The sequence below is a fragment of the Candidatus Tisiphia endosymbiont of Metellina segmentata genome (assembly GCF_964030715.1).
In the GTDB taxonomy this organism is placed as follows: domain Bacteria; phylum Pseudomonadota; class Alphaproteobacteria; order Rickettsiales; family Rickettsiaceae; genus Tisiphia.
This window is the reverse complement of record NZ_OZ034919.1, coordinates 57,672-173,014: the sequence shown is the minus strand read 5'-3', so window position 1 is coordinate 173,014 and position 115,343 is coordinate 57,672. Positions and strand designations below refer to the sequence as shown.

Here is a 115,343-nt window from a genome sequence, read left to right as displayed (position 1 = left end):
TTTGTACTTTTGCAATATGATTAAATATCATCGTAATAACATTTTCATCTTCAAGTATTTCTAGCTTTTTTATTTGTTTAGTTTTTTTATCAAAGGTAATCTGACTACGCCGCTCTGATAAAGTATGATAAATAGTAATTTTAAACATATTATCTTGATCTATTACTGACTCAATTTTGAAATATTTATCAAAATCTATACTATCTTCTAATAAAAAATTAAATACATTCTCCTCTGCCTTAATACGACTTACATGTTTCATATCATAATCATACACGGAAACATAATTAGTATTACCAATAACTACCAAAGGGAATGGTGGGTAATAATTACATCGAAACTTAGAAGGCTTATTTATTAATAACTTACCTTCAGCTTTATTCCCTGCTGAATCCTCTTGGCTAAAGTCCACAGCCATGGATTTTATTTCACGTAAATATATTTTAAGTTGATCAATAGCTTTGTTATCAAAAGGTCTATTCTCTAATATTAGAGCTCTAGCAGAATTCGCTTCTACTAGGGAATTTGTAGGAGGATCGGAACGCAGAACCGTAGCGTACTCTAGTGTACGTGAGGATTCGAGTCTAGTCCCGACGCCCAAATTACCAGTAGAAGTAGAGTTATGCAAGAACTCTACTTCAGCATAGGCTATGGTTAGAAACCAATAAATGGCAATAATACCTTTACAAAGCCAGCTCATCTTTTATACCTAATATGTGTTATATTTTGTTTTGCTGCTTTAAGTGTATTCTTTAGCAAATAAGCGACAGTCATTGGTCCAACACCACCTGGAACTGGGGTTATATATCTCACTTTATCAACAACATTGGTAAAATCAACGTCTCCTACCATCTTGTCGCTATTAGGAAGTTTACTAATACCAACGTCAATCACTATAGATTGAGGGTTAAAATATTCTTCTGTTAATGTCAAAGGGGATCCGGTAGCTGATATTACTATGTCAGCACGGGAAGTTATAGAACTTAAATTTTGAGTTCTTGAATGGCATATCGTCACAGTACAATCTTCTCTAAGTAATAAAGCTGATAATGGTTTACCTACAATATTAGAACGCCCTATAACTACAGCATTTTTTCCAGCTAAATTTTTCTCAATGTGTTTAAGTAATTCAATGCAACCAAGAGCCGTGCAAGGTATAAAGCCATTGCCTGAGTTACTATGTAGATAACCAACATTTATAGGATGGAAACCATCGACATCTTTGCTAGGATCGATGGCAGATAAGATTAAATTTTTATTGATATGTTCAGGTAGAGGAAGTTGTACGATAATTCCAGAAATATTTGAATCATTGTTGAGCATGCTGATTTCATGCAGCATATGGTCAATATCAATTTCACTGGGCAAATTTATTTGCAAAGCGTTCATACCAATTGCTCCTGCTGCTTTGATCTTATTTCTTACATATATACTACTAGCTGGGTTATCACCCACTAGTATAATAGCAAGAGTTGGTACTAACTTATGTTGCTCCTTGATTAAATTAATCTCTGCCCTTAACTTAGATAATATTTGTTCTGCAACATATTTACCATTGATTATATTACTACGTTCATTCACTATTTATGCACTCCTTTGGTAGTTGAATATTCGAAGTGTAAGGCCTTACCCTCAAATACCCTGCCATAGGCGTGATGTAGGCTGCTAGCTGCTTCGGCAAAACCAGTAAGAATTAATTTTAATTTTGCCGGATAACTAGCAATATCGCCAATTGCATAAATGCCTGAAATATTTGTTTCAAAATATGAAGGTTCTACAATTATATGATTAGTTTTGAGATTTAATCCCCAATTTTTTATCGGACCAAGTTCTTGGCTAAGTCCAAAAAATGGCAATAATATATTTGCTGGTAAGGTGCGAATATTCCCTTCAAAATCCTTTACTCCGATTGCTTCTAGGATACCATCTTTTCCTACTAAATGCTCTAGTTGATAATTAATTACCAACTCAATTTTGCCACTATTTGCTAGTTCTTTGAGTTGCCTTATACTTTCATTCGCTGCCCGAAATCTCTCACGCCTATGCACTAAATATATTTTTTTAGCAATTTCAGATAGTGATATTGCCCAGTCTACAGCCGAATCGCCTCCACCAGCTATTACAATTTCTTTGTTGGCAAAACTATTGCGGTTATTGATAAAATAAAATACTGATTTTCCCTCAAATGCTTCTATATTAGGTAATGGAGGTCTATTAGGTCCAAAAGAACCGCATCCAGCAGCTATAATAATAACTTTAGCAGTAATTATGGTGTCTTTAGAAGTGGTAATTTGGAATTGCCCCTCTTCTTTTTCCAACTGCACTACTTGCTGATTTAGATGATAAACTGGATTAAACGGTTGTGCTTGCAGTGCCAATTGTGCTATCAACTCTTCTGCCATAATTTTAGGATATGCTGGTATGTCATATATAGGTTTCTCTGGGTAAAGTTGGCTACATTGCCCTCCTATTATCTCCTGCGAGTCAACAACATGGCAACGCATACCAAGCATCCCAGCTTGGAAAATAGCAAATAGACCAACTGGACCTGCACCAATTATTATAATATCAGTGTTGTGCATAAAATAAAATTTTTATAAATAAAAAAATAGTCAAACTCTTAACGATACCGGGATTTTATGTTAGAATGGATAAATAATCAACTAATCAGTTTAAATTAATTTTGTATCATGATAAATTTTTATTTAGTTATCAATATTTTGTTTATTGGTTTAATGATCTATTTATTACTTAAAAATGTAAATATTTTTGTCAAACTCTTAGTGCTAAATAGTTTAACTAGTATAATAACCTTATTCATTTGTTTTCTTGGTTCATTTAAAATGAATAATTGTTATCTAGACATTGCTATAATTTATTTTCTCTTAAGTTTTATAGCAAGTGGAGCATATTTAAAGTATTTTATCAATCAATCTAATAATGTGATGTGATGGAAAAACAAATAATAATATTGGGTTGTGGTTTCAGTGGTATGCTTACGGCATTATCGTTTGCGAAAGAGGATATTAAGACTACCATCCTTGAGTATCAATCGATAAATTCTGATAATTTTTGTACTGATATCAGAACGACCGCCTTAACCCCTGCTTCTATGCAGTTTCTAAGAGGCCTTAATGTATGGTTTGAGATTGAGAAGATAGCTAGCAAAATGTTGGACGTCTATGTTGTTGATAATAAAGCACCAGAAATGCTATGTATGTCAAATATTAAGGGAAATGATGCATTAGGTTATATAGTAAAAAATAGTGAATTTAAAAAAATATTACTAGCAAATGTTAGAAAAAACCCTTTGATTAAGGTAATTGATCAGTGTGATTATAAAAAAGTTGATAGTAAACCTGATCATTCAACCATATATCTAGATGACAATAAGACTATGAATAGTGACTTATTGATTGTTTGTGATGGACGTAATTCTAAAGTTCGTCAATATTATTTTTTTAATAAAATAGAGAAAACCTATAACCAAATCGCCTTAACGTTTGATATTAAGCATGAGAAAGATCACGAAAATTGTGCTATTGAACATTTTATGCCATCTGGTCCTTTTGCCATTTTACCTCTCAGAGACCAAAAGGTCTCATCTATAATATGGACTACTGGGCAAGAGCAGGCTGCATTATTGATGAGCTTACCAAAGGAAGAATTTGAGTATTTAGTAAGTAAAAATTGTGGGAATTCTTTAGGGTCTATTGCTTTAGATAGTACTATTAGCTCTTTTCCTTTAAAGGCTCGTATAGCTAGTAAATATTTTTATAATAAAATAGCAGTTGTGGCAGATAGTGCCCATACAATTCATCCTCTAGCTGGTCAGGCTTTGAATCAAGGAATAAAGGATATTGAAACTTTAACTCAATTAGTGGCTAGTAGTGGTATAAGTACAGGAATGCTAGAACGATATCAAAAATTAAGACAAAATGATAATTTTCATATGTATATGATTACTGAAAGCTTAAATAGTATTTTCTCAAACCATTCAAAACCCTTGTGGTATCTAAGACGTTTGGGGCTTAAAGCTATTGATAATATACAGCCTATTAAGAATTTGTTAGTAGAGTATGCCATGGGTCGTAGATAAAATGAAAAATATCTTACTATTTTGCCAAATAAATACTCTAGGGGGATTGAAATGAATTTTTTTGATGACAGAGAACTAGCATTGCGATTTAAAAATAATGCTGTTAGTTCTAAAGAACGGTTTTGGTATTTTATGATAAGGTTGATAATTGGGATAGTAATATTAAAATTACCATTAAATGTACAAGTGGATGTATATAAGATAGTGTTATCTTTGGGTTGTGCGGTTATTGGAACAATTATATGTTATAATACTAATAAAGCTGGTGATGACAAAGAGTTTATAGAAAGATGTATTTGTATTGGATTTCCAGTAATGATACGAACGTTAGTTTATTTAACACCTGCATTAATTATCTTCTTGGTATTATTATTACCTAGAGAAGTATTTATTTTTAAAGAGATGATAATTGAGGTCATATGGGAACTCGTTTGGTCGTTCTGTTATTATTGGAGGCTAAATTCGGCCATCAGGATAGCGGCAAATTAGGTTGAGGATTAAAAGTGGCTCTAATATAATTATAAAAAAAGTTCAAAATACCAGTTGACAGGATGGTAGATTTTGCATATAATTACTCCTACGAAAAGACGAACATTAATTGTTCGTAGCTGTTTTTAAAAGTAAATAATCAGATATAGGTAGTGACAGCAAAATGTACTTATCACTAAAAGTGATAAATTAAACCTGTCAATTTTTTGAATAAAAAGTAGACAGAATCAAACTTGAGAGTTTGATCCTGGCTCAGAACGAACGCTTTCGGTATGCTTAACACATGCAAGTTGAACGGATTAATTTAGGGCTTGCTCTGAATTAGTTAGTAGCAAACGGGTGAGTAACACGTGGGAATCTGCCCATCAGTACGGAATAACACTTAGAAATAAATGCTAATACCGTATATTCTCTTCGGAGGAAAGATTTATCGCTGATGGATGAGCCCGCGTCAGATTAGGTAGTTGGTAGGGTAATGGCCTACCAAGCCAACGATCTGTAGCTGGTCTGAGAGGATGATCAGCCACACTGGGACTGAGACACGGCCCAGACTCCTACGGGAGGCAGCAGTGGGGAATATTGGACAATGGGCGAAAGCCTGATCCAGCAATACCGAGTGGGTGACGAAGGCCTTAGGGTTGTAAAGCCCTTTTCAGCAGGGAAGATAATGACGGTACCTGACCAAGAAAGCCCCGGCTAACTCCGTGCCAGCAGCCGCGGTAAGACGGAGGGGGCTAGCGTTGTTCGGAATTACTGGGCGTAAAGAGTGCGTAGGCGGTTTAGTAAGTTGGAAGTGAAAGCCCGAGGCTTAACCTCGGAACTGCTTTCAAAACTACTAATCTAGAGTGTAGTAGGGGATGATGGAATTCCTAGTGTAGAGGTGAAATTCTTAGATATTAGGAGGAACACCGGTGGCGAAGGCGGTCATCTAGGCTACAACTGACGCTGATGCACGAAAGCGTGGGGAGCAAACAGGATTAGATACCCTGGTAGTCCACGCCGTAAACGATGAGTGCTAGATATCGGGAGAATTTCTTTCGGTTTCGTAGCTAACGCATTAAGCACTCCGCCTGGGGAATACGGTCGCAAGATTAAAACTCAAAGGAATTGACGGGGGCTCGCACAAGCGGTGGAGCATGCGGTTTAATTCGATGTTACGCGAAAAACCTTACCAACCCTTGACATGGTGGTCGCGGGAAGCAGAGATGCATCCCTTCAGTTCGGCTGGACCACACACAGGTGTTGCATGGCTGTCGTCAGCTCGTGTCGTGAGATGTTGGGTTAAGTCCCGCAACGAGCGCAACCCTCATTCTTATTTGCCAGCGGGTAATGCCGGGAACTATAAGGAAACTGCCGGTGATAAGCCGGAGGAAGGTGGGGACGATGTCAAGTCATCATGGCCCTTATGGGTTGGGCTACACGCGTGCTACAATGGTATCCACAGAGGGAAGCAAGACGGTGGACGTGGAGCAAATCCCTAAAAGATATCTCAGTTCGGATTGCTCTCTGCAACTCGAGAGCATGAAGTTGGAATCGCTAGTAATCGCGGATCAGCATGCCGCGGTGAATACGTTCTCGGGCCTTGTACACACTGCCCGTCACGCCATGGGAGTTGGTTTTACCTGAAGGTGGTGAGCTAACGTAAGAGGCAGCCAACCACGGTAAAATTAGCGACTGGGGTGAAGTCGTAACAAGGTAGCCGTAGGGGAACCTGCGGCTGGATTACCTCCTTTAAAGACTTAACATAGCAAATATTACTTTTATAATATTTGCCTAAGTTCGACTTTCGCTGTCACTACCTTTAACTGATTGTTTATGAAGCTTTTAAAAACAGCTCTTTCTTTAAGTATTTTTTTATATTCACCAAGCCTAGCAAAATAAATATTTCCCAATATATATACTTGATGAATTTTAAGAGTTGGTTAGTTAGGCGTACGGGTGACGAGCGAACGAAACGTAGTCAAACCATTATTCCTACGTGACTTATCTTCGAGATGGATAGGATCAAAATTGTGCCATAAAACGAGGTTAGTATGCGGTGTATGGGATAGAAAATTAAATTTTCTTTACTGACTACATTTTATCATTTTGCAGATTTTGTCATTTGGGGCATTGTTAGATCAAATAAATTGAATAAATGTTGCTGAATAGACGTTAATTTTGATAATCTTGCTACTTTACAACCTTTGATAGTGTAATATAAAAAACATATTTTCCCAACTCTCTTAATGCTTCCTCAATGGTCACATTATATTTACCATCCTTAGTTACTCCACGACCCTGTTTCAACTTATTTTTCATGTAGTGCCATATTTTTAATGCCAACATACAGACAAATACATGTCCCTTTGTTCTATTAGACCTTATATCTTAAAAAAATCGGCCTTACTTCGAGTAATCCCGTCTTCATACTGCTAAAATTCGATTCTACTTCATGTAAATTATGGTAAGCTTTATCAACCAATTCTTTACTCATCAGTTTAATTTCAATCTGTGTTTCAATCACATAACAACCATCAAGAGCAAATAACTCTTTTTTCTTATCTTGATCAATTTCCTATTTGGTTGCTGTCTAATTTTAGGTTGATAAATTTATCTATCCGCCATTCTTCAGCAATTTTTTGAATATTATTTAAACCAGTTTTTGGCTTTGCTTTCTTATGCGTTGATACATATATATTAACCTCAGTTTAACGTAAGGAGCAATTTTTGTGCTTTTAATTTATTAGGCTTTATTGCTGGTTTGCGTGGCTTGAAGCAATAAGCCCTGAGATTATATTAGACCTTATATCTTAAGAATGTGTTATAAGTAATTAAAGAGGGTGACTTGAATAGACCTTGACTAAAATAGTCGCTAAGAGAATAAGTACCCTCTTTTTGGTAGTTTACCTTGAACAAATTGCAGAAGGTGGTCTTAAAAAGAGCAGCCTTGCACAATAAGAAGAAGGAGATTATATCATGAATAAAATAATAGGTCTAGACGTAAGTAAAAACTGGCTTGATATATGTGTATATAATACAAGAGATAAACCTAAATATCATCGTTTTGCCAATGATGCAGCTGGTCATGAAGAGATGATTAAATTAGCAAAAGAGCAAGAGATTAAGCTAATAATATGTGAACCTACTGGAGGATACGAAGCTGAGATTTGTCAAAAGCTGGATAATAATAACCAACAAATACATAAGGTCAATACATATAGTTTTAATTCTTTTAGTAAATCGATGAATTTGTGTAAAACTGATAGGAAGGATGCATTTAAATTAGCATATTATGCGGATAATACCAATTGCAATAATTAACGCAGTGGTGTAAAATGGGTTTTTACCTGATAAAGGTACTCAAATGGCTAGGTTAATATTACCGCAAGGTTTTCATGGTCATGATTTTATAAAAATGATGAAACATGAGCCGCATGGTCGAAATCGTATACGTTTATTGGCGATGTATTACCTTCAATTAGGCAAATCTTTTAAAGCCATATCTGAAATAGTGAAGTCACACTGGAAAACTGTGCAATCATGGCTCAGAAGATTTAGGAATCATGGTTTTGAAGGATTATTTGAATCACAAAGAAGCGGTGCCCCTAGGAAGATTAACACTATACAAGAGTCTGCTCTTTTTGATAAAATCAATACGCTCAGTGAAAGTAAAACTGGTGGGTATATAACTGGAAAGGAGCTACATATCATGTTACTTGAGGAATATGGTGCTAAATGTACTTTAAAAACAGTCTACAATACTATGCACCGCCTTGGTTTTAGCTGGATTACTTCTCGTTCAATGCATCCAAAGTCAAATCAAGAGACTCAAAATACATATAAAAAAACTTCCCAGACATGCTAACAGAATTATTACCAAAAAATATCGATAGATGTAAAGTTGATATATGGTCTCAGGATGAAACTCGAGTTGGGCAACAAGGTAGCTTAACTCGTATATGGGCTAAGCGTGGCACTAGACCCCGTAAAGTTCGGCAACAGCAATTCATTTCAACATATATTTATGGAGCTGCTTGCCATGATACAGGAGAAGCTTTTGCATTAATTTTACCATATGCAAATACACAGGCAATGAATAAATTCTTAGAAGACCTTTCTCGCAGTATTCAAGGCAACCGACATATAGCTTTACTAACGGATAATGCAGGTTGGCACACAGCCAAAAAACTAACTGTGCCAAGCAATATCACTTTGATACCGCTTCCGCCCTATGCACCGGAACTTAATGCAATGGAACAAGTTTGGGAATGGATCAAAAATCATTTCTTGTCTAACCAATGTTATGGTGTATATGAAGATATCGTCACTATGGCTTGTTACGCTTGGAATCAATTTGCTCATAATGTAGATTTAGTAAAATCAATTATGTATAGAGACTGGATAAATACACCGTGTTAATTATTGCAATTGGTATAATAGCTTTACGTAAGATAACATCAGGTGAATTAGTGTATGATTTAAGACGTTCAAATGGGGATTGGAATTTAATAAAATTATATATATTTACTTTGTTAACCATAAATTTATTACCATATATTGATTTTAATTAAGTTCTGCGTGCAGAACCTAAGAAGTATAATGATTTTTATGTGTGTACTAATAGTTTCAGGGTAAAAAAGTGTAAATATTTTAAACTTTCTTAATAATTTAACCTGTATTCGATGTAACAAGTTAATACTAGGCTCAAGTAATAATCCCCATTAGGAGGATATCAGCCCTGCGTATCTTACTATTGACCACATCTTTTTTTCGTTCGCTAGCAAATAGCTCACACTAGACTCATTGGTTATTTTGTGGTACAATGTAAATGTTTTTGCATACTCGAATAATCCTACGAATTTCAAAGCAGAAAAGTATAAATAATTTATGGTTTTAAAGTACTATGCCTGTGTTGCCTATTGTGACTGCTCCAGATTCAAAATTAAAACAAAAATCTTTGCCAGTAAGCATAATTGATGATAATATAAGAAAGTTGATGGATGACATGGTTGAAACTATGTATCATGATCATGGTGTGGGGTTAGCTGCCATTCAGATTGGAATAGCTCAGCGTATATTGGTAGTTGATTTGCAGAATAATGATGATACAGAAAGACCCGCTGGGTTTTATCCATTATTTATCGCTGACCCGAAGATAATAGACAAATCTAAAGAATTAGTTGTGGCAATAGAAGGGTGTTTATCTCTACCGGAACAACGGGTTGAAGTAGCAAGGTCTGAGTCTATAACTATAAGATTCTTAGATTATCATAATAACCAGCAAGAATTAAAAGCTGATGGTTGGCTTGCTAGGGTTATTCAGCATGAAATGGATCATTTAGATGGTAGGCTACTAATTGATTATTTAAGTGATATAAAAAAGGACATAGCATTACGTAAATTAAAAAAACTGAAAAATAATATTTTGTGCAAGTAATTTTCATGGGTACGCCTGAATTTGCTGTACCTACTCTTAAGAGTTTAATTAACAGTAAAGATCACCAAGTGATTGCTGTATTCACTCAATCTCCAAAATCTAAAGGAAGGGGGCTAAATGAGGTAGCATCACCTATCCATAGTTTGGCATCAAAATATGATATTCCAACTTATACCCCTAAAACCTTGAAAACCGAAGAAATAACCAATTTAATTAATTCAATTAATGCGGATATAATAGTAGTAGTTGCTTATGGATTCTTGATACCACAAGTTATCCTACAAGCCAAGAAATATGGATGTCTTAATATCCATCCCTCAAGTTTACCACGTCATAGGGGAGCTGCTCCATTGCAGCGTACTATTATAGAGGGAGACTCTGAAACTTCCGTATGCATAATGCAGATGGATGAGGGGTGGGATACTGGTGATATTATATTGCAGCATTCGTTTTCACTCTCTCCTAGAATAACTTTACCAGTTTTGCATGACCAATGTGCAGAAATAGGGGCTGATTTATTGGTTAAAACTTTAGATAATATTGATAACCTACCAAGGATTGTCCAAGATAAAGATGGAGTAATTTATGCTCATAAACTCAAGAAAGAAGAAGGGAAGATAAATTGGTATGAGACTGCTTACAAAATAGATTGTAGAATTCGAGGTATGAATCCATGGCCTGGAATATATTTTGAATATGGAGGTAAAGTTATAAAGATCCTAGAAGCGTATTATAATGATTTGGATGTTAAATTACAGCCTGGTACTGTGGTTAATAATAATATCTTAGAAATAGCTTGTGGTAAGGGTACTTTGATCATCAGAAAATTACAGCAAGAAGGAAGAAAAGCTTTAAACGTTGAAGAATTTATACGTGGGGTACAAATTCCCCTAGGTACTTTATTGAATTGATGTGGGAGAATTAGTATATATACTCGGTGAACTTCAAGAATTGGCGTTGTCGTGTCTAAAGATCTCCGCTGCTCACGTACTAATGTACGCTCCGCTGCTCGACTTTGACACTCCTAGCTCTTCTTGAAGTTGACCTTCGTCTACCAATTCTTCATTTACGAGCAGTATACTAACTCCAGCCACTCATCTTCATCAATAATTTCAATTCCAAGCTCCTTAGCTTTTCTGAGTTTACTACCGGCATCGCTACCCGCCACCACTAAAGCAGTAGCAGACGAAACACTACTACTTACTTTAGCTCCTAATTTCTCTGCCTGAGATTTTGCTTCTGCTCTTGAAAGAGTAAGTAAAGAACCGGTAAATACTACAACCTTACCAGTTAATGCGGTTTTGGTGGTTTGATCACTATAGTCTTGAATTTCTAAAATTTTACTTAGCTGGTGAATAATTTGTAGATTTTCTTTAATATCAAAGAAGTCGATAATATCCACCAAAATTTTATCTCCTATTCCTTCTAGATCATTTAACCTTTGGTACATAGGCTGATCACCCTTTAATAAAGATTCCATAGCTTCTATAAAATTACCATAATTCTGAAATTCTCGAGCAAGTAATTTGGCATTTTGTTCGCCAATATGTCTGATTCCTAGGGAATAAATGAATTTATTTAGGGGGACGATTTTGGATTTTTCAATGTTTGCAAATAGGTTTTCTACAGAAATTCGCCCCCATCCTACCATATTTTCAAGCTTGACTAAGCTTTTTTCATTATTATTTTGTAAATAAAAAATATCCACTGGATTTTCTATTAAAGATTTTTCCAGCAAAAATTCTATTTGTTTTTTCCCCAAACCATCTATATCTAAAGCATTTTTAGAGGTAAAATGACAAATTCGTTCATAATTTTGAGCAGGGCAATTTAACCCATTATCACAACGAATTATTATTGTCTCTTGATTATAATGTAACTGAGACCCACAAGATGGACAAAGCACTGGCATATCGATTTTTGGCAATTCACTAGAACGTTTAGTAAAATCTACCGCAGTAATTTGAGGTATAACGTCCCCTGCCCTCTGTAAAAACACATAATCGTTGATCCGTATATCTTTTCTTATGATTTCCTGATAATTATGTAATGTAGCTCTTGATACCCTAACTCCACCAATAGAAAGCGGCTCTAACTCAGCAACCGGAGTTAATACGCCAGTTCTACCTACTTGTAGAGTAATGTTAATTAGTTTAGTTTGACCAATTATCGCAGGAAATTTATGAGCAATAGCAAATCTTGGGCTTCTTGCGATAAAACCCATCCTTTGCTGCAAAGCAAAATCATTTAGCTTATAGACAATACCATCAATTTCATAAGGCAGCTCTTCTCTAGACAAATTCAAATATTCATAGAAAGATTTCATATCATTTTCAGAATATGCTAATTTTCCTATATTATTAACGATAAACCCTAGCTCTTTTAACTTATCTAATAAAGCATCCTGAGAATCAGCTATTTTGTTACTACTACTTCCCACAGCATAAACAAAATACCTTAGAGGTCTACTTGCTGTAACGTTTGGATCTAACTGCCTTAACGACCCAGCAGCCGCGTTACGCGGGTTTACAAATTTATCTTTTTTTGATAATTCTTGTGCTTGATTTAATAATAGAAAATCTTGTTTATTGATATAAACCTCACCTCTTACTTCCAAAATTGCTGTATCCAAGACTATTGAATGAGGGAAATGCTTGATAGTCTTAATATTTTCAGTTATATCTTCTCCAATAAAACCATCACCTCTTGTCGCAGCAGCGGTGAGTATGCCATTCTTATAGGTAGCAGAAAAAGATAAACCATCTATTTTAGGTTCGCAAAAGATAGGTTGAAAACTATCAAGACGTAAGAAATTCTTTATTCTATTTATAAATTCTGATACATCCTCATTATCAAATGCATTACTAAGAGAAAACATTGGATTTATATGTTTTACTTTAGAAAATTTCTCTGCAGCTAGACTACCGATTTGTTTAGTTGGACTATTTGCCAGCACAAGATGAGGAAATTTTTTTTCAAGTTCAAGATTTAAATTAAATAATTGATCATATTCAGCATCAGAAATCAGAGGAGTATCTTCTTGGTGATATGCTTTATTATATTTTTCTATCTCACTTGCCAATTGTTTTAGTAAATCTTTTGCCTCTAATTCAGAAAGCTGTTCAATATCAGTTGGAATATTTTGCATATTAATCGTAAAAGTTTGAGGATCAGATTTAATTGTAACTAGGTATGAGGTACGGTAATGTTGTATTGAACTCAGGTTAAATTATTATTATCGCATAAACCTTGGCAACATAACCTAATAAGACCTATTTAACGTAAACTCAAGTAAAGAAGCTAAATGATCTTTATAAATATTCTGTATAGGGATTTGCTCTAATAAATTACTAGCCTCATTCTTAATGTTTGCTAGATGGTCGATAATTTGTTGCTTAATACCATGTTGTATCATCAAACTTCGTATTATCTCAAATTCACTCTCAGATCTATTATCCGCCTTAATCATTTTCTGAACTGTTAATTGCCCGGTATCATCAAGCTTCTTATATAAAAAGATTAGGGGTAGAGTTATTTTTCCTTCTAAAAAATCATCACCTATATTCTTGCCAATATCATGACTATTTCCTAAATAATCAAATAAATCATCAATAATTTGGAAAATATTTCCTAAATATCTACCAAAATTTTGTAAACTTTCACAGATCTCGTTAGATTGACTAGAAATAATTGCTCCTACTTCACAAGATACTCCAAATAACTCTGCAGTTTTAGCCATAATTATTTCATTATATTCTGTTTCGTCAATAATTCTCCGCTGATTCAATTTCACAAGCTGAGAAACTTCACCTTCTGATATAATTGCTGAAGCTCTTGATAAAGATTTCATAGCTTTAACAGATTTGGTATCTACCATTAACTGAAATGATTGACTAAATAAAAAATCTCCAACTAGAATACTAGCCTTACTCCCCCAAACAACATTAGCAGTAGGTTTGGATCTTCTCATTGTACTTTCATCTACTACATCGTCATGAAGTAAAGTTGCTGCATGAATAAATTCTACAGCTCCAGCAAGTTTGATATTATCTTCACCGACATAACCAAACATTTTACTAGTTAGAATTGTTAGTAATGGCCGGATTCTTTTTCCACCAAATTCTAGTAAATATTTACCTATTACGCCAACTAGTTGTTCTTTGGCAGCTAAGTGGGTCAGAATAAGTTTATTTAAGCTAGACAGTTCTACTGCTAAATCTTTATGTATTATTTTTATAGTATCCAATTTACATCTCTAATGCTATTTTAACCTCAGTTCGATATAAGAATTAATAATTCTTATATCGATACTTGCTTTGTTATAAGGAAAAATGCACTCTTGAAGCGGCTGACGCGGGTGCATTTTAACTTTTTTCATCATTCAATATGTGATTTTAATTATTAAAATCACATATTGAATGGAGTATTATATTTTAACAATCAGGTGGGCAGCCGCTTCAAACCTGATTGTTTCTATATATAATACTGAATTCGATGTAACTTGTTACATCGAATTCAGGTTATTTTATGACTTCCTGCCAAACATCACTATCAACCTCCAAAAAAGGCTGGATCATTAATTGTTTTAACAATGAATGATGCTCATTAAAATCAGGTACTAGTTCTTGTATCCTTTTTGTTACATTATCACCAATATGTATTTTTTCCGAGGCTTTTTTGTATAATGCTAGATAATATAATGGCAAAAATTTATTAAAGTCTACGGAACCTATTTTGCCTTTTTCTATATTACTTGAATCTAAATTATACTCAAAACTTATGTCACCTGAGTTAGAATCAGGATGATCTGATATGGTTCTTAAAAAATACTTCGTACCTTCTTTGTATACAATACGACTATCTTCTGAGAATGTTTTAAACCTACCCAAGTTAAAGAAATAATTGGTTATAATATCCGTTGCCTTTAAATAATTATTGAAGACAATAAGTCCCTTAATATCAAATTTTTTAAATGCATCTAGCCTGCATTCGCTTGATAATCGAAATCCGGTATTATTAGAAAACAAACTAAGATTATTTATTTGAACTCTCATTATATCTTTTTTTCTAGCAAGAAAATTTATATCTAAATCAAAAATATATTGATGGTTCTCTAATTCAGTCAAGTTGAATTTATCTTTATTACTGTTAATATACTGTAATTCTTCTATTAAAGATGAACTATTAGGGAGTAGCGATATATATGACAATAAATACTGTATAGAATTCAATATATTATCAGAAAATCCTGGCTTCAAATCAATTTTTGATTCAACCTTAAGATGACTATCATTGCTACCTTCTTCTACTTTACTTTGATACAATAAAGTAGTCAAGGATTCTTGGATACTACTTGAAAACTTGCTGGATATCATTTTTATTTCCAAATCTTTAGCAAATTCACTATATAAAGATTTATTAGTTTTTATATAAAACTTACCTTCAAAACTAAAAGGTATCGGCCAAGCAAATCTATATAATAAAAGACCAGCTGGTATTCTTCTGTTTATAATATTACTTTCTAAGATGTTTGTTGAATAAGTAACATTTAATTTTTGTGGCACATTATTTTTAAAATCTTCTAGATCAGTATAATATTTATTCCTTTCTAGTGAAAATGAAATAATTGTATGATCTTCATCATATAATTTCTGCCCGTCAACTAAATCAAAAATTTTTGTTTTCTCAGATGTTAATTCCAACTTTTTTATAAAATTTATAATTTCAAACGGATCTTTTTTTTGTATAAAAATCTTAAATAATTTAAAGCTTAAAGGCATTTTGGCTATAAAAGAATAATTACCACTTTCGAATTTTGTACCAAATCCCAACTCAATAGGTTTATAGCGACCTGTTGCGTCACCAAAATAACTAACAAAGCAAGCCTGTTTCAGTAAATCATAACCTATATAAATCGGGGAATTAAATTCAATTATACTATTCTCTCCCTCTTCATGCCAACCAATTACTTGCAAGGCAATTTTAAACGGAAAACCATAGCTAACAACTTTATTAAATTTAATGAAATATTTTTGTTCACTATCTATCGAATTAGCAGCGATATAGCGGTTACTATATTGCCCATTAATCTTACTAGCTACAGAAGTAACAATTACCAACCATGAAATGGTATAAATCAATAGGATTACAGCAATTATAACTGATATATATATTAACTTTTTTCGCATGCTAATTACATAATTTCACATATTCCCGGTTTAGTTGTACTATATTCCAAAACCACAAAATAACTATAATAATAAAAATTGTTAGTAAATAAACTACTATTGAATCACATGTGGCAGTAGGCACTATAATAAATATAAAAGACTGGATAAAAGCTCCTAAGGACTTACCAAATTTAATACCAATAACCTCAACAGCAGCTTTACCTTTTGTTCGAAGTTCTAATGATAAAGGAATATATGCCATTTCCTTTGTTGAATCAAATAACGAATATTTAGTTGATTTACTTAAAATATTTTGTACTCCTCCGATAATTACAGCCACATAAATTGGATTAAAGTCTTTTATACCAAAACTTATATATTCTGAAAAAATAACAAAGATAAAAAACATTAAACCAGTTATCAAAAGCATTAAGGGTGTTAATAATGCTGAAATTAACCAAGTAAATTTCCTAATCACATTACTACCAACTATCATAAAAGTAACGCTGGAAATTCCCATCCAAATATTAAACCTACCCATAAAATGTATATAATCTAACATATTGGGATTAAGCTCCCTTACCTTAGCTTTCCACGGACCTTCCACTATATTAATTAGTAGTGCATAACAAATTATCAATAAAGCAATGCGTCCAATATATTTTGAGTTAATAACCAACCTTATACTATCCATAAGTGATAAGGAAGTTTTTGCCTGTATTTGAACTATTTGGAAATCAGCCTTTAGCACCTCGTCATTCAAAATAAGATAATTAATTAACCTAAATAACAGCATGGAAATTATACCAACAAACACTATTATAGAAATAACAGGTTGTAGCATTAGTTCTGATTTATATTGCAAATCTTCATTTATTATAACTTGAGCATCGACTACCCCTAGTACATTTGAGAAAGCTACTAATACATTGCCAGCTAAAATCAGACCAACATTACCTACCATTCCTAAAATTGGATAGAAACGTTTCGCTTTACTGGTATCAAAAATATTATTAGCAAATTGCCAAAACATTAGATTAATAATTACTGCACTCCATAATTCTGAACAGATATACATGAGAGCATAACTCCATTTACCCATTATCTTGATAAACCATCGAAAATTAGGATACAATGATACTAAATGTTCTACCTGCTCAGCATTTGGATGATAAAACTCCTGATTAGGGTAAATGATATAAGCAAATATCAGGAAAAAAAGCAAAAAACTCGAAATTACTATATAAAAAATATATTCAAAACGTACGTGATTACTAAGTTTTACATATATTATAGTAAATAATATAGAGGAAGGAAGAACAAACCAAAGTTTTAGGAAACTAATGACTTCTGCTCCTATTGATGGTATGACCAATCCGTCTTTAACGGATCTAAGTGTTCCAAAATTAAAAAGAATACACAGCATCATTAATGCCATAGGCAAAAAAAGTTTCAATTCCTCTCTTTCTATAGGCCAAATGATTTCCTGAATTTTAGTAAAAATACTTTTGAATGGTAACATTATTTTATACAAAAAATTACCTAAAGACTAACACTATTTAACATAGATAATGTAATGAAGCCGAACTAAACCTTTTAAAGCTCTATGTTAATAAAGTCAATGAAAATAAGCATATTTTTCTATTAACAAAATATTTATGTGACAAAATTATAGGACAACGAGACATAACTTGCCTTGTAGGAAAATTTTTAATATGCTACAAAAGATAAAGTAAAATGATAATAATTATGTCCATTAGGTCAATATTAGCCCTATATTTATTGTTTCTTTTTCCATTATATTTATATGTTAATGTAGCATATGCTAATATAGACGTAGAAATTGCTGAATCACATAAATGCTCAAGGATGTTTCCTTACTTTGAAAAGGTACATAAAATTCCTCCTAATACGTTACACTCGATAGCTTTAAAAGAATCGGGCAAAAAACATACTGAATATAAAATTAAAGTGGTTTGGCCTTGGACTGTCAATGTTGAAGGTAAAGGCTATTATTTTAATACTAAAAAAGAGGCAATATCATTTGTAAAAAAACAAATTATTCAAGGCAAAGAAAATATTGATGTAGGATGTATGCAAATCAACTTAAAACATCATTTAAATGCATTTAACTCTTTAAATCAAGCTTTTGATCCTAAGAAAAACGTCGCCTATGCTGCTAAATTCCTAAAAGCTAAATATGATCAGTTAGGTAGTTGGCACAAAGCAATTGCTCATTACCATTCAGCCACCCATGAGTTTGGCTCTAAATATAAACAAGATGTTATCAAAATTGCTAACAATATGGACTTGTATAAAAACTCTATTAACATGTATAGTGGGTACAATTATTATAATAATACACCTCCTCTACCAACAAACATGCTTTTGAGGAATAAACAGAGGGCTTCATTTGAAAGTAATATTAGGAAATATAAGAGTAATATTATGGTAGTATTACCAAGAGCTAGCTAGAGGTAACAATTATATTTGATCGTGAGAAGTTAAAATCTAATCGTGACAAAGTGGTGGATAATATCGCTGAGTGTTCGTTCTTTAAATATGCAGCATTCGATATTATTGAACGTCTAAATATTATTGATAAAGAATTTCCTGATATTTTAGATTTAGAATGTCGTACTGGTATACTAACTAAACTATTAGTGCAGAACTATAACTATGCTATAATTGTAGCGGCTAGTGCATCAAATGTTATGTTACAATCGTTTGACCATACTCCCAAATTACTAGTTAATGAAGAAAACTTACCATTTAAAGCAGCTAGTTTTGACCTAATAACTTTTTCCTTGGGTCTACACTGGATCAATGATGTACAAAATTTTCTGTTACAGATAAAACGTATTTTAAAACCAAATGGCCTATTTATTGGTAATTTTATCGGCGGTAACAGCCTAAAAGAACTACGAATGAAATTCATTGAAGCTGAAATAGCATTAAGTCGCCCTCACTTTCAACATGTTTCCCCTTTTATCCATTTTGATCACGTAACACCTTTACTAGGACAGGCAGGATTCACAGAAATTATCGTTGATTATGAAAATATTCAACTGAGCTATAAAAGCCCTTTAGATTTCATTAGAGAATTAAAGAATATTGGAGAATCTGGAGCATTATTAAAAAACTCTCATAACATAATATCGAAGCAAATGCTTTCTATTCTAAGCAATGATACTAACACTTTTACCGAACAAATTAATATAATTAGCTTCATTGCCTCTCCGAGTAAGAATAGTATAAAAATAACCAGTATTTAAAATAGTAGGAAAAAATAAGCATTTATAGCTTGCTCTTACTTTCTCCTTACATTATTATAATAATCATAGCTAATATACATAATATGGTATCTTATGAAAGCACAGTGCTCAACAGTTACAAGTAAGGGACAAGTTACTATCCCATCATATATTAGAAACAAGCTACATTTATCTTCTGGCAGTAAATTAGAGTTCATTATACAAGATGGCTCTTTTATAGTAGTGCCAATTAATAAGCCAGTTAAAAATTTAAAAGGAATACTTCCCAAACCGAAAACACCATTAAGTATCGAAGATATGAATGAATCCATTAAGAGTGGATATGATCGGAATTGATACTAATGTTTTAATTCGTTATTTGATTCAAGATGACGAAGTACAGAGTAGCAAAGCTACAAAATTAATTGAGCAATATTCAGGTATTAGTGGTTCTATATTTATTAATAACATAGTAGTTTGTGAAATAATTTGGGTTTTAGGACGAGGTTATAAATATTCAAAAAACCAAATAATAAATGTACTAAAAGAAATATTTGCTACTATAGAATTCCGGTTTGAGGATCACAAAACTTTATCGCTAACTGTTAGAGAATATGAGAACTGTAATACAGATTTTGCTGATATATTTTAATAGGTAAACTAAATGAACTAAATGGTTGTAGTACTAGTTTCACTTTTGACCATAAAGCATCAACTCTGCCAATATACTCGGTGAACTTCAAGAATTGGCGTCGTCGTGTCTAAAGATCTCCGCTGCTCACGTACTAATGTACGCTCCGCTGCTCGACTTTGACACTCCTAGCTCTTCTTGAAGTTGACCTTCGTCTACCAACTCTTCATTTACGAGCAGTATATTTACTACAATAAAATAATCAAAAAATAATTGAATTAAATTCAAATTAGCTATTAGTGTTCGTATGTTTATGGTTTATAATGCCATTAATTATTATATGTAAGGAAAAATATATGCAAGAATTTGATTTAATAGTGATTGGTGGTGGTCCTGCTGGTTATACAGGAGCAATAAGAGCAGCCCAGTTGGGTATGAAGGTTGCCTGTATAGAGAAAAGAGTGACGCTTGGTGGTACTTGCCTAAATGTTGGCTGTATTCCTTCCAAGGTATTGCTAAATTTCTCTGAGAAATATCATGAAGTATTGAACCATTGTGCCGATATTGGCATTATGACCTCAGCCAAACTTGATTTACAAAAAATGATGACTAAAAAAAGTCAGATAGTATCAGACTTATGCAAAGGCATAGAAAGCTTGTTTGCAAAAAATAAAATCACTAAATTTACAGGAAGTGCCAAATTTATTTCAGCCAATCTTGTGGGAATTACTAACGGTACATCAATTGAACAGATATCGGCTAAGAATATTTTAATTGCTACTGGCTCTGATATTATTGAAATGCCCAATATTGTTGTTGATGAGGAATATATAGTTTCATCAACGGGAGCTTTGAGCCTTGCTAAAGTCCCAGAAACTATGGTAGTGATTGGTGGTGGTTATATCGGTTTAGAGCTTGGTTCGGTATGGAATAGGCTTGGTTCTAAAGTAACGGTTATTGAATATGCTGGAAGTATTGTGCCAGCTTTAGATAAAGAGATTATCGGTCAATTTACCAAAATCCTGCAAAAGCAATCTATTGAATTGCGATTAAATACTAAGGTGCTGTCTGCTGAGAAAAAAGCAGGAAAAGTTATTTTGAATATACAACAAACAGCCGATAACTCAGTGCAACAAATAACTGCTGATATAGTGTTATTGGCTGTTGGTAGAAAAGCCCATACAACAGATTTAGGTTTAGATAAATTAGCTATTGAAACGGACAAACAAAATAGAATTACGGTAAATAGCCAATTCCAAACAATAATTCCGAATATTTATGCTGTCGGTGATGTAATTGCTGGTCCTATGCTTGCTCATAAAGCAGAAGAGGAAGCTGTTGCTGCCGCTGAAATTATGGCAGGCTTAGCAGGTCATGTTAATTATAATCTTATTCCAAGTGTTATCTACACTTATCCAGAAGTGGCAAGTGTTGGTTTAACAGAAGAACAATTGAAAGAAGCTAAGATTGATTACAAAGTTGGTAAATTTCCATTTTTGGCAAATAGTCGAGCAAGAAGCACAGGTTCTACTGATGGGATGGTGAAGATATTAGCTGATAGCGTAACGGATAAAGTACTTGGAGCCCATATAATAGGCTGTTCAGCTGGAACTATGATTGCAGAGCTTGTAGCATTTATGGAATTTGGGGCTTCTTCAGAAGATATAGCAAGAACTTGCCACGCCCACCCTACCCTAAGTGAAGCTATAAAAGAAGCGGCTCTAGCTGTAGATAAGAGGGCTATTAATTTTTAGTAAGCTGTTTAAATAGTAATTGGTTTTTACACAACAAAACCAAATAATTTTTTGATTTCAGTAAGAGTTTTAGCAGCAGTAATTCTAGCTTTATCCGCTCCTTCATGTAGTGTGCTTACTAGATAATCTTGGTTTTTCATTAACTCTGTATATTTAGTATTAATGGGAGTTAGAGTTGTGATGATAATATCAGCTAGATCATCCTTAAATTTAGCAAAACCGGTATTTTGGTATTGATTAACTATTGTGTCAACATTACTACCAGATAAACTGCAATAAATGTTAATTAAATTGCTGATTTCCGGTCTATTCTGAGGATCATAACTAATCTCAGCTAAATGATCGGTTTTAGCTTTTTTAATTTTTTGGTAAATTTGATCTCGACTATCATTTAAATTAATACGAGATAAATCAGATGGATCAGACTTACTCATTTTTTTACGACCATCTTTTAAGCTCATTATTCTTGATGAGCCTTGAATTAATGGTTCTGGTAATTTTAGGATGTCTTGATTGAATTTTCTGTTGATAATAGCCGCAATATCTCTAGTAAGCTCTAAATGCTGTTTTTGATCATCGCCAACGGGTACTATATCAGCATTATATAATAATATATCAGCCGCCATCAATACTGGGTAAGACAATAATCCTAAACCAGCACTCTCTTGGTCTTTTCCTGCTTTGTCTTTAAACTGAGTCATCCGTTTAAGCCAACCAAGCGGAGTAACGCAATTTAATATCCAAGCAAGTTCAGTATGCTCTTTTACCATACTTTGGGCAAATATAGTGGTTTTTTCCGGCAAAAGTCCTGTTGCTATATATGTAGCAACAGTTTGCAATATGGAAGAATTTAGCTCTATAGGTGAACGATCTATAGTAATAGCATGCAAATCGGCTAAAAAGAATAAGCAGTTATACTCATCTTGGAGCTTAGACCAATTGACAATTGCCCCGAGATAGTTTCCTAAATGCAGAGTCCCGGTCACTTGACATCCGGATAGAGCTGTTTTTTTCATTTAATTTTCCCGAATAATTACTAATTATATCTATATGTAGACGCAATTTTATGCTATTGTACCCATTAATTATTAACAACTAAGATTAACCAACTATGTTTTGGCGTTTAAGAGTATTAACATTTTATGCATTACTTGCTATATTTACCATTACATTCTTCCTTATATGTTACATACCCGTAACATTTTTTAATGTCAACTATTATATACGTTACAGGATTGGAGTTATTTTCTCCTATGTATTTATTTGGCTGGCTAGAATCTTTTGTGGTTTAAAATACCAAGTTTCTGGTCTAGATAAATTGCCTTCATTTCCTTCTATAGTATTGTCTAATCACCAATCATGCTGGGAACAAATATTTGTACAATTAATTATACCTGAACATTCTTGGGTATTAAAAAAAGAGTTATTTAATATCCCATTATTCGGTTGGGGATTGGAAATGGTTAAGCCAATTGCCGTAGATCGTAATGCCAATATTTCAGTTGGTCAAATTTTAAGAGAAGGACAAGAAAAGATAAAAAGTGGTTTATGGTTGGTTATTTTCCCTGAATCTACTAGATTCAAACCAGAACAAAATGCTAAATTTAAACCCAGTGCAGCAAAATTAGCCTCACTAGCAAAAGTACCTATCGTGATGATGGCTCACAATGCAGGGGTATACTGGCCAAAGGGTTTTTGGATTAAGAAACCAGGGGTAATCCAAGTAAAGATTATTGATGTTATCCCGATAGAGGAAATAGAGCAATCTGATGTTCGAGAATTGACAAGTAAGATAGAACAGGTAATCAATACTGAAAAGCAAGTATTATTTGAACAAGCTTTGTGAAGCAATAAATTTAATCTAGACAAATATTAATGCCTTGGATAGAATTAAATAGTACTATTTAATCATGGCAGTTTAAAGTTGAAAAAACCGAAGTAGTTTTAGGTGGATATGTGCTTCAAACGTCATTGCGAGGAAATTGCTTCGGCGGTACTTCATATCTTCGTAGCTCATGACGTTGGATGTCTTAATAATTACTTACTTCAGCTTCAAGGTGCGATTTTTAAACTACCCTGCTATTTAATAGTATCAAAACCATTAAAAATAGGTATATCATGAAAGAAAAATTAACATTCAATCTTAGATATCTACGTGAGAATCAGGATACTCAGTACCCAGAACAATCTCTTGAAAAAGGGAAATGTAATAATTATAATTTACGTAATAATGTAAGAAATCCAGAAATACCAGATGCAACATTTAAAAAAGATCAGTCTGTTCCCTATACTGTTCATAATTACACAGTATCACCAACTGTTGAGGCAGCTTTTAATGCTTATGAGACAAATGGCACCTCTACTCATTTTCTTATAGATAAAGAGGGGGTAACATTTAAATTGGTGCCTGTGACCTGTAGGGCTTACCATGCAGGAGTTGGTGGGTTACACTATCTAAGTAAGTGGAATCCTCACTTGCCGGAGAACATTTTAAAGAATGATATGAATAGTTTTTCGGTAGGAATTAATTATGTAAATACTGGATTAGAAGATTATCCCGAGCCACAGATAAGGGCTGGAATTGAGTTGCAAGAATGGTTAACAACTAACACACATTCTAATCCAAAAATGTTATTGGCTCATAGTGATTGGACTTCTGGAAGGAAAATAGGACCTGGACCGTATTTTCCATGGCAAACATTCGCCAAGGCAGAAGAAAAAGGGTTTTCTCATAATTTTGGTGTATATTGCTTTAAGGAAAGGAAAGAAAATCCGGAGGTAATAGTTTCTTATAAAGACGAGAGTAAGCAAGATAAAGATACAATTGAAAATATACAAAAGCAACTTGAGGAGTTAGGATATAAAGTACTAAATAATGAAGGTACGAATCTAGGAAAGCTAGATGATCAAACTATTAATGCTATGTTATCGATGAAACTGCATTATCGAGGACAGGATATTGTAAATGATCCAAATCAAAAGATTTTGTGGGAAAACTTGTGGCATAATAATACCAAAGAAAATAAAGAGGCTCTTGGTGGTATATGGGACGAAAATGACTCAATGGTACTTGGAGATGTGTTAAATCAGTACTCGGAAAATTGATCGCTTCAAATTTTTGTAATAAACCACACAAAACAACTAACTAGCCTCTATAAATATCACAGAGGCTAGTTGAGTTAGTTTGGTTTTAATTAAAATACTTACGCTCCTTAGTTACAACTTCATCTTCATTAGAGGAGGCTGTTTTGTTATTTTGCCATTTCTTTGCATATTCGCGTTTATTACCATTATTATCGCTGTTATCTTTATAAGACTCAGATTTTTGATTAGTTGTAACGTCCCGAGTAATTTCAGCATCGATATTTTTTATGGTTAATTTAGCTTTGCCTTTATTGTCGAAACCAATAAGTTTAACTTTTACTATATCCCCATGTTTTAAAACACTAGATACAGATTCAATACGTTCCTTTGAGATTTCACTAATATGGATGAATCCATCACGATTACCTAAATAATTGATAAATGCTCCAGAGTCTAATATTTTAACAACAGTTCCATTGAATATGCCGCCTATTTCAGGATCAAAAGCAATTGACTTAATTTTTTCGACAGCCATATCTAGCTTCTCTTTGCCTACAGCCGAAACAGTTACATTGCCATCGTCGCTTATGTCAATTTTAGCCGATGTCATATCACAAATTTCGCGTATTACTTTGCCACCCGGTCCTATGACGTCTCTAATTTTATCTTTATCAATTTTAAAACTTTGAATACAAGGCGCATACTGGCTAATATGGTTATTGGTTTTATTAATAGTCTTATCCATTTCTTGTAAAATATGAACAAGACCAAGCTTTGCTTGAACTAAAACATGCTTCATTATTTCAAACGTTACTCCAGATATTTTTATATCCATTTGTAATGCGGTTATGCCGTGTGTACCACCAGCTACTTTAAAATCCATATCTCCAAGATGATCTTCATCCCCCATAATATCGGATAATACTACAAACTTATCACCTTCTTTTATCAAACCCATAGCAATACCTGCTATAGGAGTTTTGATCGGTACTCCAGCATCCATTAGAGCCATTGAACTACCACAAATAGTAGCCATAGATGATGAACCATTACAAGAGGTAATTTCTGACACTACTCTAATAGAATAAGGGAATTGTTCTTTAGTTGGCAGCATGCGGTTAATGGCTCTCCATGCTAGTTTGCCATGACCTATCTCTCTGCGACCAGGAGCTCTTACTGGGGTTGCTTCGCCTACTGAATAAGGAGGGAAAATATAGTTAAGCATAAAACGCTCTTTATATTCCCCGTCTAAACTATCAACAATTTGTTCATCTTGACCAGTACCTAGTGTTGTAACTACTAAACTTTGTGTTTCTCCTCTAGTAAACAAGCTTGAACCATGTGTTTTTGGCAACAAAGCCACTTCACAAGCTATGTTTCTTATATCTTCCGGTTTTCTACCATCGATACGAATATTACTCTTTAATACGTTTTGCCGTAATATTTCTGATTCTACTTCTTTAAGAGCGAACTCAATCTGAGCATTAGTAAGATTATTATTAGCAATATCTTCGGCAAAATGTCGCTTAATTATATCAGAAACATGCTTTACCGCTAAGACCCTTTCTTGTTTTGATTTGATAGAAAAAGCATGCTGAATATCTTCTGATGCGATGCTTCTAATTTGTTCCTTTAAGCTAGTAGGGAATAACTCGGTAAGCTGTAATTTAGGTTTCCCAGCAATATTTACTAAGTCATTAATCAATTCAATTACAGGCTGTAACGCCTTGTGACCAAACTCAATAGCTTCCAACATTTTTTCTTCGGACAATAGATCGGCTTCAGACTCAACCATCATAACTGACGTCTTAGTGCCTGCCACTACTAAGTCTAATTTACTATCCTTTAATTGGCTAAATGAAGGGTTTAATATGAATTGATCATTTATCAAACCAACTCTGCTAGCTGCTACTATATCTTGATAGGGTGCATTAGACAAAGCCAATGCAGCCGATGCTCCAATAATTGCTAATATATCCGTATTACATTCAGGATCGTATGAAAGAACAGTACAAATTACTTGTGTTTCATTAAGAAAGGCTGGGTGGAATAATGGTCTAATCGGTCTATCGATCAAGCGTGAGACTAATACTTCTTTTGCTGACCCTTTACCTTCTCTTTTAAAAAATCCTCCAGGTATTTTACCAGCAGCAAATGCCATTTCTTTGTAGTGTACAGTAAGAGGAAAGAATCCTATCCCTTCTTTTACTTCTTTGCTACTCACGGCAGTACATAATAAAACACTTCCTCCCATTTTTACCATAACTGCTCCATCAGCTTGACGAGCAATTTTACCAGTAGTTAATTCTAGTCGTTTCCCACCTAATTCTATCGTTTTTGTTATTTCTTCAAACATTCTTATTCCTTATTTAATGAACAAAAAACCCGGCTAAAATTTTGATTTTTTAACCGGGCTTTATTTTACTTTCTTATTCCTAGTTTATTAATCAACGACAAATATCTGCTTAGACTTTGCTTCTTGATATAATCCAACAATCGACGCCTACGACCAACTAACATCAATAATCCTCTTCTCGAAGAATAATCTTTGTAATTAGTTTTAAAATGCCCTGTTAAGTTATTGATTCTTTCAGTTAGAATTGCACATTGCACTTCACTAGAACCAGTATCGTTTTCTTTAGTAGCATATTCTGTAATTAATTGCTGCTTACGCTGTGCTGTAATCGACATCATTAATCTCCACGTTTATTTTTATTAGGTTAAATACTCGGAAAGAATTAAAGCAATTTTCACTCAAGCTACCAATTGCTAAGAGAGAGTCATGATACCGAATCCAAATTAATTCAATATTTTCAGGATAATCAAAATAGCATTTCTGACCATGAATGATTTTCTTAGCTTGGTCAGTAGTAGCATCAAGCACCAGGATGTCGTCCAGTACTGCTTCAATCTTTATAGCTTTTTCTGCAAGAAACTGTTTCATTTCTTGCTTTTGTATATCAAGTTCTGTTAATTTAATAGCATTGCATGCTGCAAATATTCCAACTTTAGTACGCTGTAATTCTACCACAAATCCTAAACTTTGCAAGGATAAAGTAATATCTTCTGCTAGAGTCCTTACATAAGTCCCTTTAGAGCATTCAACCTTATAGGTAGCTTGATTATTTTGGTGATTGAAATTAAGACATTCTAAATTATATATTTCAATATTTCGAGGAGTTAATTCTACTACCAAATCTTCTCGTGCTAACTTATAAGATCTAATACCGTTAACTTTTATAGCAGAAAAGGCAGGAGGACGTTGTTTTATTGTACCTATGAATTTTTTACATATATTATGGCAATCAATTGAAGTAGGAATATTATCAGTAACCTTTATTATTTTTCCTGAAGCATCTGCTGTATCAGTTTGCCTACCAAACTGTACCGTAAAAATGTAAGTTTTCTTTGCATCTACTAGAACTCGTACTAGTTTTGTTGCTTCACCAATTGCCAAAGGTAATACACCTTCAGCTTCAACATCCAAAGTCCCACAATGACCAACTTTAGCCCCTAAAAGGTTTTTCTTAATGATAGAAACAAGCTTTGCTGAGCTTATGCCTTTAGGTTTATAAATATTAAGCCAGCAATTATTAAGGTAAAACGTCATTTGTTCGGTTATTTACGAATATTGTTAGCATAAGAGTAGTTTAAATCTTAGCATAATCCTATCCTATGAAAAAAACACTGTTTTTCTTACAAAAAAGCACTTTGTATATCAAAATATATATTGTATATATAGAATGTTATGATAAAATAGAAATGATAGGCTAACTATATATTAAACGTAAACTTAAAGATATTTGCAATATGTATCTTTGTTTTTTTTATTAGCAAAGCTTTTGGTAGCTTATCATATGAGGTTTATCATTTTCCTAAGGATAAGAAGCTTAGAATTAAGTTGGAATTTACTTCTCCTAATTCAAATCAAACAGAATTATATATTCCTCATCAAGTTTGGGGACATGATTTGTCTAATCAAATAAAAAATATTCATGTAGAAAATGGCGTTTTTATAAAAAATGCTAATAAAATAACACATAAACCCAATCAAAAGATTATTGTATGGTATGATATATTGAATACTCAAGAAAAACTTGGATCAAGCTATTATACTTACATAATCGACCAAGGATTTTATTTTTTATATAAGTTTGCCTTAATATGCCCCAAATTATATACAAACGACGAAAGTATAGATGTAGATATTAAATTTGCTAGTCATAATGATGTATTTACTAATTTTGGTAATATTGCTGCTAATAAAATACAAAAGCTTAATCTTACTGCAGATAACTTAATTTCAAAGGGATTTGCTATATCTGGAAACCATAGTATCTTACAAAATGTAAATTATAAGGGTAACAACATAATATTTTTTAGTATAGATACCAAATCACAGGAAAGCTTAACAAAACTTTTGTATGAAATAATAAATGCTCAAGAGAGATTCTTTGAAACAAAGAATAATGATAATTTGTTTGTATTCATAAATAACCATAGAAAACATAATAGTTTCTATGGTACTTTAATTGGCGGTAATACTGTTCTGTATCTATTACCTGAGAAGTTTAATGTAAATGATTTTAATATTAAGCACCTACTGGCACATGAAAATTTGCATAAGTGGATAGGCAATACTCTGATAAAGGAAAAAGAGGAAACACTATATAAGTGGTTTACAGAAGGATTTACACAGTATTTTACTGACAAGATTAATTTAACTAATGGAATTGTAACATTTGAAGAATATTTAGGGAACTATAACAAGATTTTACAAAAATATTATACCTCTCCTTACTTATTATTTGATAATGAAACTATATCAAAATTATATTGGGATAATGCTCTAGCTAGCGAGTTACCATATGACAGAGGCTATATAATAGCATCTGTACTAGATCTAAAAATACAAAATCTAACTAATACTCAGTTTAGTTTGGATAATCTTATAAAAACAATAGTGGCAAATCATACTCATAGTAAAAAAGAGAAATTCACTACCACAATTATGATGCAATATATTAACAATATTACCAAAAATAACTTGAAACGTACAGTTAATAAATTTGTAAAATATGGTAATTTTGATTTAAGTAATTTCTTAAATAACTCAAAATTACATTATAAAAAAATTGCCATAAATGATTATGGGTTTGATATTACAAATTTTCAGAAGATAGTTAGCAACTTAAAAAAGGATAGTACAGCATATAAAGCTGGGCTACGTAATAATGATAAATTCAAGAAAATTCATATTTCACAAGAAAATCAAGAAGCTATAGCGGAAATAACCATTGAACTAATTAATGGAAGATTAATAAAATATTATGCTAAAAAGAAATTAATAAAAATTCCTGAATATACCAGTATTTATAAGTAGGCAGGATTATCAAAAGCTAAAAAACAGAAACTTGATTTTAATGAATTCTTATTGAGCGGTACAAAATTTGATCAACTAGAAATCAAGAGAGTGAGGGAAGAAACTTGGGAGACTTGAGTTATGAGATATCTTCTAGTACAGGGCATTTAAACATTGCAGCTTATCTAGCCATATTATATAATAATTATCTTAAAAATTGTTTCGGTATTTATGAACAAATGGATCTATTATTTTGGTACTAACGGTGGGGAAGGCAATGCTCAAATGAAGGACGTACTTGGTAGTAAAGGAGCTGGTCTTGCTGAAATGTCTAACTTAAATTTACCTATTCCCGATGGTTTTACTATTACTACAGAGCTTTGTAATTATTTTTACAAAAATAATTACAATTTGCCTGAAAATTTTAATAAGGATTTAGCGGTAGCTGTTAAAAATTTAGAAAATACTACTGGTAAAATTTTTGGGGATCATAAAAATCCACTACTACTATCCGTCCGTTCAGGTTCAAGAGCCTCTATGCCCGGCATGATGGATACTATACTTAATCTTGGGTATAATGATCAAGTTTGCGATGTGCTATCCAGTACTGGAAATGAAATTTTTGCTTTTGACAGCTACCGAAGATTCTTAGAAATGTACGGATCAACAGTATTATCCGTTTCAAACGGATTATTTAAGAATGCATTTGAAATGCATAAGAGCAAATGTAATATTTATCAAGAGAACGAAATTACTGGGGATTTCCTAAGAATAATAGTTGAAGAGTTTAAAAAGATAATCTTTAATCATTGTGGTGAATCGTTTTTTGATCCATATACACAACTAGAAGAATCAATAAAAGCCGTATTAAAATCTTGGACAAGTGATAGAGCAATAACTTATAGAAAGCTACATAATATACCCAATGATTGGGGTACAGCGATTAATGTACAGTCAATGGTTTTTGGTAATCAAAACAATAATTCTGCAACAGGAGTAGTATTTTCACGTTGCCCTGCAACTGGTGAAAATAAGCTTTTTGGTGAATATCTAGTAAACGCCCAAGGTGAAGATGTAGTGTCAGGGACAAGAACCCCAAGCCCTATTATGTCAAACGATCATATTCCTGATTGCTCAATGCAAACAGTTATGCCACAAATATTTGATCAATTACAGAAAATTTGTAAGAAGTTAGAACTACATTACTTGGATATACAAGATATAGAATTCACCGTGGAAAACGGTAAGTTCTATGTCTTGCAAACACGTACTGCTAAAAGAACAGCTTTAGCCAGTATTAAAATTGCCACGGATATGGTACAAGAAGGACTGATTACTAAACAACAAGCAATAATGCGTGTAGATCCGGAATCTCTAACTCAGCTTTTGCACACGGCTATTGATTATAGCAATACTCTAAGCCCCATTGCTAAAGGACTGCCAGCATCTCCTGGGGCTGCCACTGGTATAGTAGTTTTTTCTCCATATGATGCCGAGAAAATGTCGCATCACCATAAAGTAATTTTGGTACGCCATGATACTAGTCCTGAAGATATAAATGGTATGTATGTTTCAGCCGGTATTCTTACAGCTAGAGGCGGAATGACATCACATGCGGCTGTAGTCGCTAGAGGATTAGGAAAACCATGTGTTTGCGGGGCAAGTGATGTGGTAATAGATGAAAAAAAACAGCTCTTTAAAATAGGGGAAACTATCATTAATTATGGTGACTTAATAACTATAGATGGTGGAACAGGAAAAATTTTTTTAGGGGAAGTAACACTTATTCAGCCTAGTTTTACTAAGGAATTTCAAACAATTTTAGATTGGGCAGATGAATTTGCTACTTTAAAAGTTAGAGCCAATGCTGAAACTATTTTAGACGCTGGTGTTTCCATGAAATTTGGGGCGTGTGGAATTGGACTATGTAGAACAGAACATATGTTTTTTGACCCTGATAAAATTCCATTAGTACGAGAAATGATAATTGCTCCTGATATAGAACGGAGAAAACATGCGATAAATAAATTATTGCCCTTGCAAATTCGAGATTTTAAGGCATTATTTCGAATTATGCATAGTAAAGCCGTAAATATAAGACTGCTTGACCCTCCTTTACATGAATTTTTGCCAACAACAGAGATTGATAAAAGAAACTTAGCAGATGTTATGAATCTACCTTTAGCTGTTGTGGAACAACGTTTGCACGCATTATATGAAGTGAATCCCATGCTTGGACATAGAGGATGTCGCCTAGGTATTTCTTATCCTGAGATTTATCAAATGCAAATAATGGCAATTTTTACTGCTATCAGAGAATTGCAAATTGAAGAAAATATAAATATTGTTCTAGAGTTAATGATTCCTTTAATCAGTGACGTTAATGAGCTAAAAGCTTTAAAGATACATATACAAGATGTGATCATTGACATGGAGAATACTAACCAATGTAAGTTTGATTTTACTCTTGGTACTATGATCGAGCTACCAAGAGCTGCTTTAAAAGCTGGAGAAATTGCCAAGCAGGTAGATTACTTTAGCTTTGGTACCAACGATTTAACACAAACAACTTACGGCATTTCTAGAGATGATGTAGCGTCATTTTTTCCAGACTATTTGGAAAAAAAAATCTTTGCATTTGATCCTTTTAGTAAATTGGATGAGGAAGGGGTTGGTGAGTTAATAGAAATTGCTATAAAACGTGGGCTAAAAAACAACCCTACATTAAAACTTGGCGTATGCGGAGAACATGCGGGCAATCCTGATTCTATAGAGTTTTTTCATAAAATTGGTTTGCATTATATATCCTGTTCACCATACCGCATTCCTATAGCTAGGATTGCCGCAGCTCAAGCGGAAATAAAGAAATGTGGGTAAAAATATCCCGGTAAATCTATATTAATTATTATTTCTTTACCAAATATTTTCTCCGGTAAGATTATTCTTTTGGCATGTAATAACATTTCCTTGGATAAAGCCATGGCTTCTTGAGTACCATATTTTGTGTCACCTATTATGGGACAACCCAGCATTTTCGCATGAAATCGAAGTTGATGCATTCTGCCAGTAAGAGGAGTGAACTCAACTAGAGTCAAACCATTATTTAAGTTTTTCAGCAATTTATAGCAAGTTATGGCTAATTTGCCATGTTCTTCATCATTTTGTACAGTCTCATACGCCCCTCCCCTATTCTTCCCTATCATACCACTAATTTCTCCTTCATGTTGCGGAAGGTTACCTAAAACTACTGCAATATAGGTTTTCTGAATATTCTTTTCCTTAAAGGCTTTCACTAATTTTATACTACTCACATAATTTTTAGCGATTAGTAATATACCTGAAGTATCTTTATCTAACCTATGTACTAGTTTTAAATCTGCCCCTTGGCTATTTAAATATTGTAGTGCATCATCTATAGATAGGCTTATTTTACTACCGCCTTGGGTTGCAAGACCTACTGGCTTATTAATTGCTATAAGCCACTCATCCTGATAAACTAGGTAATCCTTCATTAACTTACCAGCTAGTATAACTGTCGAACTCGAAAAAACCCTATCAGACACTTTTTGAGGTTCTAAATTTAAACTATCCTCTATAAAAATTTGATCCCCAGCCTTTATTCGCAAATTTGCCGCTACCTTACAAGAATTAACCATTATCTGTTTAAACCTTAAGGCACGCTCAACCATCCCTTGGGTAAGGCTAGGATATAATTTCTTCAAGTAACGATCCAACCTACAAGGTAGTTCTATATCTACATTTAATATTGCCACTAGCTACTCTTTAACAAAAAATACCCCCATAATATACATGATAATAGTATAATAGCAAAAATCTGATGCACTAAGGCCATTAATATAGGTACTGAATATAAAATAGTAATTATGCCAGCTAACATTTGTAATATCAGCACACCAACAATATAATAAGCAACTTTGTTTAATTTAGGATGCTTGGTTTTTATTAGACTCAACACTAACAAACCAACACTAGTACAAACAATATACGCTCCAATTCTATGGATAAACTGAACAAAAACAGTATCACTTAAACTATCTCTACTCAATAGTTTAAAAGCTATTTCTTGAGGTATAAAACTATTCCCCATTAACGGAAAGCTATTATATACAAGCCCTGCATCAAGACCTGCAACTAGACCACCTAAAAAAATCTGTATATAAACTATAATAATAGTGAATATACAAAAGAATTTTGCTAAATTTAAACTTATTGTCCGTTCAACTAGTAAAATATCAAAACTATTTTTCATCAGCTGATAGAACAGTAAATTATAGATAATAACTGCAATAACCAAATGACAAGCTAAACGGAAATGACTGACATATGGCTGCGAAATTAGACCACTTTTCACCATATACCAGCCCATAAATCCTTGGACTGCAAATAATAACGATATCGCCAAATATACAGGCAGTAACCTTGTATCAATCCGTCCACGTACAAAAAAATATAGTAATGGTACTAGATACAACAAACCTGTTACTCTGCCAGCAAAACGGTGAATAAACTCAAGCCAAAAAATAAATTTAAACTCTGAGAGAGCCATATTAGTATTTTTTTGCTTATATTCAACAGATTGTTGATATTTAGCAAACTCATCCTGCCAATCAGCATTACCCAACGGGGGAACAATACCTGAAACCGGTTTCCATTCAACAATTGATAAACCAGCATCAGTAAGCCTAGTGAGACCTCCTAAAGAAATCATAAATATTACCATGCAGCAGCATACCGCCAACCAACGCTTTACTAATATGTGTGACATTAGACCCGCTACCTTTAATATCTATAATATAAAATATAACAAATTTTTATCGTCCACTAATACTCTTTTTCATTATGAACCTCATGTATGATATTTTTTACCTAAATATTCTATCAATAACAGCACCTACATCTAATTCTTCCATTTTTCCAGTCCTACGATCTTTTAGTTCGACCACATTATTTTCAGCTTTTTTAGGACCAATGATTATTTGGTATGGTGATCCTATAAGATCATGGGTGGCAAATTTGCTACCGGCTCTTTCATTGGTATCATCGTATAATACTTCTATTTTACTTGCCACAAGTTTATCATATAGATTTTGTGATAGTTCATTGCATTTGCTATCAAGTATGTTCAAATTTAATATTGATACCATAAAAGGAGCAATATTTGTAGGCCATATAATCCCTTTATCATCATGACTTGATTCGATTATGGCAGCTAAAAGTCTTGAAATACCAATACCGTAAGAACTCATTTCCACTGGCACAAGATTACCATTATTACTATTTACTAAAGCATTCATGGCTTTGGCATATTTTGTGCCAATATAAAAAATATGCCCAACTTCAATACCCTTACTACTGGCAAGGTCATGTTCTGATAACAGGCATTTATCAGGATCATGTTTTTCTTCTGCTGCCGCATATAAGGTTTGTAATTTTTCAATATCTAAACTTTCCTGGTCTGTTAAAGATAGAAATTTTTTATCATAAAAAATTGTACTCTCACCATTATCAGCAAGAATATGGAACTCGTGGCTTAAATTGCCACCAATTGGACCATTATCAGCAAGTACTGGGATTACAGTTAAACCCATATCACGAAATGTTTGCATATAGGCTAGATACATCTGATTATAGGTTTTTACAGCACTTATTTGATCTATATCAAAAGTATATGCATCTTTCATTAAGAATTCTCTACCACGCATAACCCCAAAGCGAGGTCTAATTTCATCCCTAAATTTCCATTGAATATGATATAAGTTTTTTGGCAAATCCTTATAGGACTGAATATTATTTCTAAAAATATCAGTCACCATGTCTTCATTAGTAGGCCCAAACAATAACGTATTATCATGGCGATCTTGGAATTTTAGCATTTCTTTGCCATAATTCTCAAATCTTCCAGATTCCACCCATAAAGATGCTGGTTGAATACAAGGCATTAATATTTCAATAGCCCCTACCTTGTTCATATTAAGTCGAACGATATTTTCAACATTTTTAAGGGCTTTTAAGCCTATCGGCAACCAGCTATAAATCCCAGCAGATTGCTGTCTTATCATACCACTTCTAAGCATCAACCGATGAGAAACCACTTGTGCCTCCACTGGTTCTTCCTTCAGCACAGGTAAAAAATATTTTGATAGTAACATAAAGTTTACCTTGGATTATTTTTTGGAAATAATATTTAGGAATTCGTGGCGATATTTCTGCTGCTCTATATATATACCTGTATAATGCATAGTATTCATAATACTATCATTTTGCATAACTCCTCTAAGAGTCATACAGCTATGTAATGCAGAAATCTTAACCGCAACACCTAGGGGCTTAATATATTTCTGTAATGTTTCAGCAATTTGTACAGTCATCTTTTCTTGAATCTGTAGTCTCCTAGCAAAAACATCAACTATCCTAGCGAGCTTGCTGATACCTATTATACAATTATCAGGTATATAAGCTATATTTACCGTACCAGTTATCGGTAACATATGATGTTCACAAAATGAATTAAAATGTATGTCTTTTAACACTATGAAATCCTGAAAATTACAAGTATCGTAAAATTTAGTCGTTAATATTTCTTCCACATCTCTATCATACCCAGAAAACACTTCTTGGTAAGTTTTTATTACTCTATCAGGAGTTTTTAGTAGCCCTTCCCTATTTGGATCTTCACCAATAAATCGTAATAAAGTTTTAACTGCCTCTTTGGCTTCTTCTGTAGTAGGTTTTTTCAAGTCCATTATTTTTATTCCAATTACTTAAACAAGATTCTTCTACCACAAATAATAACAAACATCAAGCCACCAACAATAGCAATCAGCCCACCACCACCCATTATACCCATTAATAATTTACTGCCAATAGTCATTTCTACCCCTGGTGTTTTTCGCATCACCCCGTACCCACCAGCAAAGAGCAGAGCTATAATATGTAACATCTGCCCTGTAGTTATCGTTATAATTGCTGTTGTAAAATATGAGTTCTTCTGCTGTTTATCGTCACATAGAAGAAAGCAGAAACCCATACAAGCTACACTAATCCCAACAATTGAACCATGATAGTGTGCAGGAATAGTAACATTCATACCTGTAATTAATATACCAATAAATCCTCCAAACAGAAATAATATATTGGAGCAAATTATGGTTGTCTTCACCAAACTCATTTGAACCTCCCTGATGTCCTTACTAGGGTTAATGTCATTCCCGCCTATGCGGGAATGATACCACTTCACCTCATAAAACATTATTATCAAAGACAAAGTTGCTGCTATCCCGCCACCATATTTCATTTGTTTAGTGTAGTATTCTTTGAATTCAGCATCTATAATATCATATAATAAATGTCCACTAATAGCTGCAACACTTATAACAAAATTTAAATATAATAGTGCAAGGTACAGCTTTTTTAATCTTAATTCCTTACCTATCCAAACATGGAATAACACTATCATTACTAATATCAAAATTTGCGTGTAAATAAACTGTAATAAATGCCCACCACTCCAAAAAAGCAATTCATAGTAAAATTCTATATCGACTGGTACAAGTTTAATAATTTCTTGTAATTGGCAATAAGACCAAATAAAACATACCCATACTAACAGCCACATTATTACGGTAGAAAGGATAGTAAAATTAATGAGGGAGTTAAAGTAAGATATTTTGCAACAGTTCCATAATGGATATAAGGCAAATAACAATACAGATACACCAAACAAACTAATTCCGAGAATAAATATTATATTCTCCAGCATTGGTATGTAATTGTTCATTACAGGAAAATTTTGGCCACAAAATGGTGATAAAGCTATTAGTGCAGTAGAAATAAATGCTATTATTACACATGTTATGCTGGGAGTCGTTGCCTCTAGATTATAGCTCCAAACACATGCTGTAACTGACATCAACCAAACTAAGATTGATAAATTAACATGAATAACCAAAGCTGATTTAAAGATTTCTGTATTGGGAAATAGGTTAACTAACATTGGAGTGCGAAGCATTACCAATATTATTGAATACACCCCAGCAAGAGCAAGCGAAAATATACCATTTCCAAGCCAGTAAATAGCTAACTTATTACGGCTTAATTGTGGAATTATATTCTCAAGATTCATAAAGAATACTTACGAATGGTGGGTTTGAGAAGACTTGAACTTCCGACCTCACGCTTATCAGGCGTGTGCTCTAACCAGCTGAGCTACAAACCCATTAATACCCTTAGCATTTCAAGTGTTAGCAGTGTCATGCATCAGATATACTTTTTTAGCTGGCTTCACTTAGGATTATAAACCCAACATACGCAGATATGTTTATGGTTTTAAGTACCCTAAAGTGGTGGGCTCGCCGGGATTCGAACCCGGGACAACCTGATTAAAAGTCAAGTGCTCTACCAGCTGAGCTACGAGCCCTAAATACGCTCTCGATGTCATTCCAGCTAAAAGCAGGAATCCATACTTAAAAGCCATATATAATAAGCTTTACTTTATCGTTTAAAAAGGTTATGTTGTCAACAATTATTTTGTGTTGTCAACACTTAAATTTTAGTAAATATAGTCATATGGTAGTTTATGCACTCTGATGTTGCAATTATTATTCCTTCAAGACTTGATTCAGTAAGACTTCCCAAAAAACCTCTACAACTTGTAGGGGGAATCTCAATAATTGAGCGTGTTCTTAGGCAAGTATATTTAACCAAACTAAAAAATATTTATGTGGCAACTGATTCAGAAACTATAGCTAAAAAAGTTACTGATTGCGGTGGACAATTTATTATGACAAACCAAGAATGTCAAACTGGTACCGAACGTGTATACGAAGCATTTCAGCTAATCCCTAACAATCACCATATTAATTATATCCTGAATGTACAGGGTGATATGCCTTTTGTTGAACCGGAATCAATTATCAAAGTTATTGAAAGCCTAAAGTCCAGTAGCCATGATATTATGACCCCAGTAGTAAAAGTTGGTATAGATGCCGTAAATGGTCATAGTAATGTCAAAGTTATTACTGACCATAATGATAAGGCTTTGTATTTCTCTCGTAATCTCATTCCACACGGTGCAGAAGAATTTCTATATCATGTAGGAATGTATGGGTTTCGCAAAGAAGCATTAACTAAATTCATAAACTTACCTGTTTCAACTTTAGAATTAAGCGAAAAACTTGAACAACTAAGAGCATTACAAAATAACATGTCCATAGGGGTATGTTATGTTAACAATATTCCTATCTCTGTTGATACAATAGAGGATTTAAACAAGGCTATAGAGTTTTATCAAAAAAATATCAGTTAATAAATTATTTCCGTAGCATAATTAACGCAACAAACCTGCCCTGAGGCAAGCTGAATCCTTATGCTCCCGTTCTCATCTATGTCTTTAAAAATTCCTGAAATTTTTGTGTTTCCATCATTTACAGTAACCGTCTTACCTAACTTATAAGCTCTTTTAAGCCAATATTGTCTTATTTTACTAAATCCTTGTTCTTTCCATCTACTAAAATATTTTTCAAAATTAATCATCAATATATCTAATAAATATTCTGTATCTTTTACTTCTATATTTTCATCAGATAAATTAGTTGCCAATTGATCAATATTTAAAGAGCTTCCCTTAACGTTGATGCCAACACCTATAATGAGATAATTATTATCATTTATACTAATAGACTCAAGCAATATACCTGATACTTTCTTGTCATTTATCAAAACATCATTGGGCCATTTTAATTTAATAGAATTTTCTGAGCTAGCAGTCAAAGAATTGATAGTTTTATAAACAACAATAGCCATAACAAAAGATAATTGCGGAATATAAGCAAGATTAATCTGATGATTTAATAATATACTAACATGCAAATTCCCTAGACTAGAATGCCAAATTCTACTATTTCTTCCACGCGATTTTGTCTGATTTTTTGCCAATATTACATAATTTTTATCAGGACAATCCTTAGCCATCCTAATAGCTTCAGAACTGGTACTATCTATCTCATCAAAAATTAGTAGATTATATTTTTCCTGCCACGACATAGCTATAAACCATCCATAGCATCAGCAAATGGTTGGATAAAAACACACAGAAGCAATAAAACTCCAATAATCAAATAGCATATAAATTTTAAGCTCTTAGGTGTTGGTACTAAAACTAGTTTCAAACTTTCTCGTTTCAAACTTTTATCCGCCTCAAAAAAATACATAAACTTAACTATTTTCAGGTAATAATAAGCCGCTACAACACTTGTGCCAATAGCTATAAATGCTAGAGTAAATTGTTTCTCTATAATAGCCTGATAGAAAACGCTGTATTTCGCAAGAAATCCTGCCAGTGGTGGAATGCCTATCATAGAGAACATGATAATCGCAATCCCAGCAGCTAACGCCTTACGGGTAGAAGCAAGACCTTTAATATCATCAAAAGTTGCCGAATCTGATTTTGCACCCAGCAGAGTAATTAGGCAGGCAAAAAAGCCAGTGACAGAAGCAGCATAAATAACCATATATAGTAATGCTACTCTATCACCGTAAGGAGTATGAAAAGAAATAGCCATTAAAACATAGCCTATATTTAGAATAGTGCTGTAACCCATTAGCCTTTTGAGGGAGGTTTGTCTAATAGCACCAGCTGCCCCAATAAGCATGGACAAAATCGCAGTGATTTTTATTAGATCAACTGAAATTTGCTTATAATCTCCAATTACCATAGTCATTATATTTAATAATACCACCACATTACCAATTTTTGTGGCAGCAGAGAAATAGGTAATTGAAGGAATGGGAGACCCTTCATATACATCTAACGTCCAACTATGCAAAGGAGCAGCTGATAATTTAAATAAGATACCACTTAAAAAAAGCACTAAGCCCACTATTAAACCAATATTTGGCTGCGGTGAATGATTCAATTTCTGAAAAATATTACTATAATCTAAACTACCGCCAAATCCATAAATAAAGGAAATGCCAAATAACGTTAGGCAGCTAATCAAAGACCCAAGAATAAAATATTTTAACGCTCCTTCTGATGCTTTAATATTATTCAGATTAAAGCCAGCTAATACATAGGCTACCAGTGCCTGTAACTCCATAGCAACAAATAAAAGTAAAAAATTACGGGCTGATATAGTAATAAAAACACCAACAGTAGAAAGTAGCACTAAGGTTATAAATTCTGTTTTAAACTCCTCCTTAGTGATTTTACAATATGCCTGATAAATCATCATAGTCATTATTGAAAATAATAAAACAAAGAATTTAAAACCAACAGTAAAATGATTAACGACAAAAGAATTACGAAAAGCTATTATACCATTACCTGAACCTTGTAAAGCAAGATACTGCAACTGTTGAAAAGCGACAATAAGTAATATTGCCGATAGTAATATCTGAGTATACCCTTCGCCTTTCAAGTGTTGGCGTTGTGGCACGATGGGACTTCGCGTAGGAACAACGGTTTGACTACGCCTAGTCTGCTCACCACTCGCAGACCTAGCCAACTCTTGAAATTCATCAGGTATATTGCTAATGGTTTTAGTTTTTGTACTAAATAACACTGCATATGTCTGAGTAAACAAAGCTAGTAAGGTCAGCATTATCTCAGGTAAAATAATTACAAATTGTTTAAAAATTGGGTCTGTCATATTGCAAGTTTCTAAGTTTTTATATAAATGCTAATATATACTATAAAATCGCTAGCACTAAGTACGAATAGTAAAAAATATTCAATTATATTTATCAAGTACCATAGCCATAATCTTACTAGCTATAGGGGCTGCTGCCCTGCCTCCACCTCCACCATGATCTACAAACACTAAAACAGAGTAACGAGGTTGTAGGTAAGGAGCAAACCCAGCGAATATAGCGTGGTTACGCCTTTCCCAAGCAATTGACTCTCTATTTAAATCATCATTGATATTAGCCTTTGATTGCACTTGTGCCGTACCTGTTTTACCAGCTAATTGATGCCCTTCTGTCAAAATTCTACTATAATAGGCAGTCCCACCTTGCGTATTAACTGCTCTATACATGCCTTCTTTTAAAATATCTAGATATTGTTGATTTATATTAATCTGATCGAATACTGACCCATCTTTTACTGATATATCTTTAGCAATTTTAGGATTATACAATTTCCCATTACTGGCAATTGCTGTTACAAATCTAGCCAGCTGGATTGGAGTAGCTGATAAGAACCCTTGCCCTATCGATAAATTAAGAGTATCACCAATCGTCCATTTAGAGTTAAATTTTTTCATTTTCCACTCTTCTGAAGGAACAAAACCTGATACTTCTCCGGTTAAATCAATGCCAGTTTTTGTACCAAAACCAAAATTTCTTGCCATATCTAATATTCTTTTATGACCTATCAAGCGAGCTATTTCATACATATAAGAATTACAAGAATATTTGATAGCATTATACATATCAACGATGCCATGACCATGACGATTCCAACATCTAGCACTATTATTACCTAATACTGAAGCACCAGTACAATTAACAGTTTTAGTCGGTTTAATGCCATTCTCTAATCCAGCTAAAATTGTAATAATTTTAAAAATAGATCCAGGTGGGTAAGTACTTTGTATGGTCTTATTAATCAACGGCTTATAGGGATCATTGACTAAACTTTGCCAGTAATCTTGGGATAATTTTATAAAATTATTAGCCTCAAATACTGGTGACATAGCCAGCACTAGCACATTACCATTATTGGTATCAATAACTATTGCAGAGCAACCTTGTTTATTTAAGTATGGCTGCACTCTTTGTTGTAGTTCCACGTCAATATTTAGATGTAAGTCCTCACCTTGCTGGCTTTGAATATTGGTGATTTCTCTTACTTGTTTACCCAAGGCATTTACTTCTATCTGCTTATAACCAAATTTTCCACGTAACTTGTCTTCATAATATTTTTCTACACCAAATTTTCCAATATTAAAATCCCCTAAATTGTTAATTTGTAAATCTTGTTTTTCTTGCTCATTAATCTGTCCAGTGTACCCTATCACATGACAAGTCGCTTCTGAAAAATGGTAAAATCTTGAATAACTAGCATCTACAAAAATAGAACTTAAATTTAACTTTTGTTCTTCAATAAGTGACATTTGTTGCCAGCTAAGATTATCTAGTATAACCAAAGGAATATGTTTATTGGCTTTTTTTATTTTTTGCTTAATGTAATTTTGTTCTTCTTCGGATAATTCTAGGATATTGGCAACTAGAGCTAATTCGTTTTTGTAATCATTGCCATTATGTATGTCAAGTAACAACCTAAAACAAGTTTGGTTTGTAGCCATAATGTTACCGTTGATATCATAAATTTGCCCTCTAAAAGGTGGAATTAGAATAAAACTTATACGATTTTTATCAGATAAAGTACGATATTTATCATTTTCAAGCAACTCCATAAAAAACATTCTTCCAGCCAATAACGAAAGCAATGTCAGTTTTCCTGAACCTATGAGAAAAGCCCTTCTTGATATTAACTGGCTATATAATATTTTACTATTTAGCATGTTTTCTAAAATATTCTAATGCTTTATCAAGTGGAATTCGTAGCAAATTATATGAGAATATAGTAGTTAGATACTGCATTAACATCATAAAATACCCCTCCGAAGATAAGCCTTTGCTTAAAATCAGCAAATATCTAAAATGTAATATAAAGAAATAATAGAAACAAAAGACGATAAAATTTGTTAAATAACTTCTAAGTACAAAAAATTTTCCTGTGAATTCTAAAATTATGTGAGCAATTATCAGAACCAAAGAATTTGTACCAATTGGCATGGAATATAACTGGTCAAAAATTATTCCTGCTAAAAATATTAGCCAAAAACCAATATGATAAAATGTGGAAAAATAGTAGAGTAAACTAACTTCAAAAGCTGGGAAAATAATAGATTCTCCATTAATTCTAAAATTTTCTAACGGAAAAATTAATAATAACAAACAGAATTCTAATAATATTATTTTACCAAATATTGGTGATAACATTTGTGATAAATTGCCAAAAAACTTCATACTAATTTCAGTTCTTTAATTACTGATGAAATAATCGGTAATGTTAGATCATATTTTCTTATGAGATCCAATACCAGTTTAGCAGATTCTCGCCCCTCCACTAAGTATAAATTTTCATTTAAAAATTTATTAACATCTAAGTGCTTCCCTAATTCATAACCAAATCTACTATTTCGTGATTCTTTAGAGTAACAAGTTAGCACCAAATCCCCTAATACGCCTGGAGCATATAAAATAGAGCTATCCTCTAATTCTCCGTCAATGGCCTCAGATAAAATTTTTATTTCTTGAAGCCCCCCCGTTATCAGACCTGCTTTCGCATTCTGTCCATAACCTTTTGCATCATACCAACCACTCTTTATCGCTATAATATTCTTAACAGCCGATGCCACTTGAATTGCTACCACATAGTCAGTTATAGTAACCTTAAATTGTTGTGATATTAAACTAATTGCCAATCTTCTTGCAAGGTCAATGTCTACAGAAGCAATAGTTACTGAACTTAATAAATTTTGGGCAACTTCTTTAGCTAGGTTAGGTCCAGCGATAAACGCCAATGGATTATTTGGTAATATCTTTTTTACTTTATCGGATAGTAGTTCTGTAGGATCTCTAGAAAAGCCCTTAGTTGCAACTAATAACGCCACATCCTTAGATATCCCAGTATCTTTTAATATATTCAGAGTATCATGAAAAGCAAAAGATGGTACAGCAATAATTATTACTTCTTGATCTAAAATAGCTGCCAACTCACTATAAGGCACTATATTACTTGGTAATGTAACATCGCTACCCAAATATTTGCTATTGGTTTTACTATTTTTTATTTCTTCAACAATATTATTATCACGTAAAAATATGGGAGCATTATCGTAACATCTTGCCACTTGACAGGCTAGTGCAGTTCCCCAACTACCGCCACCATAAACAGCAATATTTTTAAACTTGTTCATACCAAAATTTCTGAAATCATATGATTATCTTCTATAGCAACTAGCCGAGCCTTAACAATTTGTCCTACGTCAAAATTACCTTCAAGCTTTACCGGAATAAAATTTTCTGTATGAGCCATGTTATTTTGTTCTACAAGTAGCTCTACTTCCTGCCCTATATTCCTTTGGAAAAATTTTTGTAATTGTTGTTCTCCGGCAGTTCTTAAAATTTCTGCTCTTGCTTTTCTAATCGATTTTGCTATTTGCGGCATTCTTGCAGCCGGAGTTTCATCGCGTTCAGAATATGGAAAAACGTGTAAATACTGTAAATCCGCCTCAGAGATAAGTTTTCTTGTATTCTCAAACATTATCTCATTTTCCGTTGGAAAACCAGCTATAATGTCTGCACCGAATGATACATTTGACCTTAAATTACGCAATTTATGACAAAAATCAATAATATTTTGACGATTATGGCGACGTTTCATACGCTTAAGTATCATATCATCACCAGCTTGTAAACTAATATGAAAATGCGGCATAATCTTTGGTATATAGGCCATAAGATCGAACAAATCATCATCGATCTCAGCTACATCAATTGAAGATAATCTAAGCCTCTTTAGTTCTGGAACCAAGCCAATAATTCGTCTAATCATCTGAGCAAAAGTTGGAGTTCCTGGCAAATCTGGTCCATAAGCAGTCACATCAACACCTGTAAATACTACTTCATTGTAACCATTTTCTACTAATGCCCTTAACTGTCGTACTATAGCACCCATCGGTACTGACCTACTATTACCTCTGCCATAAGGTATCATACAGAACGTACAACGATGATTACAACCATTTTGCACCTGAATGAAGGCACGAGATCTACCATCAAAACTACTCACCATATGATTAGCAGTTTCAGTAACCGACATTATATCATTTACTACCACTTTTTCTTCGGTAAATTGATAATTGCTAGCAATCAATTTTTCTTCATTACCAAGTACTTTATCAACCTCAACCATATTAGCAAAAATAGCTGGGTTATTCTGAGCAGCACAACCAGTAACAATAATTCTTACATCAGGATTATTTCTTTTAGCCTTACGAATTGCTTGACGTGATTGTTTTTCAGCTTCCTTAGTAACAGCACAAGTATTAAATACTATAACATTTTCAAGACCGGAAAGAGCTAAGTTATTTTTGATCACTTCACTCTCATAAATATTTAATCTGCAACCAAAAGCTATAACTTCTTGGGTTACAACTTCTTGTAATTTAGTCATAAAAAAACTCCCCGTGCGAAACTAAAGTAGCAGGACCAGTCATTATTATATTCTCACCTTGCTTTGACATTTGTAGACTACCCAATTGAAATACTACTTGACAAGGAGAGCTAATAAATCCTAGCTTGATCCCAGAAGCAAAACTAGCACATGCTCCACTACCACAAGCAAGAGTTAAGCCTGTACCTCTTTCCCAAACCGATAAATAAATTTTATTATTCTTGATTGAAGCAAAATTAACGTTAACACCATCAGCAAATAATTCTTTTCCCTGTAATTTTTCTTCTATTATTTCTTTATCTTCAATAGCGAGATCACTAAAAATAACAAAATGTGGATTACCAATATCGGCACAGATAACTTCCTTGATGTCGATCATATAACGTTCTACAACCGGCCAGATTTTTTCGGATGAAGGCATCCAATCTTCCTCGAAACTAACTATCCCACTATCTACTTCAATCTCGTTCTCATTCAGTATCTTGCAAGATAATTCTTTTCCATATACCCTCAAAGTGATTTCCTTTATACCTAAATCAAGATATATCAGCTTGGTAAGACACCTTGAAGCATTACCACATAATTTGGCACTTGATCCATCTTGGTTATATATAATCATCTCATAGTAATTTGGTTTTTTATCATAAATAATAAACTGATCACAACCAATACCAGTATGGCGATTGGCAATCTTTAGAGATAATTGTTGCAAATCACAATTTTTAGGTAAATCACGCTGATTGATAATCACAAAATCGTTACCTAATCCATGCATTTTAGCGAAATTGATTTTTTTTAACACGAGAATATCTTTAGTTGTTGGAGTTTAGGTTGCTACAAAGCAACTTAGCTATTATACCAAATATATGAAATTTATGTAGAAAATAATATACTCCTTGTTAGTATCATACCTATAATGATATTAACAACTAACTAATAACTATTAAAAATATATCATTGAATTAGCCAAAAATTAAAAGAACTTTATATGCCTTATTTGCAAAAATTTGTATTTGACTCACCTATGTTATGTGTTTTCTATTTAGGAGGAAAAGTTGAAGGTTGCAATATAGAAATGCATGATGTTGTATTTGCAGTCGGGAAATCTGATATTGAAATTTCTCAAAAAATTAAAAGCAAATGGTGTGGTATAAAAACATCTCTACATGTTGATTCTTGGTTCATACTAGCTAGTCTTAACGGTTTTGATGTTAAAATTACGGAAATAAAACCTCAATCTAGTACCAATCATTTATATTTTGTTAACCTTGGTTCTTATAAGAGAAACTTTTTTGGAGAAAATCATTTTATCACTTTTGTTGTTGCACAATCGAGAAGCCAAGCCATTGAACAAGCAAGAAGAGAAGTGTCTAAGAAGGGTACAGAAATGTTACATACTGACAATATCTATGATATAGATGAATGCATTAGAATTACTGAAGTTGATAATTACCATATTGCACTTGAATATACTGGCATAAAAAAGAAGTTAAGTATAATCAATGGTTATCAGCAACTCAAATAAATAGTTATAATATTAAATTAAGGTCATATATACTTCTATGATTTCAACAATTGTGCTTTAGACACGACGACCTTAATTCTTGAAGTTCACCGAGTATACTTTAGACTTGCTGCATAAATCAAAGATAGTTGAGGGATTTTTAGGAGAAACGAAGCCGAGCACCGCAGTGTACACAGACGTACGTGAGGAGCGGAGGCGAGTTTCGACGACAAAATCACCAACTAGATTGACTTATGCAGTAAGTCTTTTGTTTTAATAGGAAATGACTCCTTGCATAACTAGTTGTAAAGAGTTATTTTAAGGTCATTGGAATCTAAATAAGTGATAAAATGGACTTTAATTCAAGCAAACTTAAAAATGGTCTAACTATTCTTACCTATAATATGTCTAATGTAAATTCTGTAGCTATTAATGTCATTGTTAATGTAGGTAGCCGCTATGAACAATCTTCAGAAATAGGCATATCCCATTTTCTTGAACATATGGCATTTAAAGGCACAACAACTAGGTCTGCTAAACAAATTGCTGAAGAATTTGACTCTATAGGAGGACATTTTAATGCATATACCTCGCATGAACAAACTGTTTATTATTCAAAAATATTGAATGAAAACTGTTATAAAGCTTTAGAAATACTGGCAGATATCATCCAAAATTCAGTTTTTTCAAAGGAAGAAATAGCCAAAGAATATCAGGTGATTCTACAAGAAATTGCTCATGTTCAAGATAACCCTGATGAACTTATCCACGAGAAATTTTACAGTAGTGCTTATGAGAATCAAGCACTTGGCAGGTCAATTCTAGGAACTCACGACAGTTTGGCTAAATTTGATAGAGAACATTTTAGTAATTACGTTGACAAACATTATAATGCCGAAAATATTTACTTATCAGTAGCAGGAAATATTTCCCATGAGCAAGTTGTAGAATTTGCCAAAAAATTATTTTGTTCATTAAAAAATAAACAAAACAGTCATTTTGAGAAAGTTAGATATACAGGGGGACATAGCTTTATCACCAAAGATCTTGAGCAAACTACTCTAGTTCTAGGTTTCGAGAGTGTGCCGTATTTTAACATACAACAATTATATCATACGCAAGTTCTTTCACTAATACTTGGCAATGGTATGTCATCGAGATTATTTCAACAAATCAGGGAAAAACTTGGACTGGTTTATTCAATTGGTAGCTATAATAGCTCCTACTATGATAGTGGGATTTTTGGCATATATGCCTCCACTAATCATGATAAACTACCATTCCTTACAGAACAATTAGTTAATGAAATAAAAAAAGTTTCTACAGACATCAAAGACTCAGAAATTGATAGGGCTAAAGTACAACTAAAAACTAGTATCTATATGGCTCAAGAAGAATCTTCTTATAAATCAGAAGAAATTGGTAAGAATTTTGCTGTTTTTGGCAAATATATACCTACTGAACAAACTATTGAACATATTATGAATATAACAAAACAAGATATAATAAATATTGCTAACAAAATATTTGTTACAAAACCTACTTTATCTATTATTGGTCCTAAACCACTTGCCATAGATTATCAAGAATTATGCCATAAGCTAGCTTTATGAAATCGGTGCTATTAACTAGAAGTTTAGAGGATAATAATGAAACCATTAGAGAATTGGAGAAAAATTGTAGTTTTAAATATATCTGTTCTCCTTTAGTGGAATATCAAGCTTTGCCATTAAATAGCACCATTTTGCATAATTATGTTAATATAATTGTCACCAGTAAATTTGCTGCTAGAATCCTTGCTGGGCATCAAGAGGTAGAACAAAAGAACGTATGGATAGTTGGCAATTCATCAAAGTTAATTCTAGAACAAAGAAATTTTGTAGTACGATATGTTGCTACAAATATTCAAGACCTACTAGAAAACATCCCTCAAGAAATATATGAGCAAACCATATATTTATCGTCAAATGAAATTACTCAAGATTTGCCTCAAAAAATAAAAAGACACATTATTTATCGGGTAAAATACGCGACCCAGCTGTACCAAATAGCAGAGATTGAAAAGGGCATCAATTTTATTTTACTATATTCACAGAACAGCACTAAGACTTTCATTGAATTATTAATAAAAAATAATTTGCTAAAACTACTAGATAATAGTTTAGTGATTACTATAAGTGAAAAAGTAGCAAATATTATTAGATATTTTGCCAAAAATGTGGTTTATTGTGATAATGGACAGCCGCAACAAATGTTAGAGTTATTAATTTATAATGCAAAAATCAGAAACTAATATAATAAAAGGTCGTAGTAATAATCCTATTATTCTTACAATTATTCTAATTGTGTTATTTGCCATATCAATAGGTTACATGACTTTTTTAAATAATAAAAAAGTAGATACTGAACTACCTGACAACCCAACTACTTCTAAACCAGCTACTATATCAGAAAATGTTGTACTTCAAAAAGATAGTAGTTTGAATCAAGAAGAAGTATTATTAAACCACCAACCCAAATCATCTAACCCCCCCCCTAATTATAGCATTTATTTACTTAGCGTTAATCTTTTAGTGATAAATTTTTTACAAGATAAAGATTATACACAGCAAATTCGTCAAATTGAAACTGTAGAGTTACCTACAAAAATAAAAAATATTTTGCTAGACCTACACAATTATAATGAAAATTATTTACTTAATAATAGTCTAGGTTTAGTCAAGATATTTCCAAAAGCAAATTGTTGGATCGAGAAATTTATTAAGATTGAAAGGAAATCTAGTTTTACCAAAGATAAAGAAAAACTAAAGTTGAGAATAATAGGCAATCTAGATTTTTTTATTAATTTCTTTTATTCAGAAGAATTACAGCAAAAATTTGTAGAGTAAAATAATGATAAGATTATTAATAATTTGTATTACATTTTTGTTATTATATTTAGGCTTTTCTGTCTTAAATCAGCTTGACTCAACATTAACCTTAAATTTATATGATTATTATATAGAAACCTCCTTTTTTACTTTCATTATTTTATATATATTATTTACACTTTTTAGTGCTATTTTTTTAAAAATAATATTTCTAATTATTGACCTACCTGCTAATTTAAAAGATATTTTCTTTTCCAAAAGAGCCACTACTGATAATTACCTACTGATGAAGGCTATGGCAGAATATATTGCTGGTGAAAAATCAAAGTCAGTAGCAACTAGTCAGAAAATAGCTTACCGTTTAAGCGAAGAAAACAAGGTATTTCATACTTTACTTTTAGCAGAAGCAGAATTAGATACTTCAATAAGAATACAATATTTTCAGGAATTAGAGCAATCTAAACATTATAGTGCCTTTGTTACCAAAAGACTTGCACAAATATTTTATCAAAATAATATGTATGAAACAGCTGAGAATTATGCTGTTAGATCATTTAACCTAAATGAATTTGATAGTGAAACTTTAGAAATTTTACTTGATTGTTATGCTAAACTTTCTCTGTGGACAAAATTTATCTTTGTGGTATCCAAACTTAACAGAGTTGACACACAAAAACTAGAGTCTATAAAGAACAAAGTAGCTGATTATTATGTTGACGCTGCCAAAAATATGCTAGAAGCTAATGAGACAAAAGATGCTATCCATTATTTAGAATCAGCTATTAAACTTATACCTTCACATATCTCCGCATTAAATCTTTATCTACCTATGAACTCTTCTAGCTGGAATAATAAAAACATTGAAATATTAAAAGCTGCCTTCACAAATAACCCTTCTTTTGAGATTGTAGAATTATATAAGCAATTTTCTTCTGTACCACCTTTAAGAATTTATGAAGATCTAGCAATGTTAGTAAACCCTAAACAATATTTAGGGCTATTTTTAGCTATAGCCGCTTATTTAGGCTTACCGGAAAAGATTAAAAATCTTAAAAATGAACCTGAACTATTACCTTTTCATGATATTTGAGATTAATATATCTCCTGAGAAGGATCTTTTTCGGGAGGGATATTATGGAAAGCATCATTATCTTGACCTTGGTTTTCTTCTTGATAATCTAATACTGGTATATCATGAATTTTGAATGCTTCCATAATACTACTAGCAGAAGTAATTCTGCCAGTTGTTGGATCTATTGGTAACAATTTAATTGATTCTGGTACTTTAAATGCCAGTGATGGAATATCAGAATAAGCCTTCTCCATAAAATCAATAAATATAGGCAAGGCAACACTTGACCCTGTTGCAGTTCTTCCTAGTGTTTTTGGCGTATCATAACCAATATATGTTCCGACAACTATTTTTGGAGTAAAACCAATAAACCAAGTATCCATACTATCGTTGGTAGTACCACTTTTACCAGCTATAACCTTACCAAGTTTTTTTGCAGCGGTTGCCGTACCTCTTTCAACTGCTCCAGTGAGAAATGAGATAATCTGATAATCACTTGCTTCATCGGTAATCATCCGATAGTCGGGTTGAGGTAGGATAGGGAGTGATAAGTTATCAGTAAGCTGGGAGTCAGATACATTACAATTTTTACATTCCCTATTATCTCTACGATAAATTATTTTACCATTACGATCTTTAATTAGCTCTACGAAATGCGGCGTAACTTTTTTTCCTGAATTAGCAATTATTGCATAAGCATTGGTCATTTTTTCTAGTGTGGTTTCGAGCGAACCAAGCACCATAGAGTAAAATCTCTTCGGCTCATTATTAATACCAAATCGCTTGATTATCTCAGCAACTTTGCTTAGCCCTATAGCTTGTGCTACCCTAACAGTAACAAGGTTTCGTGATTTCTCAAGCCCTATACGCATAGTAATTGAACCTAGAAAATTCCCTTTATAATTTTTTGGTCGCCAAACTGGCATGCCAGGACCTTGCGGAATCTCTACTGGACCATCTTCAAAAATTCTATTTGGCTGGATTGCGTTTTCTAAAGCAGCAAGATAAACAAAAGTTTTACTGAGTGACCCTGGTTGTCGCAGTGCCTGAGTAGCACGATCAAATTTACTAACTGTGAAATCATATCCACCAACGCTGGCAAGTACCTGACCTGTTGTAGGATTCATCACTATAATCGCACCATTAACAGTAGGAATTTGCTGCAAATAGTAATTAGCATTTACTTTTTCGACTACTACAACGTCACCTTTCTTTAAAAGAGTTTTTACTGATTTAAGATCATTTTTTGCCCACTTCATTTCTGATAAAACTATTTTTGACTTACTAGAGTCACAAAGACCAATTTCTGCTTGATTATCCGAAACATTTAACACAACAGCTAATTGATATTCTAAAATAGCTGGAGGCTTTGCTACTTTATTTAAATTATCTTGCCAGTTATTTAGATCAATATTAGTTATGACTCCTCTAAAACCATGCTTCCTATCATATGCTCTTATGCCTTGCCTAAGAGCATTTTCTGCAGCTTGCTGATAACCAGCATCAAGTGAAGTAATGACCGTTAACCCTCCAGTATAGAAATATTCTTTACTGCCAATTTTACTAATGACTTCTTCCCGTACTTGCGCAGCATAATAACCGGCTGTAACGGTTTCATTACGATCCCGCTTTTGCAAAGTAATAGGACTATCTACTGCTTCTTTTGCTGTCTCTTGCGTTATATAACCATCTTCCAACATTCTCATAATAACATAATCTCTACGATCTTTCACCCTAGCATAATTTCTCTCCGGATTAAAATTTGATGGTGCTTTTGGTAGACCAGCGATAAAAGCTGATTCGGCAACAGTTAAATCTTCAATAGACTTATTAAAATAATTCTGAGCAGCCATGGCAACTCCATAAGCTCCCCTACCAAAAAATGTTTGATTAAGATATAACTCCAAAATTTGATCTTTAGTAAAAGTTTTTGAGACCATATATGATAAAATCGCCTCTTTAATCTTACGTTCTATCGATACCTCAGAGCTTAATAAAAAATTCTTAACTACTTGCTGGGTAATAGTTGACCCTCCTTCCACTCTACGACGGTGTACGATATTAGAGATATTTAATATTGCTGCTCTGATTATACTTATAACATCAACTCCTGGATGTTCAAAAAAATTCTTATCTTCTGCTGAAATAAACGCCTCTATGAGAGAGCGTGGTACACTACTAATAGGTACAAAAACTCTACGTTCCAAAGCATACTCCTCCATTAATTTTCCATTTTGTGCATAAACTCTTGTTACCGATGGTGGATGATAATCGGCAAATTGAGAATAGTCCGGTAAATCCTTAGAGTAATGATATAACAAATATATACACACACTAAGTGCTATTAGCCCTAATATTGTAAATAATTTAAAAAATATATAAAAAAGTTTGAGCATTTTTGATAGTGTGTTTCTTACATTTATTCAAGTAAAAGTTTTATTTTATATAATATCATCATCTAAAACATCCTTCCTGTTTATTTTTTAGCTCCCAGTTTACGTTGTGATGACTGGGATAAGAATAGTTAATTCCTATCCCGAATTCGCGTAAATTGGATCACAGCACCATTTCTCCGCTCAAACTACTTGCCCCAGCCTCGGTAATTTTTACGTCGATAATCTGACCGAACAAATCTTTTGCAGGGTTTATTACATGCACCGACTGCATATAACATGTTTTCCCTATCAGTTGATTGTCCAATTTACCGTCACGATCAAATAATACTGGCATTATTTTGCCAATACAACTTTCATTAAACAATAATTGTTGGCGAGATATTTCTTGCTGTAAAATTGCTAAACGCCTAGATTTTATATGTTCAGGCACTTGCTCTTTAACCGCAGCAGGTGTACCAGGTCTTGGACTATATTTAAAAGAATAACACTGACCATAACCAACCTTCTTTACTAGATCTAAAGTGTCAGCAAAGTCTTCATCCGTTTCTCCGGGAAATCCTACAATAAAATCAGATGAAAAGACTATATCTCTTCTCGCATTTCTTAAACGATTAATAATATCAAAATAATAATCTCTGTTATGTCTACGATTCATTGATTTTAAAATTTTGTTAGAACCTGACTGTACTGGCAAGTGTAAAAACGGCATTAATTTTGGCTCAGACCCATGTAACAGAATTAAATCTTCTGTCATATCAATAGGATGAGAAGTAACGTATCTAATACGCTCAAGACTTGGTATTTCTGCTATGTAGCTGATTAGATCTGCTAAACTATACTCTTTGCCTTCAATAGTTTTTCCATGATAAGCATTAACATTCTGACCTAGCAAGATTACTTCTCTTGCTCCGTTTGAAACGGAGCTTATAATTTCCCTGTATATTTGTTCTAGACTCCTTGAGAATTCTGCACCCCGAGTATAAGGTACAACACAGAAAGTACAAAATTTGTCACAACCTTCTTGAACTGAAATAAGGCTACTTACTCCTTGTATATTAGACTGTTCAGGTAGCTTATCAAATTTAGCTTCTTCAACAAAATCCAATTTAATTACATGTTTTTCATGTCTAGCAATTTTTGCTATCAACTCTGGTAAATCGTAGTAAGATTGTGGTCCTACTACTATATCTACATAACTAGCTCTTCTAAAAATTTCATCACCTTCAGCTTGTGCAACACATCCAGCAACAGTAACGATTACATTACCTTCTCCCTTTGATTTTCTATCATCTTTAATTTGTTTGATGCGACCAAGCTCGGAATACATTTTTTCTGCAGCTTTTTCCCTAATATGACAAGTATTTAAAATAATCATATCAGCTTGGTACATAGAATCAGTTGGCTGATAACCAAATGGGTCTAGCAAGTCCTGCATCTTGATGGAGTCATATACATTCATTTGACATCCATAAGTTTTAATAAAAAGCTTTTTTTTCACGTTTTTTACTTAACAAAAATAAATTAGGTTGCATTATATATAATACTGTAAAAAATATGACATATTTTTTTGGAATGATTTTATTTGAGGTTATTGAGGTTTGGAAAGTTATGAAGCTTATAGTATACTCAGGTAGAACTTCAAGAATTGGCGTTGTCGTGTCTAAAGATCGAAGCTGCTCCGTTACTCATGTACGCTACGCCGCTCGATTTTGCTACTGCCTAGCTCTTTTGTTATGTATCTCATCTAAATATTTTATAGTTTGCTGCCTTCCCCAATGTTTTGTATATAATCTGTAATATCTTCAAGATCACGTTTCGCACTATTTGTAAATTTACACTGAACCATTAAGCTTTATTTTTAAGTTATCAAAAACAACCTTATGAGAGTGTATTTTATTTTTTGCTAAGTCATCTAATCCTTCAGAAATTGCAAGTTTTAATACTTGTTCTTTAAAAGATTCTAATTCATGAAACTCTTTATCAGAAACTATTACAGCTATAGGCTTGCCATGTCTACTAATGCTGATAGGTTCTGTTTGCACTTTGATAAGTAATTCACCAAACTCACGTTTTACTTCAGTTGCATTTAATTCTTCCATGATAATAATTATTATAATTAATATTATTAATTAGAACATAAATTATTAATATAATCAAGTTAATTACAATGTCTTTTCCTTTTGGAACATTACATTATGCCAATCACTAAAAGTTTGATTCTTAGTTCTTATTTGTACAAAATTATAGAATATTTTTAAGGTATTATAACGATCCCACTTCCATTGACAGCGATAATTTTGATCACTAGGCTTACAACTTGGGACTAACTTATAACCATTACTCACAGATTCTACATATGTTAGCAAATCATCGAATGGTTGTAACTCGCCAGCTTCTTGTTGTTTTAACATCATAAGCTCAGCTGTAGCTGTCGTGGCACGACCATCTCCACCTAAGCAATGTAAATAAACCCATCGACTTGGATTTAATTTTAATTTTTGATCAAAAAGTGCTACCATTCTATCTAAATTATCACGATTAGGTTCTCGATGATCTAATGTGGTAATTCTATAATAATCAATATTCAAATCTGCCATTATATCAGCTTCAGTCTTAGTAGAAATAGGTATACAGATTGCTAGGTCCTTCTTTGTTGGCGTAGTCTTCAAATTATTTACATATATACTAAGTTGCTTGTAAGTTGGTAATATTGAATCAAAAAGATATTGCTCCTGTAGTATAATTTCCTCTTGAGATTTATTAGCGTTAACGTCATTATATGGTAAACTGATAAAGGACACTGGGTTTAGATCATTGAATCCATGATACTCATTCCTTAAATCAACATCAATAATATCTGTTTTACACCCAATAGCATTTTTAAATTGGTTAACACTAAATTGTCCACTGGCAATTATATTATATTGTTCGATATATCTAATATTTTTAGGAAGTAATTCTTGTAGTTTATTATAATTATTAAATTGGAAATATGCTAAATTTCCATTATTTAAATATTCTGATGGTAACATGTAAGTAATACAAGATGAACAACTACAGCATGGTATAAGCAATAATAACCCCATCATAGCAAATGCAATAATAAATTGAGATTTTCTACTTATGTTCAGAGCTATTATTTTCTTCATTTATATGATACTAATTTGCTAACAGTAACAGAGCAATCTAAACTAAACCCCTTGCTTGGCTAGCCTTTCTTCAATCTCATGACGGAAATGACGAATTAACCCTTGAATAGGCCAAGCAGCAGCATCTCCAAGGGCACAAATAGTACGACCTTCGATCATTTTTGTAACGTCCAGTAACTGATCTATTTCATCTATTTTTGCCTGACCGCGTACCAGTCGCATCATAACTCGCCACATCCAACCTGTACCTTCTCGACATGGGCTACATTGACCGCAAGATTCATGCATATAGAATTTACTAAGCCTAGCAATAGCGTAAATAATATCCGTAGAATTATCCATAACAATAATTCCACCAGTCCCAAGAGCTGAGCCAACTGATTTTAAACTATCAAAATCCATTGCCAAATCTTCACATAGTGACTTTGGTAATAATGGTACTGATGAGCCGCCTGGAATAATAGCTTTCAGATTGTCCCAGCCACCACGTACACCTCCAGCATATTTTTCAATCAACTCCTTTAAAGGTACACCCATGGCTTCTTCAACATTACATGGTTTATTTACGTGACCAGAAATACAGAAAATCTTCGTACCTCTACTGTTAGGTTTACCGATTGCAGCAAACCAATCACCCCCACGCCGGAGTATAGTAGGCACAACGGCAATTGATTCAACATTATTAATAGTCGTTGGACAACCATATAAGCCGAAATTAGCCGGGAATGGTGGCTTTAATCTAGGGAAGCCCTTGTTGCCCTCTAAGCTTTCGAGCAGAGCTGTTTCCTCACCGCAAATATACGCCCCAGCCCCTCTATGCAAATGAATGTCAAGATGATACCCTGTACCACAAGCATTACTGCCTATAAAACCGGCATCATAGGCCTCATCTATAGCACGCTGTACATTGGAGGATTCATTATAAAATTCACCACGAATATATATATAGCAAGTATGTGCGTTAATAGCAAAACTGGCGAGCAAACAACCTTCAATTAATTTATGTGGCTCATACCTTAAAATATCACGATCCTTGCACGTACCAGGTTCTGATTCATCAGCATTAACCACTAGATAGCTAGGTTTCGGGTGATCTTTAGGCATGAACGACCATTTGGTGCCAGTCGAAAATCCAGCACCACCCCGCCCTCGTAGACCTGATTTTTTTACTTCATCAATTATCCATTCTCTACCTTTAACAATAAAATCCTTTGTATTATCCCAATCTCCACGTTGCTTACTGCTTATTATATCATATTTTTTCTGCCCACTAAGATTAGAAAAAATTTTATCGCTAATTTGTAACATAATTAACTCTTAGAATATCTACATATGATATTATAGCTGAAGGCAAACAATTGTGAAGAATAAATATTAGCAGGGTTTTGCACAAAAATACAACAACACCAACTCTGAAATGCGTTAAGTATATTTGTTCTATATTAAAATGCTTGCAAGAATCATCAATTCAATAGAGATTCTTTATGTAATAGGGATTATATGTCTTCCAATTTTATGATTAATATAATACCCCCATTCAGGATAAGAATTAACTAATTCTTATCCTGAATTGGCTTTAATATAAGGAAAAATGCATTCTTAAAGCGGTTTTGCGAATGCATTTTAAACCTTTCTAAAGCTAAAAACATGATTTTAATCTTTTAAAATCATGTTTTTAGCAAAATATTAATTTAACAATCAGATGCAGAACCGTCTCAAATCTGATTGTTTCTATAACTTCACCGAATTTGGGATAAGAATTGACAAATTCTTATCCCAAATTCGCGTATAATGAAAGGTTTTTATGTCAGACGATAGAGCAACTATAGAATCCAGTAATTTAAATATATCTAATTTTAAGAGTGATAAGGAGTCTATTCTTTCTGAATATAGTACGAATCAAGATGATAATATATCAGTAAGATCTATTGATTCTGGGTACGAAAGTGATAGCCATTTAGCAGATAAAAAAGATGATATTATTAGAGTTAACACTAAAAACGAGATTGAAAATATAAATAAATTAATAGGAAGGGCATACACATATAAACTTAAATTTCTAAAACAACCAACTCCACAATTATCAAAAGAATTTATAGCTAATGGAGTACTCATTGGTACTAACGAATCATTTATGAGTGTAATGACTGGATTAGCAACAGAAAGTTTTTACTGTAATTTATCTGATAAAAAGACAGAAGAACTTCTTGATAATTTTAGTTTAAATATAGAACGTTCTAAAAGCCTTATGAACGACAATGACAAGGCAAAAGCAGATAGGCAATTTGCAAACTTAGAAGCTAGTTTAAAGGGATTTGTATTAAATGATATTAAAAGTAACAATGATAAGGATAAGATCGCTCTTGAAGCTGTTAAAAAAGTAATATTAGAGTTAAAAGGTCAAGCAATTCCTAAATCAGATTATGCCAGTACAGTAATTAACAAAACTATGGAAAGTTTACAAGCAGATGCAAGACATTTTAGTACCGAGCAACTTAATATTTTTAATAAAACTATTAGCCAAGGAAATAAAACTGTTAAATTTGCTAAAGAGTTCACAAAACTTAATAAGACAGAACGTACAGTTCTTTCTAATGCAGTTAATGAATCTGCTAATTCTTTTATAAAAGAATTAATAGATAGTAGGAATAATGGGTTAAGTCCAGAGTTTGTTAATTATAGAGAAAATGAAACTAAAAAACTTTTATTGACTCTTAGTATAAATATACAAGATACTGGTTCTATAGAAGAAAAAAAGATCAGACAAGAGGCTTTTTGTAAACAGCTTCTACCTTATGTCCATATACCCAGTGAATTAGCAACTGAGTCAGAACGCCCTCGCAAAGCGAGGGGCTTGACGGTTATGAGCAGCCCAAAGGGCTGCCATTGTTAATTAAAATTCTCCTGATTCGTCAGAGCCTAAACTATCAAGTTGCTCTTGATTCTTAATGTAGTGTTTGATCTGATTCTCTTCAAATCCTACAGTTGAGACCGCATAACCTCTAGCCCACAACTTTTCTCCATTAAAATTACGTTTTCGTCCACCAAACTGCCTAGCAACGGCTATAGCACTTTTCCCCTTGATATAGCCTATTACTTCAGCTACAGAATATTTAGGAGGAATCTTGATGAGCATATGCACATGATCTTGTACCATATGCCCCTCTATGATCTTTCTCCCACGTTGAAAAGCTAACTCATGGAATACGTTCCCAAGATATTTTCTAACCTTCCCGTACAATTCTTTTTTACGACACTTTGAAATAAACACAATATGATATTTGCAATCCCATTTAGAATGATTTAAACTTTCGTATGTTGTCATATATTTTCTCCTTTGACCGTCAAGCCAAAGAAGTTATATATGATAACTTTTTATTTTATACTAAATCTAAAGGCCAAGCCTTGATGGTCTCACTAGTCAAACTAGTGGCTTACCTATCATTGAGTTATTTGAAGAGTGGAAACTAACAGAGCTACATAGCTTAATTGGCAAGGAAGCTCAGAAATTTTTTAGTGTAGATAATGCTCCAAAAAATTCTTCGTTTCTAACCTTAGATGCAACAAAAATTACAGAAGAAAATATCAAACGATTTGCCGATTCTATTAATCCAATTATTAAAGATAAAGATGCAGAATTAGTCTCAAAACCAATCCTTAAAGAATCTATTAACAGAATTCAAAATAAAACAGATATAAAGATTACAGAACAACAAAATAATAAAATCTCGGAACAATTATCTCCGACTTTAATAGAACTTGGTTCTGAGCAATTAATAAATCATAAAGATGAGATAATATCTGACATAACAAATAAAATTGCATCAGATAAATCTTGGTATTCTTCTGTGATTAAAAAATTACCTATTTCTACAAATAATTTACAGGATATTGCTACACATCTTACAGACAAATATAGCAATCAAACTGCACCAACCATGTCAACTTCAGTGTCCACACCACCACCTCCTCTTATACCAATTGCAATAATTAACGCAGTGGTGTAAAATGGGTTTTTAACTGATAAAGGTACTCAAATGGCTAGGTTAATATTACCGCAAGGTTTTCATGGTCATGATTTTATAAAAATGATGAAACATGAGCCGCATGGTCGAAATCGTATACGTTTATTGGCGATGTATTACCTTCAATTAGGCAAATCTTTTAAAGCCATATCTGAAATAGTGAAGTCACACTGGAAAACTGTGCAATCATGGCTCAGAAGATTTAGGAATCATGGTTTTGAAGGATTATTTGAATCACAAAGAAGCGGTGCCCCTAGGAAGATTAACACTATACAAGAGTCTGCTCTTTTTGATAAAATCAATACGCTCAGTGAAAGTAAAACTGGTGGGTATATAACTGGAAAGGAGCTACATATCATGTTACTTGAGGAATATGGTGCTAAATGTACTTTAAAAACAGTCTACAATACTATGCACCGCCTTGGTTTTAGCTGGATTACTTCTCGTTCAATGCATCCAAAGTCAAATCAAGAGACTCAAAATACATATAAAAAAACTTCCCAGACATGCTAACAGAATTATTATCAAAAAATATCGATAGATGTAAAGTTGATATATGGTCTCAGGATGAAACTCGAGTTGGGCAACAAGGTAGCTTAACTCGTATATGGGCTAAGCGTGGCACTAGACCCCGTAAAGTTCGGCAACAGCAATTCATTTCAACATATATTTATGGAGCTGCTTGCCATGATACAGGAGAAGCTTTTGCATTAATTTTACCATATGCAAATACACAGGCAATGAATAAATTCTTAGAAGACCTTTCTCGCAGTATTCAAGGCAACCGACATATAGCTTTACTAACGGATAATGCAGGTTGGCACACAGCCAAAAAACTAACTGTGCCAAGCAATATCACTTTGATACCGCTTCCTCCCTATGCACCGGAACTTAATGCAATGGAACAAGTTTGGGCATGGATCAAAAATCATTTCTTGTCTAACCAATGTTATGGTGTATATGAAGATATCGTCACTATGGCTTGTTACGCTTGGAATCAATTTGCTCATAATGTAGATTTAGTAAAATCAATTATGTATAGAGACTGGATAAATACACCGTGTTAATTATTGCAATTGGTATAATAATGTTAAAATAGAAATTCAACAAGTAAAAAAAACGTTAAGGCATGTCGAAACAATTAAAAGAGAACTAGCAACACCTACTAAACCTACTAAACCTGCTCTTAAAGCAGTAAATAAAGGAAGGTTATGGTAAATTGACTGACTTTGTTGCGTGGGTCACTCATAGTACCCTACATTTTTTATATAACCACTATTAAAATAGTTGTTGATCGTCTATTAGCGAGGAGTCACTGAAAGCGGCGACGCGGCAATCTAAGATACGCGAAGCGTTACTCTAAAAAAACAGCTTCGCTGTTTACCTAGATCGCCACGGCATCTAAAGAGCCTTGCTATGACGATTATAGAAAAATGTAGGGTACTATGGTGCTTTAGACACGACGACCTTAATTCTTGAAGTTGACCGAGTATATACACATGTGCATCAACTATTGGTTATACTTTTAAATTATCCTACCATGTGTAATTTGTTTGACAACCGCAAAATAATTTGATAAATATAAATAATTAAGTTAGTATTAATACCAATTCCCAAATTAAGTTAGTTACTCGGAAATACGAATGCTCTCTAGGTCCACATAGTCTAGCTGAGCTGTCAAAATTTTGTGATGCTAATTTCAATAAATTTCTTGCAGAGTTCACTTATGTGCAAGGATTTAAGGAAGCCACGAAATCTCGACTTGCAGCACACTCAAATTCCGTTACGGATTCGAGCCTAGGCACGATGAATAAATTACCAACAAAAGTAGAATTATGCAAGAAGTCTAATCATTCGAGTAGTAGTCTAACCTTAATCTTTAAGTAACTTGACTTTCGTAGGTTTCGTGATTCTCCCAGTTTTTAAAGCAATAGACCTATTTCAAAACTAGCTATGAAAGGAATTTTTACTAAAAAATTAATCAAAAAATCGTAAGTAGTACTGGTGTACATGAGAATTCCTTCGATTAATTCTAACAACAAAATGACTTAGAAAGAATAAAGTTTCTAGAAAAGTTTGATCTTAACTAATCTAAAAAAAATAGGTATGACCCAAAATACAGTTACTAACAATAAGGAATCACCTGATATTTATTATAATAATAATACTAAGTATGATAATCCTAATAAAGATGGTATTGTTATCATCAATCTTAAACAATTAAAACGTAAGTCACCTGAAGAATTACAAATACAAGCAGAAAATCTTAATATTGAAAATTCTAGTGCTTTGCTAAAACAAGAGCTAGTCTTTGCTATACTCAAGAAATCTGTTGAGCAGGGTGATTTGATTTCAGGAGAAGGCGTACTTGAAATTTTACCTGATGGGTTTGGCTTCCTTAGATCTCTAGAAGTAAATTACTTAGCCGGTCCTGATGATATTTATATTTCTCCAAGTCAGATTCGTCGTTTTGGACTACGTACAGGGGACACGGTAGAAGGGCAAATTAGAGCTCCAAAACCAGGAGAACGTTATTTTGCCTTGTTAAAAGTAAACAAAGTTAATTTTGAAGACCCTTCTAAGGCATATCATAGAGTACATTTCGATAATTTAACGCCACTTTATCCTGAAGAAAAATTATCCCTAGAGCTAGAAGATAATAGTAAGGATTTTAGTACAAGAATAATTGAATTGGTTGCTCCTATGGGTAAAGGACAACGTGCGTTGATTGTTGCTCCACCAAGAACGGGAAAAACTGTTCTATTGCAAAATATAGCTCATGCTATTACCACCAATAACCCCGAAGTATTTTTAATTGTTTTGTTAATTGATGAACGCCCAGAAGAAGTTACTGATATGCAACGTTCAGTGCGTGGTGAAGTAGTTAGCTCAACTTTTGATGAACCCGCTATTAGACACGTTCAGCTTGCTGAAATGGTTATTGAGAAAGCTAAAAGGTTGGTCGAGCATAAAAGAGATGTAGTAATATTGGTTGACGCAATAACAAGACTTGCAAGAGCTTATAACACTGTTGTACCCTCGTCTGGTAAGGTTCTTACTGGGGGAGTTGATGCAAATGCTCTGCAACGTCCAAAAAGATTCTTTGGAGCGGCAAGAAATATTGAGAGTGGTGGTTCATTGACTATAATAGGAACTGCTTTAATTGAAACCGGTTCTCGTATGGACGAGGTAATCTTTGAAGAATTTAAAGGTACTGGTAATTCTGAAATAGTCCTCGATCGCAAAATAGCTGATAAGCGCGTTTACCCTGCGATTGATATTACTAAATCTGGTACACGTAAAGAGGAGCTATTGGTTGATAAAGCCATTTTAACCAAAATGTGGGTTCTTCGTAGAATCATTAACCCAATGGGAACTATCGATGCAGCAGAATTTTTAATTGATAAACTTAAAAACACTAAAACTAATACAGAATTTTTTGATTCAATGAATTCATAAAATGCTTTTCAGGAGGAAGTATGGCTAAAAGAACAAAAATTGCTTTAATTGGTGGGGGAAAGATTGGCGGAACACTTGCACATTTGATCAGTCTTAGAGAACTTGCTGATATAGTTATGTTTGATTTATCTGAAGGTCCTTCGCAGGGTAAGACTTTAGATATATCACAAGCTGGAGCAATTACTGGATCAGATATAATTGCTAAAGGTACTAACAATTATAAAGACATAGAAGGTTCAGATGCTATAATTGTTACAGCTGGAGTACCACGTTCACCTGGAATGAGTCGTGATGATTTAATTAATGTTAATACTACTGTTATAAAAACTGTGGCTAGCAACATTAAGCAATATGCACCGAACGCTTTTGTCATTGTTATAACCAATCCACTTGACGCTATGGTTTACGTAATGTTAAAGGAAAGTGGACTAGCTAGCAATATGGTGGTTGGTATGGCTGGGGTACTTGACTCATCAAGATTTAATTTTTTCTTAGCCAATGAATTTAATGTTTCCGTAGAAAATGTTAGTAGTTTTGTACTTGGAGGTCATGGTGACTCAATGGTTCCTTTGGTTAGATATTCGACAATTAACGGCATACCAGTTTTAGATTTAGTAGAAATGGGGTGGTCGACGAAAGAACGTATTAATGCGATAATAGATCGCACAAAAAATGGTGGTGGAGAAATTGTTTCACTACTTAAAAATGGTTCTGCCTATTACGCTCCGGCAACTTCTGCTATTGAAATGTTAGAGAGTTATCTAAAAGATAAACGTAAAATATTAAGTTGTGCTGCTTATCTTCAAGGAGAATATGGAGTAAAAGATATGTATGTCGGAGTGCCAGTTATTATTGGTAAAAATGGTGTAGAAAAAATAGTGGAAATAAAATTAAATGATGAAGAACAAGCTCTATTTAATAAATCAGTAGATGGAGTTAGAAAATTAATTGAATCAGTTAAATTGTAAATTTCTTGTCTAGACTACAGATATGCTAAGTATAATTTCACCAGCTAAGACTCAAGATTTTATCTCGGAAATACCGGATTTACCATGTACGCAGCCGCATTTCCTTACTAAAATGCAGTATCTCTTACAGATATGTAAAAGCCTATCACAAAATCAGATCAGGCAATTAATGGGGATTAGTGATAAACTGGCTGAGCTTAATTATCATAGATTTCAAGATTTCGATAACCATCCTCAAAAGCAAGCGATATTTGCCTATGATGGGGATGTTTATGATAATATTGATAGACGCAGTTTCTCTAAAGAGCAATGGGATTTCTTGCAAGGACACACGTTAATTATATCAGGTTTATATGGACCACTAAGAGTTTTAGATAAAATAAAACCCTATAGGCTAGAAATGTCAACAAAATTGCCAAATTTAGAAAAATTATCCAGTTTTTGGCAAATTGATATTACCAATTATCTAAATCAAATATTAGCAACTCACCAAAATAAATATCTAATCAACCTAGCCTCTAATGAATATTCCTCCGCCATAAATCAAAATGATCTTAAATATCCAATAATTAATATATATTTTAAAGAAAAAAGAAATAATAAATTACAAATAATAGCTATAAACTCCAAAAAAGCTAGGGGCAGCATGCTTAACTTTATTGCAGAAAATCTTATAGACGTACCTGAAAAATTAAAACAGTTCTCTAAACAAAACTATTATTATAGTGAAACTGAGTCTTCCGATAAAGATTGGGTATTTGTGAAAAATGAATAAGTTGTAATATTACAACTACATTTAAATTTAAAGATAATAACTTGGAATTATATATTAGTTATATTTAAATTCTTTACTATTCTGATTATTATTTATTAGTAGTTTATAAAATAGTAGTATCTATGCAATTTAACCGTAACAGAGCAATTATTGGTTTCCTTAAAGCCAATGAAGGTCGGAAATTTACTTCTAGAGAAATAGCTGCATGGCTAGTAAAAACTTATCCTGAGGAAGTCAAGAGAAAAGCGGAGAACAGTAAATGCAAATCAATACTCAATGTAACTGATCCAGCAAAAATAGCTCAAATTATTATAGTACTCTTTAGTGGAGAAATGACTAAAGAACGTAATGAAGCCATACAAAAACAAGAGCCTGGTATTAAAATAACACAAGAGTGTCCGTGCAAATATTATTTTACTAAAAAAACTGATCAAGCGGAGATAGAAGAAGCTGAAAAATGGTCAAACATAAAAGAAAAAGAGGTGTATCTAAAGCTTTCAGAATTTCTTTGGGATGAGCTTAGTATTTATAACATGACTATTAATGATAAACGTTCTTCAAATCGTAGTGGTACTAATGCTAATAAATGGTTATATCCCGACCTAGTGGGAATGGAGGCTATGACGGAAGGTTGGGCAGAGGTGATCAAAGATTGCGTCAAACAATATGCGAATATAAAAGCTAAACTTTGGTCTTTTGAGGTGAAAGTAACAATTAATCACTCCAATGTACGAGAATCTTTTTTTCAAGCACTATCAAATTCCTCATGGGCTCACTATGGATATTTAGTAGCTTTCTCTCTAGTAGAAAGCAAGGATAGTAACACTTTTCGTGAACTGGAAATTCTTTCTGCTAGGCACGGTATAGGATTTATTTTATTAAACATAAACGAATCAGAAAAAGGTCGAATACTAATTCCTGCTAAAGAAAGATTAGAGATTGATTGGGGGCTAATAGGCTCGTTAAAGAAAATCCGGATTTTGAACATTTTATAAAAGAAGTAACTTCTTTTTATAAAACCGGAGAAACTAAACGCTCCGACTGGAAAAATGTGAATTATTAAGGCTCTGGGCTCTGTCCAACTGATTGTGTGTGCGTCAAGATAAGGTGCATTAATCTTACGGGTGAAAGTCCTATTATGGAAGGAGTAGCTAGCTCCACCATATAGCGAGTCTTGTGCAGCTGAAGGTAACGACAGTAGTAAAGCGTAGACAGCGAAACATCCGAGCCGAAACCAAATCTAACAGTTAGCCTTAAGTTTTAATTGCAAGGATTAAAAAAAAATAAGATAATATTAAATTTTATTTTTTAAGATTTGAGGTAAGCAATTGGATAGTTTGGGACTAGGAGAAGGAAGTAATAAGTTATTTTTTGAATCAGAATTTGAAAGTTTAGTTTTAAAAGATCAACGTCTTAAATCAAGAGCTTTAAAGATTCTTACAGCCCTAATGGCAAAATTTACAATCTGTATTAAGAATCTTTTTGATAATCCACAAGATCAAAGACAATCTTATGATTTTTTTGTTAATAGCAAAGTTAACAATGATCATTTAATAGAGTCGCATTTTAGGCAAACTACTGATAGAATTAACAACAATAATGATAATTTATTGCTAGTGATACAAGACAGTACTTATCTTAACTTTACTAACCACAAAGCCAAGATTGACATTGGTATAGTCAATTCAGGAGAATTTGGTGACGTCGTCACTCGTCGCTCGCCTATTATCTATAGGCTTCGCTCCTCATCTTCGAGATAAATATGAGCAAAAATTATGCTATAGAAGTGGATTATCATGCGGCGGGTGGGAAAACTAAACCTCATTTCCATCAACTTTTTATCTACTCTTAATCGGAAATTTAGGTTTATAGAAAATATCGTGAGATAATATCATTACTTACATATTCTCCGCTAGAGTTATTTTTAATCCATTCTTCATCTAAAAAATTCATAACTACTAAATCATTAGAAAATTTGTACTTTTGATTATATACTAATTCTTTCACTATTGATTTTTGTATTTTAGGATGTAACATATATTGTTGTGGCTTGTGATTAACCTCTTGAACTAAATGAAATACTGCTTGCACGATTCCACCAAGTAATAATCCTCGAGTAAGTTGTATATCATTGGCTGGCACAGATTCTCCAGAATTATCCAAATTTACAGGGTATCCTCCTCTAAAAATATTGAACGTTGCACTATCTGTAGAATATTCGATATTATCCAATACGTTAGAGGTATTAATAGAAGAATTATCTTGAATAATATGCAGTAATGACTGAAATTCTATATCTTGTGATGAGCAACTAATTAGATTCTTTGTTCCTCGTATTTTATTGACGTCAAGAGATAAAGTAATATCTTCTCCTGTACAACCAAAAATATACTCAGATTTTTGAAATAAAGATAGAATATTATTTGTAGTTTTAATCTGCTTCATAAGATTATACTTACTGTCAGATCTATCATATATTATTACTTTATGATTTAAAGATAATAATTTTTGTGCAATAGCTCTCCCTATAGCTCCAAAACCTACTACTCCACATACAAGGGTACGAGATTGTAAAGGCAAAATTTTATCAAGTTTTCGTATGACGGTCTGAGCAATCATTGGAGACTCTAATATTTGCTTTGCAGCAGAATAAGCAACGTTAATAAAAGGTAACGTGGTATAATTGTTTTTAATAATATGAACAACCCCTGATGATGTCTGCTCTACAGCAAAGACCTTGTAATTATCACTTAGTAACTTTGGAATAGTTGTTGTACATTTACTACCATCATCTAGTATGATAATAGTGTCAGATTTTACATTTATTATGGTAGTAGCAACATTAGTCCACATATTAGCTATATCTGTATTAAAATAATAGTCAGAACGCCCTCGCAAAGCGAGGGGCTTGACGGTTATGAGCAGCCCAAAGGGCTGCCATTGTTAATTAAAATTCTCCTGATTCGTCAGAGCCTAAACTATCAAGTTGCTCTTGATTCTTAATGTAGTGTTTGATCTGATTCTCTTCAAATCCTACAGTTGAGACCGCATAACCTCTAGCCCACAACTTTTCTCCATTAAAATTACGTTTTCGTCCACCAAACTGCCTAGCAACGGCTATAGCACTTTTCCCCTTGATATAGCCTATTACTTCAGCTACAGAATATTTAGGAGGAATCTTGATGAGCATATGCACATGATCTTGTACCATATGCCCCTCTATGATCTTTCTCCCACGTTGAAAAGCTAACTCATGGAATACGTTCCCAAGATATTTTCTAACCTTCCCGTACAATTCTTTTTTACGACACTTTGAAATAAACACAATATGATATTTGCAATCCCATTTAGAATGATTTAAACTTTCGTATGTTGTCATATATTTTCTCCTTTGACCGTCAAGCCAAAGAAGTTATATATGATAACTTTTTATTTTATACTAAATCTAAAGGCCAAGCCTTGATGGTCTCACTAGTCAAACTAGTGGCTTACCTATCATTGAGTTAAAATAGCCAAATTGTTGCGGTTGGGAACTAGGATAGTAATTTACTCCCATTTCTATAAGTTGGGCAATTACTATAGGGCAATTTGAGTATATTTTACCCATTATATGAATATTATTCGGCTTAGCACCTAATCTGATAAGAGATTTTATTAAATCTATTGTTGTAAATAACAAATGTTGTACACAAACAAAGGTAACATTTTTAAAATTAAGATACTTACATCCTTTTAATTTATCTATTATACTTTGTAGAGTTTCTAATATGGGTGTATTTAAATTACTCATTATTACAGATAGCAATACAACCATTAAAAAAACTAGATGAGGAGCAAAATACTCTTGCTTCCTTACCATTACTATTATACTCTAAAAACCTAGCATCATCTTCAGATATAATTTTACTAGATAATATCTGACCAAATGGATCGTTTCCAGAATGAAATAACTCAAATTTTATGTTTTTAAGGGAGTTGGCACTATGATTCTCAATTTGGTGAATAGTATTTATTAAAATATCTAATAATCTTTTAATCTCTCTTTGATCTTCAATTATACTCGGAGGATTTCGACAATAAGGAGAGCTATTAAATAGAGTAGGAAAGCTAAGAGAATAATAGACTTTACTATTTTTAGTAAATTTTGCTGGTTGCATAATATTTGGTATATAATCTTTTAGATTATAATCATTTACATATATTTGCTGTATTAAACTCATTGGCAAACCTGTATCATCCGTAGATGGCTTAAATGCTACAGCAGAACCTTTAGAAATCAAAATTAAATGTCTAACAGTGTCTATTAGATATGATCGTGGTTTTAAATTACGTAGATTAATTGCATGAGTAAAAAATGACCATAATAAACTAAAATCTGTAAAATCTTCTAACAATTGAAATTGTTTCCAACATTGAGTAACTAGATAATTATAAAAACCACTATATCCCAGATCATTTGGTTGAAGAAACCACTCATTAGAAAATACTAAAATGCTATTATTCCAATTTGAATTATGAAAATACTTATTAATATCTACAAATGTCTGCCAATGATCTGACAAACCATAGGGAGCATAGATATCAGCCCCTAATTTCTTTTTAATCCTATTATGACCCACTGTATCAGAAATACTTGGAATCATGACAGTAGAGCGAGCTCCAGCTGACACATTCCAAATAGGCATATCTAATGAAGATGTTTGGTTTAACATATGCATTAATTCAAATAGACCAAAAAGTTCACCAGTCAAAAGAACATTAAGGGAAACAATTCTATTTTGTATCTGAACAAATACTTCGCTCAAACTATTAAGAATTAAGGATAAGGGAATATGACCATATCCCAACTTCTTTTTTAGAAATTCTGGAATTCTTGAGTCATTTATAGAAATTAGTTTGCCGTCTTTAGTTGGTAGATGAAACTCCCCCCTATTAACAATATATGCTCCATAAGGATATTTTATTTTGAATAAAGAATATCCTCCACATTGATTAACATTATCACATTTTTCTGTCAATTCAGGATTAACCTTATACACTTCATCCTTAACTTCAGACCATTTGACTTCTTCAATACTAAAATTCAAATCTTCTTCCATACCAAATTCTCGTATAATTAAATAAACTTAAAGTGATTAAAATTGGTGAGTCTATTATATTTATTTCTCTGCCTCTATTAATAAGAGTATATTAGATTCTTTTATAAGGTTAAATTCTTGTTCTGTAAAGCTCTGTAAAGCATTTTCTTTTAAAAACAAGTTATGTTTCCTTACATTCTTGAAGCCCAATTTTTCCATTAATCTCTTTATAGTATCAAAATCCATATGATAGCACGTTATACCAATTGCAATAATTAACGCAGTGGTATAAAATGGGTTTTTAACTGATAAAGGTACTCAAATGGCTAGGTTAATATTACCGCAAGGTTTTCATGGTCATGATTTTATAAAAATGATGAAACATGAGCCGCATGGTCGAAATCGTATACGTTTATTGGCGATGTATTACCTTCAATTAGGCAAATCTTTTAAAGCCATATCTGAAATAGTGAAGTCACACTGGAAAACTGTGCAATCATGGCTCAGAAGATTTAGGAATCATGGTTTTGAAGGATTATTTGAATCACAAAGAAGCGGTGCCCCTAGGAAGATTAACACTATACAAGAGTCTGCTCTTTTTGATAAAATCAATACGCTCAGTGAAAGTAAAACTGGTGGGTATATAACTGGAAAGGAGCTACATATCATGTTACTTGAGGAATATGGTGCTAAATGTACTTTAAAAACAGTCTACAATACTATGCACCGCCTTGGTTTTAGCTGGATTACTTCTCGTTCAATGCATCCAAAGTCAAATCAAGAGACTCAAAATACATATAAAAAAACTTCCCAGACATGCTAACAGAATTATTACCAAAAAATATCGATAGATGTAAAGTTGATATATGGTCTCAGGATGAAACTCGAGTTGGGCAACAAGGTAGCTTAACTCGTATATGGGCTAAGCGTGGCACTAGACCCCGTAAAGTTCGGCAACAGCAATTCATTTCAACATATATTTATGGAGCTGCTTGCCATGATACAGGAGAAGCTTTTGCATTAATTTTACCATATGCAAATACACAGGCAATGAATAAATTCTTAGAAGACCTTTCTCGCAGTATTCAAGGCAACCGACATATAGCTTTACTAACGGATAATGCAGGTTGGCACACAGCCAAAAAACTAACTGTGCCAAGCAATATCACTTTGATACCGCTTCCGCCCTATGCACCGGAACTTAATGCAATGGAACAAGTTTGGGAATGGATCAAAAATCATTTCTTGTCTAACCAATGTTATGGTGTATATGAAGATATCGTCACTATGGCTTGTTACGCTTGGAATCAATTTGCTCATAATGTAGATTTAGTAAAATCAATTATGTATAGAGACTGGATAAATACACCGTGTTAATTATTGCAATTGGTATAATAGGCGAGCGACGAGTGACGACGTCACCAACTTCTCATCAATTGACTATACCTATACTAACCTGAATTCGATGTAACAAGTTACATCGAATTCAGATTCAGGAGTAATTTTAGCATTAATCTAGTAGTAGGTCCATGTAGTTCTAGTACTTCTATATTTTCATAAGCCTCAGATGCTAGAAATGTTATAATACAGGTGTTGATTTTTTAGTAACGAGCCTTGACGCGGTTAGATATACAAGATATAATTATATACTAAATTTCTTTTATAAGATATTAGTGCTAACTATATTTAGTGATATAATATACAAATTAACAAAAAGCAATAGTAGAAAATGTTTAATCGAATATATACTCAGGTTCTAAGAAAATCCCCTTGGGGAGATTCTGAAGAGGAAGAAAAAAGTGAATATAATATATTTACTAGGCCAAGGAAAAAAAATAAGTTTAACCTTAATGATTTCTATAATAAGTTTGGCTTCAACAATAACATAATGGTGTTAGTTTTGTTGTCGTTAGTTGCTGTTTGGTTTGCCTCCGGAGTTTATGAAGTTAAGGAAGGAGAAGAAGCTGCAGTAATGAGGTTTGGTAAGTTTGTTCGTAAAGGATTCCCTGGTTTGAATTATCACCTTCCATTACCGTTTGAACAGGTAGTAGTTGAGAAGGTAAACCAGTCTCGTAGAATTGAGATCGGCTATAGATCAACAAGTAGCCTTAGGTCTAATGTGGACAACACCAAATCTGTGGCTGCTGAAAGTACTATGCTTACTGGCGATGAGAATATTGTTGCACTAAATTGTGATATAATGTGGCATATTACTGATTTAGAAAAATATATTTTTAATATTGTTAATCCAGAAGATTCTGTAAAAACAGCTGCTGAAAGTGCTATAAGAGAAGTTATAGGCAATACTCCTATCTCTTCGATATTATCAGACCAAAAACAAGAAATCACTAATAAGATTGAAGCTTTAACACAGAAAATCCTTGATCATTATAATGCTGGTGTTGGTATTGAGAAAGTGCAGTTACTAAAAGCTGAGCCGCCAGCTGAAGTAATTGATGCTTATAGGGATGTACAAACTTCTAAAGCCGATAAAGAACGTGAGATAAATCAAGCACAATCCTATAATAATGATATTTTACCTAAAGCTAGAGGGCAGGCAGCTAAAATTGTCCAAGAAGCAGAAGGTTACAGACAAGAGGTTATCTCAAGAGCTGAAGGAGACAGCAAAAGGTTTGCTGCTGTATATACACAATATGTTGCTAATAAGTCAATAACTAAGGATCGCCTTTACTTAGAAGCTATAGAAAATATTCTAATGGATACCAGCAAAGTTATTATGGGTACTAATGGCGTTTTGCCGCATATGGCAATTCAGCAAAATAAAATTAAGGAGTAGTGCTGGATGAAGACAATTTATTATATAAGTTTCGTAGTTTTCGGATTATTATTATCAGTTACCAGTGCTTTATTTACTGTTGATCAACGCCATTCCGCTGTGGTATTTCAATTTGGTGAAGCAATGAGAACCATTGAAAGTCCAGGATTAAATATAAAGATTCCATTTATTCAAAATGTTGAATTTTTTGATAAACGTATCTTAAATGTAGAGGCGGAAGCAAAAGAGCTAACTGCTTCTGATGGAAAAAGGGTAATCGTAGATGCTTTTGCCAAATTTCGTATTGTTGATCCTGTGATGTTTTACAAAACTGTACATAACTACCAAGGTGTTAAAATTAGACTTAATAAAAACCTAGAATCTTCAATGAGAAAGGTTATAGGTAGATTACCTTTGACTAGTCTTCTTACAAGTGCAAGGTCTGACATAATGTCAAATATCTTAAATCAGGTTAATGAGGAAGCAAAGAATTTTGGACTTGATGTAATTGACGTTAGAATCTTAAGAGCTGATTTACCGAAAGAGAATAGTGCAGCAATTTATCGCCGCATGCAAACTGCTCGTGAAAAAGAAGCTACCCAAATAAGAGCTGAAGGACAAGAAGAAGGGGCTCGTATAAGATCAAGAGCTGACAAAGAAAGTAAAATATTACTTGCTGAAGCTTATATGCAATCTCAAATCATAAAAGGTGATGGTGATATGGAGGCAGCTAAGATATATAATCTTGCTTATTCTGTTGATCCAGAATTCTATAAATTTTATAGATCCTTGGAAGTATATAAAAATACTTTAAAGAAAGATGATACTTCTTTTGTGTTGTCTCCGGAAGCAGAGCTATTTAAATATCTAAATTTGGGTAAATAGAATGACATTGAGAGAGTAAAAATGATTAGTAATTGGGTAGATGATATGGTCCAAAATATTTGTAAGTTTAACAATTTACTAAGGTATTTAATTGTCACTTTTCTGATGACTATGTGGTTGGCATCTTCTGTTTTTGCTGAAAATATCCAGCCAAGCAAAATTACTCCTGAGGAATCTAATAATTTACAGTCAGTGCCAATAAAGATACCTGAATCCCATAATTATAGTTTTGCAGACATTGTTGAGTCACTTATTCCAGCTGTGGTAAATGTGTATACAGTACAATATAACCAAAAATTAGAGGATTCTCATAAAAAATCTTTTGAGCGTTTTCCATTCGATCATTTTAATGAACTTTTGGAGCGTTTTAATCTACCTTTTGATTTTGATGAGATGTATTCAAATCCTAAATCTGTTCCCCTTGGCTCTGGTTTTATTATAGATCCTACAGGTTTTATTGTTACCAACCATCATGTAGTTGCAAATGCAGATGAGATTCACATAAAATTAACGGATAATAGGGAGCTATCAGCCAAATTGGTAGGTAGTGACAAAAAAACTGATCTTGCTCTTTTAAAAATTGAGATCGAAACTCCTTTGCCTTTTGTAAAATTCGGTGATTCCAGTAAAGCTAGGGTAGGAGATCAGGTTATTGCTATTGGTAATCCTTTTGGTAGACTTGGAGGAACAGTAACTGCTGGTATTATATCTTCAAAGGGACGTGATATTGATAACACTAACGGTATAGTAGATGATTTTATACAGACTGATGCGGCTATTAATAATGGTAATTCCGGTGGTCCAATGTTCAATATTAATGGTGAAGTTATAGGAGTCAATACAGCAATATTTTTACCTTCTGGGACTAGTATTGGTATTGGATTTGCTATTCCATCTAATACTGCTAAATCAATTATTGACCAGCTAAGGCAAAATGGAAAAATTAATCGCGGTAGGCTTGGGGTAGTAATTCAAGAAGTAACTAATGAAATAGCTGAAGGATTTGAGTTAAAAGAAGCTTCGGGAGCGTTAGTAGTGGAAGTATAAAAAGATGGTCCAGCTGATAAATTTGGTATAAAACCTGGGGATGTAATAATAGAATTTGCTGGACAACCGGTAAAAAATTCTAGGAGGCTGCAGATAATGGTTGCTGAAACTACCGTCGATCAAGAGGTAAAAATTATCGTTGTACGAAATGGCAAAAATCAAGAATTAAGTGGCAAGATTAGTAGTGAAGAGGATATAGAGCCTAAAAAAGTAACCGACAAGGTAAGCGATAAAACTTCTGATAATAAATTTTCTGTTGTAAAAAATAATGTTACTTTTAGTAATTTAACAGATAACCTTAAACGAAAATTTGCTATTAAAAGTAAAGTTGAGGGCATTATTGTAACTGATATCGCAAAAGATGGAAAAAATTATGGTTTTAAAATTGGTGATTTAGTAATAGCGAGCAATCAACAACCTATAGCTTCTATAGATCAATTAAATATATTGTATGACAATGCCCAATCTATTAAAAAGCAAAATATAATCTTGTTGGTACAGAGAGACGGGGTGTTTCTATGTTTATAGCCTTGCCAGTTACCAAATCTGAAAATTAGTAGTAATGAAGTCAGTATGGATAATGATAAAATAGCAGTATTAAGTTTTTATAGTTTTACTAACCTAGAAAACCTTGAGATTTTGCTGCCAAAGATTTTACTTATTGGTAAAAAAAGAAGAATTAGGGGTACTATTCTTTTAGCTCTAGAAGGATTTAATGGTTCAATTTCTGGGACAAAAGAAGATGTAAATTTTTTAGTAGATGAAATTATAAAACTTACATCTGCGGAAGATGTAAATATTAAAATAAATTATTGTGATATCCATCCCTTTCAAAAATTAAAAGTAAAGCTGAAAAAAGAAATTATTGCTATGACAGTTGGGGATCTTGATATTGCAAATCTTAAAGGAGAGTATATTGAACCAAAGGACTGGGACAAGTTTATTAGCCAAAATAATGTGGTATTAGTAGACACTAGAAATGACTATGAAGTTTGTGTAGGTACTTTTAAAGGGGCTATAGATCCGAAGACAGAAACGTTTAAGCAATTTCCCAAATGGGTAGAGCAGAATAAAGAATTACTTGCTGGAAAAAAAGTAGCAATGTTTTGTACTGGTGGGATTAGATGCGAGAAATCAACAGCCTATTTGAAGAAACTGGGTTTTAATGATGTGTACCATCTTAAAGGCGGTATTTTACAATATTTAGAAGTGACCCATAATCGTAATAGGTTATGGCAAGGAGAATGTTTTGTATTTGATGACAGAAGAGCTGTGGCAAGTGACTTGTCACCAGCTGAAGGACATTGGTTGGAACGTGGTGATCAATAGATATCTTTGGCAAACTCTACTTCTGTTGGTAATTTATTCATGCTCCCGGTACTCTGCTCCTCACACACATTTGAGTACGCTGCAGGTCGAGGTTTCGTGGCTTCTTTCAATTCTTCAGCATAAGCGAGTTTCGAAAGATATCTAATAAGCTATTATAGGCAAGATCAGATTTTAATATGAATTGTCATCACAACATAGGCTGATATCTAAAAAAATAGCCTAGAAGAATGTGTTAAATATCATAGCCCCCTGTTTACACAGGGGTGAGATAACATGGCGAGTAAGCTGCACCGAAGCAGGGATGATATTTAGTCTCTTAATTATCTTGAATAGAGTTCAACTACTAAATGTACTTCTGGTTCAAATGGGTACGGAACATCAGAAATTACTGGGATTCTGACAAACTGACCAGACAATGAATTGGAATCAAAAGTTAAATAGCTTGGTACAATGTTTCCTTGTTTGCTAGCTGTCTCGAGTATTACAGGGATTTGTTTTGCTGATTCCTTTAGCTCGATGACATCTCCTTCTTTTAGTCTTATACTTGGGATATTAACCTTTTTACCATTCACTTTAATGTGACCATGGGTAACAAATTGTCTTGCAGCAAAAATCGTTGGTGCAATATTCATTCTGTATATAACAGCGTCAAGCCTTCTTTCCAATAGGGCTATAAAATTTTCACCCGTATTGCCTTTCATTTTTTGTGCGAGAGTAAAAGTATTTCTAAATTGCTTCTCGTTAATTCTACCATAATGGCATTTAAGTTTTTGTTTAGCCTTCAAATGTAGACCATAATCAGAAGTTTTAACCATACTATTCTGACCATGTTGACCAGGACGATAATTTCTTGTATTGAAGGCATCTTTACTATCGCCCCACAGGCTTACACCAAGTCTTCTGCTAGCCTTATATTTAGAATTAATAATTTTTGTCACGCTCTATGTCTCATAATTTTGATATCATACTGACGTCATTATGACGTTAATTTAAGTATACTCTTCTGCTTTGAAAATATCATGGATTCGCATGCGTAACTATACTATATGTACGTTCCGCTTGCTCACCATTCATTTTCAAATCCAATTCTTCAAATTATTTGAGTATATATATTTTAAGTATATATATTTTAACAATTAAAGTCAATTCCTCATTTTTTGAAATTATGATAAGCAAATTATGCAAGAGCAATTATCTTTTATCTAAATTTTATAAAAATAGATAAATATTATTTAATAACAAAAACACGTTTTTGTTGAATAAGTTTATGGCACACTTCAAGTAACTTACGCATACAAGCAACTATCGCAACTTTCTTAGGTTTAAAATTATTAACAAGCCTATCATATAAAATTTTTAAATATTGGAAACCATTCTTACCAGCTAATACTGCCATGTATAAAGCATCTCTAGGTATTTTCCTGCCTCCTCGAATAAATCTTCGTCCTTGCTTATTACCACTATCACGAGCATATGGAGCTATACCAACAATTGATGACAATTCATTGCTACTATAATTTTTATCCCCTAATTCAGGTACAAAACTAATTAGTTTTGTAGCTAAACATTTACCAATACCAGGTACAGTCTCTAATATTTTTACCTTCTCTTTTAACTCTTCTGACTCATCTATTGTTTTGTTTAACTTTTTATCAAGCTCAGCTATTTCATTCTGTAAAAATTTAATGAGCTTTTCTATACTCTCTTTATCAATACCATCAATGCTATGATGTAGTCTTTTCTTTTCATTGCTAAGCATTAATACTAAATCTTCTCGTCTTTGTTGACATCTCTTCAAAGTCTCTGTGATTCAACTTGATATATATAATTCGCTGAAAGCTGCATCTTATCCGCATAATATGCTAATTTAAATGCATCCTTCCTATCAGTTTTACACAAATTCACCGATTTACTAAAAGAATTAAAACTATATGTATTGACCTTATGTATTTGTTGGTTATTATTATCCAGCTTTTGACAAATCTCAGCTTCGTATCCTCCAGTAGGTTCACATATTATTAGCTTAATCTCTTGCTCTTTTGCTAATTTAATCATCTCTTCATGACCAGCTGCATCATTGGCAAAACGATGATATTTAGGTTTATCTCTTGTATTATATACACATATATCAAGCCAGTTTTTACTTACGTCTAGACCTATTATTTTATTCATGATATAATCTCCTTCTTCTTATTGTGCAAGGCTGCTCTTTTTAAGACCACCTTCTGCAATTTGTTCAAGGTAAACTACCAAAAAGAGGGTACTTATTCTCTTAGCGACTATTTTAGTCAAGGTCTATTCAAGTCACCCTCTTTAATTACTTATAACACATTCTTAAGATATAAGGTCTATTCTAATTCCTTGATTTTATCGGATGATTCGAGCAACTGGGCATCAATAATTTCAGATTTTGATGAAACAAGCTGATAACGCTCTATAGGATGCTGGATTGTTTTGTTACCAATATCTATGCCTAATTTTTGAATATTCCTAGCCTTAGATAAAAAATGTCGATTAAAAGAAGCGGCAAATTTATCATAATTATTGACTATATGCTGAATATTATTGCCAAGTTTCTGCGAATGCTCCGCTAACGAAGCAATAGAGGTCAATAATTTTCTTACCTCTTCTATAATTAATTTGTGATTTTCTGACCGTCTATAATCTGAAATTTGGAATTTAGCAAATGATAGCATATTCATAAGTCCTGCTGGACCAACTGGGAAAATATTGCTTTCCCAGGCCTTGTATAAAAAATTATTATCTGCAATCAGAATTTTTTCAATTGCCTGTTCAGTAGGGACAAACATCAAAGTAACTATATTACCAAAATGTTCCTTTTTATCTTGGAAACTAGCTAAAACATTTTCCGCGTAATCTTTACTATTTAAGGACTTTAAATGATTATTCATGGTTTTACTAAGATTAGAACTATCTTGCCCTAAATCTACTAAAAACTTTGAAGCTTTTGCATCTATAACCATTAAGTTACCAGAAGGTAAGAAAACTAGGGCATCTGGTCTAAGTTTTAAATTATCGGTAGTTGTCACAGAATATTGTATGATAAAGTCTAAATTAGAACGTAGACCTGATGATTTTAGAATGTTCTCAAGAGTAATTTCAGCAAGTAATCCAGCTCCAGATGGAGAAAGAAGGGATTGTTTAATAATGTCTACTGTTCCTTTAGATTGTTCGATATCCCTACTTAATGACCCAACCATGTTTATTAAACGTTCAAACTCGTTATTAAATTTGCTTGTTGCCCCCGAAATATTTTTTTCTGATAATTCCCTTGCTTCTTGATTCTCCCGTCTATGAATTTCAATTAATTGTTTAGACAATTCATTACCAAGATCAAATAAAGCATTTTTTGCCGATACATATGACTCCTGCCTTGCTTTATCTGCTTCAGCTATCAATTGATTCTGATAGTCTACTTTACTAGATAATTGCTCAATTTTTTGGATATAAGAAATTTTTTCTTGCTGCAAAATTTGATTCTGCTTATTTGCTTCTAAATAGTTATTTGATAGAAAGCCTAATTCTGCATTGAGCTTGGTTGTCTTATGATAAAACCAAACGAACAAGCTAAATAAAACAACAAGTCCGGTAGTAAGCAATAATGAAATATAACTCATTGATAAATTTACTCTTTAGTTAGTAATTTCGGAATTACCCGGTCTTCTAAAGGACCAGTTGGCATAGCTGGCTTTAATAATTTCGGAGTTAAAATGAATTTAGTTTTTTGTTCAATAGGCGAAAGAGTAACAAAATAACTATGCGGTTGCTGAATTATCCCGTATTTATCCCATTCTGGGTATAGCCTATCTAGGTTACCTTTAAATTCATGAGGACCATAAACTTCAATCTCACCAAATTTATATTTCTTCAGTGGAAATACTTCGTTAATATAAAAGAAATCATTAGGAAATCTACGTAACGTTCTGAAATTAGCAGATATAAACATGTTGTCTTTTGGACGGAAAATAAAAATATCTATACATACCTTGTTGCATATAGTGTAAAAATCTTGATGGTAAGTTTTATAACCTAACTTGACAAAATCTGTTAGTATATCTTGTAACCTTATTTCATCAGCGTGCATTATAGCAATATCTAAGTCATCATCATAAGGTATAAGACCTTTATGCCTTGCTGCCCCAAGAAGTGTACCGCCCTCAATCCAATATTGTACGTTATGTTTAGTCAATATTTCATGAGTATCTTTCATTAATTGGTATAAGCTTAGGGCTTTATTTTCACTAATTGTATATTTCTGTACTTGTTGGTCGGTAGGAGTTACATATCTCCATTGGTGATCATAAAACTCTACATAGCCTAGATACAAACCATAAACAATTATAATTATTCCAGCTATTTTAAAGAAAAAGTTATTAGTTTTTTTATGATTTTTGTGTATATATATTCCCATGTTTATTTTAGTAGACTTTTTTAAAGTTATAAACTATAAGTTGCTTTAGTTAGATAATTATATAATTAATGATATATGAAAGTAAAACCAGTAATTATGGCTGGTGGTCTAGGAACTAGATTATGGCCATTATCACGACAGATGCAACCAAAACAATTTATAAAAATATTTAAGAATTTGAGTTCTATACAAAAAACCTTGATTACAAACAGAACTTTAGGCAAACCAACTTTAATAATTGCTAAGGAATATGAATTAATAGCAAAAGAGCAACTTAGAGAGCTAAATATAGAAGCAGACTTAATAATAGAACCTATGCCTAAAAATACAGCTTCATGTGCAATTATATCAGCTATTCAAGCAAAGAATAACGGTTATGATACTGTTATTCTACTGCCTTCTGATCATTATATACATGATATTGATAAGTACCTAATTACTATTAATGAATCTTTGAATTATGTCGCAAAATTTGGTATTTGTACTATTGGGATTAAGCCTAGTTTTGCAAATACCGAATATGGTTATATTAAAATAAATAAGTTATTAGCAGATAGAACTTACAACACTCAACAATTTGTAGAAAAACCTACTCTTCAACAAGCACAAAATTATCTAACAAATGGCAAATATTTTTGGAATTCAGGAATTTTTATTTTTAATATAGATTTTATTTTAGAGCAGGCTAAATTATGGCAAAAAGAACTCTTTAAACATGTGTATGATGCATATTATTTTGCAACCAAAGATCATAATAATATAACACTTGCTTTAGAACCATACCTATATATTACCCCAATTTCTTTAGACTATGCTATAATCGAAAATATTAGTCAAATGATTATGATAGAAGCCAATTTTAGTTGGAATGATATTGGCAATTGGCATTCTTTATGGCAAATACAAAAAGAAGATATAACGAATAATTACTGCGAAGGCGATGTTATAAACATTGATAGTACAAATTCATATATTAGTTCTAATAATAAGCTTACTGCTGTAATAGGAGTTGATAATATAATAATTATTAATACTGAGGATGCTTTATTGATCGTAAATAAATCAAGAGTTGAGAAAATAAAGCAGCTTGTAATGGAAATGACAGAGATGGGACGAAAAGAAGTATTATGAACTTACGTGAGAGTATAAAAAACTATGTCAGCAATTTTCAAGAAGAATATAAATATAAAGAAAGGATGTTGGACTTTCTAGATAATTGTAAAAATCCATTTAGTAGGGAGACAAAAGAAGGACATTTTACCGCTTCAGGATTCTTGCTTAATTCTGATAAAACAAAGTTCTTACTGATGCATCATCGTAAGTTGGATAAATGGTTGCAACCAGGAGGACATTGTGATGGTAATAATAACATTTTGGCTGTAGCAATTAAAGAGGCACAGGAAGAATCGGGTATTTTAGAGATTGAGCCGATTTCTAGACAGATTTATGATATAGATGTTCATCTAATTCCTAGTAATTCTATAGACCAAGAACATTATCATTATGATGTGAGATTTTTATTAAAAACCGTTTGCAACGACTATTTTGTAAAAAATTCTGAATCAAACGAATTACGATGGATAGAATTTGCTTCTAATTATCAAGAACTTGTGCTAGATAATTCAGTAGAAAGGATGATAAAAAAGTACACTCTTATGCTTTGAAGAATTGGCTTCGTAAATATATGCTGCTATGATTTCAAGAGTTGGTAGACGATAGTATCCCAGCTTTCGCTGGGATGACATAATGGCGGTAGGGGCAACATCACCCCACAAATGTTGAAAGTTAAAAAATCGTCTATTAGCGAAGTGCTGTTGTAAGACTTAAACCATCATTGCGAGCGAACGTACGTGAGCGTGGCAATCCATGAAGCTTGAGTGTGCCAAGAAACAATAACGTTATCGTAGTAAATGATTGAATGCTAAGTAATAGATGGTGGTAGGTCCACCGAGATCGGCTAGCACGAGCAGATCTCAAACGATCCCACGGTGCTGTGTCTTTCAAGGAGATGGTGTTGAGCGGATGGGGAAAAGGCGATGTAAATCGTCACGTAGGATTCAAGGAGACGAGCGTAAGCGAACCAATCGATGAGGTGTCGAAATAAATTTTAATACTGTCAAAACTAGAGATTATGACTTATCTTTGGGATATAGACTAATCGGTAATGTATGTTTTGGATTAGTGACAGTCGATATAGAGATGGCGTGAACTTGAATTAGGCTATTACTTAGAACTTGGGAATCATTCTCTTTTCTTCCAAGAGAGTGGGGCGGATAAAGTTATAGTAGTGATGAAGGTTTGGAAACAAACTGGAGCAAAGGGCTTTACTTTTGGAGGTTATAGATGATCAAACAACCAATTAGGTAGGAAATGATAATTATATGACTAAACATTATGATGTAAGCAAGGATGAAGTGATGAACGTTTGAAAGAGTGTTTGAAAAGCAGTGTAAATTGTAATCAGGTTTTTCCCCCCTATTGTAATGAACTATTGCCCCCCCTAACCACATTAAGAATTAGTTAATTTAGGCACTTTTTAATTTAAATTCTAATCGAATCTAAATTAAAATTTAGAGAATATTGATATACAAAAAGTGATTGATAATCATCAGAATATCATGATCATAGGTGGTTCTAGTTCTGCAAAAACTCATCTAGCAATTGGCTTAGCGTTCACTGCAATTGAAAGAAATTACAGGGTAAGATTTTATACTTTAAATGAATTAGCTAGCCAATTGCTTAATGCTAAAACGCATAATTATGAAAGCAAATTCATCGATTCAGTTAAGAGATTCCATCTGATTGTAGTAGATGAATTAGGTTATGTACCAATAAAAGTGGATGCTAGATTCCTGTTATTTGAGGTATTTGTCAATATAATCTCAGGGCTTATAGCTTATTGCTTCAAGCCACGCAAACCAGCAATAAAGCCTAATAAATTAAAAACACAAAAATTGCTCCTTACGTCAAACTGAGGTTAAGTTATTATTTTTTTATTGACTTCCATTACGGATGCTTGCGTAAATTGTTTTAACTATGGCTTTCATCATGAGAAACTCCTGTACACTCTATATGGTCAATAGGTATATCTTGTTGTATATCACAAGATATACTTTTAAAGTAATGTTCTAAATTTAGATCTGCTTCATTACATCCAGGTATTTTTTTTTGTAATAGTTCATTTATCTGTTGTTCACTAAATAGTGGCGATTCTTCCTTAACGATTTGATTTAATTTTGCCATCAAGGCCACCTTAATTTCTACAGGCTTTATATTAGGTTCTTATATCTTAAGAATGTGTTATAAGTAATTAAAGAGGGTGACTTGAATAGACCTTGACTAAAATAGTCGCTAAGAGAATAAGTACCCTCTTTTTGGTAGTTTACCTTGAACAAATTGCAGAAGGTGGTCTTAAAAAGAGCAGCCTTGCACAATAAGAAGAAGGAGATTATATCATGAATAAAATAATAGGTCTAGACGTAAGTAAAAACTGGCTTGATATATGTGTATATAATACAAGAGATAAACCTAAATATCATCGTTTTGCCAATGATGCAGCTGGTCATGAAGAGATGATTAAATTAGCAAAAGAGCAAGAGATTAAGCTAATAATATGTGAACCTACTGGAGGATACGAAGCTGAGATTTGTCAAAAGCTGGATAATAATAACCAACAAATACATAAGGTCAATACATATAGTTTTAATTCTTTTAGTAAATCGGTGAATTTGTGTAAAACTGATAGGAAGGATGCATTTAAATTAGCATATTATGCGGATAAGATGCAGCTTTCAGCGAATTATATATATCAAGTTGAATCACAGAGACTTTGAAGAGATGTCAACAAAGACGAGAAGATTTAGTATTAATGCTTAGCAATGAAAAGAAAAGACTACATCATAGCATTGATGGTATTGATAAAGAGAGTATAGAAAAGCTCATTAAATTTTTACAGAATGAAATAGCTGAGCTTGATAAAAAGTTAAACAAAACAATAGATGAGTCAGAAGAGTTAAAAGAGAAGGTAAAAATATTAGAGACTGTACCTGGTATTGGTAAATGTTTAGCTACAAAACTAATTAGTTTTGTACCTGAATTAGGGGATAAAAATTATAGTAGCAATGAATTGTCATCAATTGTTGGTATAGCTCCATATGCTCGTGATAGTGGTAATAAGCAAGGACGAAGATTTATTCGAGGAGGCAGGAAAATACCTAGAGATGCTTTATACATGGCAGTATTAGCTGGTAAGAATGGTTTCCAATATTTAAAAATTTTATATGATAGGCTTGTTAATAATTTTAAACCTAAGAAAGTTGCGATAGTTGCTTGTATGCGTAAGTTACTTGAAGTGTGCCATAAACTTATTCAACAAAAACGTGTTTTTGTTATTAAATAATATTTATCTATTTTTATAAAATTTAGATAAAAGATAATTGCTCTTTCGAAACTGGTTAACGTAATTCAAAATTATAAATGCCAGAGATCAAATTAAATCTAAGACCGAATCTTTTACGTCTATTTCGATATTTGTCAGCAATAATTTTGAACCGTTTTAGCATACCAATAACGTTTTCATTCACAACTCTTTCTCCTGCTAACCTACGATTATTCTTTTTATCATTTTTAGTTAAAGGATTTTTCTTGCTTTTTTTCTTTGGTAATTCAGAATTATTGTGAATTTTTTGTATACCTTGATATCCTGTATCAGTAATCGCTTTAACCTTAGGATGGATAAAAATTTTGGATTCCTTAAATAATCTAAAGTCATGTTTCTTACCGTTAGAAAAATTTGTACATATTACTTGGTGCGTTTTCTTATCATATGTTGTGTAGTTAGTTATGTGGTGTCTAGTCATTATTTACTATTCTTAGCCAATTTTATTAATATAAAAATAACATAATTAATGCCTATGCCCAACACCATGTTTAATTTTTAGATGCATTAAATAGCATTCAAAAAACTCATTAGGTTTTTATTGTTACGCCAATGTGTTGGTTGTTTGTCTTCTATAATTTTGCAACAAGCTAATGCTCTAGCCTTCATTTCTAAATCCACCTCTGCATAAATATTAGTTGTATTGATAGATACATGTCCAAGCCAAGCTCTGATTGTATTGATATCTACACCAGCATGCAACAAATGGGTAGCGGTTGTATGACGTATGGTATGAGGACTAACTCGCTTTCTTTCTAAAGATGGTAGTTGTTTGCTAATTTTTTTAACATAGCGTTTAACCATAGTATGAAGGCCAAACCTTGTTAAAGGTTGTTTACATCTATTTAAAAATACATGCTCATTCTGCTCTCGATTCAATATTAATACACATAATTCATTAGTTGTTTGTTGCCATAGTGGACAACGTCTTAATTTGTTACCCTTACCTCTAATTACTACTGTAGATAAATCTCTTTTTTTAGCATGTGCCATATTTAAATCAGCTATTGTTAGCTGTGTAGCTTCATCAGCACGTACCCCCGTATTATAAAGAAATAATAATAAAGCATAGTCTCGTTTACCTTGATCAGTATACTTATTTGGTGCATTCAGTAATGCATCCATCTCAGACTTGTTAAGATAAGTTATCAAAGAATGTTCTGCTTTCTTAAATGGGATAATTTGTATTTGTCGACACCATTCTACATGTTCCGGACTATTAAATCCAACAAACTTTGCAAAAGCATGAATTGCTGCCAATCGTTGATTACATGTAGATAATGAACAATGACGATTATTTTCTAAATGTAAAAGACCAGTCCTAATAGTATCAGAACTCATGTCATCAACTAGTAATTGGTCAATTGATTTTTTGACCTTGTTAGCTATAAATGGTAATAATAATTTAAAGGTATCACGATAACCTTGTTGCGTATTTTTTGATAAATTCCTTATATTAATTAAATATTCCAATAGGAATCGTTTTATCCATGAGCTTAAATAGTTAGTATTTTTCATATTTGTCCTCCTGTTGCGTATTGTTCAAAACGCATACTTGCTTCTTGAAGAAGATCATCTGTCATAGTCAGATAGATTGTCGTATGAGCAAGATAAGTATGCCCTAGATAGGTTGAGAGTATTGGCAGAAGTTGTTGTACATTCTTATTTTCCTTATACCAACTAGTTAATCTATTAACAGCAAAGGTATGTCTCAGATCATGCATTCTTGGTTGATAATTTGCATTATCTACTCGCTTTATGTTAGCTTTCTTACGTATCCTTACAAAGATACCTCGCATGGTTTCTATATTAAAAGGATGGTTATTTTTTCCTATAAATGCAAAAGTATTGGCATCTTGAAAGCATTTTTGGTGCGTTCTCCAATCTAAATATTCTACAATAACAGACGTTAACTGTGTGCTAAATGGTACTAAACGGCTTTTATAAAATTTTGTTTCTCTGATTGTTATAACATGATGCGTCATGTCAATATCTTCTAGCTTGATCGAGAGCGTTTCATGAATACGCAGACCTAGTGCGTAAGTAAGTATTAGAATAGTACGAACTAGATAGGGTTCTACATAACTTTTATTTTTTTGATAGGTCAGTGCCGTATCAAACAAACGTTTTAACTCCTCTTTGGAATAAATGTAAGGTACGAAAGATTGCGGTCGCTTAGGCAAAGTGTGTGGTAAAGGTATTTTAGTAATATAGTTACGTGTTAATGCATATCGATAAAACCCAAGTAATGCAGTATGTTTAATAAACCATCCTGACGTTATTACCTGTAAACTACTATAAAGAAAGTTATTGACCATATCTTCAGAAATAGAATCAATATTTATTGATGGTTCTATCGATTTACAAAAAGCTTTTAGATATTTTTCATTTGTTTTAAACTTCTCACCTAGTGATTTCCTATAATTGATATATTCAGTAATAAGTTGTTCGAGTTTCATAATAAATCTCCTAAATCAAATTCAGCAACCTTATACAAATTTACAAGATCAACCTTAGTATAAATTCGTGTAGTTTCTAATCCCTTATGCCCAAGATGATCACTTATTTCTTTAAGTGATACGCCCTCATTGATTAAATGAGTTGCACAAGCATGGCGTAAAGCATGAGGACCATGATGTTTAATTTTTAGATCAAGCGGTCTTAGTCTCCTACTAACAAGCTGATAAACAGCTGCAGCTTTTAAAGGTCGATATGGTGACCGCATGCATAAGAATATTGTTCTCAGCAAACAGTTATTCGGTCTTACCTCTTGTAAGTAACGTAATATTGCACTCCCCACAATTTTGGAGAGAGGAAAGATTTGTGGCTTTGATCGCTTTGCTTGTCTTAAATAAAGTAGCTCATTCTCCCAATCAAGATCTTCTAACTGTAAATTAATAACTTCACTACATCTCATACCATATACAGAAAGCAGCATTAAGATTGTATAATCTCTAATATCAATAGAATGATCAGATTTGCTGTTAGCTAGAAGTTTTTTTACATCATCCCAGCTTGGAGAGTAAGGTAGTGATTCGTGCCGGTATACACGTGGTATTTTGATTGAATTAGCTATACCGCTTTGACACCAAGCTTGATTTTCAGCATATTTTAAGAAGCTTCGAATCACTGATGCATAAGACTGAATACTTCGTCTAGAATAACCGTTTACATTATATTTTATTGTTAAAGCTTCATCTATAATGGATGGTGTAAGTTGTATCAAATTTTTCCTTTTTTCGTTAATCTTTATAAGAAAATCTTGAAGTTGGTAAAATCTATTTTTAATCGTATTTTCAGATAGTCCTTGTTCATGACGCATGTAAACAATATAAAGATTTAAGTATTCTTCAAAGGGGAAAGGAGACTTGGGTTCTTGTTTAAGACAACCAAGCATTTTAAACAAGTTTGAAGCAAAGAGAATAAACCGTGCTTTTGCAAATTTTGAATAATTGCCTTTTCTTTTAGAGTTTCTACTATCTTTTGCCCATTCTTCTGCAACTTTCTCAATTTCGATTAATGACACTGTTCTTAGTTCATAAAAACTGAGATAGTTTATAATGACTAACAGATACTGGGCAATATTTCGCAGGCTACTTTTTACTGCTCCATTATCATCCCAGTATTGTAAGTATCGTAAACGTTCCTCTACTAACGGCATACTTGCGTGACGTTGCAAAGCATTGTGCCGTTCAAATATTTTATTAAATAGAGGAATTGTTTCTTCGGGTAGCAGTTCTAAACGATTTAACTTTCTGAGCCAGTCTGTTGCATACCAAATAAAACGTTCCTTTCCATGTTTTGAAAAAGCCACTTTTTTCTGAGGGTGATTATATTGATAGCAAGCCCAAACATTTGCAGCCAGTTCAATCTTCTTTCTGCTAACAACTACATCGTTAGTTTCTAAGTTAAGATAATCAATAATTCTCAAAAGATATTGTGCTGTTGATTGTATAGTACTTCGAGACCTACCTAATGTATCCCAATATTGTAGGTATTGTAGTCGTTCCTCTAACAATGGTGCATTAATATGCTTTCTAATTGTAGAAGCTTTTTTAAATATTTTATTAAACATACTATTACCTCCCGCCTGCCTTATTGATATAATTATAAACAATTAGTGCCAGTATAGATTAAATCATGATAATATTATGTTGATTTAAAAAGAAGTAGAAAAACTAAAAAATAAGAAAATTATGATTTTACACCACATAACTAACTACACAACATATGAACTCAAAACTGGCAAATTTAAGGCAGAATATAAAGGGCAAATGGAGCTTTATATAAATTGGCTTAAGAAGTATGATACCAATTGCAATAATTAACGCAGTGGTGTAAAATGGGTTTTTAACTGATAAAGGTACTCAAATGGCTAGGTTAATATTACCGCAAGGTTTTCATGGTCATGATTTTATAAAAATGATGAAACATGAGCCGCATGGTCGAAATCGTATACGTTTATTGGCGATGTATTACCTTCAATTAGGCAAATCTTTTAAAGCCATATCTGAAATAGTGAAGTCACACTGGAAAACTGTGCAATCATGGCTCAGAAGATTTAGGAATCATGGTTTTGAAGGATTATTTGAATCACAAAGAAGCGGTGCCCCTAGGAAGATTAACACTATACAAGAGTCTGCTCTTTTTGATAAAATCAATACGCTCAGTGAAAGTAAAACTGGTGGGTATATAACTGGAAAGGAGCTACATATCATGTTACTTGAGGAATATGGTGCTAAATGTACTTTAAAAACAGTCTACAATACTATGCACCGCCTTGGTTTTAGCTGGATTACTTCTCGTTCAATGCATCCAAAGTCAAATCAAGAGACTCAAAATACATATAAAAAAACTTCCCAGACATGCTAACAGAATTATTACCAAAAAATATCGATAGATGTAAAGTTGATATATGGTCTCAGGATGAAACTCGAGTTGGGCAACAAGGTAGCTTAACTCGTATATGGGCTAAGCGTGGCACTAGACCCCGTAAAGTTCGGCAACAGCAATTCATTTCAACATATATTTATGGAGCTGCTTGCCATGATACAGGAGAAGCTTTTGCATTAATTTTACCATATGCAAATACACAGGCAATGAATAAATTCTTAGAAGACCTTTCTCGCAGTATTCAAGGCAACCGACATATAGCTTTACTAACGGATAATGCAGGTTGGCACACAGCCAAAAAACTAACTGTGCCAAGCAATATCACTTTGATACCGCTTCCGCCCTATGCACCGGAACTTAATGCAATGGAACAAGTTTGGGCATGGATCAAAAATCATTTCTTGTCTAACCAATGTTATGGTGTATATGAAGATATCGTCACTATGGCTTGTTACGCTTGGAATCAATTTGCTCATAATGTAGATTTAGTAAAATCAATTATGTATAGAGACTGGATAAATACACCGTGTTAATTATTGCAATTGGTATGAGACCTTTGAAGGAGAAAACCCGCCAATTGGCATTATTCTCTGCACTGAAAAATCACATGCTCAAATTGAGCTTTTGGATGTATCAGCAAGTGGCATACATGTAGCAGAATATTGGACTGAATTGCCACCTATTAAGGTCTTTGAGAAAAAAATTCAGGAAATAGTCCTACAAGCAAAAAATCGATATGACCAAAAAGCAGTAGAAATAAAAAAGCATTAGTAAATTATGAATGTTATTAATCAAGAGGAAGCGGATATCAACTTTATGCCCATAAACTCCGTATGTTTGAACCTAACTATTCTACTTAGTTGGTTATCAGCTGTTATATTCTTGGCTGCTACTTCTGCTGGTAATTTATTCGTGCTACCGGTACTCTGCTCCTCACGTACATCATCGTCCGCTGCGGGTTGAGATTCCGTGGCTTCTTTAAATTCTTCAGCATAAGCGAGTTTGTCAAAGATATCTAATATATAATCACTCAATACCCAAAATCTTATGAGTTTGTAAGAAAAGGCGATGACCATACTTAATGGTCAAATCAATAGCTAACCGTTCATTTTCTTTATTTAGCAACAGATTATTTTGATCCATAGGCTGAATAAATACTGGTATATTATACTTGCTTTGTCCTACTTCTGGTATGTTAGAGTATTTGGGTATATTTTTAGCCACCAAAAATTTTAGGGCATTAATATAAGATAGTAAGTCATCTCTCAATAGTGCATAACCATTTTTCCCAGCTTTTGGTGAGCAAACTATATGGACTTTATCTGGAAGATCACGATATAATGTGCCATTAGTTTCAATTTGCACTATATAATCCAAATCTAATAATTTGTAGCACAATAATTCTATAGGTTGACGAAAAGGCTCACCACCAGTTATAACCACTAATTTGATATTAGATATCTTGCATAATTCTACTTTTGCTGGTAATTTGTGCGTGCTACCGGTACTCTGCCCCTCACGTAGATCTAAATACGCTGGGGATTGAGATTCCATGACTCCTGCAAATTCCCTAGCAGAAGCGAATTCTGCAAGAGGTCTATTAATTGCCAGTTTTTCAACTTCTTCGATAATATTGTTAATAGTTAATATATTAAAATCTTCAAAGTCGGTATCGCAGAAATTACAAGCAAGATTGCATCCGCCAAGCCTAATAAAAATAGCAGGCATACCTACAAAAGGCCCTTCTCCCTGAATAGTCTTAAAAATACTTTTGATTTCTAGATTAGTTCCATCATTAAATATTGCTGGTCTTTTAGGATTTTGTCCAAACATAATATACTCAGGTAGAACTTCAAGAATTAAGGTCGTTGTGTCTAAAGATTTCAGCTGCTCCGTTACTCATGTACGCCTAGCTGCTCGACTTTGCTACTGCATAGCTCTTCTTGAAATTGACCTCTTCGGTCTATCAACTCTTGAAATCATAGCAGTATAAAAGCCAATTATTAGATTCATTGAGGAAGCAATATACTGACAAACTCAGTTTTTGATAAGTCAACTACAGGCTTTACAAGAACCTTTTCTGCATTTGCTTTTTTTACGTAACCTACCGTTATGCCATAAGGGTAAATATTACCATAACCAGATGTTATAACTTTTTCGCCTTTTTGGACAAGATGAGTTTTTGGTAAATAGAGTATTTTGCTACCATTACCATAACCACTCATGATACCTTTCTCTTTTGAAGATACGGTAGTGATCGGAATTCGAGAGTTTACGTCATTAACTAAAATTATTTTAGAGTAATTGTTGCTTACTTGTATTACTCGCCCAACTAATCCTTCACTGTTGGTAACTATCTGATCAACTTCCACACCATGTCTTACTCCAGCTGACACTAAAGCAGTTTTACTGAAGGGGTTTAATGAAACACTTAGTAATTTAGCACTGACATAGTTATATTGTTCTTCTTCTACAACTGATAGTAGTTTTTTTAGTTCTTTATTCTCAGATTGGATCAAATATATATTACTCTGTAACTTTCTTAGTCTTGCCACTTCTAATTGTAGTTCGATATTTTCTCTTGCTAAGTCTCGTAAATAAATAAAATTTTGGGTTATTAAATTAATTTGCTTAAATATGTTTTCATGAATTAGCAATCCACCAAAAATAACATGTCCAACGACTTCAAGAGAAATGGAAGAAAATCTTTTTGGAGCAGCAAGAAATAAGTAAAGTGAGGCGATAACAAAAAATAAAACGAAAACACGTCTCAAAGTAACAAGTATAAATCTAGCAAACTCTACCATTTTACTAGAACGCTTTATTCTGTTTGCAAGTAATGCCATTGGTTAATCTTGTTTAAATAACACATGCTTAAATTTTTGAAAATCTTCTAGTACTTTTCCCGTACCAAGAGCTACGCATGATAGTGCTTGATCAGCAATAATTACCGGCAGTTTAGTTGCTTCTTTTAGGACATGATCTAAGTTTCGGAGTAATGCCCCACCACCAGTCATAACAATTCCTGTATCTACAATATCGGATGAAAGCTCTGGAGGAGTGCATTCCAACGCCACTTTTACTGCTTCTACAATTTGACTAATTGGTTCAATTAGACTGTCAGCAATTTGTCTTTCGTTTAGTAGCATTTCTTTAGGGATACCATGGATTAAATCTCGTCCTTTAATTTCCATTACTCTTGGTTCTAAACTATCATCTACGTAAGCAGCTCCAATCTGCTTTTTGATTTTTTCTGCTGTAGCTTCGCCGATTAGTAAATTATAATGCCTTCTAATATAAGAAATAATAGACTCATCCATTTTATCGCCACCTACCCGTACTGATCTAGCATACACAATACCACCTAATGATAGGACGGCTACTTCTGTTGTCCCTCCACCTACATCAACAATCATTGAACCAGTTGCTTCTGTTACTGGTAAGCCGGCACCAATTGCTGCTGCCATAGGTTCTTCTATAAGGTATACATCTCTACCTCCTGCACTCTCTGCTGCTTCTTGAATAGCCCTACGCTCAACTGGTGTAGAACCTGAGGGTACACAAATTATAATCATTGGACCAGTAAATGATCTACGATTATGTACTGTTCTGATGAAATATTTTATCATTTCTTCAGCTCCCTTAAAGTCGGCTATAACACCATCTTTTAGTGGTCTTTTTGCTTCAATGTCTGTTGGGGTACGTCCTAACATATTTTTTGCTTCCTGACCAAATGCGTATGGCTTAAATGCTCCGTCCACTTTAATCAATGCAACTACAGAAGGTTCGTTAAGTACGATTCCTTTGCCTTTGACATACACTAAAGTATTAGCCGTACCAAGATCTATGGCCATATCACATACAAATTTCCTGAAAAAGTTTGTTAGCATTTTTATTTCTCCAAAATCAAATCATTTTAACGCATCAGGTTTCTTGAGAATGCATAATAACAAAATTACTGAAAAATAATATACATATATTTGGCAATAAAATAGCTAAGAAAGGGGGGGTTGCATTATATGCGAGTATTTTAAACAAAATCTCTAATAGGAAATAAATAATAAAACCTAGAAATAAGCCAATTACTAAGATTTTTTCTTGAGAATTATCACGTTGCTTGAGACTAAAAAAGCAGGCTGCTAAAATCACTGTGGTAGCCATAATTATAGGCTTAAATAATTGTTTATAGAAATAAATTTGATAGTTAGTTATTGGCAAACCAAATTCTACTAAATGTTTAATTGTATCTGGTAAATCCCAAATAGCAATCATCTCAGGATTTATAAAACTATTTAGTAAGTTACTTATTGATAAATTTGTTGGAACGGTAAAATGCTCATATTGTTTGACATTATAGTTATCCGAAATTTTTACAGAAGTTAGTTTTAAATTATTATCAACTAAAATAGCATATTCCCCATCAATTCTTTTTAAGAAATTATTTTTGTCATCTAAAAATAATATAATAATCTTATTTAACTTATTGTTCACTACATCAATAGACCCAGCCTGAATAATTCTTTTATTGCCTTGATAATTCTCAAAAAATAGTAAACCAGATTTTGATATTATCAAATTATTAGATGTCTTTTTACTCAATTTTGCTTCTAAAGATTCATATTTTTGTAAACCAAATGTACCAATAGGGTTGCATATAGTTATTAGTATTATACCAAAAATCACCGTTGCAAAAACTGGAACAGCAATAACCCTCCAAATATGGATACCATTGCATAAAATAGTTATTAGTTCGTTATGTTTAGTTAGTCTTTTTAGAAAAAATAACATCGCAATGAAGCTAAGAAGAGAAGCTACTTCATTAACTAAATAAGGTATTTTATATAATACAAGTTTCCAAAAAAAATGTGTTGGGATATATACAGCTTTAAATTTTTGCAAAAGGTCAAAGATATTTGAAAGAATTAAAACCCCGATAAGCAGAAGCAATATACCGATGAAATAGCTACAATATAGCCTGAGTAGGTAAATTGAAAGAGTTTTAAAATTAATCATTTTAAAATAAAAATTGGTGACCGTAGTGGATGATTTTACAACCAAAAGTGAAATAAAAACTATTATAAAACACTACTACTAATATAATAACTATATCAGTAATAATACTCGATAATCAAGTTTTTTCTAAGTCATTGTCAATAACATGTTATTGACATTTGCTTCTAATTAATCTAGAGATATAATAAAATATAGTCTAATATTTATGGCTCGATATTATTATTAACTTGTTATGAATCATCTAAACCAAATATTAAAATCTGTACAAAGCAGAATAGAATCAACTCAAGCTCTATCAGAGTTGCAACAAATTAGGGTGGAGTTTCTTGGGAAACAAAGCTTACTTAACCAAGAAATGAGAAAGCTTGGTAGTCTTGAGCAAAATGATCGTAAAAAGTTAGGCGAGGCAGTTAATCTGCTTAAAGAACAGATTAGTAATTTGCTAGAAGCAAAACAAGCAGCCTTGAAGGAAATTGAATTAAATAAACGATTTGCTGAAGAAAAGACAGATTTAACAATTCCAGCTCGGCAGTATAAGAAGGGGAGCATACACCCCATTACCCAAGCTACTGAAGAATTAATTCAAGTATTTACAAAATTTGGGCTAACCATTAAGGATGGTCCAACTATTGAGAACGATTGGTATAATTTCACTGCCCTAAATTTTTATGAAGATCACCCAGCAAGGCAGATGCACGATACTTTCTATCTAAAGGCAAAAGAGGCAGAACACCCCCTATTGTTACGTACTCATACTTCACCCATACAAATCAGGACGATGCAAAATGGTAAACCGCCTTTTAGATTTATTGCTCCTGGTAGAACTTATAGGTCTGATTCCGATATGACACATACACCAATGTTCCATCAGATTGAGGGTTTAGTGATCGATGAAAATATCAATATGGGGCATTTAAAATATGTTATCACGGAATTTATCAAGGATTTTTTTGAACAAACAAATATTGACATACGTTTTAGACCAAGTTTTTTTCCGTTTACCGAGCCATCGGCAGAAGTGGATATTAAGATGCAGGGTAGCAATAAATGGCTTGAGGTGCTTGGTTGTGGTATGGTTCATCCAAATGTTCTTAAAAATGTTAATATAGATAGTGATCTCTATCAAGGGTTTGCCTTTGGTCTAGGTGTTGAGCGTTTTGCTATGTTAAAATATGGTATCAAGGATCTCAGGCAATTTTTTGAAGGAGATATAAGATGGTTAAAACACTATAACTTCTCTGCTTTTGACTTGCCAACTCTAGCTGGAGGATTAACAAGATGAAATTTACTCTATCATGGTTAAAAAAATTCTTAGATACTGAGAGTACTGTTGCAGATATTGCTGACTGTTTGACCATGCTTGGTCTAGAAGTGGAAGAAATAGTAGATAGAAGGACGGAGCTAAAAGATTTTGAAGTAGCTCACATATTATCTACTAAACCCCATCCATCGGCGGATAAACTTAAGATATGTCAAGTCCAAACTAATGAGGAAATTTTACAAATAGTTTGTGGAGCAAGTAATGCTAGGGAGAATATTAAAGTAGTACTGGCAAAAATAGGTTGTGAAATCCCTAATGGTAAATTTAAAATTAAAGAGTCGGTAATACGAGGGGAAAAAAGTTGCGGAATGTTATGTTCTGAAGCAGAACTATTAGTGGGTACTAATTCTGATGGTATAATAGAACTGATGCCCGATGCTAAAATAGGAGAACCATTTATACAATATTATGGGTATGATGACCCAGTTTTTGACATTAACGTTACCCCAAATCGTGGCGATGCTCTTGGCGTCTATGGTATAGCTAGAGACCTAGCTAGCAAGGGTATTGGTACGCTTAAAGAATTAGAAGTGCCATCAATTGCTGGAGAATTTGAATCTACATTAACCTTGCAGGTAGAGAATAAAGAAGCATGCCCATTATTCTACTTTCGGGAAATAAGAAATTTACAAAACAAGACAAGCCCTGATTGGTTAAAGCAATTATTGCAAAATATTGGGCTAAAACCGGTTTCAGCCCTAGTGGACGTCACTAACTATATATCGTATAGTTTCGGGCAACCAATGCATGCTTACGATAGAAGTAAATTATCAGATAAGCTGCAAATTACACTACTTAAAGAGAAAACTAAATTTCTAGCTTTAAATGGCAAAGAATATGATTTAGATGAAGAATCTTTGGTAATTCAAGATGATAGGCAAGTACTTACTCTTGCTGGTATTATAGGAGGTGATAGTAGTAAAAGTGAGCTTGGGACGCAAAATATTTTGCTAGAAGCGGCGTGTTTTTCTGCTAAATATATTACTAAAACGGGGAGATCTCTACAGATTGATACTGATTCTAGATATCGTTTTGAACGTAATATTGATCAGGCATTTACCTTAAAAGCCTTAAATATTGCAAGTAAAATGATTTTAGCTATTTGTGGAGGTGAAATTTCTGATATAGTGTATAATGAAGGGTTTGCTTTTGTACAAAAATCCTTGGACTTCCCTATAAATTGTCTAGCTAAAATAACCGGTCTAAACTTAAGCAAAACAGAGATTTGTAACATTTTAAAAAATCTTGGCTTTATTATAGTAGATATAGGCGATACTCTCAAACTTACCATACCATCTTGGCGACATGACCTCACAATTAAAGAAGATATTGTTGAAGAAATTGTTCGTATTTACGGCTATGACAAATTAGAGCCGATTAAATTACCAGAAATGCAACTAACAAGGATTATACCTAAAGAGCAACGAAGAATTTCTGATATTAAAAGAATTTTAGCCAGTTATGGGTATGATGAAGTTGTAACAAACTCATTCATGGATAGTAACGTTGCAAAATTATTTGCTTCAATAAAAGAGGAGTTATTTTTGCTAAATCCTATTAATGTTGATAATAATTATATGCGACCTAGCCTCATTGCAAATTTACTTAAATTAGTTCAAAAAAACTTAGCAAGATCAATTAGAGAAATTGCCTTGATGGAAATAGGACCAATCTTTAACTCTTGTACATCAGATGGAGAATTAATTTTTGCTTCTGCAGTAAGATGTGGGCTATATAATGAAAAAGATTGTCATTCTGCAGCTCGCTTAGTAGATGTTTTTGATATTAAATCTGACTTAGAAAATGTTTTAAATTATGTAGGTCTACCGATTGATAAGTGTCAATTTGCTCCTATTGATTTACCTTATTACCATCCGACAAAATCAGCCCTTATAAAACTTGGTAAAAATGTTATAGCCTATTTTGGGCAAATTCATCCCTCTATATTAAAACATTTTGATATTGACTGTCAGATATTTGCCTTTGAAATAGATATTGCCAATATACCATTTGCTAAAGCAAAATTTGCTAAAAGAGACGAGTTTATTGTTTCTGACTTCCAGCCAACCTTTAGAGACTATGCTTTTGTAGTTGATCTAGAGCAGCCGGTTAGCAAGATAATTGCTTATATCAAGAATTCTAATAAAAAAATGATAAAGTCTGTTGATCTATTTGATATTTATTCGGGAGATAAACTGCCTTCCGGTAAAAAATCAGTGGCAATTAAGGTGCAATTTCAAGCAGATGATCGGACGTTAAATGAAGCAGACCTAAATTTATTAAGTCAAGAAATTGTTACAATTGTTCATGAGAAATTCCAAGGTAAGTTAAGAGAATAAACTCCTACTTTCAGACTAAATATATATCCAAAAAATGCTAAAGTAACCTAAGTATCGATATGAGACATGGATTTAACATTAGACTTCTTTCGAAACTCTACTTCTGCTGGTGATTTGGACAATGATGCGGCACTCGAATCCGTAACGGAATTAGAGTACGCTGCGGTTCGAGGTGAAGCGTCTCCTTCAAATCCCTCAGCACAAGCGAGTTTCGAAAGAGCAATTATCTTTTATCTAAATTTTATAAAAATAGATAAATATTATTTAATAACAAAAACACGTTTTTGTTGAATAAGTTTATGGCACACTTCAAGTAACTTACGCATACAAGCAACTATCGCAACTTTCTTAGGTTTAAAATTATTAACAAGCCTATCATATAAAATTTTTAAATATTGGAAACCATTCTTACCAGCTAATACTGCCATGTATAAAGCATCTCTAGGTATTTTCCTGCCTCCTCGAATAAATCTTCGTCCTTGCTTATTACCACTATCACGAGCATATGGAGCTATACCAACAATTGATGACAATTCATTGCTACTATAATTTTTATCCCCTAATTCAGGTACAAAACTAATTAGTTTTGTAGCTAAACATTTACCAATACCAGGTACAGTCTCTAATATTTTTACCTTCTCTTTTAACTCTTCTGACTCATCTATTGTTTTGTTTAACTTTTTATCAAGCTCAGCTATTTCATTCTGTAAAAATTTAATGAGCTTTTCTATACTCTCTTTATCAATACCATCAATGCTATGATGTAGTCTTTTCTTTTCATTGCTAAGCATTAATACTAAATCTTCTCGTCTTTGTTGACATCTCTTCAAAGTCTCTGTGATTCAACTTGATATATATAATTCGCTGAAAGCTGCATCTTATCCGCATAATATGCTAATTTAAATGCATCCTTCCTATCAGTTTTACACAAATTCACCGATTTACTAAAAGAATTAAAACTATATGTATTGACCTTATGTATTTGTTGGTTATTATTATCCAGCTTTTGACAAATCTCAGCTTCGTATCCTCCAGTAGGTTCACATATTATTAGCTTAATCTCTTGCTCTTTTGCTAATTTAATCATCTCTTCATGACCAGCTGCATCATTGGCAAAACGATGATATTTAGGTTTATCTCTTGTATTATATACACATATATCAAGCCAGTTTTTACTTACGTCTAGACCTATTATTTTATTCATGATATAATCTCCTTCTTCTTATTGTGCAAGGCTGCTCTTTTTAAGACCACCTTCTGCAATTTGTTCAAGGTAAACTACCAAAAAGAGGGTACTTATTCTCTTAGCGACTATTTTAGTCAAGGTCTATTCAAGTCACCCTCTTTAATTACTTATAACACATTCTTAAGATATAAGGTCTATTCTCGATGTTTCCACGAAGGCACAACTGTTGGAAGTTAAAAAATCGTCCTAAACGCCGTTAGGCACTGTGGCAATCTTCATGATAGTCAAGACCTCCTTCACAAGATTGCCACGTCGCCGCTTGCAGCGACTCCTCGCAATGACGGTTTAAGCCTTACAACAGCACTTCGCTAATAGACGATTTTTTAACTTTCAACAGTTGTGATACTCACTCCACCACTCCTGCTACCCAATCCTCCTGAATTACGCGAATTCGGGATAAGAATTTGTCAATTCTTATCCCAAATTCGGTAAAATTATCGAAACAATCAGATTTGAGACGTAAGCGTATGGTAAAGGTGGTCTAGAAATATTATTTATTCTAGTATAATATTCCAAGGGAGGAGGTCTGCAATTTTATTGGCTTTATAATCCTGAATTGTTGCAAGCACTTTTTGCAGATATTTCCAAGGATTGATGTTATTTAATTTAGCAGTTTCGATAATGGAATAGATAATAGCGGCAGTATGACCACCATTGTCTGATCCAGCAAAAAGCCAATTTTTTCGTCCTATGGCAATTGATCTCATTGCACGCTCTGCAGCGTTGTTGTCAATTTCTATTTTACCATTATCCAAAAATTTCATCAGTGCGTTCTGATTGTTTAAAGCATAAGAAATAGCTTTTGCCGTACTGCTTTTTTTAGGCAGTTGATCATATGCTTTCCTAAAACCTGCAAACAATTTTTCCACCAGTACTTTAGATTTTTTCTGTCGTTCCTCTAGCCTCTTATCAGCTTCTAATCCTCTTATGTCATCTTCAATGCCATAAATTTTACCAATCTGCTCCAATATAGCAATAGCAATATTGGCTTTATCATTTGCTATTGTTACTTCGTAAAACTTACGGCGTACATGAGCCCAACATGCTGCTTCCTTTATCTTAGCAGCTGATTTTTCATCATCGATATATAGTTGGTTATAACCAGCATAAGCGTCAGCATGCAGCACTCCTGTAAAATCTTTGAGATGCTCAAGCGGTCTTGTCCCTTTCCGATCAGGGCTATAAAAATAGCAAACTGCAACTGGAGACTGATCCCCATGAGGTCTACCATCTGATACATAGGTCCATATTCTACCGATCTTGGTTTTACCAATCCCAGGAGCTAGAACCCTCACAGGTGTATCATCACCATGTATCTGTTTACCCGAAAAGATACATTGTTGAATTGCTTTGGCTATTGGCTCTAGCAATCTAGCACACTGACCCGCCCAACTCGCCATTGTTGTCCTCGAAATCTCCACTCCTTCTCTCTCGTAAATTTGCGACTGACGATATAGTGGTAGATGATTGCAATATTTCTGAATTAATATATGTGCCAGTAACCCAGACCCCGGCTTACCTTTATCAATGGCTTTTGACGGTGCGTAGGCTTGTACTATCTTCTCACAGTGGGTGCAGGCACAGCGTGGCCTTACATGCCGTATCACCTTAAATGATGATGGAACATATTCTAATGTTTCTGAGATATCATCACTTATCTTACGGAATTCCACTCCACCACATGCAGGACATTGATCAACAGGTTTTAATACCACAGCTTCTCTTGGTAAATGCTCCGGTAATTTTTGTCGTTTTGGCTTCTGCTTACTATCATCGACAGTAGCTATACTCTTATCAGAATTAACATTATCTTGCTCAGTTTTAAATCCTAAAATAAGCTCATTTTCTTCTATTTTAAGCTCAATCTCCTCTATTTGTTTATCTAGCTTTTCTGATGATTTCCCATAACGCTTTGCTTTTAGTAATGCCAGCTGTTCTCTTAATGATTGATTCTCAGTGGTTAATGACTGGTTTTCTGTAGTTAGCGATTGATTCTCTGTAATTAGTGACTGTATATTATTATTTAATGCCGCAAGCATCTTATGCAACACTGGTATATCACTAGGTAAATTGTTTAAATCAAAAACCATAACTGTTATATATAATATATACTTTTACATCAAATTTTTATCCAGCATATTGAGGTCTATTAAACCATTTTGGATTTCGCCAGTCAATAGCTTCTATCAACATTGATAGCTGGGCTTTGGTAATTCCAACAGATTGCTTCTCGTCAACCTTAGGCCATATAAATTTACCGCTATCAAGACATTTGTAATATAAACAAAAACCTTGTCCGTCCCACCACAATATTTTTATCCGGTCAGCCTTTTTACCCCTAAATACAAATAAGGCACTCTTGTGAAATTGATCTGACAATATTGATTGTGCCAGTATTGATAAACCGTTAATCCCCTTACGCATGTCAGTACAACCGGTACAAAGATATATCTTGCTATCATACCCTATATCTAGCATGATCTATCCAATATTTTAACTATCTCTAATAATTTACTACTACTAACATTACCTTCAATTGATAAAGAAAAATTACTAAAGGTTAATTCCGCTTTTTTTAATATTGTATACTCTGTTTCCTGTACTGCTAATTCTACAAATTTATTGCCTGAATTATTAGATGCTTCCTCTTTTCTTCTTGCCGACTTCTCCCTACTACGCCAACCATATAATGTCTTTTCCGAAATCCCATAAGACTTAGCAAGTTGTGATACAACACATCCTACTGCATACGATTGACTAATTATTTGTGCCTTCTGTTCTGCTGTAATAGTCTTTCTTTTAATATTCATCACACTATTATTCCTTCGTTATTAATACTACAGAATAATAATGCAATCCTTCTTTTTTAATAGACCGCCTTCGCCATACGGTTACTTTAGAAAGGTTTAAAATGCATTTGCAAAACCGCTTTAAGAATGCATTTTTCCTTATATTAAAGCCAATTCTGACGACAAACTTATCAGGAAGAATCAATTCGTAAGCACTCTTATTAAACAAAAAGGGCTTTCTTTTTTAAAAGAAAACCCTTTTGTTTGAAGTAATAGATAAGTAAACTTAAAAGATTAGTTTAGAAGTTTACACGAACTTTTAAAGTACCTTGGTGACCAACATATTTACTAGCTAAATATGCATCGTAACCAGCTCCATACTCCATATTACCAGCTTTAGCAGTAACGCCTAAACCAAGGTTAAATAATGTTTTTGCCTCTTTGTCAGATCTAGTAGCAAACGAACTAGTCATACCATCTAATTTAGCACTAACTTTCCCTGAATCACCAAATAACTTTTGAGAAACAAAAGCATGTGCTTCAGGCATCACTGTAATACCGCTAGTATCTACAGAAACTGCAAATCTAGTACCAAGCACAGCTTCAACTTTATTGTTAGTCTTCTTAGCAACGACCTTATTTACGTTGTCTGTACCAGTTTCTTTATAACCTTCATCGCTAGATCCTGTATAACGAATTCCAGCCATCGGTATTAATGACATTGAGTCAGACATTTTAGCATTGTAACCAAATAATACTTGACCACCGTAAGACAGAGAATCATAACTAGCTTTAGCAATTTGCTGACCACTAGCATTACGAGAAGTAGGAACTTTTCTAGGATCGCTATTCTTAATTTTATTTGAACCAAGAGAAACCAAACCTTGTACAAAGAAATTTTTATCAAGTTGTTGTGATCCATAAATAGAGAGCATCACAGTATTAATGTTTGTTTTCTCTCCAATTTTATAATCTTTGTATTTCATATCAGTTCTAACAATACTAACAGCAGCACCGATCATTAGATTTTCGTTTGCTAAAGCATCGAAACCAAGGATTCCACCAGCAGATTTCGTTTTATAGCCAACAACACTACCTTCACCCTTCTGAACAGCTTGATTATAGTATGGCATAGCCCATGCACCCATTGATTCACCAGCTACATCATCAGAACCACTACCTACAGGTTTTTGTTGTTCATCAACTTGAGCAAGTCTTGCTCCCACTAAACTAGCAATCCCAGCATTAGTATGTTCGACAGCATCAGTTACTAGTGCATTCTCAGCATTTACAATTCTTTTTACTGCTTCACCACGTACTTTTGGGTCTTGTGATAACGTACCAATATCAGTCATAGCAGCTAATGCCTCACGACCAAGCAAAGTAGCATTCTCCTGATCTTTATCATCACCACCAGCAAGTTTCACATCAGCTGGAGCTATAGTTGCAGCATCATTTGAACGCAACAAGTAAACATCTTTATCATCTTTAGTAGAAACAGTCCACTTTACATATGCTTGATTTGTTGATTTTGCTACTGTTAGAGGACCAAATCGTGCATCATTACCTAGAATTAGATATTTACCATTGCTAATCAACTTGTACTCTTGATCCGCCCCTAATTGAGCTTCATCCTTCACGACTATAAGATTAACTGGTACACTAGCAGCCACCTCTATAGGAGTATTAACTTCTATAGAACCAAGTTTTCCATCTGCAGTTAAGGTAGTTTTAATAGAAGTTTTAGGACCCCATGTAGAATTTACGTCATTTTTGTTATCTTGGAAGATTAACTTACCAGAGTTCAAATTAATACTGGCATTAACATGTGAAGTACCACTAATTATGTTGTTATCAGCAATTACGATCTTTTCAGTACCGAAGTTAACTACTTCGGCATACATAGCAGCATTCTTCAAGCCTACTTTTTTATTGCCATTAAATGTTATAGCCTTAAAACGAGCATTCTCTGTACCAAGCTTAGTACCAATAATAGTAGCATTATCTGTGAAGTTAATCTTATTATCTGCTCCCTTACTGGTTACAGCAGCTGTCAAAATAACACCATCTTTAAACTCAGCTACAGAACCACCTTTATCACTACCAACTTGTAGTCCACCAGCTACTGTTCCACCAGCTGTGTACTTCAATTTATCATTAATAATAGCATTATTGACATAAGTATCACCAAAGTTTTCGGTATTTACTTCAAAAGTTGCAGCTTTTAAGTTGAGTCCGCTAGAACCTAAACCATAAACCTTGTCAGAACCAGCCTTAAAGTTAACAGCACCTTGATTATCAGTTGTAGTTGTTACACCAGCAAAGAAGTCTGTAGTAGTAACATTTAAGGTATTATCTCCAGCAAATTGTAGATTAACCAAATGTTCCTTATCACCAATATGGTTAGGTTTACTAATAGTGTGATCAATAGCTGATAATATAACTGTAGGTCTAGCACCTTTAGAACTCGCACTATCAAGAGTACTATCAACATTTATATCTTTAAGTTCCATCTTTGAAGCTAAAGTTAAGCTTGCAGCAGTTGCAAACTTAATATTGCTAAATTTTAGACCGTTATCACCTACTAATTCAACATTACCACCATGCAATTCTAAGGTAGATATAGCACCAGCATTAGCAGTTGCTGTAGTAGTGAATTTTACACCAGTACCAACACCAGCATCATTAACAAATTTCAGTGTTCCACCACCAGGAACATTACCAACAACTGCTTTAGCAGTATAATTACCATCTACAACTAATGTAGATCCGCCATTTGCTAATTCTATATTTTCGCTGAAAAAGCCTTGACCCGATGTAATTGCCTTAACATCAGCATTTACTTTGAGACCTTTAAATTTCCTGGTTGATGTTCCTATGTCGCCTTTTAGAGCAGCATCCCCAGCAAAAACTAGATCACTTCCACCAGCTCCACCGGAAGCAGTTATACTATTAGCAGTAATATCATTACCTTTATGAAGAGTAAGAGTCTTATTGTCTGCTGTAAACTTGATTTCCTTTACTCCCCCATCCTTAGAGGTTGTTGTATTATATAAGTCAACATTCTCACTAATTTCAAATGTAGCTTCCCCTGCATTTGTTAAAGCTCCAAAGGCATATTTAGCAGCATCAACATTCATCTCAACTGTTGAAGCTCCACCACCAAAATCAATTCCAGCAATATTAACCCATTTATTGGCAGCTGCAACTAAGTTAAAGATAGGTTTTTGTCCGTTCAGTAATAATTTCTTTAAAGCCTTAGAATCATCACGATGAGGATCCGTACCAATAGTGCCAGTAATATTTAAAGTACTACCCTTTTTCATTTCAGTTGCATCAATAGTACCGCCACTATTAGCACTCATTGTAGATGTAATGGTTACATCACCTGCTTTATTAGTTAATTTCAATGTTCCACTATCAGCAGTATCAAAGATACTAGCAGCATTAATCGTATCACCACCAACTTTTACTGTGCTATCCTTAGGGATGATAATATTACGAACTGCTCCAACACCAGCAGCACCAATATTACCAGTAATTTCAGCATCACCCTCAAACGTTAAATCTGAAGCAGCAGCAGCAGCAGTGTTATTAATATTACCGGTCAGTTTATAACCATCAGCAAATGTAAAATGTGTATTAGCCACAGTTCCTCTTAGTTCAGTGACAGTATGCTGTCCTGACAATTTCAGAAGACCAGGTTGTGTATTTTCAATTGCAACTAATTTGTTTATTACATCAGCTTTTAATACACCCTCACCTGTAAAAATTATCGTTCCAACTTGAGCTGCACCATTGTTTACGTCAGCATGAAAGTTTCCTTCAAGTGTTTTACCAGCTGCCACAGTAATTGTACTATTAGGTATATTATGGAAATCTGTTGTACCAAGATTACTATTGTCGTTTAGAGTTAGAGCTGTAGCTACTGTTATGTTTGTCTTACCCTGATCTCCTACATCAACCTCATTGCCGAAAGTAATAGCCTCACCGCGTAATTCAAGTTCTTTAGTATATACTTTTCCTGCAATTGTTGCACGAACACCAGCACCAGAAGTAACTATGAATTTTTTAGCTCTATTCTCCTTATTTATACCAACTACGGCCTTACCTGCAACTTCATGACTAAGAGTTCCAGCTACTGCACTATCGAAGTGAATTATACCATCTCCATCTTTATTATTACCACCAAGAGATCCATTCATAACTCTAAAACTATGAGCAGCAGCATTAGAAGTAAGCAACAATGTACCATTACCATTAGTACCAAAGTTGATTCTACTATTTGCTCCTTGTTGTTGTAAGTCCAACGTATTAGCAGCACCATGATCAGTTACAGTAGAGTTGAATTCAACAACACTATCATCAGAGATGTTAATTGTGCGGATTGTAGCAACTTCTGATTTACGGAATATTGTCTTAAAGGCAACGCCAGCAGCATTGCCAGCATTGTTAATATTCAATGTTGCATTTTGAGCGTTAGCAGCTGTCAAGTTAGTAAAATCGAGATCTGCAGGAGCAATAGCAAAATTAGCACCAACACCAGTAGTAATATTAAGGCTACCATTAACACCATCAAAGTCAACGTCACTTACAAATTTAGCACCAGCAACGCGATCAGCCTGAGCAATAGGATTAATAAGAACGGTACTACCAGCAACAATCTCACCACCGAAAGTTAAACTGCGACCAGCTGCAATTTTAAAAGGAACCATAACATTATTACCTGCAGCATTAGCATGGTTATTAACTATCGAATTGATAACTGTGTCTGTATTAACTGTAAACAAACCTTGAGCAGCATGAAGATTATTCCTATTTAGATCAAGTACACTAATAGTTTGACCACCAGCAACGTCAGCAGTAACAGTACGAGCATCAGCATCAGCATCATATGCCAAACTAGAGCCTGAGATAAATCGTAGATAAGCAGGAACAGCATCCTGATTTAGTCCAGCACCTGTACTAAGCACATGGTCAGCAACAGCTCTCATAGTCCTAGCCTCTATACCTCCAGCAGCAGCACCAAATGCCGTATTACTTCCACCGACTATAACTGAAGCAATAGAAGCAGTCGCTAGCAAGTTTTTCAAAAAACTGCTTTTTTTACTTTTATTATTCATAATTTTTTCCTATTTAATAGTTAATTCATTTTCTAAATACAGTTTCTTAGAGCAATTAGTTTCAAAAGTTATTTCTGCTCGATGTCATTCCCGTGCAGATAGAGAAATCTAAAAAAACAGCCTAGCAGACTATATTAAACTTTTCTAGACCCATACTTTCGCAAGGATAACCATCGAATGCACAGGGATGACCCTACGCAATCATAATACCTTAAAAACCTTTTTAGAAATATCTAAACACGCAGCTACTATATATGTAAAAATAATTAATTACAAGCTACTTGACTATTTTTTTGATAAATTTCTATCAACTGTGTTATATTTGAAACAGCTATAGAAATTTGTTATACATGATAGTTTGACTTACTTGACTCCCAAACTTTCTTCCAAGCACCAAACAAACCGCTGTGCATTTGTGATAACATAAACAAACTGTTGCGGTGATCTATCAATCTTAAGGCATAGGCTAAAATGAATCCTTCTTTAAACCAGTTTGTTATAAGGAAAAATGCACTCTTGAAACGGCTGACGCGAGTGCATTTTAACAATCAGGTGGGCAACCGCTTCAAACCTGATTGTTTCTATATATAATACTGAATTCGATGTAACAAGTTACATCGAATTCAGGTTAAATTACCCTAGTTTTAATCCATGTCATCGTTAACTGTTACACCTGTTAAAGATGATGTCTCTTCATTATTGTCTAAATGATTGTCTGATTCTGCTAAGTCAGCTAATGCTAATGCGTTATGACCCAAACGGCTTGCTCCATCAAAAAACTTCTTGACAACACATATAGCAACACCTCCACCAATACTTACAGCAGTTAAAACAAAAGATATCAGAGCTAAGATTTCTTTTGTTGACATTGTGCTACTAGCAGGATCATTAGGATTTGATTCCTTAGGAGTATGCTTTTCTGTAATAGAATCAACAACTACATCAGCAGCGATTGGTTCTGGTTTCTCAGTAAGATTTTTCTTAGGAGTAGTAGTTTTTTGAGGATTAGACCATACTGTAGCAGAATCAGTAGTAGGATTTCCAGCAGAGGAAGCAGTAGACTTTGTCGTAGTAGTACTAGACCCATCCGTAGTAGGAACAGTAGACTCTGTCGTAGTAGTACTCACGGTAGTAGGGGTAGTAGGCTCTGTCGTAGTAGTACTCACGGTAGTAGGAGTAGTAGACTCTGTAGTAGTAGTACTCACGGTAGTAGGGGTAGTAGGCTCTGTCGTAGTAGTACTCACGGTAGTAGGGGTAGTAGGCTCTGTCGTAGTAGTACTCACGGTAGTAGGAGTAGTAGGCTCTGTCGTAGTAGTACTCACGGTAGTAGGAGTAGTAGACTCTGTCGTAGTAGTACTCACGGTAGTAGGGGTAGTAGACTCTGTCGTAGTAGTACTCACGGTAGTAGGAGTAGTAGGCTCTGTCGTAGTAGTACTCACGGTAGTAGGAGTAGTAGGCTCTGTCGTAGTAGTACTCACGGTAGTAGGAGTAGTAGACTCTGTCGTAGTAGTACTCACGGTAGTAGGAGTAGTAGTCTCTTTCTTAGCAGTAGTCGAAGTAGAGGCAGCAGTAGACTCTGTCGTAGTAGTAGCCTTCACGGTAGTAGACTCTGTCGCAGTAGTACTAGATACATCCGTAGTAAGAACAGTAGTCTCTTGCTGAGGAGTCTCATCAGTAGTATGAACATCACGCTTCTCTCGCTTGTTGCTAGTATTGGGAGACTTTTCCTTTGTAGCACTAGACTCGGTGGACTCTTCCTCAGTAGGACTAGACTTTATGTAGGACTTTTTATTAACATGTCTATTTTGTTTTAGTACCTTTGAGACTTCTTTTAATGTATTATGTTCTATACCTGTGTCTTTTAGACCTAATGCAATAATCTTAGTATTTTCTTTAAGTTCTGGTATAATATCATTTACCTTGTTATCACTCATATTGTTACGTGATAGATCTAGTACTTTAACTTTAGTCTTTTTAAGTAATGTTAAAAGACCTTTTGCTCCTTTTCCTGTATTGCCTATTCTATTATCTGATAGATTTAGTTCTTCAACATTAGTCCCTTCAAGTGATTTTATAAGATCTCTTGCACTTTTATTGACTATTCCATTATATGCTAGATTTAATTTAGTAACTCTAGTATCTTTAAGCATTCTAAAGTCTATTCCTTTTATACCACTATGTATTATACTTAATTCTTCAACATTACTATCTTTAAGAATTTCTCCAATCTCTTGTACTTCCTGAGGATCAATCGCAACCTCCCATATACATAATTCAGTAATATTACTATTTTCGAGTTGTTTTTTGAGCATGTTTCTGTTTAGATTATAGCTGAAAGTTAACTTTTTACCATTTAGTATAATATTACCATCAGCATCATGTCGTATAAGACCATCTTTTTCCCTAATAAGAGATGGGTCTTTTGTCAGCTTTTTTGATGGGGCATGGTTTTGGCTAGTTGAAGTAGTTGCAGGAGTAGTATAAAAAGGAACAGGCGTATTCACCTTAGTGGGACTTGTTACTCTACTCAATGAGCTATTTGAATTATCGATAGCTTTATTGGGTGGAGCAGTAGTATTAGGAAAAGCGGTAGAAAAGAGGGTAAGAAAAGGCAATAAAACTCGTGTAATAGGAGTATGTGCTGTACCTCCGTCAATAGGGTCTATAATATTCTGCTTTGGAAGATTAAGTGCATAATCCAGCATGGCAGGAATATTAGGTAAGTCATCTATTTTTGCTGTAGTCTTTTTTTGTATATTATTCCCATTATTCTGCTTGTTACTCAATGAGTGTGATTTAGCATCTTGTTTTCTTAGAAAATTCCCCCCAATCTTCCGAACATGATTAACCCTATTTCCATTACTATAATCAATACGTCCCATATTTTTTCTCTCCAGTTATATTACAGATTATTAAAAATTTATTTACTATAGGATACTATTAGAATAATATCCGTTAACTAATGTCAAGCAAATAATAACAATATCTTTAATATTTAGGAACTTTTTTGTAAACTAACTTAGTCTAGATAGCATTCATGTAATCTGAGTTCGATGTAAGACATCGGTTTAATAGCCCCGATGTCACCTCTATATAGAGATAATACTGATAATTTGTTACATCGAACTTAGGTTAAATTACCTTATATTCGACAACAAATTTTTGCTCTTGAATAAACTCATGATTAGCTATATCTTGAATATATCTACCAATAATATAACTCTTTTTATTATAGTTATTCAATAGCCTAATCATGATTCTTTACTTTTTTTGATAATACTTCATCAAGTTCTTGCATAAGATCTTCAGGGAGTTGTTTTTCTGTATTGGGAGATTCTTGAGATTGTGATTTTTCTAACACATTTGTAGTATCAATAATCTTTGATTTTTTAGGTAATTTAATGAATTCCAAACTATCTTGTGGTAGAGTTCTTATAAGATTTTTACTTAAATTATCTAGATACGATGTAGTCACAGATTCCTTAAGCCATTTTGGATATTTATCAATAGTAGTATTTTGCATAACGTCTTTTAGGGTTTCTGCTTGTAAGTAACTGTCAGAAAAGAAAATTGTTAGGACTAGGAAGATACCTAAACAAATAATCATACCTCTAAGCATGCCTGCAGCTAAGCCTAGAGATCTGTCAATGACCCCACCACTTATAACAGAGATCATCAAAAGAAATTTACGGGTTACAAAAGAGCATATGATTAGAGAGATAATATAGGAAATAATCCCAGAGGTAACTACCAATGCAATGTGGTTATTAAAATATCGAGTAATAATGGAAATAGTATATGGAGATAGGTAATAGGCAAAAAGAATTGAGACTATAAAGCCAAGTAAGCTAATAGTAAGCTTTATTATTCCTCCATATGCCCCGAGCATCGATGAAGTAGTAATAATTGCCAATATTATTATATCAAACCAAGTAAACATTAGACTTTTTAAAAAATTACTTTAAGTTTAGAACAGAAGTTGAGTATATTTACTATCATGTTCAAAATTTTTATTAAACCTCTCAGATGAAGTTTCAAAAGAGGTCTATTGAATAGCAGTAATTTAACATTATATGTATCTAAAAGCTAGTATGTTAATAAATTTTAAAATACAATAAACATTATGAGTGTAAACGATAAGATTTTTGATAATTTATCTGGTAAGGTTCTGATCGCTACTCCTTACATGCTTGATGGTATATTTAATAAATCACTTATTTATATGCTGTCTCATACAGCAGAAGGAGCAATGGGTTTAATTTTCAATAATTTGGTGAATCATATAGAGGTAAAATCGTTTTTTAAAATATCTGATGATCAAGTAGATAGTAATATTATGATGCCTATATATCTAGGAGGACCAGTTGAGCATGAACGCGGATTCTTCCTACATTCTGATGATTATGATGAAAATCTACTATTGAAGTTTCAGAATCATTTAGCAGTTAGCTCTAATCCTAAAATCCCTCATGATATTGCTTCTGGTCATGGTCCTAAAAATAGTTTATTTATTATTGGATACACTGCTTGGAAGGCAGGGCAGCTTGAAACAGAGATTAAGGAGAATTTGTGGATAATAACAAAATGTGATAAAGAATTTATTTTTTCTGATCATCCAGAGAATAAGTGGCACAATGCTTTACACAATCTCGGTATCAAAGAATCCCACTTTACTTCACGAATGGCTAATGCTTAACATCAGATCATAAACTTGAGAATTAATTCTTCAAGTTGTTATAGTAGTTTATGGAGGGAATCTTGACTTGGGTTGTTTTTTGTACAGTGATTGCAGGTTTACTAATCTACGATCTTGGTTTTGCAAACCAAGAAAATAAAGTGATGAGCTTCCGCCAAACTATTTATTTTAGCCTTTTTTATTTAATTATAGCATGCCTCTTCGGTATTTTCATTTTTTTTGATATGGGAGGAGAAAAAGCCCGGGAATACTACACTTGCTTTTTTATAGAGAAAGCTATGTCATTGGATAATATTTTTATTATATTGATGGTTTTTCAGTTTTTCTCTATTCCTTTAATATATCAGCATCGGATATTATTCTTGGGAATTCTAGGTGTCATTGTTTTTAGAGCCATAATTATATATCTAGGTGTCATTGTTATCTCGAAATTCTCTTGGTTATTATATATTTTTGCAGCTATTCTTATAGTTACAGGCATCAAAACTTTTTATATAGCAAAAAAAAGTTTTAAAGTAGAGGAATCGTATATTTATAGAATTCTACAAAAATACTTTAATCTTACTCCTAAAATTTCCGGTTATAAATTTTTTGTTAAAACTAATAATAGGTTAAGTATTACGCCTCTTCTTGCATCATTAATAATTATAGAAATCATGGATATTGTCTTTGCCATTGATAGTATACCAGCAATATTTGCTATCACTAAGGATCCTTACATAATTTATACTTCTAATATTTTTGCCATATTAGGTTTACGTGCCTTATTCTTATGTTTAGCTAATATTGTTGAGCAATTCAGTTATATAAAATATTCGCTAGCATTAATATTAATATTTATTGGCATAAAAATATTCGCTGAACATTTTATTGAGATTCCATCTTACGCTGCATTGGCTATGACTATTACTCTTCTGTTGTTTGGTATTATTGCTTCTATTATCAGGAAAAGGAGTGTATACTAAACTGTAAACCATTAGTAATATTTTAATTTAAGAACTAAAGAAATTTTACACTGGCATAAAATATTTTTTTATGCTAGAAGTTTGGAATTATTGTATCGTCTTATTCAAAGCTTACTTATGTATAGATTATGTTTATTCCATACAAGTCAATCATGAGTGGCTAGAGTTTGAATATTTTACTAAAATTAAATTAAGTTATGAGGTTCTAATTATGGATGCAAGTGTT

General features: G+C 33.3%; 109 protein-coding genes, 2 tRNA genes, 1 rRNA gene and 2 pseudogenes (2 of these 114 cut by a window edge). 54 read left to right on the top strand and 60 right to left on the bottom strand.

The genetic code is table 11. The features are described from left to right. The 3 genes in view from AAHM80_RS00935 to AAHM80_RS00920 are tightly spaced (each overlapping or abutting the next) and all read right to left on the bottom strand, a layout consistent with a single transcriptional unit that may run on beyond the window. Positions 1-700, bottom strand: the 5' portion of a protein-coding gene (locus AAHM80_RS00935; protein ID WP_410521505.1) for an outer-membrane lipoprotein carrier protein LolA. 104 nt of this gene lie to the left of the window's left edge; 700 of the gene's 804 nt are visible here — the first part of the coding sequence; the start codon lies at positions 698-700; its stop codon lies off the left edge, out of view. Beyond that, entirely contained in the window at positions 697-1,581 is an 885-nt protein-coding gene (locus AAHM80_RS00925) for a bifunctional 5,10-methylenetetrahydrofolate dehydrogenase/5,10-methenyltetrahydrofolate cyclohydrolase (RefSeq protein WP_342260012.1), read from the bottom strand. The genes AAHM80_RS00935 and AAHM80_RS00925 overlap by 4 nt, the downstream gene beginning before the upstream one ends. Beyond that, a complete protein-coding gene (locus tag AAHM80_RS00920) occupies positions 1,581-2,582 on the bottom strand; it encodes an NAD(P)/FAD-dependent oxidoreductase (RefSeq protein WP_342260011.1) in 1,002 nt (333 codons plus the stop codon). Before AAHM80_RS00920 ends, AAHM80_RS00925 begins: the two co-directional genes overlap by 1 nt. 108 nt (positions 2,583-2,690) lie before the next feature. Here AAHM80_RS00920 and AAHM80_RS00915 point away from each other — a divergent pair, with 108 nt between their 5' ends. From AAHM80_RS00915 to AAHM80_RS00900, 4 genes are all read left to right on the top strand, one after another. Further along, positions 2,691-2,951 (top strand): monovalent cation/H+ antiporter complex subunit F, encoded by a 261-nt coding sequence (locus AAHM80_RS00915; protein WP_341748154.1) that lies wholly within the window; start codon positions 2,691-2,693, stop codon positions 2,949-2,951. Next, positions 2,951-4,099 (top strand): FAD-dependent monooxygenase, encoded by a 1,149-nt coding sequence (locus AAHM80_RS00910; protein ID WP_342260010.1) that lies wholly within the window; start codon positions 2,951-2,953, stop codon positions 4,097-4,099. Before AAHM80_RS00915 ends, AAHM80_RS00910 begins: the two co-directional genes overlap by 1 nt. 21 nt (positions 4,100-4,120) lie before the next feature. Beyond that, a complete protein-coding gene (locus AAHM80_RS00905; protein WP_342260009.1) occupies positions 4,121-4,588 on the top strand; it encodes a hypothetical protein in 468 nt (155 codons plus the stop codon). A 229-nt stretch (positions 4,589-4,817) separates the two neighbouring features. Next, positions 4,818-6,321: ribosomal RNA gene (locus tag AAHM80_RS00900) — 16S ribosomal RNA — on the top strand. Positions 6,322-6,760: 439 nt separating this feature from the next. On the opposite strand, the gene AAHM80_RS00895 is transcribed toward AAHM80_RS00900, so the two are convergent. Then, positions 6,761-6,916, bottom strand: coding sequence for a hypothetical protein (locus AAHM80_RS00895; protein WP_342259441.1), 156 nt, complete (start codon positions 6,914-6,916; stop codon positions 6,761-6,763). Between the two features lie 630 nt (positions 6,917-7,546). Here AAHM80_RS00895 and AAHM80_RS00890 point away from each other — a divergent pair. The 6 genes from AAHM80_RS00890 (at position 7,547) to fmt (ending at position 10,918) form a co-directional block, all read left to right on the top strand. Further along, positions 7,547-7,891: an IS110 family transposase gene (locus AAHM80_RS00890; RefSeq protein ID WP_342260008.1), complete on the top strand. Its 345-nt coding sequence runs from the start codon at positions 7,547-7,549 to the stop codon at positions 7,889-7,891. Between the two features lie 43 nt (positions 7,892-7,934). Beyond that, positions 7,935-8,435, top strand: a complete 501-nt coding sequence (locus AAHM80_RS00885) for a helix-turn-helix domain-containing protein (RefSeq protein ID WP_342259385.1) — start codon at positions 7,935-7,937, stop codon at positions 8,433-8,435. Beyond that, positions 8,429-8,989 carry an IS630 family transposase gene (locus AAHM80_RS00880; protein WP_342259384.1) on the top strand — a complete coding sequence of 187 codons (561 nt, stop codon included), beginning with the start codon at positions 8,429-8,431 and terminating at the stop codon, positions 8,987-8,989. Before AAHM80_RS00885 ends, AAHM80_RS00880 begins: the two co-directional genes overlap by 7 nt. After that, on the top strand, positions 8,983-9,141 hold the full coding sequence (locus AAHM80_RS00875) for a hypothetical protein (protein WP_342260007.1): 159 nt from the start codon (positions 8,983-8,985) through the stop codon (positions 9,139-9,141). The genes AAHM80_RS00880 and AAHM80_RS00875 overlap by 7 nt, the downstream gene beginning before the upstream one ends. A 332-nt stretch (positions 9,142-9,473) precedes the next feature. Further along, complete coding sequence (gene def / locus AAHM80_RS00870) at positions 9,474-10,007, top strand: peptide deformylase (RefSeq protein ID WP_341747970.1); 534 nt, start codon at positions 9,474-9,476, stop codon at positions 10,005-10,007. Next, positions 9,998-10,918: a methionyl-tRNA formyltransferase gene (gene fmt / locus AAHM80_RS00865; protein ID WP_342260006.1), complete on the top strand. Its 921-nt coding sequence runs from the start codon at positions 9,998-10,000 to the stop codon at positions 10,916-10,918. The genes def and fmt overlap by 10 nt, the downstream gene beginning before the upstream one ends. Before the next feature lie 155 nt (positions 10,919-11,073). Here the strand turns inward: fmt and ligA are convergent, their stop codons facing one another. The 4 genes from ligA to AAHM80_RS00845 form a co-directional block, all read right to left on the bottom strand. Then, entirely contained in the window at positions 11,074-13,155 is a 2,082-nt protein-coding gene (ligA, locus tag AAHM80_RS00860; RefSeq protein ID WP_342260005.1) for an NAD-dependent DNA ligase LigA, read from the bottom strand. A 114-nt stretch (positions 13,156-13,269) separates the two neighbouring features. Next, positions 13,270-14,253, bottom strand: a complete 984-nt coding sequence (locus AAHM80_RS00855) for a polyprenyl synthetase family protein (protein ID WP_341747973.1) — start codon at positions 14,251-14,253, stop codon at positions 13,270-13,272. Positions 14,254-14,527: 274 nt separating this feature from the next. Continuing rightward, positions 14,528-16,195 carry a hypothetical protein gene (locus tag AAHM80_RS00850; RefSeq protein WP_342260004.1) on the bottom strand — a complete coding sequence of 556 codons (1,668 nt, stop codon included), beginning with the start codon at positions 16,193-16,195 and terminating at the stop codon, positions 14,528-14,530. A 1-nt stretch (position 16,196) separates the two neighbouring features. Next, a complete protein-coding gene (locus AAHM80_RS00845; protein WP_342260003.1) occupies positions 16,197-17,699 on the bottom strand; it encodes an Npt1/Npt2 family nucleotide transporter in 1,503 nt (500 codons plus the stop codon). A gap of 227 nt (positions 17,700-17,926) precedes the next feature. On the opposite strand from AAHM80_RS00845, the gene AAHM80_RS00840 reads away from it, so the two are divergent. The 5 genes from AAHM80_RS00840 to lpdA all read left to right on the top strand — a co-directional run bounded on the left by AAHM80_RS00840 (position 17,927) and on the right by lpdA (position 21,816). Further along, positions 17,927-18,652, top strand: a complete 726-nt coding sequence (locus AAHM80_RS00840; protein WP_342260002.1) for a lytic transglycosylase domain-containing protein — start codon at positions 17,927-17,929, stop codon at positions 18,650-18,652. Between the two features lie 119 nt (positions 18,653-18,771). Next, complete coding sequence (locus AAHM80_RS00835) at positions 18,772-19,452, top strand: methyltransferase domain-containing protein (protein ID WP_410521537.1); 681 nt, start codon at positions 18,772-18,774, stop codon at positions 19,450-19,452. Between the two features lie 93 nt (positions 19,453-19,545). Beyond that, positions 19,546-19,788, top strand: coding sequence for an AbrB/MazE/SpoVT family DNA-binding domain-containing protein (locus tag AAHM80_RS00830; protein WP_341755142.1), 243 nt, complete (start codon positions 19,546-19,548; stop codon positions 19,786-19,788). Beyond that, positions 19,775-20,083 carry a type II toxin-antitoxin system VapC family toxin gene (locus tag AAHM80_RS00825; RefSeq protein WP_342260001.1) on the top strand — a complete coding sequence of 103 codons (309 nt, stop codon included), beginning with the start codon at positions 19,775-19,777 and terminating at the stop codon, positions 20,081-20,083. The genes AAHM80_RS00830 and AAHM80_RS00825 overlap by 14 nt, the downstream gene beginning before the upstream one ends. Positions 20,084-20,418: 335 nt before the next feature. After that, positions 20,419-21,816, top strand: a complete 1,398-nt coding sequence (lpdA, locus tag AAHM80_RS00820) for a dihydrolipoyl dehydrogenase (protein ID WP_342260000.1) — start codon at positions 20,419-20,421, stop codon at positions 21,814-21,816. A 26-nt stretch (positions 21,817-21,842) separates the two neighbouring features. Here the strand turns inward: lpdA and trpS are convergent, their stop codons facing one another. Then, positions 21,843-22,832 carry a tryptophan--tRNA ligase gene (trpS, locus tag AAHM80_RS00815; RefSeq protein ID WP_342259999.1) on the bottom strand — a complete coding sequence of 330 codons (990 nt, stop codon included), beginning with the start codon at positions 22,830-22,832 and terminating at the stop codon, positions 21,843-21,845. A 95-nt stretch (positions 22,833-22,927) separates the two neighbouring features. Between trpS and AAHM80_RS00810 the strand changes: the two genes are divergently transcribed. Beyond that, on the top strand, positions 22,928-23,662 hold the full coding sequence (locus AAHM80_RS00810; protein ID WP_342259998.1) for a lysophospholipid acyltransferase family protein: 735 nt from the start codon (positions 22,928-22,930) through the stop codon (positions 23,660-23,662). Between the two features lie 272 nt (positions 23,663-23,934). Then, positions 23,935-24,921, top strand: coding sequence for an N-acetylmuramoyl-L-alanine amidase (locus AAHM80_RS00805; RefSeq protein ID WP_342259997.1), 987 nt, complete (start codon positions 23,935-23,937; stop codon positions 24,919-24,921). Between the two features lie 85 nt (positions 24,922-25,006). On the opposite strand, the gene pnp is transcribed toward AAHM80_RS00805, so the two are convergent. The 3 genes from pnp to truB form a co-directional block, all read right to left on the bottom strand. Beyond that, positions 25,007-27,256, bottom strand: a complete 2,250-nt coding sequence (gene pnp / locus AAHM80_RS00800) for a polyribonucleotide nucleotidyltransferase (RefSeq protein WP_342259996.1) — start codon at positions 27,254-27,256, stop codon at positions 25,007-25,009. A gap of 65 nt (positions 27,257-27,321) precedes the next feature. Continuing rightward, positions 27,322-27,591, bottom strand: a complete 270-nt coding sequence (gene rpsO, locus AAHM80_RS00795) for a 30S ribosomal protein S15 (RefSeq protein ID WP_342259995.1) — start codon at positions 27,589-27,591, stop codon at positions 27,322-27,324. Continuing rightward, a complete protein-coding gene (truB, locus tag AAHM80_RS00790; RefSeq protein ID WP_341747983.1) occupies positions 27,569-28,510 on the bottom strand; it encodes a tRNA pseudouridine(55) synthase TruB in 942 nt (313 codons plus the stop codon). The genes rpsO and truB overlap by 23 nt, the downstream gene beginning before the upstream one ends. Before the next feature lie 291 nt (positions 28,511-28,801). On the opposite strand from truB, the gene AAHM80_RS00785 reads away from it, so the two are divergent. Together AAHM80_RS00785 and ppdK are read left to right on the top strand one after the other, a co-directional pair. Continuing rightward, positions 28,802-30,283, top strand: a complete 1,482-nt coding sequence (locus AAHM80_RS00785) for a hypothetical protein (protein WP_342259994.1) — start codon at positions 28,802-28,804, stop codon at positions 30,281-30,283. 210 nt (positions 30,284-30,493) lie between these two features. Next, a complete protein-coding gene (ppdK, locus tag AAHM80_RS00780; protein WP_342259993.1) occupies positions 30,494-33,139 on the top strand; it encodes a pyruvate, phosphate dikinase in 2,646 nt (881 codons plus the stop codon). On the opposite strand, the gene AAHM80_RS00775 is transcribed toward ppdK, so the two are convergent. From AAHM80_RS00775 to AAHM80_RS00745, 7 genes are all read right to left on the bottom strand, one after another. Further along, positions 33,112-34,029: an RluA family pseudouridine synthase gene (locus AAHM80_RS00775; RefSeq protein WP_410521536.1), complete on the bottom strand. Its 918-nt coding sequence runs from the start codon at positions 34,027-34,029 to the stop codon at positions 33,112-33,114. The genes ppdK and AAHM80_RS00775 overlap by 28 nt on opposite strands. A 5-nt stretch (positions 34,030-34,034) precedes the next feature. Beyond that, positions 34,035-35,048: a COX15/CtaA family protein gene (locus tag AAHM80_RS00770; RefSeq protein WP_342259991.1), complete on the bottom strand. Its 1,014-nt coding sequence runs from the start codon at positions 35,046-35,048 to the stop codon at positions 34,035-34,037. Positions 35,049-35,145: 97 nt separating this feature from the next. Next, entirely contained in the window at positions 35,146-36,432 is a 1,287-nt protein-coding gene (proS, locus tag AAHM80_RS00765) for a proline--tRNA ligase (RefSeq protein WP_342259990.1), read from the bottom strand. Positions 36,433-36,447: 15 nt separating this feature from the next. Then, complete coding sequence (folE, locus tag AAHM80_RS00760; protein WP_341756012.1) at positions 36,448-37,020, bottom strand: GTP cyclohydrolase I FolE; 573 nt, start codon at positions 37,018-37,020, stop codon at positions 36,448-36,450. A 20-nt stretch (positions 37,021-37,040) separates the two neighbouring features. Continuing rightward, entirely contained in the window at positions 37,041-38,405 is a 1,365-nt protein-coding gene (locus tag AAHM80_RS00755; protein WP_342259989.1) for a hypothetical protein, read from the bottom strand. Between the two features lie 16 nt (positions 38,406-38,421). Next, positions 38,422-38,498 (bottom strand) — tRNA-Ile (locus AAHM80_RS00750). 125 nt (positions 38,499-38,623) lie between these two features. Next, positions 38,624-38,699 (bottom strand) — tRNA-Lys (locus AAHM80_RS00745). A 159-nt stretch (positions 38,700-38,858) separates the two neighbouring features. Between AAHM80_RS00745 and AAHM80_RS00740 the strand changes: the two genes are divergently transcribed. After that, entirely contained in the window at positions 38,859-39,587 is a 729-nt protein-coding gene (locus tag AAHM80_RS00740) for a 3-deoxy-manno-octulosonate cytidylyltransferase (RefSeq protein ID WP_342259988.1), read from the top strand. On the opposite strand, the gene AAHM80_RS00735 is transcribed toward AAHM80_RS00740, so the two are convergent. The 7 genes from AAHM80_RS00735 to dapF form a co-directional block, all read right to left on the bottom strand. Continuing rightward, complete coding sequence (locus AAHM80_RS00735; protein ID WP_342259987.1) at positions 39,584-40,324, bottom strand: biotin--[acetyl-CoA-carboxylase] ligase; 741 nt, start codon at positions 40,322-40,324, stop codon at positions 39,584-39,586. The two genes, AAHM80_RS00740 and AAHM80_RS00735, sit on opposite strands and share 4 nt — an antisense overlap. A 2-nt stretch (positions 40,325-40,326) precedes the next feature. Beyond that, positions 40,327-41,931 carry an NADH-quinone oxidoreductase subunit N gene (locus AAHM80_RS00730; protein WP_410521504.1) on the bottom strand — a complete coding sequence of 535 codons (1,605 nt, stop codon included), beginning with the start codon at positions 41,929-41,931 and terminating at the stop codon, positions 40,327-40,329. Positions 41,932-42,012: 81 nt separating this feature from the next. Further along, the gene (gene mrdA / locus AAHM80_RS00725; RefSeq protein WP_342259986.1) at positions 42,013-43,809 is read right to left on the bottom strand and encodes a penicillin-binding protein 2; all 1,797 of its coding nucleotides are present in this window, start codon (positions 43,807-43,809) and stop codon (positions 42,013-42,015) included. Continuing rightward, positions 43,799-44,317, bottom strand: a complete 519-nt coding sequence (locus AAHM80_RS00720) for a hypothetical protein (RefSeq protein ID WP_342259985.1) — start codon at positions 44,315-44,317, stop codon at positions 43,799-43,801. The genes mrdA and AAHM80_RS00720 overlap by 11 nt, the downstream gene beginning before the upstream one ends. Then, complete coding sequence (locus AAHM80_RS00715; RefSeq protein WP_342259984.1) at positions 44,314-45,270, bottom strand: NAD(P)H-dependent glycerol-3-phosphate dehydrogenase; 957 nt, start codon at positions 45,268-45,270, stop codon at positions 44,314-44,316. The genes AAHM80_RS00720 and AAHM80_RS00715 overlap by 4 nt, the downstream gene beginning before the upstream one ends. Then, positions 45,267-46,529, bottom strand: coding sequence for a tRNA (N(6)-L-threonylcarbamoyladenosine(37)-C(2))-methylthiotransferase MtaB (gene mtaB / locus AAHM80_RS00710; protein ID WP_342259983.1), 1,263 nt, complete (start codon positions 46,527-46,529; stop codon positions 45,267-45,269). Before mtaB ends, AAHM80_RS00715 begins: the two co-directional genes overlap by 4 nt. Next, positions 46,522-47,331, bottom strand: a complete 810-nt coding sequence (dapF, locus tag AAHM80_RS00705; protein ID WP_342259982.1) for a diaminopimelate epimerase — start codon at positions 47,329-47,331, stop codon at positions 46,522-46,524. Before dapF ends, mtaB begins: the two co-directional genes overlap by 8 nt. A gap of 186 nt (positions 47,332-47,517) precedes the next feature. Between dapF and AAHM80_RS00700 the strand changes: the two genes are divergently transcribed. From AAHM80_RS00700 to AAHM80_RS00680, 5 genes are all read left to right on the top strand, one after another. Continuing rightward, positions 47,518-48,054 (top strand): DUF1543 domain-containing protein, encoded by a 537-nt coding sequence (locus AAHM80_RS00700; protein WP_342259981.1) that lies wholly within the window; start codon positions 47,518-47,520, stop codon positions 48,052-48,054. Between the two features lie 329 nt (positions 48,055-48,383). Further along, positions 48,384-49,646, top strand: a complete 1,263-nt coding sequence (locus tag AAHM80_RS00695) for a M16 family metallopeptidase (RefSeq protein ID WP_342259980.1) — start codon at positions 48,384-48,386, stop codon at positions 49,644-49,646. Further along, positions 49,643-50,326, top strand: coding sequence for a uroporphyrinogen-III synthase (locus AAHM80_RS00690; RefSeq protein ID WP_341748000.1), 684 nt, complete (start codon positions 49,643-49,645; stop codon positions 50,324-50,326). The genes AAHM80_RS00695 and AAHM80_RS00690 overlap by 4 nt, the downstream gene beginning before the upstream one ends. After that, positions 50,307-50,921: a hypothetical protein gene (locus AAHM80_RS00685; RefSeq protein WP_342259979.1), complete on the top strand. Its 615-nt coding sequence runs from the start codon at positions 50,307-50,309 to the stop codon at positions 50,919-50,921. Before AAHM80_RS00690 ends, AAHM80_RS00685 begins: the two co-directional genes overlap by 20 nt. Before the next feature lie 4 nt (positions 50,922-50,925). Then, positions 50,926-51,993 carry a tetratricopeptide repeat protein gene (locus AAHM80_RS00680; RefSeq protein ID WP_342259978.1) on the top strand — a complete coding sequence of 356 codons (1,068 nt, stop codon included), beginning with the start codon at positions 50,926-50,928 and terminating at the stop codon, positions 51,991-51,993. 2 nt (positions 51,994-51,995) lie between these two features. Here AAHM80_RS00680 and AAHM80_RS00675 read toward each other — a convergent pair whose 3' ends face one another. The 5 genes from AAHM80_RS00675 to nuoF all read right to left on the bottom strand — a co-directional run bounded on the left by AAHM80_RS00675 (position 51,996) and on the right by nuoF (position 58,828). Continuing rightward, on the bottom strand, positions 51,996-54,371 hold the full coding sequence (locus AAHM80_RS00675) for a penicillin-binding protein 1A (protein WP_342259977.1): 2,376 nt from the start codon (positions 54,369-54,371) through the stop codon (positions 51,996-51,998). Positions 54,372-54,531: 160 nt separating this feature from the next. Then, entirely contained in the window at positions 54,532-55,869 is a 1,338-nt protein-coding gene (gene miaB / locus AAHM80_RS00670) for a tRNA (N6-isopentenyl adenosine(37)-C2)-methylthiotransferase MiaB (RefSeq protein ID WP_342259976.1), read from the bottom strand. A gap of 334 nt (positions 55,870-56,203) precedes the next feature. Next, positions 56,204-56,470: a type II toxin-antitoxin system prevent-host-death family antitoxin gene (locus tag AAHM80_RS00665; protein ID WP_342259975.1), complete on the bottom strand. Its 267-nt coding sequence runs from the start codon at positions 56,468-56,470 to the stop codon at positions 56,204-56,206. Between the two features lie 63 nt (positions 56,471-56,533). Next, positions 56,534-57,520, bottom strand: coding sequence for a hypothetical protein (locus AAHM80_RS00660; RefSeq protein ID WP_342259974.1), 987 nt, complete (start codon positions 57,518-57,520; stop codon positions 56,534-56,536). 42 nt (positions 57,521-57,562) lie between these two features. After that, the gene (nuoF, locus tag AAHM80_RS00655) at positions 57,563-58,828 is read right to left on the bottom strand and encodes an NADH-quinone oxidoreductase subunit NuoF (protein ID WP_342259973.1); all 1,266 of its coding nucleotides are present in this window, start codon (positions 58,826-58,828) and stop codon (positions 57,563-57,565) included. Between the two features lie 496 nt (positions 58,829-59,324). Here nuoF and AAHM80_RS00650 point away from each other — a divergent pair, with 496 nt between their 5' ends. After that, positions 59,325-60,413 carry a hypothetical protein gene (locus AAHM80_RS00650; RefSeq protein ID WP_342259972.1) on the top strand — a complete coding sequence of 363 codons (1,089 nt, stop codon included), beginning with the start codon at positions 59,325-59,327 and terminating at the stop codon, positions 60,411-60,413. Here AAHM80_RS00650 and tnpA (AAHM80_RS00645) read toward each other — a convergent pair whose 3' ends face one another. Continuing rightward, positions 60,414-60,845 carry an IS200/IS605 family transposase gene (gene tnpA / locus AAHM80_RS00645; RefSeq protein WP_342259494.1) on the bottom strand — a complete coding sequence of 144 codons (432 nt, stop codon included), beginning with the start codon at positions 60,843-60,845 and terminating at the stop codon, positions 60,414-60,416. Between the two features lie 712 nt (positions 60,846-61,557). Here tnpA (AAHM80_RS00645) and AAHM80_RS00640 point away from each other — a divergent pair. The 7 genes from AAHM80_RS00640 to AAHM80_RS00610 all read left to right on the top strand — a co-directional run bounded on the left by AAHM80_RS00640 (position 61,558) and on the right by AAHM80_RS00610 (position 68,507). Then, positions 61,558-62,058 carry a helix-turn-helix domain-containing protein gene (locus tag AAHM80_RS00640; protein ID WP_342259385.1) on the top strand — a complete coding sequence of 167 codons (501 nt, stop codon included), beginning with the start codon at positions 61,558-61,560 and terminating at the stop codon, positions 62,056-62,058. Beyond that, positions 62,052-62,612, top strand: coding sequence for an IS630 family transposase (locus AAHM80_RS00635; protein ID WP_342259546.1), 561 nt, complete (start codon positions 62,052-62,054; stop codon positions 62,610-62,612). The genes AAHM80_RS00640 and AAHM80_RS00635 overlap by 7 nt, the downstream gene beginning before the upstream one ends. 1,039 nt (positions 62,613-63,651) lie before the next feature. Then, entirely contained in the window at positions 63,652-65,004 is a 1,353-nt protein-coding gene (gene rho / locus AAHM80_RS00630) for a transcription termination factor Rho (protein WP_341755175.1), read from the top strand. 20 nt (positions 65,005-65,024) lie between these two features. Beyond that, positions 65,025-65,972, top strand: a complete 948-nt coding sequence (mdh, locus tag AAHM80_RS00625) for a malate dehydrogenase (protein WP_341755176.1) — start codon at positions 65,025-65,027, stop codon at positions 65,970-65,972. A gap of 22 nt (positions 65,973-65,994) precedes the next feature. Next, positions 65,995-66,747 carry a YaaA family protein gene (locus AAHM80_RS00620; protein WP_342259971.1) on the top strand — a complete coding sequence of 251 codons (753 nt, stop codon included), beginning with the start codon at positions 65,995-65,997 and terminating at the stop codon, positions 66,745-66,747. Between the two features lie 122 nt (positions 66,748-66,869). Next, on the top strand, positions 66,870-67,742 hold the full coding sequence (locus AAHM80_RS00615) for a hypothetical protein (RefSeq protein ID WP_342259970.1): 873 nt from the start codon (positions 66,870-66,872) through the stop codon (positions 67,740-67,742). A gap of 333 nt (positions 67,743-68,075) precedes the next feature. Next, entirely contained in the window at positions 68,076-68,507 is a 432-nt protein-coding gene (locus AAHM80_RS00610) for a transposase DNA-binding-containing protein (RefSeq protein ID WP_342259969.1), read from the top strand. 106 nt (positions 68,508-68,613) lie between these two features. On the opposite strand, the gene AAHM80_RS00605 is transcribed toward AAHM80_RS00610, so the two are convergent. The 4 genes from AAHM80_RS00605 to AAHM80_RS00590 form a co-directional block, all read right to left on the bottom strand. Next, positions 68,614-69,645: an NAD(P)-dependent oxidoreductase gene (locus AAHM80_RS00605; protein WP_342259968.1), complete on the bottom strand. Its 1,032-nt coding sequence runs from the start codon at positions 69,643-69,645 to the stop codon at positions 68,614-68,616. A gap of 49 nt (positions 69,646-69,694) precedes the next feature. Further along, positions 69,695-70,126, bottom strand: coding sequence for an IS200/IS605 family transposase (gene tnpA, locus AAHM80_RS00600; RefSeq protein ID WP_342259494.1), 432 nt, complete (start codon positions 70,124-70,126; stop codon positions 69,695-69,697). 96 nt (positions 70,127-70,222) lie between these two features. Then, positions 70,223-70,537, bottom strand: a complete 315-nt coding sequence (locus AAHM80_RS00595) for a hypothetical protein (RefSeq protein ID WP_342259967.1) — start codon at positions 70,535-70,537, stop codon at positions 70,223-70,225. Next, positions 70,530-71,846 (bottom strand): hypothetical protein, encoded by a 1,317-nt coding sequence (locus AAHM80_RS00590; RefSeq protein ID WP_342259966.1) that lies wholly within the window; start codon positions 71,844-71,846, stop codon positions 70,530-70,532. The genes AAHM80_RS00595 and AAHM80_RS00590 overlap by 8 nt, the downstream gene beginning before the upstream one ends. Before the next feature lie 301 nt (positions 71,847-72,147). Here AAHM80_RS00590 and AAHM80_RS00585 point away from each other — a divergent pair, with 301 nt between their 5' ends. The 6 genes and pseudogenes from AAHM80_RS00585 (at position 72,148) to AAHM80_RS00555 (ending at position 77,862) form a co-directional block, all read left to right on the top strand. Further along, a complete protein-coding gene (locus tag AAHM80_RS00585; RefSeq protein ID WP_342259385.1) occupies positions 72,148-72,648 on the top strand; it encodes a helix-turn-helix domain-containing protein in 501 nt (166 codons plus the stop codon). Continuing rightward, positions 72,642-73,202 (top strand): IS630 family transposase, encoded by a 561-nt coding sequence (locus AAHM80_RS00580; RefSeq protein WP_342259384.1) that lies wholly within the window; start codon positions 72,642-72,644, stop codon positions 73,200-73,202. Before AAHM80_RS00585 ends, AAHM80_RS00580 begins: the two co-directional genes overlap by 7 nt. A gap of 352 nt (positions 73,203-73,554) precedes the next feature. Next, complete coding sequence (gene hflK, locus AAHM80_RS00575; RefSeq protein ID WP_342259965.1) at positions 73,555-74,622, top strand: FtsH protease activity modulator HflK; 1,068 nt, start codon at positions 73,555-73,557, stop codon at positions 74,620-74,622. Positions 74,623-74,628: 6 nt separating this feature from the next. Beyond that, positions 74,629-75,486, top strand: a complete 858-nt coding sequence (hflC, locus tag AAHM80_RS00570) for a protease modulator HflC (RefSeq protein ID WP_341755183.1) — start codon at positions 74,629-74,631, stop codon at positions 75,484-75,486. A 45-nt stretch (positions 75,487-75,531) separates the two neighbouring features. After that, a pseudogene (locus AAHM80_RS08560) lies at positions 75,532-77,090 on the top strand (Do family serine endopeptidase). 16 nt (positions 77,091-77,106) lie between these two features. Further along, the gene (locus AAHM80_RS00555) at positions 77,107-77,862 is read left to right on the top strand and encodes a rhodanese-like domain-containing protein (RefSeq protein ID WP_342259963.1); all 756 of its coding nucleotides are present in this window, start codon (positions 77,107-77,109) and stop codon (positions 77,860-77,862) included. A gap of 320 nt (positions 77,863-78,182) precedes the next feature. Here AAHM80_RS00555 and rpsD read toward each other — a convergent pair whose 3' ends face one another. The 5 genes from rpsD to AAHM80_RS00525 all read right to left on the bottom strand — a co-directional run bounded on the left by rpsD (position 78,183) and on the right by AAHM80_RS00525 (position 82,294). Then, a complete protein-coding gene (gene rpsD / locus AAHM80_RS00545) occupies positions 78,183-78,800 on the bottom strand; it encodes a 30S ribosomal protein S4 (protein ID WP_341755185.1) in 618 nt (205 codons plus the stop codon). A gap of 290 nt (positions 78,801-79,090) precedes the next feature. Beyond that, positions 79,091-79,660 carry a transposase gene (locus AAHM80_RS00540; RefSeq protein WP_342259683.1) on the bottom strand — a complete coding sequence of 190 codons (570 nt, stop codon included), beginning with the start codon at positions 79,658-79,660 and terminating at the stop codon, positions 79,091-79,093. After that, positions 79,657-80,034 carry an IS110 family transposase gene (locus AAHM80_RS00535; RefSeq protein ID WP_342259682.1) on the bottom strand — a complete coding sequence of 126 codons (378 nt, stop codon included), beginning with the start codon at positions 80,032-80,034 and terminating at the stop codon, positions 79,657-79,659. Before AAHM80_RS00535 ends, AAHM80_RS00540 begins: the two co-directional genes overlap by 4 nt. Before the next feature lie 176 nt (positions 80,035-80,210). Further along, a complete protein-coding gene (locus tag AAHM80_RS00530; protein WP_342259962.1) occupies positions 80,211-81,500 on the bottom strand; it encodes a DNA recombination protein RmuC in 1,290 nt (429 codons plus the stop codon). An 8-nt stretch (positions 81,501-81,508) separates the two neighbouring features. After that, complete coding sequence (locus tag AAHM80_RS00525; RefSeq protein WP_342259961.1) at positions 81,509-82,294, bottom strand: LicD family protein; 786 nt, start codon at positions 82,292-82,294, stop codon at positions 81,509-81,511. A gap of 75 nt (positions 82,295-82,369) precedes the next feature. Here AAHM80_RS00525 and AAHM80_RS00520 point away from each other — a divergent pair, with 75 nt between their 5' ends. The 3 genes from AAHM80_RS00520 (at position 82,370) to AAHM80_RS00510 (ending at position 85,269) form a co-directional block, all read left to right on the top strand. Continuing rightward, positions 82,370-83,425 (top strand): mannose-1-phosphate guanylyltransferase, encoded by a 1,056-nt coding sequence (locus tag AAHM80_RS00520; RefSeq protein ID WP_342259960.1) that lies wholly within the window; start codon positions 82,370-82,372, stop codon positions 83,423-83,425. Continuing rightward, on the top strand, positions 83,422-83,958 hold the full coding sequence (locus AAHM80_RS00515) for an NUDIX hydrolase (RefSeq protein WP_341752251.1): 537 nt from the start codon (positions 83,422-83,424) through the stop codon (positions 83,956-83,958). Before AAHM80_RS00520 ends, AAHM80_RS00515 begins: the two co-directional genes overlap by 4 nt. Before the next feature lie 930 nt (positions 83,959-84,888). Beyond that, positions 84,889-85,269, top strand: a complete 381-nt coding sequence (locus AAHM80_RS00510; RefSeq protein ID WP_342259959.1) for an ATP-binding protein — start codon at positions 84,889-84,891, stop codon at positions 85,267-85,269. A 55-nt stretch (positions 85,270-85,324) separates the two neighbouring features. On the opposite strand, the gene AAHM80_RS00505 is transcribed toward AAHM80_RS00510, so the two are convergent. Beyond that, positions 85,325-85,537, bottom strand: coding sequence for a hypothetical protein (locus AAHM80_RS00505; RefSeq protein ID WP_342259958.1), 213 nt, complete (start codon positions 85,535-85,537; stop codon positions 85,325-85,327). 212 nt (positions 85,538-85,749) lie between these two features. On the opposite strand from AAHM80_RS00505, the gene AAHM80_RS00500 reads away from it, so the two are divergent. Together AAHM80_RS00500 and AAHM80_RS00495 are read left to right on the top strand one after the other, a co-directional pair. After that, complete coding sequence (locus tag AAHM80_RS00500) at positions 85,750-86,127, top strand: IS110 family transposase (RefSeq protein WP_342259682.1); 378 nt, start codon at positions 85,750-85,752, stop codon at positions 86,125-86,127. Beyond that, the gene (locus AAHM80_RS00495) at positions 86,124-86,693 is read left to right on the top strand and encodes a transposase (RefSeq protein WP_342259683.1); all 570 of its coding nucleotides are present in this window, start codon (positions 86,124-86,126) and stop codon (positions 86,691-86,693) included. The genes AAHM80_RS00500 and AAHM80_RS00495 overlap by 4 nt, the downstream gene beginning before the upstream one ends. A 55-nt stretch (positions 86,694-86,748) precedes the next feature. Here AAHM80_RS00495 and AAHM80_RS00490 read toward each other — a convergent pair. From AAHM80_RS00490 to AAHM80_RS00475, 4 genes and pseudogenes are all read right to left on the bottom strand, one after another. Beyond that, positions 86,749-87,120 (bottom strand): annotated as a pseudogene (locus AAHM80_RS00490) (transposase family protein); the annotation flags it as partial. A 119-nt stretch (positions 87,121-87,239) separates the two neighbouring features. Continuing rightward, complete coding sequence (locus AAHM80_RS00485) at positions 87,240-88,250, bottom strand: tyrosine-type recombinase/integrase (RefSeq protein WP_342259957.1); 1,011 nt, start codon at positions 88,248-88,250, stop codon at positions 87,240-87,242. Then, positions 88,247-89,191 (bottom strand): tyrosine-type recombinase/integrase, encoded by a 945-nt coding sequence (locus AAHM80_RS00480; protein WP_342259956.1) that lies wholly within the window; start codon positions 89,189-89,191, stop codon positions 88,247-88,249. The genes AAHM80_RS00485 and AAHM80_RS00480 overlap by 4 nt, the downstream gene beginning before the upstream one ends. Beyond that, complete coding sequence (locus tag AAHM80_RS00475) at positions 89,188-90,807, bottom strand: tyrosine-type recombinase/integrase (RefSeq protein WP_342259955.1); 1,620 nt, start codon at positions 90,805-90,807, stop codon at positions 89,188-89,190. Before AAHM80_RS00475 ends, AAHM80_RS00480 begins: the two co-directional genes overlap by 4 nt. Positions 90,808-90,928: 121 nt before the next feature. Here AAHM80_RS00475 and AAHM80_RS00470 point away from each other — a divergent pair, with 121 nt between their 5' ends. From AAHM80_RS00470 to AAHM80_RS00455, 4 genes are all read left to right on the top strand, one after another. Beyond that, complete coding sequence (locus AAHM80_RS00470) at positions 90,929-91,060, top strand: hypothetical protein (RefSeq protein ID WP_342259954.1); 132 nt, start codon at positions 90,929-90,931, stop codon at positions 91,058-91,060. A gap of 43 nt (positions 91,061-91,103) precedes the next feature. Next, positions 91,104-91,604 (top strand): helix-turn-helix domain-containing protein, encoded by a 501-nt coding sequence (locus tag AAHM80_RS00465; RefSeq protein ID WP_342259385.1) that lies wholly within the window; start codon positions 91,104-91,106, stop codon positions 91,602-91,604. Further along, the gene (locus AAHM80_RS00460) at positions 91,598-92,158 is read left to right on the top strand and encodes an IS630 family transposase (protein WP_342259405.1); all 561 of its coding nucleotides are present in this window, start codon (positions 91,598-91,600) and stop codon (positions 92,156-92,158) included. The genes AAHM80_RS00465 and AAHM80_RS00460 overlap by 7 nt, the downstream gene beginning before the upstream one ends. A gap of 91 nt (positions 92,159-92,249) precedes the next feature. Beyond that, positions 92,250-92,396 (top strand): hypothetical protein, encoded by a 147-nt coding sequence (locus tag AAHM80_RS00455; RefSeq protein WP_342259953.1) that lies wholly within the window; start codon positions 92,250-92,252, stop codon positions 92,394-92,396. Positions 92,397-92,416: 20 nt separating this feature from the next. On the opposite strand, the gene AAHM80_RS00450 is transcribed toward AAHM80_RS00455, so the two are convergent. The 5 genes from AAHM80_RS00450 to AAHM80_RS00430 all read right to left on the bottom strand — a co-directional run bounded on the left by AAHM80_RS00450 (position 92,417) and on the right by AAHM80_RS00430 (position 96,638). Further along, the gene (locus tag AAHM80_RS00450) at positions 92,417-92,659 is read right to left on the bottom strand and encodes a palindromic element RPE1 domain-containing protein (protein ID WP_341755518.1); all 243 of its coding nucleotides are present in this window, start codon (positions 92,657-92,659) and stop codon (positions 92,417-92,419) included. Next, a complete protein-coding gene (locus tag AAHM80_RS00445) occupies positions 92,652-93,458 on the bottom strand; it encodes a palindromic element RPE1 domain-containing protein (RefSeq protein WP_342259952.1) in 807 nt (268 codons plus the stop codon). The genes AAHM80_RS00450 and AAHM80_RS00445 overlap by 8 nt, the downstream gene beginning before the upstream one ends. Before the next feature lie 176 nt (positions 93,459-93,634). Then, the gene (gene mreC / locus AAHM80_RS00440; RefSeq protein WP_341751643.1) at positions 93,635-94,471 is read right to left on the bottom strand and encodes a rod shape-determining protein MreC; all 837 of its coding nucleotides are present in this window, start codon (positions 94,469-94,471) and stop codon (positions 93,635-93,637) included. Between the two features lie 3 nt (positions 94,472-94,474). After that, entirely contained in the window at positions 94,475-95,515 is a 1,041-nt protein-coding gene (locus AAHM80_RS00435; RefSeq protein ID WP_341751642.1) for a rod shape-determining protein, read from the bottom strand. Between the two features lie 34 nt (positions 95,516-95,549). Continuing rightward, positions 95,550-96,638: an LptF/LptG family permease gene (locus tag AAHM80_RS00430; protein ID WP_341747837.1), complete on the bottom strand. Its 1,089-nt coding sequence runs from the start codon at positions 96,636-96,638 to the stop codon at positions 95,550-95,552. Between the two features lie 232 nt (positions 96,639-96,870). Between AAHM80_RS00430 and pheS the strand changes: the two genes are divergently transcribed. The 3 genes from pheS to AAHM80_RS00415 all read left to right on the top strand — a co-directional run bounded on the left by pheS (position 96,871) and on the right by AAHM80_RS00415 (position 100,589). After that, complete coding sequence (gene pheS / locus AAHM80_RS00425; protein ID WP_342259951.1) at positions 96,871-97,920, top strand: phenylalanine--tRNA ligase subunit alpha; 1,050 nt, start codon at positions 96,871-96,873, stop codon at positions 97,918-97,920. Then, positions 97,917-100,298: a phenylalanine--tRNA ligase subunit beta gene (gene pheT, locus AAHM80_RS00420; protein WP_342259950.1), complete on the top strand. Its 2,382-nt coding sequence runs from the start codon at positions 97,917-97,919 to the stop codon at positions 100,296-100,298. The genes pheS and pheT overlap by 4 nt, the downstream gene beginning before the upstream one ends. Before the next feature lie 66 nt (positions 100,299-100,364). Next, a complete protein-coding gene (locus AAHM80_RS00415; RefSeq protein ID WP_342259949.1) occupies positions 100,365-100,589 on the top strand; it encodes a hypothetical protein in 225 nt (74 codons plus the stop codon). On the opposite strand, the gene AAHM80_RS00410 is transcribed toward AAHM80_RS00415, so the two are convergent. The 9 genes from AAHM80_RS00410 to AAHM80_RS00370 all read right to left on the bottom strand — a co-directional run bounded on the left by AAHM80_RS00410 (position 100,559) and on the right by AAHM80_RS00370 (position 113,396). Then, positions 100,559-101,128, bottom strand: coding sequence for a transposase (locus tag AAHM80_RS00410; protein ID WP_342259683.1), 570 nt, complete (start codon positions 101,126-101,128; stop codon positions 100,559-100,561). The genes AAHM80_RS00415 and AAHM80_RS00410 overlap by 31 nt on opposite strands. Next, positions 101,125-101,502, bottom strand: coding sequence for an IS110 family transposase (locus tag AAHM80_RS00405; protein WP_342259682.1), 378 nt, complete (start codon positions 101,500-101,502; stop codon positions 101,125-101,127). The genes AAHM80_RS00410 and AAHM80_RS00405 overlap by 4 nt, the downstream gene beginning before the upstream one ends. A gap of 536 nt (positions 101,503-102,038) precedes the next feature. Beyond that, the gene (tnpC, locus tag AAHM80_RS00400; RefSeq protein WP_342260482.1) at positions 102,039-103,583 is read right to left on the bottom strand and encodes an IS66 family transposase; all 1,545 of its coding nucleotides are present in this window, start codon (positions 103,581-103,583) and stop codon (positions 102,039-102,041) included. A gap of 88 nt (positions 103,584-103,671) precedes the next feature. After that, on the bottom strand, positions 103,672-104,022 hold the full coding sequence (tnpB, locus tag AAHM80_RS00395; protein ID WP_250311006.1) for an IS66 family insertion sequence element accessory protein TnpB: 351 nt from the start codon (positions 104,020-104,022) through the stop codon (positions 103,672-103,674). Then, positions 104,016-104,354, bottom strand: coding sequence for a transposase (locus tag AAHM80_RS00390; protein ID WP_342260481.1), 339 nt, complete (start codon positions 104,352-104,354; stop codon positions 104,016-104,018). Before AAHM80_RS00390 ends, tnpB begins: the two co-directional genes overlap by 7 nt. Positions 104,355-104,632: 278 nt before the next feature. Beyond that, entirely contained in the window at positions 104,633-109,456 is a 4,824-nt protein-coding gene (locus AAHM80_RS00385; RefSeq protein WP_342259948.1) for an autotransporter outer membrane beta-barrel domain-containing protein, read from the bottom strand. A 644-nt stretch (positions 109,457-110,100) separates the two neighbouring features. Continuing rightward, positions 110,101-112,338 carry a hypothetical protein gene (locus AAHM80_RS00380; protein WP_342259947.1) on the bottom strand — a complete coding sequence of 746 codons (2,238 nt, stop codon included), beginning with the start codon at positions 112,336-112,338 and terminating at the stop codon, positions 110,101-110,103. 250 nt (positions 112,339-112,588) lie between these two features. After that, positions 112,589-112,711, bottom strand: coding sequence for a hypothetical protein (locus AAHM80_RS00375; protein ID WP_342259946.1), 123 nt, complete (start codon positions 112,709-112,711; stop codon positions 112,589-112,591). After that, the gene (locus AAHM80_RS00370) at positions 112,704-113,396 is read right to left on the bottom strand and encodes a CvpA family protein (RefSeq protein WP_342259945.1); all 693 of its coding nucleotides are present in this window, start codon (positions 113,394-113,396) and stop codon (positions 112,704-112,706) included. The genes AAHM80_RS00375 and AAHM80_RS00370 overlap by 8 nt, the downstream gene beginning before the upstream one ends. A gap of 183 nt (positions 113,397-113,579) precedes the next feature. Here AAHM80_RS00370 and AAHM80_RS00365 point away from each other — a divergent pair, with 183 nt between their 5' ends. The 3 genes from AAHM80_RS00365 to acpP all read left to right on the top strand — a co-directional run. Next, a complete protein-coding gene (locus AAHM80_RS00365; protein WP_341751635.1) occupies positions 113,580-114,152 on the top strand; it encodes a YqgE/AlgH family protein in 573 nt (190 codons plus the stop codon). Between the two features lie 62 nt (positions 114,153-114,214). Then, complete coding sequence (locus tag AAHM80_RS00360) at positions 114,215-115,117, top strand: TerC/Alx family metal homeostasis membrane protein (protein WP_341751634.1); 903 nt, start codon at positions 114,215-114,217, stop codon at positions 115,115-115,117. A 211-nt stretch (positions 115,118-115,328) separates the two neighbouring features. After that, a protein-coding gene (gene acpP, locus AAHM80_RS00355; protein WP_341747960.1) for an acyl carrier protein crosses the window boundary here: on the top strand, positions 115,329-115,343 show its 5' portion. The gene runs 243 nt beyond the window's last position; the window shows 15 of its 258 coding nt (coding positions 1-15); it begins with the start codon at positions 115,329-115,331; its stop codon lies beyond the right edge, outside the window.

Excerpts from the sequence above, each read along its gene's own strand:
- AAHM80_RS00920 (WP_342260011.1), bottom strand. The coding sequence starts at position 2,582 with ATGCACAACACTGATATTATAATAATTGGTGCAGGTCCAGTTGGTCTA.
- AAHM80_RS00915 (WP_341748154.1), top strand. The coding sequence starts at position 2,691 with ATGATAAATTTTTATTTAGTTATCAATATTTTGTTTATTGGTTTAATG.
- AAHM80_RS00910 (WP_342260010.1), top strand. The coding sequence starts at position 2,951 with ATGGAAAAACAAATAATAATATTGGGTTGTGGTTTCAGTGGTATGCTT.
- AAHM80_RS00895 (WP_342259441.1), bottom strand. The coding sequence starts at position 6,916 with ATGTTGGCATTAAAAATATGGCACTACATGAAAAATAAGTTGAAACAG.
- AAHM80_RS00890 (WP_342260008.1), top strand. The coding sequence starts at position 7,547 with ATGAATAAAATAATAGGTCTAGACGTAAGTAAAAACTGGCTTGATATA.
- AAHM80_RS00885 (WP_342259385.1), top strand. The coding sequence starts at position 7,935 with ATGGCTAGGTTAATATTACCGCAAGGTTTTCATGGTCATGATTTTATA.
- AAHM80_RS00880 (WP_342259384.1), top strand. The coding sequence starts at position 8,429 with ATGCTAACAGAATTATTACCAAAAAATATCGATAGATGTAAAGTTGAT.
- def (WP_341747970.1), top strand. The coding sequence starts at position 9,474 with ATGCCTGTGTTGCCTATTGTGACTGCTCCAGATTCAAAATTAAAACAA.
- ligA (WP_342260005.1), bottom strand. The coding sequence starts at position 13,155 with ATGCAAAATATTCCAACTGATATTGAACAGCTTTCTGAATTAGAGGCA.
- AAHM80_RS00850 (WP_342260004.1), bottom strand. The coding sequence starts at position 16,195 with ATGCGAAAAAAGTTAATATATATATCAGTTATAATTGCTGTAATCCTA.
- AAHM80_RS00845 (WP_342260003.1), bottom strand. The coding sequence starts at position 17,699 with ATGTTACCATTCAAAAGTATTTTTACTAAAATTCAGGAAATCATTTGG.
- AAHM80_RS00840 (WP_342260002.1), top strand. The coding sequence starts at position 17,927 with ATGTCCATTAGGTCAATATTAGCCCTATATTTATTGTTTCTTTTTCCA.
- AAHM80_RS00830 (WP_341755142.1), top strand. The coding sequence starts at position 19,546 with ATGAAAGCACAGTGCTCAACAGTTACAAGTAAGGGACAAGTTACTATC.
- AAHM80_RS00825 (WP_342260001.1), top strand. The coding sequence starts at position 19,775 with ATGATCGGAATTGATACTAATGTTTTAATTCGTTATTTGATTCAAGAT.
- lpdA (WP_342260000.1), top strand. The coding sequence starts at position 20,419 with ATGCAAGAATTTGATTTAATAGTGATTGGTGGTGGTCCTGCTGGTTAT.
- trpS (WP_342259999.1), bottom strand. The coding sequence starts at position 22,832 with ATGAAAAAAACAGCTCTATCCGGATGTCAAGTGACCGGGACTCTGCAT.
- AAHM80_RS00810 (WP_342259998.1), top strand. The coding sequence starts at position 22,928 with ATGTTTTGGCGTTTAAGAGTATTAACATTTTATGCATTACTTGCTATA.
- AAHM80_RS00805 (WP_342259997.1), top strand. The coding sequence starts at position 23,935 with ATGAAAGAAAAATTAACATTCAATCTTAGATATCTACGTGAGAATCAG.
- pnp (WP_342259996.1), bottom strand. The coding sequence starts at position 27,256 with ATGTTTGAAGAAATAACAAAAACGATAGAATTAGGTGGGAAACGACTA.
- rpsO (WP_342259995.1), bottom strand. The coding sequence starts at position 27,591 with ATGTCGATTACAGCACAGCGTAAGCAGCAATTAATTACAGAATATGCT.
- truB (WP_341747983.1), bottom strand. The coding sequence starts at position 28,510 with ATGACGTTTTACCTTAATAATTGCTGGCTTAATATTTATAAACCTAAA.
- ppdK (WP_342259993.1), top strand. The coding sequence starts at position 30,494 with ATGAACAAATGGATCTATTATTTTGGTACTAACGGTGGGGAAGGCAAT.
- AAHM80_RS00770 (WP_342259991.1), bottom strand. The coding sequence starts at position 35,048 with ATGTCACACATATTAGTAAAGCGTTGGTTGGCGGTATGCTGCTGCATG.
- proS (WP_342259990.1), bottom strand. The coding sequence starts at position 36,432 with ATGTTACTATCAAAATATTTTTTACCTGTGCTGAAGGAAGAACCAGTG.
- AAHM80_RS00755 (WP_342259989.1), bottom strand. The coding sequence starts at position 38,405 with ATGAATCTTGAGAATATAATTCCACAATTAAGCCGTAATAAGTTAGCT.
- AAHM80_RS00740 (WP_342259988.1), top strand. The coding sequence starts at position 38,859 with ATGCACTCTGATGTTGCAATTATTATTCCTTCAAGACTTGATTCAGTA.
- AAHM80_RS00735 (WP_342259987.1), bottom strand. The coding sequence starts at position 40,324 with ATGTCGTGGCAGGAAAAATATAATCTACTAATTTTTGATGAGATAGAT.
- AAHM80_RS00730 (WP_410521504.1), bottom strand. The coding sequence starts at position 41,931 with ATGACAGACCCAATTTTTAAACAATTTGTAATTATTTTACCTGAGATA.
- mrdA (WP_342259986.1), bottom strand. The coding sequence starts at position 43,809 with ATGCTAAATAGTAAAATATTATATAGCCAGTTAATATCAAGAAGGGCT.
- AAHM80_RS00720 (WP_342259985.1), bottom strand. The coding sequence starts at position 44,317 with ATGAAGTTTTTTGGCAATTTATCACAAATGTTATCACCAATATTTGGT.
- AAHM80_RS00715 (WP_342259984.1), bottom strand. The coding sequence starts at position 45,270 with ATGAACAAGTTTAAAAATATTGCTGTTTATGGTGGCGGTAGTTGGGGA.
- mtaB (WP_342259983.1), bottom strand. The coding sequence starts at position 46,529 with ATGACTAAATTACAAGAAGTTGTAACCCAAGAAGTTATAGCTTTTGGT.
- AAHM80_RS00700 (WP_342259981.1), top strand. The coding sequence starts at position 47,518 with ATGCCTTATTTGCAAAAATTTGTATTTGACTCACCTATGTTATGTGTT.
- AAHM80_RS00695 (WP_342259980.1), top strand. The coding sequence starts at position 48,384 with ATGGACTTTAATTCAAGCAAACTTAAAAATGGTCTAACTATTCTTACC.
- AAHM80_RS00690 (WP_341748000.1), top strand. The coding sequence starts at position 49,643 with ATGAAATCGGTGCTATTAACTAGAAGTTTAGAGGATAATAATGAAACC.
- AAHM80_RS00685 (WP_342259979.1), top strand. The coding sequence starts at position 50,307 with ATGCAAAAATCAGAAACTAATATAATAAAAGGTCGTAGTAATAATCCT.
- AAHM80_RS00680 (WP_342259978.1), top strand. The coding sequence starts at position 50,926 with ATGATAAGATTATTAATAATTTGTATTACATTTTTGTTATTATATTTA.
- AAHM80_RS00675 (WP_342259977.1), bottom strand. The coding sequence starts at position 54,371 with ATGCTCAAACTTTTTTATATATTTTTTAAATTATTTACAATATTAGGG.
- AAHM80_RS00665 (WP_342259975.1), bottom strand. The coding sequence starts at position 56,470 with ATGGAAGAATTAAATGCAACTGAAGTAAAACGTGAGTTTGGTGAATTA.
- AAHM80_RS00660 (WP_342259974.1), bottom strand. The coding sequence starts at position 57,520 with ATGAAGAAAATAATAGCTCTGAACATAAGTAGAAAATCTCAATTTATT.
- nuoF (WP_342259973.1), bottom strand. The coding sequence starts at position 58,828 with ATGTTACAAATTAGCGATAAAATTTTTTCTAATCTTAGTGGGCAGAAA.
- AAHM80_RS00650 (WP_342259972.1), top strand. The coding sequence starts at position 59,325 with ATGTCAGACGATAGAGCAACTATAGAATCCAGTAATTTAAATATATCT.
- tnpA (WP_342259494.1), bottom strand. The coding sequence starts at position 60,845 with ATGACAACATACGAAAGTTTAAATCATTCTAAATGGGATTGCAAATAT.
- AAHM80_RS00640 (WP_342259385.1), top strand. The coding sequence starts at position 61,558 with ATGGCTAGGTTAATATTACCGCAAGGTTTTCATGGTCATGATTTTATA.
- AAHM80_RS00635 (WP_342259546.1), top strand. The coding sequence starts at position 62,052 with ATGCTAACAGAATTATTATCAAAAAATATCGATAGATGTAAAGTTGAT.
- rho (WP_341755175.1), top strand. The coding sequence starts at position 63,652 with ATGACCCAAAATACAGTTACTAACAATAAGGAATCACCTGATATTTAT.
- mdh (WP_341755176.1), top strand. The coding sequence starts at position 65,025 with ATGGCTAAAAGAACAAAAATTGCTTTAATTGGTGGGGGAAAGATTGGC.
- AAHM80_RS00620 (WP_342259971.1), top strand. The coding sequence starts at position 65,995 with ATGCTAAGTATAATTTCACCAGCTAAGACTCAAGATTTTATCTCGGAA.
- AAHM80_RS00615 (WP_342259970.1), top strand. The coding sequence starts at position 66,870 with ATGCAATTTAACCGTAACAGAGCAATTATTGGTTTCCTTAAAGCCAAT.
- tnpA (WP_342259494.1), bottom strand. The coding sequence starts at position 70,126 with ATGACAACATACGAAAGTTTAAATCATTCTAAATGGGATTGCAAATAT.
- AAHM80_RS00595 (WP_342259967.1), bottom strand. The coding sequence starts at position 70,537 with ATGAGTAATTTAAATACACCCATATTAGAAACTCTACAAAGTATAATA.
- AAHM80_RS00590 (WP_342259966.1), bottom strand. The coding sequence starts at position 71,846 with ATGGAAGAAGATTTGAATTTTAGTATTGAAGAAGTCAAATGGTCTGAA.
- AAHM80_RS00585 (WP_342259385.1), top strand. The coding sequence starts at position 72,148 with ATGGCTAGGTTAATATTACCGCAAGGTTTTCATGGTCATGATTTTATA.
- AAHM80_RS00580 (WP_342259384.1), top strand. The coding sequence starts at position 72,642 with ATGCTAACAGAATTATTACCAAAAAATATCGATAGATGTAAAGTTGAT.
- hflK (WP_342259965.1), top strand. The coding sequence starts at position 73,555 with ATGTTTAATCGAATATATACTCAGGTTCTAAGAAAATCCCCTTGGGGA.
- hflC (WP_341755183.1), top strand. The coding sequence starts at position 74,629 with ATGAAGACAATTTATTATATAAGTTTCGTAGTTTTCGGATTATTATTA.
- AAHM80_RS00555 (WP_342259963.1), top strand. The coding sequence starts at position 77,107 with ATGGATAATGATAAAATAGCAGTATTAAGTTTTTATAGTTTTACTAAC.
- AAHM80_RS00535 (WP_342259682.1), bottom strand. The coding sequence starts at position 80,034 with ATGAATAAAATAATAGGTCTAGACGTAAGTAAAAACTGGCTTGATATA.
- AAHM80_RS00530 (WP_342259962.1), bottom strand. The coding sequence starts at position 81,500 with ATGAGTTATATTTCATTATTGCTTACTACCGGACTTGTTGTTTTATTT.
- AAHM80_RS00525 (WP_342259961.1), bottom strand. The coding sequence starts at position 82,294 with ATGGGAATATATATACACAAAAATCATAAAAAAACTAATAACTTTTTC.
- AAHM80_RS00520 (WP_342259960.1), top strand. The coding sequence starts at position 82,370 with ATGAAAGTAAAACCAGTAATTATGGCTGGTGGTCTAGGAACTAGATTA.
- AAHM80_RS00515 (WP_341752251.1), top strand. The coding sequence starts at position 83,422 with ATGAACTTACGTGAGAGTATAAAAAACTATGTCAGCAATTTTCAAGAA.
- AAHM80_RS00505 (WP_342259958.1), bottom strand. The coding sequence starts at position 85,537 with ATGGCAAAATTAAATCAAATCGTTAAGGAAGAATCGCCACTATTTAGT.
- AAHM80_RS00500 (WP_342259682.1), top strand. The coding sequence starts at position 85,750 with ATGAATAAAATAATAGGTCTAGACGTAAGTAAAAACTGGCTTGATATA.
- AAHM80_RS00485 (WP_342259957.1), bottom strand. The coding sequence starts at position 88,250 with ATGAAAAATACTAACTATTTAAGCTCATGGATAAAACGATTCCTATTG.
- AAHM80_RS00480 (WP_342259956.1), bottom strand. The coding sequence starts at position 89,191 with ATGAAACTCGAACAACTTATTACTGAATATATCAATTATAGGAAATCA.
- AAHM80_RS00475 (WP_342259955.1), bottom strand. The coding sequence starts at position 90,807 with ATGTTTAATAAAATATTTAAAAAAGCTTCTACAATTAGAAAGCATATT.
- AAHM80_RS00470 (WP_342259954.1), top strand. The coding sequence starts at position 90,929 with ATGATTTTACACCACATAACTAACTACACAACATATGAACTCAAAACT.
- AAHM80_RS00465 (WP_342259385.1), top strand. The coding sequence starts at position 91,104 with ATGGCTAGGTTAATATTACCGCAAGGTTTTCATGGTCATGATTTTATA.
- AAHM80_RS00460 (WP_342259405.1), top strand. The coding sequence starts at position 91,598 with ATGCTAACAGAATTATTACCAAAAAATATCGATAGATGTAAAGTTGAT.
- AAHM80_RS00445 (WP_342259952.1), bottom strand. The coding sequence starts at position 93,458 with ATGTTTGGACAAAATCCTAAAAGACCAGCAATATTTAATGATGGAACT.
- mreC (WP_341751643.1), bottom strand. The coding sequence starts at position 94,471 with ATGGCATTACTTGCAAACAGAATAAAGCGTTCTAGTAAAATGGTAGAG.
- AAHM80_RS00435 (WP_341751642.1), bottom strand. The coding sequence starts at position 95,515 with ATGCTAACAAACTTTTTCAGGAAATTTGTATGTGATATGGCCATAGAT.
- AAHM80_RS00430 (WP_341747837.1), bottom strand. The coding sequence starts at position 96,638 with ATGATTAATTTTAAAACTCTTTCAATTTACCTACTCAGGCTATATTGT.
- pheS (WP_342259951.1), top strand. The coding sequence starts at position 96,871 with ATGAATCATCTAAACCAAATATTAAAATCTGTACAAAGCAGAATAGAA.
- pheT (WP_342259950.1), top strand. The coding sequence starts at position 97,917 with ATGAAATTTACTCTATCATGGTTAAAAAAATTCTTAGATACTGAGAGT.
- AAHM80_RS00415 (WP_342259949.1), top strand. The coding sequence starts at position 100,365 with ATGGATTTAACATTAGACTTCTTTCGAAACTCTACTTCTGCTGGTGAT.
- AAHM80_RS00405 (WP_342259682.1), bottom strand. The coding sequence starts at position 101,502 with ATGAATAAAATAATAGGTCTAGACGTAAGTAAAAACTGGCTTGATATA.
- tnpC (WP_342260482.1), bottom strand. The coding sequence starts at position 103,583 with ATGCTTGCGGCATTAAATAATAATATACAGTCACTAATTACAGAGAAT.
- tnpB (WP_250311006.1), bottom strand. The coding sequence starts at position 104,022 with ATGCTAGATATAGGGTATGATAGCAAGATATATCTTTGTACCGGTTGT.
- AAHM80_RS00390 (WP_342260481.1), bottom strand. The coding sequence starts at position 104,354 with ATGAATATTAAAAGAAAGACTATTACAGCAGAACAGAAGGCACAAATA.
- AAHM80_RS00385 (WP_342259948.1), bottom strand. The coding sequence starts at position 109,456 with ATGAATAATAAAAGTAAAAAAAGCAGTTTTTTGAAAAACTTGCTAGCG.
- AAHM80_RS00380 (WP_342259947.1), bottom strand. The coding sequence starts at position 112,338 with ATGGGACGTATTGATTATAGTAATGGAAATAGGGTTAATCATGTTCGG.
- AAHM80_RS00375 (WP_342259946.1), bottom strand. The coding sequence starts at position 112,711 with ATGATTAGGCTATTGAATAACTATAATAAAAAGAGTTATATTATTGGT.
- AAHM80_RS00370 (WP_342259945.1), bottom strand. The coding sequence starts at position 113,396 with ATGTTTACTTGGTTTGATATAATAATATTGGCAATTATTACTACTTCA.
- AAHM80_RS00365 (WP_341751635.1), top strand. The coding sequence starts at position 113,580 with ATGAGTGTAAACGATAAGATTTTTGATAATTTATCTGGTAAGGTTCTG.